This is a genomic window from Pseudomonas sp. NPDC088444, assembly GCF_044900175.1.
Taxonomy (GTDB): Bacteria; Pseudomonadota; Gammaproteobacteria; order Pseudomonadales; family Pseudomonadaceae; genus Aquipseudomonas.
This window is the reverse complement of record NZ_JBJDNK010000008.1, coordinates 1-115,343: the sequence shown is the minus strand read 5'-3', so window position 1 is coordinate 115,343 and position 115,343 is coordinate 1. Positions and strand designations below refer to the sequence as shown.

Annotated in this window: 95 protein-coding genes and 2 pseudogenes (1 of these 97 running past the window's edge); 60 read left to right on the top strand and 37 right to left on the bottom strand. The window is 60.3% G+C overall.

The annotated features are described in order from the left end of the window. The 11 genes in view from ACI2KB_RS17035 to ACI2KB_RS16985 are tightly spaced (at most 29 nt apart) and all read left to right on the top strand, a layout consistent with a single transcriptional unit that may run on beyond the window. A protein-coding gene (locus ACI2KB_RS17035; protein ID WP_404636355.1) for an MMPL family transporter crosses the window boundary here: on the top strand, positions 1–657 show its final stretch. The gene continues 1,701 nt to the left of window position 1, outside the view; only the last 657 of its 2,358 coding nucleotides appear in the window; its start codon lies off the left edge, out of view; the stop codon is at positions 655–657. Continuing rightward, entirely contained in the window at positions 654–1,829 is a 1,176-nt protein-coding gene (locus tag ACI2KB_RS17030) for a sodium:proton antiporter (RefSeq protein WP_404636354.1), read from the top strand. The genes ACI2KB_RS17035 and ACI2KB_RS17030 overlap by 4 nt, the downstream gene beginning before the upstream one ends. Beyond that, complete coding sequence (locus ACI2KB_RS17025; protein WP_404636353.1) at positions 1,816–3,063, top strand: NAD(P)/FAD-dependent oxidoreductase; 1,248 nt, start codon at positions 1,816–1,818, stop codon at positions 3,061–3,063. Before ACI2KB_RS17030 ends, ACI2KB_RS17025 begins: the two co-directional genes overlap by 14 nt. Next, positions 3,060–3,806: a class I SAM-dependent methyltransferase gene (locus ACI2KB_RS17020; protein ID WP_404636352.1), complete on the top strand. Its 747-nt coding sequence runs from the start codon at positions 3,060–3,062 to the stop codon at positions 3,804–3,806. The genes ACI2KB_RS17025 and ACI2KB_RS17020 overlap by 4 nt, the downstream gene beginning before the upstream one ends. Continuing rightward, the gene (locus tag ACI2KB_RS17015) at positions 3,803–4,291 is read left to right on the top strand and encodes a hypothetical protein (protein WP_404636351.1); all 489 of its coding nucleotides are present in this window, start codon (positions 3,803–3,805) and stop codon (positions 4,289–4,291) included. The genes ACI2KB_RS17020 and ACI2KB_RS17015 overlap by 4 nt, the downstream gene beginning before the upstream one ends. After that, a complete protein-coding gene (locus ACI2KB_RS17010) occupies positions 4,288–5,484 on the top strand; it encodes a beta-ketoacyl-[acyl-carrier-protein] synthase family protein (protein WP_404636350.1) in 1,197 nt (398 codons plus the stop codon). The genes ACI2KB_RS17015 and ACI2KB_RS17010 overlap by 4 nt, the downstream gene beginning before the upstream one ends. Positions 5,485–5,489: 5 nt before the next feature. Continuing rightward, complete coding sequence (locus ACI2KB_RS17005; RefSeq protein ID WP_404636550.1) at positions 5,490–5,954, top strand: 3-hydroxylacyl-ACP dehydratase; 465 nt, start codon at positions 5,490–5,492, stop codon at positions 5,952–5,954. Then, positions 5,947–6,687, top strand: coding sequence for a 3-oxoacyl-ACP reductase FabG (fabG, locus tag ACI2KB_RS17000; RefSeq protein WP_404636349.1), 741 nt, complete (start codon positions 5,947–5,949; stop codon positions 6,685–6,687). The genes ACI2KB_RS17005 and fabG overlap by 8 nt, the downstream gene beginning before the upstream one ends. Continuing rightward, positions 6,687–7,913 carry a beta-ketoacyl-ACP synthase gene (locus ACI2KB_RS16995; RefSeq protein WP_404636348.1) on the top strand — a complete coding sequence of 409 codons (1,227 nt, stop codon included), beginning with the start codon at positions 6,687–6,689 and terminating at the stop codon, positions 7,911–7,913. The genes fabG and ACI2KB_RS16995 overlap by 1 nt, the downstream gene beginning before the upstream one ends. A 29-nt stretch (positions 7,914–7,942) precedes the next feature. After that, positions 7,943–8,398, top strand: coding sequence for a hypothetical protein (locus ACI2KB_RS16990; protein ID WP_404636347.1), 456 nt, complete (start codon positions 7,943–7,945; stop codon positions 8,396–8,398). A 26-nt stretch (positions 8,399–8,424) separates the two neighbouring features. Then, positions 8,425–8,871 carry an excinuclease gene (locus ACI2KB_RS16985; protein WP_404636346.1) on the top strand — a complete coding sequence of 149 codons (447 nt, stop codon included), beginning with the start codon at positions 8,425–8,427 and terminating at the stop codon, positions 8,869–8,871. A 176-nt stretch (positions 8,872–9,047) separates the two neighbouring features. On the opposite strand, the gene ACI2KB_RS16980 is transcribed toward ACI2KB_RS16985, so the two are convergent. After that, positions 9,048–9,938, bottom strand: a complete 891-nt coding sequence (locus ACI2KB_RS16980) for a LysR family transcriptional regulator (RefSeq protein WP_404636345.1) — start codon at positions 9,936–9,938, stop codon at positions 9,048–9,050. A 73-nt stretch (positions 9,939–10,011) separates the two neighbouring features. Here ACI2KB_RS16980 and ACI2KB_RS16975 point away from each other — a divergent pair, with 73 nt between their 5' ends. Then, positions 10,012–11,313: an MFS transporter gene (locus ACI2KB_RS16975; RefSeq protein WP_404636344.1), complete on the top strand. Its 1,302-nt coding sequence runs from the start codon at positions 10,012–10,014 to the stop codon at positions 11,311–11,313. Positions 11,314–11,432: 119 nt separating this feature from the next. Here the strand turns inward: ACI2KB_RS16975 and hemE are convergent, their stop codons facing one another. The 11 genes from hemE to ACI2KB_RS16920 all read right to left on the bottom strand — a co-directional run bounded on the left by hemE (position 11,433) and on the right by ACI2KB_RS16920 (position 27,400). Then, positions 11,433–12,497 (bottom strand): uroporphyrinogen decarboxylase, encoded by a 1,065-nt coding sequence (gene hemE, locus ACI2KB_RS16970; protein WP_404636343.1) that lies wholly within the window; start codon positions 12,495–12,497, stop codon positions 11,433–11,435. Positions 12,498–12,709: 212 nt separating this feature from the next. Further along, positions 12,710–14,128 carry an FAD-dependent oxidoreductase gene (locus ACI2KB_RS16965; RefSeq protein ID WP_404636342.1) on the bottom strand — a complete coding sequence of 473 codons (1,419 nt, stop codon included), beginning with the start codon at positions 14,126–14,128 and terminating at the stop codon, positions 12,710–12,712. A 115-nt stretch (positions 14,129–14,243) separates the two neighbouring features. Then, a complete protein-coding gene (gltB, locus tag ACI2KB_RS16960; RefSeq protein WP_404636341.1) occupies positions 14,244–18,689 on the bottom strand; it encodes a glutamate synthase large subunit in 4,446 nt (1,481 codons plus the stop codon). 358 nt (positions 18,690–19,047) lie between these two features. After that, entirely contained in the window at positions 19,048–20,676 is a 1,629-nt protein-coding gene (locus ACI2KB_RS16955) for an AAA family ATPase (protein ID WP_404636340.1), read from the bottom strand. Between the two features lie 10 nt (positions 20,677–20,686). Further along, positions 20,687–21,790: a 3-dehydroquinate synthase gene (gene aroB / locus ACI2KB_RS16950; RefSeq protein ID WP_404636339.1), complete on the bottom strand. Its 1,104-nt coding sequence runs from the start codon at positions 21,788–21,790 to the stop codon at positions 20,687–20,689. A gap of 129 nt (positions 21,791–21,919) precedes the next feature. Then, entirely contained in the window at positions 21,920–22,438 is a 519-nt protein-coding gene (gene aroK / locus ACI2KB_RS16945; protein WP_404636338.1) for a shikimate kinase AroK, read from the bottom strand. Positions 22,439–22,442: 4 nt separating this feature from the next. Continuing rightward, positions 22,443–24,533 (bottom strand): type IV pilus secretin PilQ, encoded by a 2,091-nt coding sequence (gene pilQ / locus ACI2KB_RS16940; protein ID WP_404636337.1) that lies wholly within the window; start codon positions 24,531–24,533, stop codon positions 22,443–22,445. Positions 24,534–24,586: 53 nt separating this feature from the next. Continuing rightward, positions 24,587–25,114 (bottom strand): type 4a pilus biogenesis lipoprotein PilP, encoded by a 528-nt coding sequence (pilP, locus tag ACI2KB_RS16935; protein ID WP_404636336.1) that lies wholly within the window; start codon positions 25,112–25,114, stop codon positions 24,587–24,589. Continuing rightward, positions 25,111–25,758 carry a type 4a pilus biogenesis protein PilO gene (pilO, locus tag ACI2KB_RS16930; protein WP_404636335.1) on the bottom strand — a complete coding sequence of 216 codons (648 nt, stop codon included), beginning with the start codon at positions 25,756–25,758 and terminating at the stop codon, positions 25,111–25,113. The genes pilP and pilO overlap by 4 nt, the downstream gene beginning before the upstream one ends. Beyond that, on the bottom strand, positions 25,755–26,336 hold the full coding sequence (locus tag ACI2KB_RS16925) for a PilN domain-containing protein (protein WP_404636334.1): 582 nt from the start codon (positions 26,334–26,336) through the stop codon (positions 25,755–25,757). The genes pilO and ACI2KB_RS16925 overlap by 4 nt, the downstream gene beginning before the upstream one ends. Next, positions 26,336–27,400, bottom strand: coding sequence for a pilus assembly protein PilM (locus ACI2KB_RS16920; protein ID WP_404636333.1), 1,065 nt, complete (start codon positions 27,398–27,400; stop codon positions 26,336–26,338). The genes ACI2KB_RS16925 and ACI2KB_RS16920 overlap by 1 nt, the downstream gene beginning before the upstream one ends. A gap of 209 nt (positions 27,401–27,609) precedes the next feature. Here ACI2KB_RS16920 and ACI2KB_RS16915 point away from each other — a divergent pair, with 209 nt between their 5' ends. Further along, complete coding sequence (locus ACI2KB_RS16915) at positions 27,610–30,084, top strand: penicillin-binding protein 1A (protein ID WP_404636549.1); 2,475 nt, start codon at positions 27,610–27,612, stop codon at positions 30,082–30,084. Positions 30,085–30,342: 258 nt separating this feature from the next. Here the strand turns inward: ACI2KB_RS16915 and ACI2KB_RS16910 are convergent, their stop codons facing one another. The 3 genes from ACI2KB_RS16910 to rpmE form a co-directional block, all read right to left on the bottom strand. After that, positions 30,343–31,611, bottom strand: coding sequence for a malic enzyme-like NAD(P)-binding protein (locus ACI2KB_RS16910; RefSeq protein WP_404636332.1), 1,269 nt, complete (start codon positions 31,609–31,611; stop codon positions 30,343–30,345). A gap of 186 nt (positions 31,612–31,797) precedes the next feature. Next, on the bottom strand, positions 31,798–32,616 hold the full coding sequence (locus tag ACI2KB_RS16905; protein WP_404636331.1) for a thermonuclease family protein: 819 nt from the start codon (positions 32,614–32,616) through the stop codon (positions 31,798–31,800). Between the two features lie 2 nt (positions 32,617–32,618). Further along, positions 32,619–32,840, bottom strand: a complete 222-nt coding sequence (gene rpmE / locus ACI2KB_RS16900) for a 50S ribosomal protein L31 (protein WP_400731262.1) — start codon at positions 32,838–32,840, stop codon at positions 32,619–32,621. 167 nt (positions 32,841–33,007) lie between these two features. On the opposite strand from rpmE, the gene ACI2KB_RS16895 reads away from it, so the two are divergent. The 10 genes from ACI2KB_RS16895 (at position 33,008) to ACI2KB_RS16850 (ending at position 46,120) form a co-directional block, all read left to right on the top strand. Further along, positions 33,008–35,227, top strand: a complete 2,220-nt coding sequence (locus tag ACI2KB_RS16895) for a primosomal protein N' (protein WP_404636330.1) — start codon at positions 33,008–33,010, stop codon at positions 35,225–35,227. A gap of 154 nt (positions 35,228–35,381) precedes the next feature. Beyond that, the gene (gene argS, locus ACI2KB_RS16890) at positions 35,382–37,118 is read left to right on the top strand and encodes an arginine--tRNA ligase (protein ID WP_404636329.1); all 1,737 of its coding nucleotides are present in this window, start codon (positions 35,382–35,384) and stop codon (positions 37,116–37,118) included. Between the two features lies 1 nt (position 37,119). Continuing rightward, on the top strand, positions 37,120–37,812 hold the full coding sequence (locus ACI2KB_RS16885; protein ID WP_404636328.1) for an SPOR domain-containing protein: 693 nt from the start codon (positions 37,120–37,122) through the stop codon (positions 37,810–37,812). A 228-nt stretch (positions 37,813–38,040) separates the two neighbouring features. Beyond that, a complete protein-coding gene (gene hslV, locus ACI2KB_RS16880; RefSeq protein ID WP_404636327.1) occupies positions 38,041–38,571 on the top strand; it encodes an ATP-dependent protease subunit HslV in 531 nt (176 codons plus the stop codon). A 66-nt stretch (positions 38,572–38,637) separates the two neighbouring features. Continuing rightward, positions 38,638–39,969 (top strand): ATP-dependent protease ATPase subunit HslU, encoded by a 1,332-nt coding sequence (gene hslU, locus ACI2KB_RS16875; protein ID WP_404636326.1) that lies wholly within the window; start codon positions 38,638–38,640, stop codon positions 39,967–39,969. Positions 39,970–40,115: 146 nt separating this feature from the next. Then, a complete protein-coding gene (locus ACI2KB_RS16870; RefSeq protein ID WP_404636325.1) occupies positions 40,116–40,493 on the top strand; it encodes a gamma-butyrobetaine hydroxylase-like domain-containing protein in 378 nt (125 codons plus the stop codon). Positions 40,494–40,835: 342 nt separating this feature from the next. Further along, positions 40,836–42,515 carry a class II poly(R)-hydroxyalkanoic acid synthase gene (gene phaC / locus ACI2KB_RS16865; RefSeq protein WP_404636324.1) on the top strand — a complete coding sequence of 560 codons (1,680 nt, stop codon included), beginning with the start codon at positions 40,836–40,838 and terminating at the stop codon, positions 42,513–42,515. A 241-nt stretch (positions 42,516–42,756) separates the two neighbouring features. Continuing rightward, entirely contained in the window at positions 42,757–43,611 is an 855-nt protein-coding gene (gene phaZ / locus ACI2KB_RS16860) for a poly(3-hydroxyalkanoate) depolymerase (protein WP_404636323.1), read from the top strand. A gap of 167 nt (positions 43,612–43,778) precedes the next feature. Then, positions 43,779–45,461, top strand: coding sequence for a class II poly(R)-hydroxyalkanoic acid synthase (gene phaC / locus ACI2KB_RS16855; protein ID WP_404636322.1), 1,683 nt, complete (start codon positions 43,779–43,781; stop codon positions 45,459–45,461). A 44-nt stretch (positions 45,462–45,505) separates the two neighbouring features. Continuing rightward, positions 45,506–46,120, top strand: a complete 615-nt coding sequence (locus ACI2KB_RS16850) for a TetR/AcrR family transcriptional regulator (RefSeq protein ID WP_404636321.1) — start codon at positions 45,506–45,508, stop codon at positions 46,118–46,120. A 247-nt stretch (positions 46,121–46,367) separates the two neighbouring features. Here the strand turns inward: ACI2KB_RS16850 and ACI2KB_RS16845 are convergent, their stop codons facing one another. The 3 genes from ACI2KB_RS16845 to ACI2KB_RS16835 all read right to left on the bottom strand — a co-directional run bounded on the left by ACI2KB_RS16845 (position 46,368) and on the right by ACI2KB_RS16835 (position 48,216). Further along, the gene (locus ACI2KB_RS16845; RefSeq protein WP_404636320.1) at positions 46,368–47,261 is read right to left on the bottom strand and encodes a phasin family protein; all 894 of its coding nucleotides are present in this window, start codon (positions 47,259–47,261) and stop codon (positions 46,368–46,370) included. A gap of 10 nt (positions 47,262–47,271) precedes the next feature. Beyond that, entirely contained in the window at positions 47,272–47,709 is a 438-nt protein-coding gene (locus ACI2KB_RS16840; protein WP_404636319.1) for a phasin family protein, read from the bottom strand. 228 nt (positions 47,710–47,937) lie between these two features. Beyond that, positions 47,938–48,216 carry a polyhydroxyalkanoic acid system family protein gene (locus ACI2KB_RS16835; RefSeq protein ID WP_404636318.1) on the bottom strand — a complete coding sequence of 93 codons (279 nt, stop codon included), beginning with the start codon at positions 48,214–48,216 and terminating at the stop codon, positions 47,938–47,940. Between the two features lie 140 nt (positions 48,217–48,356). Between ACI2KB_RS16835 and ubiE the strand changes: the two genes are divergently transcribed. The 12 genes and pseudogenes from ubiE (at position 48,357) to ACI2KB_RS16775 (ending at position 58,841) form a co-directional block, all read left to right on the top strand. Then, positions 48,357–49,127 (top strand): bifunctional demethylmenaquinone methyltransferase/2-methoxy-6-polyprenyl-1,4-benzoquinol methylase UbiE, encoded by a 771-nt coding sequence (gene ubiE / locus ACI2KB_RS16830; RefSeq protein WP_404636548.1) that lies wholly within the window; start codon positions 48,357–48,359, stop codon positions 49,125–49,127. Beyond that, positions 49,127–49,750: an SCP2 domain-containing protein gene (locus ACI2KB_RS16825; RefSeq protein WP_404636317.1), complete on the top strand. Its 624-nt coding sequence runs from the start codon at positions 49,127–49,129 to the stop codon at positions 49,748–49,750. The genes ubiE and ACI2KB_RS16825 overlap by 1 nt, the downstream gene beginning before the upstream one ends. Continuing rightward, positions 49,747–51,366 carry a ubiquinone biosynthesis regulatory protein kinase UbiB gene (gene ubiB / locus ACI2KB_RS16820; RefSeq protein ID WP_404636316.1) on the top strand — a complete coding sequence of 540 codons (1,620 nt, stop codon included), beginning with the start codon at positions 49,747–49,749 and terminating at the stop codon, positions 51,364–51,366. Before ACI2KB_RS16825 ends, ubiB begins: the two co-directional genes overlap by 4 nt. Before the next feature lie 57 nt (positions 51,367–51,423). Then, entirely contained in the window at positions 51,424–51,816 is a 393-nt protein-coding gene (hisI, locus tag ACI2KB_RS16815) for a phosphoribosyl-AMP cyclohydrolase (RefSeq protein WP_404636315.1), read from the top strand. Between the two features lie 2 nt (positions 51,817–51,818). After that, positions 51,819–52,151: a phosphoribosyl-ATP diphosphatase gene (locus ACI2KB_RS16810; RefSeq protein WP_404636314.1), complete on the top strand. Its 333-nt coding sequence runs from the start codon at positions 51,819–51,821 to the stop codon at positions 52,149–52,151. Between the two features lie 44 nt (positions 52,152–52,195). Continuing rightward, positions 52,196–52,465, top strand: coding sequence for a twin-arginine translocase TatA/TatE family subunit (locus ACI2KB_RS16805; protein WP_404636313.1), 270 nt, complete (start codon positions 52,196–52,198; stop codon positions 52,463–52,465). A gap of 10 nt (positions 52,466–52,475) precedes the next feature. Then, complete coding sequence (gene tatB, locus ACI2KB_RS16800) at positions 52,476–52,943, top strand: Sec-independent protein translocase protein TatB (protein WP_404636312.1); 468 nt, start codon at positions 52,476–52,478, stop codon at positions 52,941–52,943. Then, the gene (gene tatC, locus ACI2KB_RS16795) at positions 52,940–53,731 is read left to right on the top strand and encodes a twin-arginine translocase subunit TatC (protein ID WP_404636311.1); all 792 of its coding nucleotides are present in this window, start codon (positions 52,940–52,942) and stop codon (positions 53,729–53,731) included. The genes tatB and tatC overlap by 4 nt, the downstream gene beginning before the upstream one ends. Then, positions 53,728–54,435: a 16S rRNA (uracil(1498)-N(3))-methyltransferase gene (locus tag ACI2KB_RS16790; RefSeq protein ID WP_404636310.1), complete on the top strand. Its 708-nt coding sequence runs from the start codon at positions 53,728–53,730 to the stop codon at positions 54,433–54,435. The genes tatC and ACI2KB_RS16790 overlap by 4 nt, the downstream gene beginning before the upstream one ends. A gap of 242 nt (positions 54,436–54,677) precedes the next feature. Then, positions 54,678–56,594 (top strand): methyl-accepting chemotaxis protein, encoded by a 1,917-nt coding sequence (locus ACI2KB_RS16785; protein ID WP_404636309.1) that lies wholly within the window; start codon positions 54,678–54,680, stop codon positions 56,592–56,594. Between the two features lie 303 nt (positions 56,595–56,897). Continuing rightward, positions 56,898–57,980, top strand: a pseudogene (locus ACI2KB_RS16780) (methyl-accepting chemotaxis protein); the annotation flags it as partial. Next, entirely contained in the window at positions 57,966–58,841 is an 876-nt protein-coding gene (locus tag ACI2KB_RS16775) for a methyl-accepting chemotaxis protein (RefSeq protein ID WP_404636547.1), read from the top strand. The pseudogene ACI2KB_RS16780 and the gene ACI2KB_RS16775, both read left to right, overlap by 15 nt. A gap of 161 nt (positions 58,842–59,002) precedes the next feature. Here the strand turns inward: ACI2KB_RS16775 and mdoH are convergent, their stop codons facing one another. From mdoH to pip, 4 genes are all read right to left on the bottom strand, one after another. Next, positions 59,003–61,591: a glucans biosynthesis glucosyltransferase MdoH gene (mdoH, locus tag ACI2KB_RS16770; RefSeq protein WP_404636308.1), complete on the bottom strand. Its 2,589-nt coding sequence runs from the start codon at positions 61,589–61,591 to the stop codon at positions 59,003–59,005. Then, entirely contained in the window at positions 61,584–63,569 is a 1,986-nt protein-coding gene (locus ACI2KB_RS16765; protein WP_404636307.1) for a glucan biosynthesis protein G, read from the bottom strand. The genes mdoH and ACI2KB_RS16765 overlap by 8 nt, the downstream gene beginning before the upstream one ends. A gap of 264 nt (positions 63,570–63,833) precedes the next feature. Beyond that, on the bottom strand, positions 63,834–64,271 hold the full coding sequence (gene dtd / locus ACI2KB_RS16760; RefSeq protein ID WP_404636546.1) for a D-aminoacyl-tRNA deacylase: 438 nt from the start codon (positions 64,269–64,271) through the stop codon (positions 63,834–63,836). A 158-nt stretch (positions 64,272–64,429) separates the two neighbouring features. Then, positions 64,430–65,401: a prolyl aminopeptidase gene (pip, locus tag ACI2KB_RS16755; RefSeq protein ID WP_404636306.1), complete on the bottom strand. Its 972-nt coding sequence runs from the start codon at positions 65,399–65,401 to the stop codon at positions 64,430–64,432. A gap of 403 nt (positions 65,402–65,804) precedes the next feature. On the opposite strand from pip, the gene ACI2KB_RS16750 reads away from it, so the two are divergent. From ACI2KB_RS16750 to ACI2KB_RS16720, 7 genes are all read left to right on the top strand, one after another. After that, entirely contained in the window at positions 65,805–68,288 is a 2,484-nt protein-coding gene (locus ACI2KB_RS16750) for a glycogen/starch/alpha-glucan phosphorylase (RefSeq protein ID WP_404636305.1), read from the top strand. 247 nt (positions 68,289–68,535) lie between these two features. Next, positions 68,536–71,373, top strand: coding sequence for a DUF2339 domain-containing protein (locus ACI2KB_RS16745; RefSeq protein WP_404636304.1), 2,838 nt, complete (start codon positions 68,536–68,538; stop codon positions 71,371–71,373). Further along, on the top strand, positions 71,370–72,755 hold the full coding sequence (locus ACI2KB_RS16740; RefSeq protein ID WP_404636303.1) for a DUF3999 domain-containing protein: 1,386 nt from the start codon (positions 71,370–71,372) through the stop codon (positions 72,753–72,755). Before ACI2KB_RS16745 ends, ACI2KB_RS16740 begins: the two co-directional genes overlap by 4 nt. A gap of 182 nt (positions 72,756–72,937) precedes the next feature. After that, on the top strand, positions 72,938–73,948 hold the full coding sequence (locus ACI2KB_RS16735) for a class 1 fructose-bisphosphatase (protein ID WP_404636302.1): 1,011 nt from the start codon (positions 72,938–72,940) through the stop codon (positions 73,946–73,948). 4 nt (positions 73,949–73,952) lie between these two features. After that, positions 73,953–74,555: a DUF924 family protein gene (locus ACI2KB_RS16730; RefSeq protein ID WP_404636301.1), complete on the top strand. Its 603-nt coding sequence runs from the start codon at positions 73,953–73,955 to the stop codon at positions 74,553–74,555. Between the two features lie 480 nt (positions 74,556–75,035). Beyond that, positions 75,036–75,290: a hypothetical protein gene (locus ACI2KB_RS16725; protein ID WP_404636300.1), complete on the top strand. Its 255-nt coding sequence runs from the start codon at positions 75,036–75,038 to the stop codon at positions 75,288–75,290. A 32-nt stretch (positions 75,291–75,322) separates the two neighbouring features. Continuing rightward, positions 75,323–75,874: a lipocalin family protein gene (locus ACI2KB_RS16720; RefSeq protein ID WP_404636545.1), complete on the top strand. Its 552-nt coding sequence runs from the start codon at positions 75,323–75,325 to the stop codon at positions 75,872–75,874. Between the two features lie 125 nt (positions 75,875–75,999). Here the strand turns inward: ACI2KB_RS16720 and ACI2KB_RS16715 are convergent, their stop codons facing one another. Further along, positions 76,000–77,364: a formimidoylglutamate deiminase gene (locus tag ACI2KB_RS16715; protein ID WP_404636299.1), complete on the bottom strand. Its 1,365-nt coding sequence runs from the start codon at positions 77,362–77,364 to the stop codon at positions 76,000–76,002. Positions 77,365–77,559: 195 nt separating this feature from the next. Here ACI2KB_RS16715 and hutC point away from each other — a divergent pair, with 195 nt between their 5' ends. The 3 genes from hutC (at position 77,560) to nhaA (ending at position 80,179) form a co-directional block, all read left to right on the top strand. After that, on the top strand, positions 77,560–78,270 hold the full coding sequence (hutC, locus tag ACI2KB_RS16710; RefSeq protein WP_404636544.1) for a histidine utilization repressor: 711 nt from the start codon (positions 77,560–77,562) through the stop codon (positions 78,268–78,270). Continuing rightward, on the top strand, positions 78,267–78,866 hold the full coding sequence (locus ACI2KB_RS16705) for a HutD family protein (RefSeq protein ID WP_404636298.1): 600 nt from the start codon (positions 78,267–78,269) through the stop codon (positions 78,864–78,866). The genes hutC and ACI2KB_RS16705 overlap by 4 nt, the downstream gene beginning before the upstream one ends. A 134-nt stretch (positions 78,867–79,000) precedes the next feature. Beyond that, on the top strand, positions 79,001–80,179 hold the full coding sequence (nhaA, locus tag ACI2KB_RS16700) for a Na+/H+ antiporter NhaA (RefSeq protein WP_404636297.1): 1,179 nt from the start codon (positions 79,001–79,003) through the stop codon (positions 80,177–80,179). A 141-nt stretch (positions 80,180–80,320) separates the two neighbouring features. Here nhaA and ACI2KB_RS16695 read toward each other — a convergent pair whose 3' ends face one another. The 3 genes from ACI2KB_RS16695 to ACI2KB_RS16685 are packed head-to-tail and all read right to left on the bottom strand — an operon-like array spanning position 80,321 to position 83,468. Next, a complete protein-coding gene (locus ACI2KB_RS16695; protein WP_404636296.1) occupies positions 80,321–81,424 on the bottom strand; it encodes an acetoin dehydrogenase dihydrolipoyllysine-residue acetyltransferase subunit in 1,104 nt (367 codons plus the stop codon). After that, positions 81,421–82,440, bottom strand: a complete 1,020-nt coding sequence (locus tag ACI2KB_RS16690) for an alpha-ketoacid dehydrogenase subunit beta (protein ID WP_404636295.1) — start codon at positions 82,438–82,440, stop codon at positions 81,421–81,423. Before ACI2KB_RS16690 ends, ACI2KB_RS16695 begins: the two co-directional genes overlap by 4 nt. A gap of 50 nt (positions 82,441–82,490) precedes the next feature. Next, positions 82,491–83,468 (bottom strand): thiamine pyrophosphate-dependent dehydrogenase E1 component subunit alpha, encoded by a 978-nt coding sequence (locus tag ACI2KB_RS16685; protein WP_404636294.1) that lies wholly within the window; start codon positions 83,466–83,468, stop codon positions 82,491–82,493. A 308-nt stretch (positions 83,469–83,776) separates the two neighbouring features. Between ACI2KB_RS16685 and ACI2KB_RS16680 the strand changes: the two genes are divergently transcribed. Next, positions 83,777–85,666 carry a sigma-54-dependent Fis family transcriptional regulator gene (locus tag ACI2KB_RS16680; RefSeq protein ID WP_404636293.1) on the top strand — a complete coding sequence of 630 codons (1,890 nt, stop codon included), beginning with the start codon at positions 83,777–83,779 and terminating at the stop codon, positions 85,664–85,666. A gap of 142 nt (positions 85,667–85,808) precedes the next feature. Here ACI2KB_RS16680 and ACI2KB_RS16675 read toward each other — a convergent pair whose 3' ends face one another. Then, entirely contained in the window at positions 85,809–86,588 is a 780-nt protein-coding gene (locus tag ACI2KB_RS16675; protein ID WP_404636292.1) for an acetoin reductase, read from the bottom strand. A gap of 299 nt (positions 86,589–86,887) precedes the next feature. On the opposite strand from ACI2KB_RS16675, the gene ACI2KB_RS16670 reads away from it, so the two are divergent. The 11 genes from ACI2KB_RS16670 (at position 86,888) to hutG (ending at position 100,958) form a co-directional block, all read left to right on the top strand. After that, positions 86,888–87,613: an anti-sigma factor domain-containing protein gene (locus ACI2KB_RS16670; protein ID WP_404636291.1), complete on the top strand. Its 726-nt coding sequence runs from the start codon at positions 86,888–86,890 to the stop codon at positions 87,611–87,613. A gap of 331 nt (positions 87,614–87,944) precedes the next feature. Continuing rightward, on the top strand, positions 87,945–89,663 hold the full coding sequence (hutU, locus tag ACI2KB_RS16665) for a urocanate hydratase (RefSeq protein WP_404636543.1): 1,719 nt from the start codon (positions 87,945–87,947) through the stop codon (positions 89,661–89,663). Positions 89,664–89,822: 159 nt separating this feature from the next. Then, positions 89,823–91,286, top strand: a complete 1,464-nt coding sequence (locus ACI2KB_RS16660) for a purine-cytosine permease family protein (RefSeq protein WP_404636290.1) — start codon at positions 89,823–89,825, stop codon at positions 91,284–91,286. Then, positions 91,283–92,248, top strand: a complete 966-nt coding sequence (locus tag ACI2KB_RS16655; protein ID WP_404636289.1) for an ABC transporter substrate-binding protein — start codon at positions 91,283–91,285, stop codon at positions 92,246–92,248. The genes ACI2KB_RS16660 and ACI2KB_RS16655 overlap by 4 nt, the downstream gene beginning before the upstream one ends. Positions 92,249–92,415: 167 nt before the next feature. Then, positions 92,416–93,267, top strand: a complete 852-nt coding sequence (locus ACI2KB_RS16650) for an ABC transporter permease (RefSeq protein ID WP_404636288.1) — start codon at positions 92,416–92,418, stop codon at positions 93,265–93,267. Further along, on the top strand, positions 93,267–94,094 hold the full coding sequence (locus tag ACI2KB_RS16645; RefSeq protein ID WP_404636287.1) for a glycine betaine/L-proline ABC transporter ATP-binding protein: 828 nt from the start codon (positions 93,267–93,269) through the stop codon (positions 94,092–94,094). The genes ACI2KB_RS16650 and ACI2KB_RS16645 overlap by 1 nt, the downstream gene beginning before the upstream one ends. 14 nt (positions 94,095–94,108) lie before the next feature. Continuing rightward, positions 94,109–95,746 (top strand): histidine ammonia-lyase, encoded by a 1,638-nt coding sequence (hutH, locus tag ACI2KB_RS16640; RefSeq protein WP_404636286.1) that lies wholly within the window; start codon positions 94,109–94,111, stop codon positions 95,744–95,746. Continuing rightward, positions 95,743–97,293: a histidine ammonia-lyase gene (hutH, locus tag ACI2KB_RS16635; protein WP_404636285.1), complete on the top strand. Its 1,551-nt coding sequence runs from the start codon at positions 95,743–95,745 to the stop codon at positions 97,291–97,293. The genes hutH (ACI2KB_RS16640) and hutH (ACI2KB_RS16635) overlap by 4 nt, the downstream gene beginning before the upstream one ends. A 102-nt stretch (positions 97,294–97,395) precedes the next feature. After that, positions 97,396–98,790 carry an amino acid permease gene (locus tag ACI2KB_RS16630; protein WP_404636284.1) on the top strand — a complete coding sequence of 465 codons (1,395 nt, stop codon included), beginning with the start codon at positions 97,396–97,398 and terminating at the stop codon, positions 98,788–98,790. A gap of 136 nt (positions 98,791–98,926) precedes the next feature. Then, on the top strand, positions 98,927–100,132 hold the full coding sequence (gene hutI / locus ACI2KB_RS16625; RefSeq protein ID WP_404636283.1) for an imidazolonepropionase: 1,206 nt from the start codon (positions 98,927–98,929) through the stop codon (positions 100,130–100,132). Between the two features lie 22 nt (positions 100,133–100,154). Further along, positions 100,155–100,958 carry an N-formylglutamate deformylase gene (gene hutG / locus ACI2KB_RS16620; RefSeq protein ID WP_404636282.1) on the top strand — a complete coding sequence of 268 codons (804 nt, stop codon included), beginning with the start codon at positions 100,155–100,157 and terminating at the stop codon, positions 100,956–100,958. 55 nt (positions 100,959–101,013) lie between these two features. Here hutG and ACI2KB_RS16615 read toward each other — a convergent pair whose 3' ends face one another. Beyond that, a complete protein-coding gene (locus ACI2KB_RS16615; RefSeq protein WP_404636281.1) occupies positions 101,014–103,317 on the bottom strand; it encodes a heavy metal translocating P-type ATPase in 2,304 nt (767 codons plus the stop codon). 83 nt (positions 103,318–103,400) lie between these two features. Here ACI2KB_RS16615 and cadR point away from each other — a divergent pair, with 83 nt between their 5' ends. Further along, positions 103,401–103,859, top strand: coding sequence for a Cd(II)/Pb(II)-responsive transcriptional regulator (gene cadR, locus ACI2KB_RS16610; RefSeq protein ID WP_404636280.1), 459 nt, complete (start codon positions 103,401–103,403; stop codon positions 103,857–103,859). Between the two features lie 202 nt (positions 103,860–104,061). Here the strand turns inward: cadR and ACI2KB_RS16605 are convergent, their stop codons facing one another. The 5 genes from ACI2KB_RS16605 to ACI2KB_RS16585 all read right to left on the bottom strand — a co-directional run bounded on the left by ACI2KB_RS16605 (position 104,062) and on the right by ACI2KB_RS16585 (position 109,883). Next, complete coding sequence (locus ACI2KB_RS16605) at positions 104,062–105,510, bottom strand: catalase (protein ID WP_404636279.1); 1,449 nt, start codon at positions 105,508–105,510, stop codon at positions 104,062–104,064. A 366-nt stretch (positions 105,511–105,876) separates the two neighbouring features. After that, on the bottom strand, positions 105,877–107,034 hold the full coding sequence (cfa, locus tag ACI2KB_RS16600) for a cyclopropane fatty acyl phospholipid synthase (protein WP_404636278.1): 1,158 nt from the start codon (positions 107,032–107,034) through the stop codon (positions 105,877–105,879). A 325-nt stretch (positions 107,035–107,359) separates the two neighbouring features. Beyond that, positions 107,360–108,193 carry a thymidylate synthase gene (locus tag ACI2KB_RS16595; RefSeq protein ID WP_404636277.1) on the bottom strand — a complete coding sequence of 278 codons (834 nt, stop codon included), beginning with the start codon at positions 108,191–108,193 and terminating at the stop codon, positions 107,360–107,362. 58 nt (positions 108,194–108,251) lie between these two features. Continuing rightward, positions 108,252–109,064, bottom strand: a complete 813-nt coding sequence (lgt, locus tag ACI2KB_RS16590) for a prolipoprotein diacylglyceryl transferase (RefSeq protein WP_404636276.1) — start codon at positions 109,062–109,064, stop codon at positions 108,252–108,254. Between the two features lie 36 nt (positions 109,065–109,100). Then, positions 109,101–109,883, bottom strand: a complete 783-nt coding sequence (locus tag ACI2KB_RS16585) for a sulfite exporter TauE/SafE family protein (protein WP_404636275.1) — start codon at positions 109,881–109,883, stop codon at positions 109,101–109,103. Positions 109,884–109,998: 115 nt separating this feature from the next. Between ACI2KB_RS16585 and ACI2KB_RS16580 the strand changes: the two genes are divergently transcribed. Next, the gene (locus ACI2KB_RS16580; protein WP_404636274.1) at positions 109,999–110,745 is read left to right on the top strand and encodes an NRDE family protein; all 747 of its coding nucleotides are present in this window, start codon (positions 109,999–110,001) and stop codon (positions 110,743–110,745) included. A gap of 161 nt (positions 110,746–110,906) precedes the next feature. Here ACI2KB_RS16580 and ptsP read toward each other — a convergent pair whose 3' ends face one another. Both ptsP and ACI2KB_RS16570 read right to left on the bottom strand, forming a co-directional pair. Further along, on the bottom strand, positions 110,907–113,186 hold the full coding sequence (ptsP, locus tag ACI2KB_RS16575; protein WP_404636273.1) for a phosphoenolpyruvate--protein phosphotransferase: 2,280 nt from the start codon (positions 113,184–113,186) through the stop codon (positions 110,907–110,909). Positions 113,187–113,207: 21 nt separating this feature from the next. Further along, positions 113,208–113,687, bottom strand: coding sequence for an RNA pyrophosphohydrolase (locus ACI2KB_RS16570; RefSeq protein WP_062379340.1), 480 nt, complete (start codon positions 113,685–113,687; stop codon positions 113,208–113,210). Positions 113,688–113,852: 165 nt separating this feature from the next. Between ACI2KB_RS16570 and ACI2KB_RS16565 the strand changes: the two genes are divergently transcribed. Further along, positions 113,853–114,509, top strand: a complete 657-nt coding sequence (locus tag ACI2KB_RS16565) for an HAD family hydrolase (RefSeq protein WP_404636272.1) — start codon at positions 113,853–113,855, stop codon at positions 114,507–114,509. Between the two features lie 71 nt (positions 114,510–114,580). On the opposite strand, the gene ACI2KB_RS16560 is transcribed toward ACI2KB_RS16565, so the two are convergent. Both ACI2KB_RS16560 and ACI2KB_RS16555 read right to left on the bottom strand, forming a co-directional pair. Continuing rightward, complete coding sequence (locus ACI2KB_RS16560) at positions 114,581–115,009, bottom strand: DUF2269 family protein (protein WP_404636271.1); 429 nt, start codon at positions 115,007–115,009, stop codon at positions 114,581–114,583. Positions 115,010–115,223: 214 nt separating this feature from the next. Further along, a pseudogene (locus ACI2KB_RS16555) lies at positions 115,224–115,343 on the bottom strand (threonine dehydratase); the annotation flags it as partial.

The following is a 115,343-nucleotide window of genomic DNA, read 5'->3' as shown; positions in this document are numbered from 1 at the left end:
CCCGATCAAGACATCGACAGCGTGCTCGCCGGTCCGCTTGGTGAGCCTTGGCGCTTGCTGTGGATGGGCAGTCATCAGGACGGCGTGGCCGGAATCGTCAGCCTGCAAGGCCTCAACGACGCCGCGCGGCTGCGTGTTCAGGCGCAAGACCTGCCCGGCGTACAACTGGTGGACCGGCTGGGTGACTTGAACAACGTGTTCGCCGCCACCCAAGTCAGTGCCGCCGAATTGAAGCTGTTGTCCTGCGCCCTGATCGTGGCCCTGCTGATTCTGCCCTTTGGCCTGCGTGGCGCGTTGCGGGTGGTCGCGCTGCCATTGCTGGCGGCGCTGTGCAGCCTGGCAAGCCTGGGCTGGCTCGGCCAGCCACTGACGCTGTTCAGCCTGTTCGGCCTGTTGCTGGTAACCGCAATCAGTGTTGACTACGCGATTCTCATGCGCGAGCAGATCGGCGGCGCTGCCGTCAGCCTGCTGGGCACGCTGTTGGCAGCCGCGACGACTTGGCTGTCGTTCGGCCTGCTGGCGATTTCCAGCACGCCTGCGATAAGCAATTTCGGCTTGTCGGTCAGTCTGGGGCTGGCCTTCAGCTTCATGCTCGCACCGTGGGCGGGTCGCCATGACGCCCCCGGGGCGCGTTCGGAGCAGGAAGCAACGGCATGATGATCGCGGCGTTCTGGATTATGGTACTGGCGCTGTTCGCGCTGGCGACCCGCATGGGCCGTCATTTGAACCTGATCCCGATCGTCAGCCAGCTGCTGCTGGCGACCTTCGGCCTGCCGCTGTTGATGCTGTTCTGGGTCGAGCCTCACTGGCAATTGGGCGGCGCGCAACTGGTCACGCCTCTCTGGCTTAAAACCCTGTATGGCCTGAGTTTCGCCGTGGTGCTGGGACACATTCTCAGTGACGTGATCGACGTACGACTCGACCGCCAGAGCCTGAAAGTCGCGCTGCCAAGCTTTTGCGTGCCGTTCCTCTGCGGCGTCGCCTGCGCCGTCTGGTGGCTGCCGATCCAAGGCTGGCTCAGCTCGCTGGCGTTGGGACTGGTGTTCGCGATCACCGCCATTCCTGTGCTTTATCTGTACTTACACCACATCGGCTATCCGCCCGAAGCCACACGCCGTCTGGTACAGACCGCGATTCTCATCGACCTGGCCTGTTGGAGCCTGTTCGGTCTGGCCCAGGGCAGCCTGCACCTGAGCAGCCTCGCCCTACCACTGCTCGGCGCCTGCACGCCGCTGTTGCTGCGCTTGCTCAATCTGCGTCAGGCGCGGCTCTACGGGCTGGTGTTTTTCGCCCTGCTGATGGTCGCCGAGCATTACAAGACCAACGCGCTGATCCTCGGCATCGGCTACCTGTTGTGCATGAATGCCCTCAAACAACCCTTCGCACTGCCGCTGAAGACCTCGTGGTTCAGGGCATTGCAGCACACTCTGGCGATCCCGCTGATCCTCACCTTCGGCATCGTGCAGATCAACGTCCACAGCGCCATGGGCGATCTGGGCTGGCTGAATCTGGCCATGCTGATCGCCCTGCCCATCGTCAGCAAACTGCTCGGCAACTGGCTCGGCGTGCGCTGGGCCACGCCCTCCTTCTCTGGGGCCGTGCGCTGGAAAGAGGCCGTGCTGCTGAATATTCGCGGCCTGAGCGAAATCGTTTTTCTCAACCTGCTGTTGCAACAGGGGCTGATCAGCCCGGCGCTGTATTTCGCGCTAATGTCCATGAGCCTGATCGCCACGCTGTTGCCAGCCCTCCTGGGCATGAACCGCCTATTCCCTTTGCACGACGCGCAAGCCGTCAAACAGCCGAGAAGGAAATCCTGTGCCAATAGCTGAAATGGAATCCCGCCAAATTGTCGTGATCGGTGCCGGTCCGTCCGGCGCCATCGCCGCTGCCTTGCTCAAGCGTCAGGGTCACGACGTGCTGATCATCGAGCGTCAGCAATTTCCGCGCTTCTCCATTGGCGAAAGCCTGCTGTCGCATTGCCTGGATTTTGTCGAAGAAGCGGGCATGCTCGACGCGGTGAAAGCGGCGGGTTTTCAGTTGAAGAACGGCGCGGCCTTCGCCTGCGGCGAGCAGTACAGCGCGTTCGATTTCGGGCAGACCTTCAGCAACGGCAAGCCAACGACCTTTCAGGTACAACGCGCCGATTTCGACAAATTGTTGGCAGATGAGGCCGAGCGTCAAGGCGTGGAAATCCGCTATGAGCAAACCCTGATCGCCGCTGACTTTGCCGCTGAAAAGCCGGTGCTCGACGTGCAGTGTGAAGACGGCAGTCGCTATCGCATAACGGCCGGTTTTGTGCTCGATGCCAGCGGCTATGGTCGCGTCCTGCCGCGTTTGCTGGACCTTGAAGCCCCGTCGGACTTCCCGCTGCGTCAGGCCGTGTTCACCCACGTTGAAGACCGTATCGATGATCAAGGCTTTGATCGCGAGAAGATTCTGGTCACCGTGCATCCCACGATGCGCGACGTGTGGTTCTGGTCGATCCCCTTCAGCAATGGCCGTTGCTCGGTGGGCGTGGTCGCTTCGGCCGAACGCTTCGAGGACAAACCCGCAGACCTGGATGCCTGCCTGCGCGCCTTTATCGACGAAACACCGAGCCTGAGCCGCGTGTTGCAATACGCGGTCTGGGACACACCGGCGCGGACCATCGGCGGCTATGCGGCCAACGTCAAAACCTTGTACGGCAAAGGCTTCGCGCTGTTGGGCAATGCGGCTGAATTCCTCGACCCGGTGTTTTCCTCGGGCGTGACCATCGCCATGCGTTCGGCAAGCATGGCCGCAGGCGTCTTGCATCGCCAGTTACAGGGTGAAACGGTCGACTGGGAAACCGAGTTTGCCGCCCCCCTGAAGAAAGGCGTCGATACCTTCCGCGCTTACGTCGAGGGCTGGTACGAAGGCAGCTTTCAGGACGTCATTTTTTATCCCAACAGCACCGACGACATTCGCCGCATGATCTGCTCGATCCTCGCTGGATACGCGTGGGATGAACGCAACCCGTTCGTCGCCGAACCCAAACGTCGCCTGCGCATGCTGACTGAAATCTGCGCGAGTGCTGACCAATGAGTGAGCAATTTTATTCCAGCACCTACGTTGAAGAGACCCGTATCGGCTTTGCGTTCCTGCGCAGCCACACTTGGCAACATCACGTGCTGCGCGTGGCAATCAACGACCTGCGCAGCCTGTTCGACGAGCACCCGCCCCAAAACCCGGTGATCCTCGATGCCGGTTGCGGACAGGGCAAGTCGTTCCAGTACCTGCACACGGTGTTCAACCCGTCGAAGATTCTGGGGGTCGACGCCGATCCGCTCAGCCTGAAACTCAGCGCTGAAGAGGCCGCCCGCCGTCGCCTGAATGCCGAGCTGATCGGCAGCGACTGCGCCTCGCTGAAACTGCCGGACGCCAGCGTCGACATGGTGTTCTGTCACCAGACGTTCCATCATCTGGTCGAGCAGGAAAAGGCCCTCGCCGAGTTCTACCGCGTGCTCAAGCCGGGCGGCTATTTGCTGTTTGCCGAATCCACCGAGGCCTACATCGACACGTGGGTGATTCGCTGGTTCTTCCGCCATCCGATGCACGTGCAGAAGAGTGCAGCGCAATACCTGGACATGCTGCGCGAGGAGGGTTTTCAATTCACCGCGCACAACGTCTCCTACCCCTACCTGTGGTGGAGCCGCGCCAAGGATTTCGGCCTGCTGGAACGTTTAAAACTGGTCAAACCCAAGCCCTTTGGCGAACGCGAAGAGACGCTGGTCAACGCCGTCGTACGCAAACCGCTACAGGCAAAAAACGAAGGTGACACACCATGATTCGCGCCCTTTTGCTGCTCTGTGCCGTGCTGTTGAGTGCCTGCACGAGCCACGCGCCGCTGCCTGCGCAGATTCCGCACATCAAGTTTCCCAAGCAACTCCACGTTCAGCGCGAGCAGGCAGGCCAGCGTCAGGACTGGCTGCTGGTGGTGCAGAAAGAACGCCACGGCCTGCGCTGGTCGTTGATGGACCCGCTGGGCATTCCCCTCGCGCGCCAGCAACTGTATGAAGAAACCTGGACCGCAGACGGCCTGCTGCCGCCCAACCCCGAAGCCCGCGAGCTGTTCGCCGCCGTGCTGTTCGCCCTGACCTCCAACGAGGAAGCGCGTTTCGATTACCCCGGTGTTGTGCTCTTGCCTCACGCCCGTACGTTGGAAGATCGCTGGCGCGTTGACTACGCCTCCGAAGGCATCTTCCGCATCACGTTGGAGGGCGGTGAGTTGCAATACGTCGTCAGTCCGCTGGAAGGCAAGGCTTCGAAATGACCGCTTACCTCAATGCACTGGGGCTGATCTGCTCGCTGGGCGATGACCGCGCCAGCGTTGCGCGAACACTGTTCGCAGGCGACACCTCGTGCATGCGCACCGAAAGCGGCTGGGTGCCGGAGCGGGCGTTGCCGGTCGGTGCCGTGAAAAGCCAACTGCCGGAGATTCCGGCAGTGGTTGCCCAACAGTCCAGCCGCAACAACCAGTTGCTGCTCGCCGCCGCGTTGCAGATCGAATCGGATATTCAGCAGGCTATCGATCAATACGGCCGGGATCGCGTTGGCGTGATTCTGGGCACCAGCACGTCGGGTATCGATGAAGCCAGTCGCGGAATCGCGGCTTATCTGCGCGATGAGGCGTTCCCAGGCGACTACGACTACCACCAGCAGGAACTCAGCGCACCGGCGAACTTCCTGGCGTCATGGCTCGATCTGAGCGGACCGAGCTACGTGATTTCCACAGCCTGCACGTCCAGCGCTCGGGCCATGCTCAGCGCCCGTCGCCTGCTCGACATGAACCTGTGCGATGCCGTGCTCTGTGGTGGCGTGGACAGCCTGTGCAAACTGACCCTCAACGGTTTTTCATCGCTGGAAGCCGTGTCGGACCAGCGCTGCAATCCGTTCTCGGTCAACCGCAACGGCATCAACATTGGCGAAGCGGCTGTGCTGTTTCTGATGACCCGCCAGGCCAGTGGCGATCACCGGATCGCGCTGCTGGGTGCAGGTGCCAGCTCCGACGCCCACCACATTTCCGCCCCGGAGCCGACCGGCAAAGGTGCGCAGCGAGCCATGCAAAACGCGCTGGACAATGCGCGCTTGCACCCTCGCGACATCGATTATCTGAACTTGCACGGCACCGCCACCCAGCACAACGATGCGATGGAGTCCCTGGCCGTGCACGCCATTTTCCCCGAAGGCGTGCCGTGCTCGTCGACCAAACCCATGAGCGGCCACACACTGGGCGCTGCGGGCGCGCTGGAAGCGGCGTTCTGTTGGTTGGCACTGGCGCCTGAAAACAGCGCCCGCCAACTGCCGCCTCACGTCTGGGACAAACAGGCCGATACAAGCCTGCCTGCGCTGAACTGGGTACAACCGGGCGATGCGCTGCCAGACACCCGACCTCGTCGCCTGATGAGCAATTCCTTTGCGTTCGGCGGCAACAACGTCAGCCTGATCATCGGAGACGGCGAATGACCGCTATGACCCCGTCTTCGTGGCCGCCCGCGCAGTTGCTGCCTCACGCTGGCGACATGATCCTCATCGACGAAGTGATCGAATTCGGTGAAGAAGAGATCCGGACCCGCGTGCACGTGCGCCCCGGCGGCCTGTTCAATCGTGTCGATGGCAGCCTGCCCGCGTGGATCGCTATCGAATTGATGGCGCAAAGCGTCGCGGCCTACGCCGGGTGCCAAGCCAAGGTAAAAGGCGAGGCGGTCGAGCTGGGCTTCCTGCTCGGCACGCGCAAGTTCGAGTGCAACGTCGACCAGTTTCCGGCAGGAAGCGAACTGATCATTCACGCGCAACGGTCGTTGCAGGATGACAGCGGCATGGGCGTTTTCGAATGCCATTTAAGCGGCCCCGGCATTGACGCCACCGCTCGACTCAACGTTTACCGCCCGCCGCAATCGGCGGGCTATTTGGCTGAAGGAGCCAGCAGTGACTAACTCAGCGACTGACTCAATTCTGGTCACCGGTTCCAGCCGTGGCATTGGCCGCGCCATCGCGCTGCGCCTCGCCCGCGCAGGTTACGACATCGTGCTGCATTGCCGCAGCGGGCGTGCCGAGGCCGGCGCCGTGCAAGCCGAAATCCAGGCACTGGGACGTCACGCGCGAGTGCTGCAATTCGACGTGGCTGATCGTGCCGCGTGCAAGGAAATCCTGGAGGCGGACGTGGAAGCCCACGGCGCCTACTACGGCGTGGTGTGCAACGCCGGGCTGACCCGCGATGGCGCCTTTCCGGCCCTGACCGAAGACGACTGGGACAGCGTATTGCGCACCAATCTCGACGGTTTCTACAACGTGCTGCACCCGGTGATGATGCCGATGATTCGCCGCCGCAGCGCTGGCCGAATCGTTTGCATCACCTCGGTTTCAGGCCTGATCGGCAATCGCGGCCAAGTCAACTACAGCGCCTCCAAAGCGGGCGTGATCGGAGCGGCCAAGGCGCTGGCCATCGAGCTGGGCAAACGCAAGATCACCGTCAACTGCGTCGCGCCAGGCCTGATCGACACCGCAATGCTCGACGAAAATGTGCCGGTGGACGAACTGCTGAAAATGATCCCGGCGCAACGCATGGGCACGCCGGAGGAAGTGGCCGGTGCCGTGAATTTCCTGATGTCGGCCGAAGCCGCGTACATCACCCGCCAGGTGCTGGCAGTCAACGGAGGCTTGTGCTGATGAAGCGCGTTGTCGTCACCGGCATGGCCGGTATCACTTCGCTGGGCAGCGACTGGGCCAGCATCGAAGCCAACTTCAGCGCGAACCGCAGCGGCATCCGGCGTATGGACGAGTGGGACCGTTTCAGCGAGCTGAACACCCGTCTGGCGGGTCCCATCGACAATTACGCCGTGCCCGCGCATTGGACACGCAAGCAATTGCGCAGCATGGGGCGCGTCTCGCGACTGGCCGTCGGCGCGTCAGAAGCGGCGCTGCGTGACGCAGGGCTACTCGACGACCCGATCATCCGCGACGGGCGCATGGGTGTGGCCTGTGGCTCGTCCACGGGCAGCACCGACGAGATCAAGGCCTTCGGCAACATGCTGCTGAACTCGGTGGCAGACGGCCTCAACGCCAACTCCTACGTGCGAATGATGCCGCACACGACGGCGGCGAATATCAGCATCTTCTTCAATCTCACAGGGCGCTTGATCCCGACCTCCAGCGCCTGCACCAGCGGCAGCCAGGGCGTGGGTTATGCCTATGAGGCGATCAAGTTCGGACGCCTGCCTCTGATGCTCGCGGGCGGCGCCGAAGAGTTGTGCCCGACCGAAGCCATGGTGTTCGACGCGCTGTACGCCACCAGCCTCAAAAACGACGCGCCACACACCAGCCCTCGCCCTTATGACACAGGCCGTGACGGCCTGGTGATCGGCGAAGGCGCCGGGATGCTGGTGCTGGAAGAGTTGGAGCACGCGCTGGCGCGGGGCGCGAAGATTTATGCGGAGATCGTCGGTTTCGGCAGCAACGCCGATGGCGTCCACACCACCCGCCCCGAGCAAATCACCATGCGTCGGGCCATGGAACTGGCGCTGGAAGACGCCCATCTGACGCCCGAGGCTGTCGGCTACGTCAACGGCCACGGCACGGCCACCGAGCAAGGTGACATTGCTGAAACACTGGCCACCCAAAGCCTGTTCGGCTCGGGCATGCCCATCAGCTCGCAAAAGAGCTTTCTGGGTCACACGCTCGGCGCCTGCGGCGCGCTGGAATCGTGGTTCACCATCGAAATGCTGAACAGCGATCGGTACATCCACACGCTCAATCTGGACAACGTCGACAGCCGCTGCGGCGAACTGGACTATCTGCGCGGCGAACCACGCCACATGAACCACGAATTCGTGATGAACAACAACTTCGCTTTTGGCGGGGTCAACACATCGTTGATCTTCCGTCGCTGGCCATGACCGCCGTACCTACCCTCTGGAGAAATGGAATGCCCTCCCTGTTTCGCGCTTTACTGATCGCTCTGGCCCTTGTGTCTGTCACGGCCTGTACCAGCAAGCCCTTGATGAACCCCGGCCGCAGCCTGCCCACGACACTGCACCCCAATGATGAACAGATGAAGCATGCGATTCTGACGACGCTGGTCAAGCGCAAATGGGAGGTGCAACGAATCGACCCCGGTCTGATTCAGGCGCAAATTACTGTTCGTGGGGAGTTCCACGCGGAAATCGATATTCCCTACACCCTCGATTTCTACCAGATCAAATACCGCGACAGCCGGGGCCTGGATTACAAGGACGGCAAGATTCACAAGAACTACAACCGCTGGGTGCGGTTGCTGGACAAGGGCATTCTGCGTGAGCTGCGCGACGATCAAGCAAACACTACCGCCAGGAACATTGCCGACGGTGTAACGCCCCAAGGCGTGCCTCAGACCGTTCAATAAACGTTGATCCATCAAGGAGTGAAGCAATGAAAATGAAAGGATTGGCTGCCACCGCCGCTGTCGTTCTGGGCGTATTGCCAGGTATCAGTCAGGCAAGGGACACCGCCCTGTACCTGCCGTTCGACAAAGTGGTCGCGCAGATGATTCAGGAGAAGAAACTGGACGGCACGGTGAAATTCTACCTGGCCGGGGTCGCGCCAAAGGGCAAGGTCACGGTGCTCTCGCCAAATGCAAAGACCAGCACGAAAACCAATGCTTTCAACAAGACCGATAGCGAAGCGTGTGAGTGGGCATTGCAGTCGGCCATCCTGCGCCTGAATGACGCAGCCAAAGGTGCGGGCGCCAACGCAGTGGTAAACATCGCCAGTAACTACAAAAACATCGAACGCAAAGACCCGGCCACCTACGAGTGCCATGCCGGTGCTTTGATGGCGGGCGTTGCGTTGAAGGGTGATCTGGCGAAGGTGCAGTAAACCTTCGACCATGCGACTTGCCGAGGGCGTCTGCTCCTGAGGCATCCGGGCTGTTGTCTTCGCCACCAAGGCGGCTCCCACATGGATTGGGAGGTGCCGAAATCAATGGATCGGCACTGAACGTGTGGGAGCCGCCTTGGTGGCGAAGGCATCGGCGCGGTCTAGCGAGACTTCCATCACCCCGCCTTACGCGTCACCAATTCCACAAACGCCTTGGCCATGGGCGATTTCTGATCCTTGCGTTGTACCAGCCACACTGCCGATGTCGCCTCGTCATCGAGCAACGTGCGATACACCACGCCATCGATACGCATACGTTGATAGGACGCAGGCAGTACCGTCACCCCCAACCCCGCCGCCACCAGACCGATGATCGTCATCGCTTCCCCCGCCTCCTGCGTGAACAAAGGGCTGAACCCCGCATCCCGAGCCAGACTCAGCAACTGCGCATACAACCCGCTGCCGTAACTGCGTGGAAAGAACACGAAGGGCTCGCTCGCCAGTTCTTTGAGATAAATCCCCTTTTCGCTGCCGTCGGCCAGCGGATGATCAGAACGCAGAATCGCCACCAGCGGCTCCCGCAGCAACTCCACGGCCACCAGTGAATCCGGCAATGGCAGAGGCCGCATGATCCCGACCTGCATCGACGCTTCTTCAAGCCGCTCAGCCACTTCCCGGCTGCTCATCTCCTGCAAGGCCAGGTGCACGGCCGGGTAACGCTGGCGAAAAGCAAAGATCGCCTGCGGAATGCTCGACGTGAACGGTGCAGACGCGGTGAAGCCGATTTTCAATTCACCCAGCTCCCCCAACTGCGCCCTACGAGCGACGTCCGAGGCCTTCTCGACCTGGGCCAGCGCCAGCCGCGCTTCGTCGAGAAACAGACGGCCCGCTTCACTCAGCTCCACTCGTCGGTTGGTGCGCTCGAACAAGCGTGCGCCCAGCTCCTGCTCCAGCGCCTGAATCTGCTGGCTCAGCGGCGGCTGGGAAATGCCCAGTGCCTCGGCGGCCCGTCCAAAATGCAGCTCTTCGGCAACTGCGATGAAGTAGCGCAGATGACGTAATTCCATGGCTTCACCATTAAGTCGTTAAACCTATCAATTAGGTCGAACAATATATTGGAAGGAATCGTTAGCAGGCTATATGCTTTTTTCATCGCCGCTCCGCTTCCCCCTGAGGTCCATCGTGAATAGTGCTGCATCCCCCGCGCCTGACTTGATCAAAGCTGCCGTCCCGCTGGGTGATACCTACATCGAAAAAGACACCCCCGCTTTCATTCGCACCGTCCTTGCGCTGTTCTCAGGCGGTTTCGCCACCTTCGCCCTGCTCTACTGCGTACAGCCGATGATGCCGGTGCTGTCCCGCGAATTTTCCATCAACGCCGCGCAAAGCAGCCTGATTCTCTCGGTCTCCACTGCCATGATGGCGATCGGTCTGCTGATCACCGGGCCGATTTCCGACCGCCTTGGGCGTAAGTCAGTGATGGTTTTCGCGCTGTTTTCCGCCGCGTTCTTCACCCTGATCAGCGCCGTGATGCCGACTTGGGAAGGCGTGCTGGTCGCTCGGGCGTTGCTGGGACTTTCGCTGAGCGGCCTGGCGGCAGTGGGCATGACCTACCTCAGTGAAGAAATCCATCCACAGCACATCGGCCTGGCTATGGGGCTGTACATCGGCGGCAATGCCATTGGCGGCATGAGTGGGCGTCTGATCACGGGGGTGCTGAGCGATTTCGTCAGTTGGCACACGTCGCTGTTCATCATGGGCCTGATCGCCCTCGGCGCTGCCTGCCTGTTCTGGAAATTCCTGCCGCCGTCACGCAACTTTCGCCCCAATCCACTCAATGCCCGCAATCTGCTGGACGGGTTCGTTCTGCAGTTCCGCGACGCAGGTCTGCCGTGGCTGTTTCTCGAAGGGTTCCTGCTGATGGGGTCCTTCGTCACGCTCTTCAACTACATCGGCTATCGCTTGCTCGCCGAGCCATACCACCTGAGCCAGGCCGTCGTAGGGCTGTTCTCCGTGGTGTACCTCTCGGGTATCTACAGCTCGGCCAAGATCGGCGCGCTGGCGGACAAGCTGGGCCGTCGCAATGTGCTGTGGGCGGTTATCGGCTTGATGTTCATCGGCCTGGTGCTGACCCTGTTCACCCCGCTGGCCGTCGTGATCATTGGCGTGCTGATGTTCACCTTCGGTTTCTTCGGCGCCCATTCCGTGGCCAGTAGCTGGATCGGCCGTCGCGCCATCAAAGCCAAGGGCCAGGCCTCGTCGCTGTACCTGTTCAGCTATTACGTCGGCTCCAGCGTCGCCGGTACGGGTGGCGGGATGTTCTGGCACTACGGTGGTTGGAACGGCATCGGCCTGTTCATCGGCATCCTGCTGCTGGTGGCGCTGGGCGCAGCCTTGAAACTGGCGAAAGTGCCACCGTTGGCGGTGAATGTGCAGGTTTGATTTTTATCGAGAACACCACGCACCTGTAGCAGTCCGGCTTGCCGGCGGTGGCGATCATAAGGACGCCACCGCCGGCAAGCCGGACTGCTACAGGGGGAAGACACAAAAACGCTCAGCGCTTACTGGTGATACTGCGCCGACAACTCATGCACCGCATTGATGAACGCGCCTGCGTTGGCCGGATCGACTTCCGGCGTAATGCCGTGGCCCAGGTTGAAGACGTGACCGGTGCCGCTGCCATAGCTTTTGAGGATGTTGGCCACTTCCTGACGGATAGCCTGCGGGTTCGCATAGAGCACGGTAGGGTCCATGTTGCCTTGCAGGGCGACTTTGCTGCCGACGCGACGACGGGCTTCGCCGATGTCGCACGTCCAGTCCAGTCCCAGTGCGTCGGCGCCCGCGTCGGCGATGCTTTCCAGCCACAGGCCGCCGCCTTTTGTAAACAGGATCACCGGGACTTTACGACCTTCGTGTTCCCGGATCAGACCGCTGACGATCTTGCGCATGTACGCCAGAGAAAACTCCTGATAGGCCGCCGCCGAGAGGCTGCCACCCCAGCTGTCGAAAATCTGCACAGCTTGCGCGCCTGCGAGGATCTGGCCGTTCAGGTACGCGGTGACCGACTGCGCCAGCTTGTCCAGCAGCAGGTGCATGGCTTGTGGGTTGTCGTAGAGCATGGCCTTGGACTTGCGGAAGTCCTTGGACGAACCGCCTTCGACCATGTAGGTCGCCAAGGTCCACGGGCTGCCGGAGAAACCGATCAGTGGCACGCGGCCGTTGAGTTCACGACGAATGGTACTGACCGCGTCCATGACGTAACCCAGATCCTTTTGCGCATCAGGAATGGGCAGTGCTTCGATGTCGGCCACGGTGCTGACGGTTTTCTTGAAGCGCGGGCCTTCGCCGGTTTCGAAGTACAACCCCAGACCCATGGCGTCCGGCACGGTGAGGATGTCGGAGAACAGGATCGCTGCGTCGAGCGGGTAACGCTCGAGCGGCTGCAGAGTGACTTCACAGGCGAACGCCGGGTTCTTGCACAGGCTCATGAAATCCCCGGCCTTGGCGCGGCTGGCGCGGTATTCCGGGAGGTAGCGACCGGCCTGGCGCATCATCCACACAGGGGTGACGTCGACGGGTTGCTTGAGCAGGGCGCGAAGGAAACGGTCGTTCTTCAGGGCAGTCATGGCAGGATCCGGGAAAAAAGTGCGGGCATTTTCTCAGACACCAACGCAAAAGGCACGGTCAGTACCGTGCCTTTTGTCTATGGGGGCGATTTGTCGCAGCGTTGACACGCCTTCTATGTAGCAACACGGCTTATCGGCGGGAGCGGTGCGCCAGTCTGTTACAGACACACCGCAACCGCCGGCAAGCCTTGCTGCTAAAGGGTGCGTGCCGCTTAGACGCCCAGGTAATCCAGAATCCCTTCAGCCGCATTACGGCCTTCAAAGATCGCAGTCACCACTAGGTCCGAACCGCGCACCATGTCACCACCGGCAAAGATTTTCGGGTTGCTGGTCTGATGCTTGAACTTGCCTTGCTCTGGTGCAATGACGCGCCCCTGGCTGTCCATCTCAATGCCGTATTGTTCGAACCACGGCGCCGGGCTTGGGCGGAAACCGAACGCGATGACCACAGCGTCTGCCGGGATAATCTCTTCGGAACCCGGAATCGGCTCAGGGCTGCGACGGCCACGTGCATCAGGCTCGCCCAGACGGGTCTCGACCACTTTCACGCCTTCAACCTTGTCCTCGCCCACGATGGCGATCGGCTGGCGGTTGTAGAGGAACTTCACGCCTTCTTCTTTGGCGTTTTTCACTTCCTTGCGCGAACCCGGCATGTTTTCTTCGTCACGACGATAGGCACAAGTGACGGCCTTGGCGCCTTGGCGAATCGAGGTACGGTTGCAATCCATCGCGGTGTCACCACCGCCCAGCACCACGACCTTCTTGCCTTTCATGTCGACGAAATCTTCCGGCGACTTTTCAAAGCCAAGGTTGCGGTTGACGTTGGCGATCAGGAAATCCAGCGCATCGTGCACGCCCGGCAGGTCTTCGCCCGGGAAGCCGCCTTTCATGTAGGTGTAGGTGCCCATACCCATGAATACGGCATCGAACTCAGTCAGCAGTTGCTCGACGGTGATGTCCTTGCCGACTTCGGTGTTCAGGCGGAATTCGATACCCATGCCGGTGAATACTTCACGGCGGTTGCTCAGCACGCTCTTTTCGAGCTTGAACTCAGGGATGCCGAAGGTCAGCAGACCGCCGATTTCCGGGTTCTTGTCGAACACCACTGGCGTCACGCCACCGCGCACCAGCACGTCAGCGCAGCCCAGACCCGCCGGGCCTGCACCAATGATTGCCACGCGCTTGCCAGTTGGCACCACACGGGACATGTCCGGACGCCAGCCCATGGCGAACGCGGTGTCGGTGATGTACTTCTCCACCGAACCGATGGTCACTGCACCGAAACCGTCGTTGAGGGTGCACGCGCCTTCACACAGACGGTCCTGCGGGCACACACGGCCGCAGACTTCCGGCAGGGTGTTGGTCTGGTGCGACAGCTCGGCAGCCGCGAGGATGTTGCCCTCGGACACCAGTTTCAGCCAGTTGGGAATGAAGTTATGCACAGGGCATTTCCATTCACAGTACGGGTTGCCGCAACCCAGGCAACGGTGGGCCTGATCGGCCGATTGCTGGGGTTTGAAAGGTTCGTAGATTTCCACGAACTCTTTCTTGCGTTGACGCAGCAGTTTCTTCTTCGGATCTTTGCGCCCGACATCGATGAACTGGAAGTCGTTACTCAGACGTTCAGCCATTTGGAGCCTCTTCGCGGCAGCTTCGAGCGACACGCTTCAAGCTGCAAGAAAATCAAATTCGGTTTTGCACACGACGCTGCAAGCTTTGTGCTCAAAGCTTGCAGCGGTGGCTGCGTTATTGCGGGTTAGCGCGGGTGCTGGACAACAGCGACTTCAGGTTCGCGGCTTTTGGTTTCACCAGCCAGAAGCGGCGCAGGTAGTCATCCAGGTTTTCCCAGAGATTACGACCCCATTCGCTGTCGGTTTCCTTCACGTATTCCGCAAGCACGCTTTCCAGGTGGCTGCGATAGGCTTCCATCGCTTCACCGCTGATGCGCTGGATTTCAACCAGTTCGTGGTTGACCCGGTCAACGAAGGTATTGTCCTGATCGAGCACGTAGGCGAAACCACCGGTCATGCCGGAACCGAAGTTGTAGCCGGTCTTGCCCAGTACGCAGACGAAACCACCGGTCATGTATTCGCAGCAGTGGTCGCCAGTGCCTTCAACAACGGCGTGAGCGCCAGAGTTACGCACGCCGAAACGCTCGCCTGCGGTCCCTGCGGCAAACAGCTTGCCGCCGGTTGCGCCGTACAGACAGGTGTTACCGACGATGGCGCTGTCCTGGGTTTTGAACGGGCTGCCTTTTGGCGGCACGATCACCAATTTGCCTGCGGTCATGCCCTTACCGACGTAGTCGTTGGCGTCGCCTTCCAGGTACATGTTCAGACCACCGGCGTTCCACACGCCGAAGCTCTGACCGGCCGTGCCCTTGAAGCGGAAGGTCACAGGCGCATCTTTCATGCCCTGGTTGCCGTGCAGCTTGGCGATTTCACCAGAAATACGCGCGCCAATAGAGCGGTCGCAGTTGCAGATATCCAGCTCGTACTCGCCGCCGCTCTTCGACTCGATGGCCGCCTTGGCCATCTCGACCATTTTCTCGGCCAGCAGGCCCTGGTCGAACGGTGGGTTGCGGTCGACCAGGCTGAACTGAGGTTTGTCAGCCGGGATGTGATCGCTGCCCAGCAACGGGGTCAGGTCCAGGTGCTGCTGCTTCTCGGTCTCGCCCGGCAGGATGTCCAGCAAATCGGTACGACCGATCAGCTCTTCCAGCGAGCGCACGCCCAGCTTGGCCAGCCATTCGCGGGTTTCTTCCGCCACGTAGGTGAAGAAGTTGATCACCATGTCGACGGTGCCGATGTAGTGATCCTTGCGCAGCTTGTCGTTCTGAGTCGCAACACCGGTAGCGCAGTTGTTCAGGTGGCAGATACGCAGGTATTTGCAGCCCAGCGCGATCATGGGTGCAGTACCGAAGCCGAAGCTTTCGGCGCCGAGGATCGCAGCCTTGATCACGTCCAGACCGGTTTTCAGACCGCCGTCGGTCTGTACCCGGACCTTGCCGCGCAGGTCGTTACCGCGCAGGGTCTGGTGGGTTTCGGCCAAGCCGATTTCCCACGGGGCGCCCGCGTATTTGATCGACGACAGTGGCGATGCACCGGTACCGCCGTCATAGCCGGAAATGGTGATCAAGTCCGCGTAGGCCTTGGCTACACCGGCAGCAATGGTGCCGACGCCCGCTTCTGCCACCAGCTTGACCGAAACCAGCGCCGACGGGTTGACCTGCTTGAGGTCGAAAATCAGCTGCGACAAGTCTTCGATCGAGTAGATGTCGTGGTGTGGTGGAGGCGAAATCAGGGTCACGCCCGGCACTGCGTAACGCAGCTTGGCGATCAGGCCGTTGACCTTGCCGCCCGGCAGTTGACCGCCTTCACCCGGTTTGGCGCCTTGGGCGACCTTGATCTGCAACACGTCCGCGTTGACCAGATACTCCGGCGTCACACCGAAACGACCGGTCGCGATCTGTTTGATCTTTGAACTACGAATGGTGCCGTAACGCGACGGATCTTCACCGCCCTCACCGGAGTTGGAACGAGCGCCCAGGCGGTTCATCGCCTCGGCCAGTGCTTCGTGAGCTTCCGGCGACAATGCGCCCAGCGAGATACCGGCCGAGTCGAAACGCTTGAGGATCGCTTCCAGTGGCTCGACCTCATCAATGCTCATCGGTGTGTCGAGTTCTTTGACTTTGAACAGGTCACGAATCATCGACACCGGACGGTTGTCCACCAGTGCGGTGTATTCCTTGAACTTGGCGTAGTCGCCCTGCTGCACAGCGGCTTGCAGCGTCGCCACTACGTCAGGGTTGTAGGCGTGGTATTCGCCGCCGTAGACGAACTTCAGCAGGCCGCCTTGCTGGATTGGCTTGCGCGGACTCCAGGCTTCGACGGACAGGGCTTTCTGTTCGGCTTCGATGTCGACGAAACGCGCGCCCTTGATGCGGCTTGGCACACCACGGAAGCTCAGCTCGCAGACTTCTTCGGACAGGCCGATGGCCTCGAACAGCTGCGCGCCACGGTACGAGCCGATAGTCGAGATGCCCATCTTCGACAGGATCTTGAGCAGCCCCTTGGTGATGCCTTTGCGGTAGTTCTTGAACACTTCGTACAGGTCGCCCAGCACTTCGCCGGTACGGATCAGGTCGCCCAGCACCTCGTACGCCAGGAACGGATACACCGCCGAAGCACCGAAGCCAATCAGGACGGCGAAATGATGCGGATCGCGAGCGGTCGCGGTCTCGACCAGAATGTTGCTGTCGCAGCGCAGGCCTTTTTCGGTCAGGCGGTGGTGCACCGCACCGGTGGCCAGCGAGGCGTGGATCGGCAGCTTGCCCGGCGCAATGTGACGGTCGCTCAGCACGATCTGGGTACGACCGGCACGCACAGCCTCCTCCGCCTGATCAGCGACGTTACGCACGGCCGCTTCCAGGCCAACGCTTTCGTCGTAGTTCAGGTCAATGACCTGACGATCAAAGCCTTCACGCTCCAGGTTCATCAGCGCACGCCACTTGGCAGGCGAAATGACCGGCGAACTGAGAATCACGCGGGAAGCGTGCTCAGGGGATTCCTGGAAGATGTTGCGCTCGGCACCGAGGCAGACTTCCAGCGACATGACGATGGCTTCACGCAGCGGGTCGATCGGCGGGTTGGTGACCTGCGCAAACTGCTGACGGAAGTAGTCGTATGGCGTGCGAACACGACGCGACAGCACGGCCATTGGCGTGTCGTCACCCATGGAGCCAACGGCTTCCTGACCTTGCTCGCCCAACGGACGCAGCACCTGATCGCGTTCCTCGAACGTGACCTGGAACATCTTCATGTACTGCTTGAGCTGATCCTGGTTATAGAACGCCGAACCGTGGTCGTGGTCTTCCAGGGTCGCTTGAATGCGCAGCGCGTGCTTGCGCAGCCATTGCTTGTAGGGATGGCGCGACTTCAGACGGCTGTCGATGGCGTCGGTATCGAGGATCTGGCCGGTTTCGGTGTCCACGGCAAAGATCTGACCCGGCCCGACACGGCCTTTGGCGATGACGTCTTCCGGGGTGTAGTTCCACACGCCGATTTCCGACGCCAGGGTGATGTAGCCGTTCTTGGTAGTGACCCAGCGCGCCGGACGCAGACCATTACGGTCGAGCAGGCAGACCGCATGGCGGCCTTCGGTCATCACGATACCGGCCGGGCCGTCCCACGGCTCCATGTGCATGGAGTTGAATTCGTAGAACGCACGCAGATCCGGGTCCATGGTCTCGACGTTCTGCCACGCTGGCGGCACGAGCATGCGCACGCCACGGAACAGGTCGATACCGCCGGTCACCATCAACTCCAGCATGTTGTCCATGCTCGAAGAGTCGGACCCCACGCGGTTGACCAGCGGACCCAACTCGTCCAGCACCATCAAGTCGTTGGCGAACTTGGTGCGACGGGCCTGCGCCCAGTTGCGGTTACCGGTAATGGTGTTGATCTCGCCGTTATGGGCGAGGAAGCGGAATGGCTGAGCCAGCGGCCATTTCGGCAGGGTGTTGGTCGAGAAGCGCTGGTGGAACACGCAGATCGCGGTCTGCAGACGTTCGTCGCCCAGGTCTGGATAGAATGCCGTGAGGTCACGCGGCATCATCAGACCTTTATAAATGATGGTCTTGTGCGAAAAGCTGCAGATGTAGTGGTCGGTGTCGGCGGCGTTGGCCACGGACGAGCGACGACGGGCACAGAACAGCTTGATCGCGAATTCCTGATCGCTCAGGCCTTCACCGCCGATGAACACCTGCTCGATCTTCGGCAGACGCTCCAGTGCCAGACGGCCCAGAACGCTGGTGTCGATGGGCACCTGGCGCCAGCCGATCACGGTCAGACCTTCAGCCAGGATCTCGCGATTCATATTCTCGCGGGCAGCTTCGGCCTTGGCGTCGTCCTGGTTCAGGAACACCATGCCCACGCAATACTGGCGCGGCAGCTCGACGCTGAATTGTTCTTTTGCGACAGCGCGCAAGAACGTGTCGGGTTTTTGCATCAACAGCCCGCAACCGTCACCGGTCTTGCCGTCGGCGTTGATCCCACCGCGGTGGGTCATGCAGGTCAGGGCTTCGATAGCCGTTTGCAACAGATGATGACTGGGTTCGCCTTGCATATGGGCAATCAAGCCGAAACCGCAGTTATCCTTGAACTCTTCTGGTTGGTACAGACCTGCTTTCATAGACACATTCTCACCAGGCTGCCTCTTGGCGAGGCAAATTTCTTTTCAATTCAACCATTTACCGTCCACGCTGAACGTACGCCAGCTTTGCGGGAGCAAAAGGGAGGTCATTGTACACACCGACACAAAGCCTCACAAATTTTGCGACGAAACGTCGAAAATTCATGTCGCATTTATGAAAGGTTTTACAGCGATTCTCGTGCTAGCCAGAGCTTTGTTGCGAGTCTGACCAAAGAGAGCCCGAAGTTCAATGGGTGTCTGAGACGCAGACACCGCAAGGCGCGCTGCTCATTGGCAGCACGCTCATGCGCGATTTCGGGGGAGCTAACTGCGCGACCCGGATAAGGTCGCGACATCATCAGCGAGCGGCAGCGAGTTCCTGTTGGATACTGCCGACAGTGCGAGGCCAAGGTTTACCAGCCTGAACCTTCGCTGGCAAGTTCTTGATAGCGGCAAGTGCAGCATTGCGGTCGGTAAAACTGCCGTAGGTGACCACGTACAGCGGCTTGCCTTGCAGGGTTTTCTTGAAGTACCGGTACTCGGCACCCTGCTCTTTCACGTAATTCTGCGCAGTGGCTTCGGAGCTTGTGCCCAGAATCTGCACCACGAAATGCGTAGGCGCCTGACCGGCGTACCAGCCACCACCGGATGCCGCAGGCGCTGCGGCAGCGGGCTTGGCGGCAGGTGCTGGTGCAGGCTTGGCAGTTGCGACCTGAGTCGGTGCTGGCGCGGGTTTGGCCGCTGGAGCAGGCGCAGGCTTAGGTGCAGCGGGTGCTGGCGCCGGACGCGGCGTTGGCACCTGGGTTTGTGCCTGCGCCATGGACGGCGCCGGGCCTGCCGCAGCACCCGCAGGTGGCGCGGTGGTCGTCACGGTAGGCGGTTGCAGCGGCTGATTGGCTGCAGGGCCGCCGTCTTCGCCGTCGCCTTCGCCCGAACCCGCCGCTTCAGCCAATGGGCCGCGCATGACAGGTTGCGAATTACCGACCAACGGTAGCGGCATCGGCTGCGAGTTACCGGCGAACTCGATAGCCGGGCCACCGTTGTTCGATTGCTGGGCAGGCGTCTGGCCCTGGCCCAGAGGCAGTTGAGCCTGGGAGTTGGCCGGTGCAGTCGGCGCCGTGCCGCGCCCCGGAATCAACACAGCCGCCAATACCGCAGCAGCCACTACCCCACCCAAAGCCAACACGTGTTTCTTAGGCATTTTGAACCCCATACTTGGACGCTTGACCGCAGAGCGGCTGGCGATCATGGCTTCGATCATCGAGTCGCGCGCGACCTGGTTGATCGCGCCCGGCCATCCATTGGACTGCTCGTGGATATCGGCGATCTGCTCGGCACTGAAAACCTCGATGCCTTGCCCCGCGCCTTCCAGACGCTGCGCCAGATACTCACGGGTTTCTTCTTCTGTATACGGTGCCAGCTCGATAACGTGGAAGCGCTCTCCCTCGGTACCACTCTCGGCGCACAGTTGATCCAGACGATCGATAATCGAAGCCTCGCCGAACAGGAAGACATGCGGACGACCTTCCGGTGTGCCCGCCGCCAATCCCAACAACGCTTCGAGTGCCGATTCGCCCAGTTGTTCGGCGTCGTCCACCAATACGTAGACTTCCTGACCGGTCAGGGCCAGTTGCACGACCTGCGAAAGAATCGCGCGCATTTCCGGTTGATCGACGTTCAGCGCCTGAGCCACCTGACGCAGCACGCCAGAGGCATCACCCGCGCCACGGGCCGAAACGACCACGCTTTGTACCGACTGCTTGTTGGTGCTCGCCACCAGCGCCTGACGCAACAGCGTCTTGCCGCTACCGTGAGGGCCGGTAACCAGCAACAGCAGCTCACTGTAACGGGCCAGATGGTGCAACTGACCCAGTACAGGCTTGCGCTGGGCAGGGAAGAACTTGAAGCCGGGGACCCGCGTGGCAAAAGGGTCATGACTCAACTGGTAATGACCGAGGAAGGCCTCATCGGCGTGCAAACTAGTCATGGATTTATCATTAACCTCTAAGCTGATCCACCAAGGCGCGGTAGTCCGCAACCAATGTGGCCTGTAAAACTTCTTTTGGATATTCGTCAGTCACCACTGCCTCGCCCATACGGCTCAACAACACCAGACGCAGACGACCGTCGATCACCTTCTTGTCCACCGCCATGTGCTCAAGGAAATGCTCAGGCGTCATGTCTTCAGGCGGCACGACCGGCAAACCGGCCCGCTGAAACAGACGAATACCACGATCCCGTTCCTGCTCACTGATCCAGCCCAGACGCGCCGACATTTCCAGCGCCATGACCGTACCTGCCGCAACCGCCTCGCCATGCAGCCACACGCCATAGCCCATGTGGGTTTCGATGGCGTGGCCGAAGGTGTGGCCCAGATTCAATGTCGCGCGTACGCCCGACTCACGCTCATCCGCACCGACCACAGCAGCCTTGGCCGCACAGGAGCGCTCAATGGCGGTCGTCAGGGTGGCCTGATCCAGTGCGCGAAGCTTGTCCATATTGTCTTCGAGCCATGTCAGGAATGGTTCGTCACAAATCAGACCGTATTTGATGACCTCAGCCAGCCCCGCCGACAGCTCGCGTTCAGGCAGGGTACTCAGGGACAGCGTGTCGATCAGCACGGCATTGGGCTGATAGAACGCGCCCACCATGTTTTTGCCCAGCGGATGGTTGATGCCGGTCTTGCCACCCACCGAAGAGTCCACTTGCGACAGCAGTGTGGTCGGAATCTGGATGAAGTCGACACCGCGCTGATAGCAGGCAGCCGCAAAACCGGCCATGTCACCGATGACGCCGCCGCCCAAGGCGATCACCGTCGTGCGACGGTCGTGACGAGCGGTCAGCAAGGCATCGAAGATGAGTTGCAGGGTTTCCCAGTTCTTGAAGGCTTCGCCGTCGGGAAGCACGATCGGCAGAACGTTGTAACCGGCCAGTGTCTTGGTCAGGCGCTCGATGTACAGCGGCGCAACGGTGCTGTTGGAAACAATCGCGACCTGTTTGCCAGCGATATACGGCGTCAGCAGCTCAGGCCGATCCAGCAAGCCCTCGCCAATATGAATCGGGTAGCTACGTTCGCCGAGCTCGACCTTGAGTGTCTGCATGTGTCCCCACACTGTTCTGACAATTGGATGCCTGTTCGACACGAAAGCGTCGATACGGACCATGGCGCAGGGCCATTCGGCGACCCTGCTTTTTATGGTCGCCGAGGATAGCGCATTTCTGCCTGCGCTTTAACGGGGGGGAAGCTCGGCCAACAGGGCGAGAATGTCCTGCACGACCATACGAGGTGGCCGCTCATCGGTTTCGATGATGACATCGGCGATTTCGCGGTACAGCGGATCGCGAATGGCCAACAAGTCTCGCAGGACCCGAGCCGGGTCAGCGGTGCGCAAAAGTGGCCGATTACGGTCACGAGACGTACGCCCGACCTGCTGCTCGACGGACGCATGCAAATAGACCACCCGTCCGCCCGCGTGCAGAGTTCGACGGTTTTCTTCACGCATGACCGCGCCGCCACCCGTTGCGAGCACGACGCCATCATAGGCGCACAGCTCGGCAATCATGGCAGCTTCACGTTCACGAAAGCCTGCTTCACCTTCCTTGTCGAAAATCCACGGGATATTGGCCCCCGTTCGCTGTTCGATTTCCTTGTCAGAATCCTTGAACGGCAGTCGCAGCTCTTTGGCCAGCAAACGGCCGATGGTGCTTTTGCCAGCCCCCATCGGCCCCACAAGTATTAAATTTCGCACAGAATCAACGACTCACAGCAATCGCCTGGTTGTTCATGATACGCGGAGTGAGGAACACCAGCAGCTCGGATTTCGATTCCGTGACCACATCCCGCCGGAAAAGGCGGCCAACATACGGCACATCGCCCAAATAGGGCACCTTGTCGACGACTTTATTCTGCGTATTGGAGAAAACGCCGCCGATCACGATGGTCTCTCCGTCAGAAACCAATACCTTGGCGTTGACCTCGTTTTTCTTGATCGGCGGTACGCCCAATACGGTATTGACGTAGTCAGGCTCGTCCTTGGTGACCTTCACTTCCATGATGATACGGTTGTCCGGCGTGATCTGCGGGGTCACCTCCAGGGAGAGCGAGGCCTCCTTGAACGACACCGACGTCGCACCGCTGGAACTCGCTTCCTGATACGGCACTTCAGTGCCTTTCAGGATTTTCGCCGTTTCCTTGTCCGAGGTGACGACTTTCGGCTGCGAAACCACTTCACCGTTGCCGGTCTTCTCCATGGCAGTCAGTTCGAGGTCAAGAATCGTGTTGTTGGTCAGGAAGCCCAGACCGATGGACGATGTCGGGTCGCTGACACCCAGATCGACATAAGGGCCGTTGGTGTTGCCAGCGCCGGTCACCGTGCCGCTACCGCCGGTGGTGAAGTTACCGCTCGTTTTCGAGCCACCCCAACGCACGCCCAGCGACTTGTCGTAGTCAACGTTGGCCTCGACGATTCGCGCCTCGATCATCACCTGACGCACCGGGATGTCCAGTTGGGACACGATACGGCGCAACTCGTCCAGACGATCCTGTGTCTGGTAGGCAATGATGTTGTTGGTGCGCTCATCCACGGTGATCGAGCCACGCTCCTGTTCCTTGGATTCGGCACTGGTCACCGACTGGAACAGCTTGGCGATGTCGGCAGCCTTGGCGTAGTTCACTTGCAACAATTCGCGACGCAGCGGGGCCAATTCGGAAATCTGCTTCAGCGACTCCAGTTCCTGACGCTCCCGAGCAGCAATTTCATCTGCCGGGGCAACAAGCAGCACGTTACCCACTTTGCGCTTGTCCAGGCCCTTGGTTTTCAGCACCAGATCCAGTGCCTGGTCCCAGGGCACGTTTTGCAGGCGCAACGTGATGCCGCCTTGAACCGTGTCACTGGCCACCAGGTTGAGGTTGGTGAAGTCGGCGATCAGTTGCAGCACAGAACGCACATCGATGTCCTGGAAATTCAGCGACAGTTTCTCGCCGGTGTACACCAGCTTGTCGGCATTGCGACGGGCGACATCTTCATTAGTCAAGGGACGCACGCTGATGGTCAGCTTGTTGTCCGTTTGGTAGGCCGAGTAATCGAACGCACCGGACGGCTCGATGGAGATGCTGGTTTTGTTGCCCGTGACGCTGGAATTGACGAACTGCACAGGAGTCGCGAAATCTTTCACGTCCAGACGAACACGCAGAGGATCAGGTAGCTGAGTATTGGCGAAATCGACACGAATCTTGCCGCCCTGCTCCTGGATGTCCGGCGCGATGGTCGGATCGCTCAACTCGATGACCACGTTGCCTTCGCCCAGCTCGCCGCGCTGGAAGTCGACGTTACGCACCGATCTTGGCCCGGGCGCATACGAGCGCGCAGCAGGTTTGGCCTGCCCACCGTTCGCCGTAACAGGCGGCACGCTTACACGGGGCGCGCCCTTAGCAGTGCTCGGCTGGGACCCTTGGGCAGCGGTCGCGCCCTGACCCACAACCACGAACAAATTGTTACCTTCCACACGCGAACTGTATGGCGCCAGCGTCGTCAGGTTGATGATCACACGGGTGCGATCCTTGGCCTCGACGACTACGACGCTGCGCGCATTCCCGGTGCCAAGGTCACGGCTCTTAGTGCCCAACTGGCTGGTCACACCCGGCAAATCCAGTGCAATGCGCGCCGGTTGCTCGGTGGTGTAGCCCCGCGGCGCCGCCACCGGACCGTCGAAGGACAGTTTCAACTCGACCCGATCTCCCGGCAATGCGGCCACATCGAGTGTCTTGAGATTGGCCGCCTGGAGAATCGGTGAAAGCATCGCCATCCATAGCGATACGCCGATAATCGAAAGAATCCTGGTCATGTTCACATTCCACCACTGTGCCAATTCGAAGGTGTATCGCTTGCTGTTCGTCTTCATGAGCGTTCTTTCAGGGAAATGCTGCGCGGCCGCTCAAGCCAGGCTCCCTCTCCATCTGGAACGATTTCTATCACCTGCACGGCCGATTCGGTGATCGACACGATGCGGCCGTCATTGCGCCCCAGATAGTCACCCACCTTGACCCGATGAACCCCACCGGCACCGCGTAACAGTGCAAACATCCCGGTTTCGTTGCTCAACGTACCGACCATTTCGAAGCCGTCGATATTAAAGCCTTCCAGGAACTGTTTGACCCGGGTCGGATCGGGCTGCACCAGACGCGAACCTTTCTGGCGATTGACCAGATCGACCTTGATCGGCGGCTGAAACGGGCTACGCAGGCTCGCCGCTGCATAGGTGAACGCCTCATACGGCCTGAACTTGGGCATAGGCTCGATGGCACCGGCCGGGCGCGCCCGCACTTGCGCCATGAACTGCTTCAGATCGTCGAACTCGCTGGAACTGTCACAACCGGCCAGGGCCACCAACGTGACGCCCATGCACAACCAATGCACGGCCCTCATTTCGCCTGTCCTTTGTTATCAGTGGTTGAAAGCCCCTTGTCGTTGTAGCGATAGGTCTTGGCGAGAATGCTCATGCGCAGCTTTCCAGGGGACTTGGCGTCCACCGGTTTGATTTCGAAATCGTGCAACGTGACGATACGCGGCAGGCTGGCAACACCGCTGACGAAGGTCGCCAGATCGTGATAGCCGCCTGTCACCGTGATCTGGATGGGCAATTCGATATAGAACTGCTGGGCTGCCTCCGGCAACAGCTTGATTTCCTCGAACTCCAGCCCGCTGCCCAGCCCGGTCCGGGTGATGTCTTCCAGCAGGCCGGGGACTTCAGTGTCACTCGGCAGTTGGCGTAACAACGCACCGAAGGTGTTTTCCATCTCGACCATCTGCGCTTTGTAGGCCGGCAGGTTCGCCGCCTGAAACGCCTTGGTAGAGAACTGCTCCTTCAACGCATTTTCGTCATTACGCGCCTGATCCAGCTGCGTTTGCATGTCCTGAATGTAGAAAAAGTATCCGCCCGCTAACACCAACACCAGCAACAAGGCGCCCACGATGGTCTTGGCAGCGGCAGGCCATGAGCCCAGATTGTTGACGTCCAGGTCGTTGATGTCGATCTTGCGCAGGCTGTCCAGCCATTCATTCACATTCATGGCTTGCCCCCCTTCTCGACCGGATCAACCGCAGGTTGCGTCTGACGTACGGTCAACTGGAACGAGTTGGACTGATCCGCCGAACCGGCTGCACTGTTGGCCTTCACCTCCGTCAGACTGGGCGACTCCAGCCAGTCAGACGCTTCCAGATTGCGCAGCAGATCCGATACACGGTTGTTCGATTCGGCTGCCCCGGAAATGCTGATCAGCTTGTCGGTCATCTTCACTTCATTGAAATACACGCCATCGGGCAGCGTGCGGGCCAGTTGATCGAAAATCCTGCCGATGATCGGGCGGTTGCCCTGCAAGTCCTGAATGATCTTCATCCGCTCCAGCAGTTGTTTGCGCCGCGCCTTTAGCTCGCTGATCTCTTTGATCCGGGCATCGAGCTGGACAATTTCGGTCTTGATGAACTGGTTACGCGCGTTCTGGTGATTGATCGCGCTGCTCAGGTATTGATCAGCCAGGAAGATCGCACCGACACCTGCTACCAGCACGCCCGCCAGCGACAGCAGAAAGCGCTTCTTGCGCTCTTCGCGCAGTTGTTCACGCCAGGGAAGTAAGTTGATCCGTGCCATCAGTCGAAGCTCCTCAACGCCAGACCACAGGCGATCATCAATGCAGGGGCGTCACTGGCCAGCGCACCGGCGTTGACCTTGGCACTCAGCGCCATATCGGCGAAAGGGTTGGCGACCATGGTGGGCGTTCCGAGACGCTCCTGGATCAAGCGATCAAGCCCTGCGATGGACGCCGTTCCACCCGCCAGCATGATGTAGTCGACACGGTTGTACTGACCGGCGGCAAAGAAGAACTGCAAGGATCGGGAGACCTGCTGAACCACGGCGTCCTTGAACGGCTGCAACACTTCGAGGGTGTAGTCGTCCGGCAAACCGCCCTGTTTCTTCGCAAGACCGGCTTCGCCTTGAGACAGGCCATAGCGGCGCTGGATTTCTTCCGTCAATTGACGTCCGCCGAACAATTGCTCGCGGGTGTAGATGATGCGGCTGTTGTGCAGCACGCTCAGGGTGGTCATGGTGGCGCCGATGTCGATCACCGCCACCGTCAGTTGATCGTGCCCCTGCCCCAACTGGGCAGACAGCAGGCCGAACGAGCGCTCAAGGGCATAGGCTTCAACGTCGACGACGCGGGCCGTGAGATTGGCCAGTGCGAGCGCTGCCTCGCGCACTTCGACGTTTTCCTTGCGGCAGGCGGCGAGCAAGACTTCCACGCGCTCAGGGTTACGAGCCGAATAGCCTTGCACTTCGAAATCGATGGCGACTTCTTCCAGCGGATAAGGGATGTATTGGTCGGCTTCGATCTTGAGCTGGTTTTCCATCTCGTCATCGGAAAGCCCGGCGTCCATCTCGATGGTCTTGGTGATGACCGCCGACCCCGCCACGGCAACCGCCGCGATTTTGACGTTGGTCTTGGCCTTGGTCAGCACGCGCGTCAATGCATTGCCGACTCCTTCCAGTTCGGCGATGTTTTTCTCGACCACTGCATTGGGCGGCAGCGGCTCGACCGCGTAAGACTCGACCTTGTAGCGGGCACCGGAACGACTCAATTCAAGAAGCTTTACCGAGGTGGAGCTTATATCGATCCCTAGAAGGGTATTGGCCTTCTTACTGAAGAGTTCGAACACAACCGATTCCCTATGCGTTTCCGTCACTTACGGATATTTTTTTGTCCAACAACACAGCCGACAGCCTTGACAGTAGCGCAAATAACGCTCGACGACGAAAAATGCTTATAATGCCGAGCGTTTTTTTCGTGTTGCAAAGCTTCAAGGCGTGTTCATTTGTAAATGCCTGCGCTTAACCCATTCTTTTTTCTGGAAATCCAAAAGCCTTGATACGCCTGCTGAAGTTTTTCTGGTGGTCCCTTGTCGCTATCGTCTGCGGCCTGTTGCTCGGCCTGAGCGGCGCATTCCTCTATCTGTCGCCAAATCTGCCCTCGGTCGATGCGCTGCGCAACATCCAATTGCAGATTCCGCTGCGCGTGTTCAGCAGCGACGGCAAGCTGATTGCAGAGTTTGGCGAAATGCGCCGTTCTCCTATCCGTTTCGCCGAAATTCCGCCCAATTTCATCAGCGCCCTGCTGTCTGCCGAAGACGACAACTTCGCAAACCACTACGGCGTCGACCCCAGCAGCCTGATGCGCGCCGCCAGCCAGCTGGTCAAGAGCGGTCACATTCAGTCCGGCGGCTCGACCATCACCATGCAGGTCGCCAAGAACTATTTCCTGACCAGCGAGCGTAGCTTCTCAAGGAAAACCACCGAGATTCTCCTGGCCTTGCAAATCGAGCGCCAACTCACCAAAGACGAAATTCTTGAGCTTTACGTCAACAAGATCTACCTGGGCAACCGGGCATACGGCATCGAGGCCGCCGCACAGGTTTACTATGGCAAATCCATTCGCGACCTGAGCGTTGCCCAGATGGCGATGATCGCCGGCCTGCCGAAGGCACCGTCACGATTCAACCCACTGGCCAACCCGGTGCGCGCCAAAGAGCGTCGCGACTGGATTCTGGGTCGCATGTTCAAACTGGGCAAAATCGACCAGAACACGTACCAGACCGCCCTCGCCGAGCCGATCAACGCCAGCTATCACGTTCAGAGCCCTGAAGTGAATGCGCCGTACATCGCCGAAATGGCCCGCGCCGAGATGGTCGGGCGCTACGGCAGCGAAGCCTACACAGAAGGCTTCCGTGTCACCACCACCGTGCCAAGCAATCTTCAGGAAGATGCGAACAAAGCGGTCACAGACGGTCTGATCGAATACGACCAGCGCCATGGCTATCGCGGCCCGGAAAGCCGTTTCCCCGGCCTGACCCACGATGCCTGGGTTCAGGAACTGACCAAGCAGCGCCCGATCAGTGGCCTTGAGCCGGCCATCGTCAGCCAGGTCGACAAGAACGGCATTCGCGTCCTGACCCGCAACGGCGAGAAAGAAGAGACCGTGTCGTGGGACAGCATGAAATGGGCGAAGGCCTTCTTGAACACCAACAGTGTCGGCCCGAATCCGAAGCAGCCATCGGACGTCGCCCACGTCGGCGATCTGGTGCGCGTGCAGCGTCAACCGGACAACTCACTGAAGTTCAGCCAGATCCCGCAAGCTCAGAGCGCGCTGGTCTCGCTCGATCCGCACAACGGTGCGATTCGGGCGCTGGTCGGCGGTTTTGCCTTCGAGCAGAGCAACTACAACCGCGCCATGCAGGCCAAGCGTCAGCCGGGCTCCAGCTTCAAGCCGTTCCTGTACTCCGCAGCGCTGGATAACGGCTACACCGCCGCCAGCCTGGTGAACGACGCACCGATCGTGTTCGTCGACGAAGCCGTGGACAAGGTCTGGCGTCCGAAGAACGACACCGGCACCTTCCTCGGCCCGATCCGCCTGCGCGAAGCGCTGTACAAGTCGCGCAACCTGGTGTCGATCCGCCTCCTGCAAAGCCTGGGGGTCAACACCGCGATCAACTACATCACGCGATTTGGCTTCAACAAGCAGGACTTGCCGCCGAACCTGTCACTGGCACTGGGCACTGCAACCCTGACGCCGATGGAAATCGTCAGCGGCTGGAGCACCTTTGCGAACGGTGGTTACAAGGTCAGCCCATACCTGATCGACAAGGTTGAGGATCGCGAAGGCAAAACCCTGTTCGTCGCCAACCCACCGACCGTTCCGGCCAATGACCCGAACCCGAAAGCAGTCAATGAGGCACTGGTCGGGGACGCAACGAGCTATGCCGCCCCAGAAACCCCGGCCCTGACTGCAAACACGGTGCAGAACGCCCTCGATACCAACGGCGCGCCGCCTGCACCTGCGGTCGCCCCCCGCATCGTAGATGGCCGTACCACATACATCCTCAACAGCATGTTGCAGGACGTGATCAAGCGCGGCACCGGTCGGCGTGCGCTGGCGATGAACCGCCCGGACATCGCGGGCAAGACGGGTACGACCAACGACTCGAAGGACGCCTGGTTCTCCGGCTATAACGGCGATTACGTGACCACGGTCTGGACAGGCTTCGATCAGCCTGAAAGCCTGGGCCGCCATGAGTTCGGTGGTACGGTCGCACTTCCGATCTGGATGAACTACATGAGCGCCGCGCTCAAGGGCAAGGCTCCCCATGAACAGGCCGAACCGGATGGTATTCTCAGCCTGCGCATCGACCCGGTCAGCGGCCGCTCGGCCACGCCAAGTACGGCAGGCGCGTTCTTTGAACTGTTCAAGAGCGAAGACACACCGCCTAGCGTGAACGAACTGAACGGCAGCCCCGCTCCAGGCAGCCCACTGCCAGCGGATGAGTCAGCGCCGATCGATTTGTTCTGACACCGCGCAAACCCTGCGGGAGCTTCGCCACCAAGGCGGCTCCCACAAACTCCGCGCCGTTCATGAATCCATGGTTCGACACACATCACTGTGGTAGCCGGCTTGCTGGCGAATGCGGTGAGTCATTCAATGCTGTGGTGTCTGACATACCGTTTTTGCCAGCAAGGCGGCTCCCACAGGGCATGTATTTCAGTTAACGATTACGGAGACAAACAAAAAAGCCCTGCATATGCAGGGCTTTTGTTTACCGCTCGGCGATCAACCGTTGAACACTTGATCCACGCTGGTCAGCGGGTAGTGCTTCGGATACGGCTGGGTGGCCACTCCGCTTTCGATGGCGGCCTTGGCCACAGCATCGGAAACCACGGTCAGTAGACGTACATCCAGAGGCTTCGGAATGATGTACTCACGGCCGAATTCCAGCTTCACGCCACCGTAAGCATCGCTGACTTCCTTCGGAACCGGCAGTTTGGCCAGTTCACGCAGAGCGTTGGCAGCGGCGATCTTCATTTCTTCGTTGATGCGCTTGGCGCGAACGTCCAGAGCACCACGGAAGATGAACGGGAAGCCCAGTACGTTGTTGACCTGGTTCGGGTAGTCGGAACGACCGGTGGCCATGATCACGTCGCTGCGAGTGGCGTGAGCCAGCTCTGGCGAGATTTCCGGGTCCGGGTTCGAGCAAGCGAACACGATCGGGTTGGCCGCCATGGACTTCAGGCCTTCCGCGCTCAGCAGGTTCGGACCAGACAGACCCACGAACACGTCAGCGCCATCCAGCGCGTCGGCCAGAGTGCGCTTGTCGGTCGCGTGAGCGAACTGCGCCTTGTACTGGTTCAGATCGGTACGGCCGGAGTGAACCACGCCGTTACGATCGATCATGAAGATGTTTTCGATTTTCGCGCCCATGCTCACCAGCAACTTCATGCAGGAGATAGCGGCCGCACCAGCACCCAGGCAGACGATCTTCGCCTCTTCCAGGGTTTTGCCAGCAATTTCCAGCGCGTTGATCATGCCAGCGGCGGTCACGATCGCGGTGCCGTGCTGGTCATCGTGGAAAACCGGGATGTCGCACTGTTCGATCAGCGCCTTTTCGATCTCGAAGCACTCAGGTGCCTTGATGTCTTCCAGATTGATGCCGCCGAAGGTGATGGAAATGCGCTTGACGGTGTCGATGAAGGCTTGCGGGCTTTCCGAATCGACTTCGATGTCGAACACGTCGATACCGGCGAAGCGCTTGAACAGAACACCTTTGCCTTCCATGACCGGCTTGGAAGCCAGAGGGCCTAGGTTACCCAGGCCAAGGATCGCGGTGCCATCGGAAATGACAGCCACCAGGTTGCCTTTGCCGGTGTATTTATAAGCCAGCTCTGGGTCACGGCCGATTTCACGCACCGGCTCGGCGACGCCTGGGCTGTACGCCAGCGACAGATCGCGAGCAGTCGCGGTGGCTTTGGTGAGTTCTACGCTCAGTTTCCCAGGGCGAGGGTTAGCGTGGTATTCGAGCGCGGCAGTTTTCAAATCTGACATGGGGGCATTCCGCTTTTTTGCTGTTGGACAGACGGACCGACGAGCATACGCAAGTCAGAAAGTCCTAACAAGACTGCCGGGTCACCGGTGTCAAGGGGTCGCATCTACGACTTTCAGCGTAGAGCCGCGGAATACAAGGCCTACAGTGAAAACAATTACCAGACTTAAATGTTCACAATTAGATACTTATTTTGTATTCAACATGGCCTGATGAGTGATCGGCATCATCCAGCGTGCCTGGCCCGATTTCAGCCCACCTCTGCGAGAACGATCAACGACCCAGCCCCGGGCCTCAATTTGTTGACCTTTCAGACGTTGCAATACCGCACTGTCGAATTGCCCGACAAGATTGGGTGCAATCCTTAGCACCAGCGCATCGCCAAATTCGATCCAGATGCCACCGCCATTGCGCTGCACATCCGTGACCCGGCCTGAAACCACTGCAAATCCGCCCGTGCTGATCTGATCGGGCGACTGAACCGGCGAGGTGCGCCACAGCCCCAATCCGGCCTGACGCGCTGTGTTTTCTGCGGCCTGTTGGCAGCCGACCAGCGCCACATTCGGCGCCACCGCCACCAGATAGCCCAACCCTTCCGAGAGCAATTGCGCCTCAAGGTTGGCGCCATTACGGCCATAAACGTTAGCGAGCGTGCGCCCATAGTGATCGGCAGCCTGTTCGCCGACCCGCAAACTGACCTGCCCATCACTTTCATCGACCAAGGCTTGCAAGCGACGCTTCGCGGCCTCGGCAAACGGCTGCGCGGATTGACCTTTTTTGCCAGTTTCTGGCGCATTGAGTCCAATCATGCGCACACTGCGTCCATCGCTCAGGCGCAAGGTATCGCCGTCGACGACGCGTTGAACCTGCGCTGTCGGCAGGGAGGCAGGCGCCGGGCAAAGAGCCTGGGCGGTAGAAAGCCAAATCGCAGGCATAAAAAAGGCGCCCACAAGGGACGCCTTTTTGAACAGCCTGGAGTAGCTCGAAGAGCGGTCCAGATTCGCCATTCTTACTTCGCTTTAGCAGCGCCGAAAGCACCGAAACGCGATTTGAAGCGGTCAACACGACCACCTGCGTCCAGAGTCTTTTGCTTACCGGTGTAGAACGGGTGGCACTCGTTGCACACGTCCAGGCTCAGAGGCTTGGCCAGGGTGGAACGGGTTTTGATGACGTTGCCACAGCTGCAGGTTGCGTCAACGGCTTCGTAAACTGGATGGATATCAGCTTTCATGGATATTTCCTCAGGCTATCGTGCCGCCATCCAACACCATTGTTGAATACCGCACGGAATTAGGCCGCGCATATTAACAGACAACGCAAACCACGCAAGGGAACGTTTACACCGGCCGTCTGCTAAGATCGCGCCCCAGTCATACCCCGTAACAGGAAAACCCCCGCGTGCCCGACGCCATTCTGCGCCTCGCTCTGCCCTCGCCGCTGCGTCGACTGTTCGACTATCGCGCCCCCGCTGGCGTAGCGGGGAACTCATTGCAGCCCGGCATGCGCTTGCGAGTCCCGTTCGGCCGCCGGGAGATGATCGGTGTGCTGGTGGAGATCACGGATCACAGTGAAGTCCCCGCCGACAAGCTAAAACCCGCCATTGCCTTGCTGGACGCTGAATCGCCGCTGCCGCCGGCGCTGTTCAAACTCTGCCTGTGGACGGCCCAGTACTACCAACACAGCCTCGGCGACACGTTGAGCTGGGCGCTGCCGGTACTGCTGCGTCAGGGCGAGCCTGCCGAGGCGCGGCAAGAGCGTTTCTGGCAGATCGCGCCGGGCGCCAGCGTCGACGATCCGCGTATCGCCCGCGCACCCAAACAGAAAGAAGCGCTCAAAACACTGGCGCAACACCCTCACGGCGTTGCTCATCAGTTGCTGAGTAAGCTGAACCTGAACCGTGACAGCCTGAACCTGCTACTGGCCAAGGCGCTGGTGACAGTCGAAGTACGCGGCCATGCTCCGCTGGAGCGCCATGAACACTGGCTGGCCCAACCGGAATTACCGCTCAACACCGAACAACGCGCGGCTTACGAAGCCGTGCGTTCCGGCTTTGGCGGTTTTCATGCGTCACTGCTGGCGGGCGTGACCGGCAGCGGCAAGACCGAGGTTTACCTGCAACTGATCCGCGAGACGCTGGAAGCCGGTAAACAGGCGCTGGTTCTGATCCCGGAAATCAATCTCGGCCCGCAGACCCTCGCGCGCTTCGAGCAACGTTTCAACGCTCGCATCGCCCTGCTGCATTCGGCGGTCAACGACCGGGATCGTCTGGACGCCTGGCTGGCAGCGCGTGATGGCGAAGCGGACATCATCATCGGCACCCGCTCGGCGCTGTTCACACCGATGAAGAATCCGGGCCTGATCATCATCGATGAAGAGCACGACGGCTCCTATAAACAGCAGGAAGGCCTGCGCTACCACGCCCGGGATCTGGCGCTGGTGCGCGCTCGGCAGGAGGACATCCCGATTGTGCTGGGCTCGGCCACACCGTCGCTGGAAAGCCTGCACAATGCCTACACCGGCCGCTATGCCCTTCTGCGCATGAACCAACGCGCGGGCGGCGCGCAACCGCCCCGTTTCCTACGACTGGACGTCAAGAGTCGCCCGCTGGACAGCGGCATCTCCGGCCCGATGCAGCAAGCCATCGGACAAACGCTGGCAGCCGGGCAGCAAGTTCTGGTCTTCCTCAATCGTCGAGGTTTTGCGCCGACGTTGCTTTGCCACGACTGTGGCTGGCTCTCGGAATGCAGCCGATGCGATGCGCGCATGACCGTTCATCAGCGTTACGGTGAGTTGCGCTGCCACCATTGCGGCAACGTCGAACGGATGCCACGCAATTGCCCGGCCTGTGGAAAGGTCGATCTGCGCCCGGTCGGCGCAGGGACCGAACGCGCGGAAGAGCGTCTGGCGATTCTGTTCCCCGACTACCCCGTGTTGCGCGTCGACCGGGACAGCACCTCGCGCAAAGACGCAATGAATCAACTGTTCGCCACCATCCAGAAAGGCCATCCGTGCATTCTGGTCGGCACGCAGATGCTCGCCAAAGGGCACCATTTCCCAAGAGTGACGCTGGTGTCGATCCTCGACGCCGACGGCGGGTTGTTTTCCGGCGATTTCCGCGCCAGCGAGCGCATGGCACAGCTGATCGTGCAGGTTGCTGGGCGCGCGGGGCGCGCCGAAGAGCCGGGCAAGGTGATCATTCAGACCCATCTGGCCGAGCACCCTTTACTGATTCAGTTAACCGAACAAGGCTACTTTGCGTTTGCCGAACAGGCCCTGAGCGAGCGACGGGCAGCGGGTCTGCCACCGTTTTCGCACCTTGCGCTTTTGCGCGCCGAAGCCCACAAACCGGGCCAGGCTGAGGGTTTTCTGGACGAAGCCTGTGCGAATGCGGAACAGCTATTAAAGGACATGTCGCTGGGCGGCATTGAACTGTTAGGCCCGGTTCCGGCTCCGATGGAACGTCGAGCGGGCCGCTACCGCGCTCAATTGCTGGTGCAGGCCAATGCGCGAGCACCACTGCACAAGTTGCTGGCAAGCTGGTTGCTGATCCTGGAAAGCCTGCCCAGCGGGCGTGCGGTACGGTGGTCGCTGGACGTGGACCCAGTCGATCTCTATTAACGAGCGACGCCCCCTCCCTGTAGGAACGTCTAGTGTGAAGATTCACAACCGCACATCCAACGCGGTTGGCAAGGTGGCTCCGGCAACGGATAATGCCCAGTTTTTCCACCCGCGCATCGAAGCGCTGCCGCGCTTGCGGTCGAAAGAGAGCCTCATGAAAGACACCATTCGCCTGCTGATCCAACAAGCTCTGAGCCAACTCGTCACCGAAGGCGTCTTGCCGGAAGGGCTGACACCGGCGATTCAGGTGGAAAACGCCAAGGACAAGAAAAACGGCGACTTCGCCAGCAACATCGCCATGATGCTGGCCAAGCCTGCGGGCATGAAGCCGCGGGATCTGGCCGAGAAAATTGTCGCTGCGCTGCCTGGTGACGAGCAGATCAGCAAGGTCGACATCGCCGGTCCAGGCTTCCTCAATTTCTTCCAGAACACCCAGGCCCTGGCCTCGCGCCTCGACGCAGCCCTGGCGGACACCACCCTGTCGGTGCGCAAAAATGGTCCTGCCCAGCGCGTGGTGGTCGACCTGTCCGCGCCGAACCTGGCCAAAGAGATGCACGTGGGCCACCTGCGCTCGACCATCATTGGCGACGGCGTGGCCAGCGTTCTCGAATTCCTCGGCGACACCGTCATCCGCCAGAACCACGTCGGCGACTGGGGCACCCAGTTCGGTATGCTGCTGGCGTATTTGCAGGAAACTCCGGCCACCAGCGACGAACTGTCTGACCTGGAAAACTTTTACCGGGCTGCCAAAGGCCGCTTCGATGAATCCGAAGAATTCGCCGAGCGTGCGCGCGGTCTGGTGGTCAAGCTGCAAGCGGGCGACCCGGAATGTCTGAAACTGTGGACCCGCTTCAAGGACATCTCCCTCTCGCACTGTCAGGAAGTGTACGAGCGCCTGAACGTCAAACTGACACCGAACGACGTCATGGGCGAAAGCGCCTACAACGATGATCTGGCCAATGTCGTCGCAGACCTGAAGAAAGCCGGTCTGCTGGTCGAAAGTAACGGCGCCCAGTGCGTATTCCTCGACGAGTTCAAGAATGCCGAAGGCGATCCGCTGCCGGTCATCGTGCAAAAGGCCGATGGCGGCTACCTGTATGCCACCACCGACCTGGCAGCCGTGCGCTATCGCAGCAACGTACTGAAAGCTGATCGTGCCCTGTATTTCGTCGACCAGCGGCAGGCCCTGCACTTCAACCAGGTGTTCGCCGTAGCGCTGCGCGCCGGTTTCGTCACCAACGGCATGCACATGGAGCACATGGGCTTCGGCACCATGAACGGCGCCGATGGACGTCCGTTCAAGACTCGCGATGGCGGCACCGTCAAGCTGGTCGACCTGCTGGACGAGGCCGAAGAGCGTGCCTACGCACTGGTCAAAGAGAAGAATCCGGACGTCGCCGAAGAGGAGCTGCGCACCATCGCCAAGGCGGTGGGCATCAGTGCGGTGAAATACGCCGATCTGTCCAAGCACCGCGCCAGCGACTATAGCTTCAACTTCGACCAGATGCTGAGCTTCGAAGGCAACACCGCGCCGTACCTGCTGTACGCCTACACTCGCGTGGTCGGCGTGTTCCGCAAGCTGGGCGAAGCCTTCGATGAAAGCAAAGGCCAGATCATTCTCGATGCCCCGCAGGAGCAGGACCTGGCCGCCCGCCTGGCGCAATTCGGCGAAACCCTGAACAACGTTGCCGAAAAAGGCACGCCGCACGTGCTGTGCGCCTACCTGTACGATCTGGCCGGACTGTTCTCCAGTTTCTACGAGAACTGCCCGATCCTGAACGCGGAAAACCCCGAGCAACAGCAAAGCCGTCTGCGCCTCGCGCACCTGACCGGTCGCACCCTCAAGCAAGGCCTGCAACTGCTGGGTCTGGAAACTCTGGAGCGTATGTAACTTGGCCGTCAAAAAGAAACCTGCTCCCAAGCGTGGCGCCAGCCGGTATGAGGCGCCCGCAAAGAAGCCGATTCCGGGATGGCTGTGGCTGGCGATCGGCCTGTCCGTCGGCGCCTTCATCGTTTTCCTGATGAAACTGGAGCCCGGTGGCGGCGATGACATCAAGCGCACCAAGGCCGAGGCCAAGGCCGCGAAGATCGCAGAAGCGAACAAGACGCCGCCAAGCCCCACGGCGCCGGTGAAGCCGAAATACGACTTCTACACGCTGCTGCCGGAATCGGAAGTGATCGTGCCGAACGAAGCCGTGCCGGAGAAAACCCCGCCGTCCGTGGCAACACCAACGACGCCGGTCACGCCTGAGCAGGCCGCGAAGATCGACACCGCGCGTGCTCAAGCGGCCCTTAGCGGCCTGACGCCGCCACCCGCGCCACCGGTTGCGAAGCCTGCGCCGGTGACGACGTTCGTCATGCAGGCGGGTTCGTTCCGTAAACAGGCAGACGCTGAAAAGGTGCGTGCGCAGATCATTCTGCTGGGCCAGTCGGCGACGGTTGAGTCAGGCACGGTGAAGGATGAGACCTGGTATCGCGTGATGGTTGGTCCGTTCAGCAACCGCGAACAACTGACGACCGCACAGAAACAACTGGCGAGCGGCGGATTCAGTAACCTTTTGTTGCAACAGCGCCAGGCGCGGTAGGACAGATACAGTTCCCTTGTGGGAGCCGGCTTGCTGGCGGAGGCAGGGTGTCAGTCAACACTTTCATGACTGGCCCACCGCATTCGCCAGCAAGCCGGCTCCCACAAGGCCCGGATCGCGCAAAGTGCTCCGCCCCACCATTCATCCCCCACGGTTGAAATACCCGACCCCACCCCCATATGAGTTTCCATCAGGGCATTTTCGCCCCACAGCGTGGAGACTCTCCCCTTGACCACCATCGTTTCAGTTCGCCGCCAAGGCAAAGTCGTCATGGCGGGTGACGGCCAGGTTTCTCTGGGTAACACCGTCATGAAAGGTAACGCCAAGAAGGTCCGTCGCCTTTACCGTGGCGAAGTGATCGCCGGTTTCGCAGGCGCCACTGCCGACGCCTTCACCCTGTTCGAACGCTTCGAAGCCCAACTTGAAAAACACCAGGGCCATTTGGTACGCGCCGCCGTAGAGCTGGCCAAAGACTGGCGTACCGACCGCTCCCTGAGCCGTCTTGAAGCCATGCTCGCCGTCGCCAACAAAGACGCTTCCCTGATCATCACCGGCAACGGTGACGTCGTTGAGCCTGAAGATGGCTTGATCGCCATGGGTTCCGGTGGTGCCTTCGCTCAGGCCGCTGCACGCGCCCTGCTGCTGAAAACCGAATTGTCGGCGCGTGAAATCGCCGAAACCGCACTGCACATCGCGGGCGACATCTGCGTGTTCACCAACCACCACATCACCATTGAGGAGCAGGACCTCGCCGAATAAACCCGGCAGGAGCCGCAAGTCATCGCGGCTGCCGGATTCATTCGTCACAGAGGACCGTTGAAAACCATGTCCATGACTCCCCGTGAAATCGTCCACGAACTCAACCGCCATATCATCGGCCAGGACGATGCCAAACGCGCCGTCGCCATCGCGCTGCGTAACCGCTGGCGCCGGATGCAGTTGCCTGAAGAGCTGCGCGTCGAAGTCACCCCGAAAAACATTCTGATGATCGGCCCGACCGGCGTTGGCAAGACCGAAATCGCCCGTCGTCTGGCCAAGCTCGCCAACGCGCCGTTCCTGAAAGTGGAAGCGACCAAATTCACCGAAGTCGGTTATGTCGGCCGTGACGTCGAGTCGATCATCCGGGATCTGGCTGACGCGGCGATGAAGCTGCTGCGCGAACAGGAAATGACCAAGGTACGTCATCGCGCCGAAGACGCCGCCGAAGAGCGCATTCTCGATGCACTGCTGCCGCCTGCTCGTGGCTTCAATGAAGAAGCCGCACCGAGCGACTCCAACACTCGCCAACTATTCCGCAAGCGCCTGCGCGAAGGTCAGTTGGACGACAAGGAAATCGAGATCGAAGTCGCCGAAATGGCCGGCGTCGACATCTCCGCGCCTCCGGGCATGGAAGAGATGACTAACCAGTTGCAAAGCCTGTTTGCCAACATGGGCAAGGGCAAAAAGAAGGCTCGCAAGCTTAAGGTCAAAGACGCGCTGAAGATGGTCCGCGACGAAGAAGCGAGCCGTCTGGTCAATGACGAAGAACTGAAAGGCAAGGCACTGGAAGCGGTTGAACAGCACGGCATCGTGTTCATCGACGAGATCGACAAAGTCGCCAAGCGTGGCAACGTCGGGGGTGCTGATGTGTCCCGTGAAGGCGTACAGCGCGACCTGCTGCCGCTGATCGAAGGCTGCACCGTCAACACCAAACTGGGCATGGTCAAGACTGACCACATTTTGTTCATCGCCTCGGGTGCGTTCCACCTGAGCAAGCCAAGCGATCTGGTGCCTGAACTGCAAGGCCGTCTGCCAATTCGTGTCGAGCTGAAGGCCCTGACCCCAGAGGACTTCGAGCGCATCCTGAGCGAGCCTCACGCCTCGCTGACCGAGCAATACCGCGAGTTGTTGAAGACCGAAGGCCTGAACATCGAGTTTCAGCCGGACGGCATCAAGCGTCTGGCCGAAATCGCATGGCAGGTGAACGAGAAGACCGAGAACATTGGCGCACGCCGCCTGCACACGCTGCTGGAGCGTCTGCTCGAAGAGGTGTCGTTCAGTGCCGGCGACCTGGGCAGCGCCGAGGACACCTCGACGATCAAGATCGACGCCGAGTACGTCAACAGCCATTTGGGCGAGTTGGCCAAAGACGAAGATTTGTCGCGCTACATCCTGTAAATTCGCAACATCACGTGTGGGAGCCGGCTTGCTGGCGAATGCAATAAATCAGTCACCACAAAGGTGTCTGACCCGACGCTTTCGCCAGCAAGGTCGTACGCCACCCCGGCGGCTCCCACGATGTTCAGTGCACGGCGTTAAATCCCATGTCCAGAATGCCCACCGCCATCCAACTCCACAAAGCCTCGAAAATCCTCACGCTGAAGTACGGTCCGGAGGAGGAATATCACCTGCCTGCCGAATTCTTGCGCGTGCATTCGCCTTCCGCCGAGGTGCAGGGCCATGGCAAGCCGATTCTGCAATTCGGCAAGCTGGGCGTCGGGCTGAGCAAGATAGAACCGGCAGGTCAGTACGCACTAAAACTGACCTTCGACGACGGCCATGACAGCGGATTGTTCACTTGGGAGTACCTGGAACAACTGGCACTGCGTCAGGCGTCGCTGTGGGACGATTATCTGGCCGAACTGAAAGCCGCTGGCAAATCTCGCGACCCTTCCGAGCAAGTCATTCGACTGATGCTGTGACCCGCCGCTCTGGAACGCCACTCGCCGTTTTAGGACGCGCTTTCTAATTCGATCTGCTTCAATGCTCCGCGCAGCGGTCAATGACTGGCCCTGCTTGCGATTTTTATGAATCTCGCGTAACCAATGGTTCTGGCAAGTTCTCTGCATCGGAGTTTTTTGCAGAAGCCTGTCGGTGTGCTCGCAGCAGCCCCATGTAGCGCCATCCAAAATCCGGCGCCGTGCAGGAGCGGTCACACCCGTTGTGTTAATCATCGGTCACCCGAGAGCAGTGCTGGCGTTTGCCTGTGTCGCTTCTTACCACAGGGACACCAGCGCTCGTCTCAGGACAATGGAGCGTCGTAGATGAGTAACAAGAGTAATGATGATCTGCCGCGTCAAGCCTCTGAACACACCCTGGGTCTGAATCCCGTCGTAGGCCTGAGGCGCAAGGATTTGCTCACCACGGCACGCATGGTATTGACCCAAGCCATCAAACAACCCTTTCACAGCGCCAAGCATGTGGCCCATTTCGGGCTGGAATTGAAAAACGTTCTGCTGGGCCGCTCGACACTGACACCTGACAATGACGACCGCCGCTTCGTCGATCCGGCCTGGAGCCAGAACCCGCTGTACCGTCGCTACTTGCAGACGTACCTGGCCTGGCGCAAGGAACTGCACGACTGGATCGAAGACAGCAGCCTCTCCGAACAAGACACCAGCCGCGGCCACTTCGTGATCAATCTGCTGACCGAAGCGATGTCGCCTACCAATGGCGCGGCCAACCCGGCGGCGATCAAGCGCTTCTTCGAAACCGGTGGCAAGAGCATTCTCGACGGCCTGTCGCATCTGGCCAAGGATCTGGTGAACAACGGCGGTATGCCGAGCCAGGTCAATATGGACGCCTTCGAGGTTGGCAAAAACCTGGGCACCACTGAAGGCGCCGTGGTCTTTCGCAATGACCTGCTGGAACTGATCCAGTACAAGCCGATCACCGAACAAGTCCATGAGCGCCCACTATTGGTAGTGCCACCGCAGATCAACAAATTCTACGTTTTCGACCTCAGCCAGGATAAAAGCCTGGCGCGCTTCTGCCTGCGCAACAACGTGCAGACCTTCATCATCAGTTGGCGCAATCCGACCAAAGCGCAGCGCGAATGGGGCCTGTCGACGTACATCGATGCCGTGAAGGAAGCGGTGGATGTGGTCTGCAAGATCACCGGCAGCAAGGACGTGAACATGCTTGGCGCGTGCTCCGGCGGAATAACCTGCACCGCGCTGCTGGGCCATTACGCCGCGCTGGGTGAGCAGAAAGTCAACGCCCTGACCCTGCTGGTGAGCGTGCTCGACACCACACTCGACACTCAGGTTGCGCTGTTCGTCGACGAGCAGACGCTGGAGTCGGCCAAGCGTCATTCGTATCAGGCAGGTGTGCTTGAGGGCAAAGACATGGCCAAGGTCTTCGCCTGGATGCGCCCCAACGATCTGATCTGGAATTACTGGGTCAACAACTACCTGCTGGGCAACGAACCGCCGGTGTTCGACATCCTGTTCTGGAACAACGACACCACCCGTCTGCCCGCGGCGTTTCATGGTGACTTGATCGAGATGTTCAAGAACAATCCGCTGGTTCGCCCGAACGCGCTGGAGGTCTGCGGCACGCCCATCGACTTGAAGCAGGTCAAAAGTGACATCTTCTGTCTTGCGGGCACCAACGACCACATCACACCTTGGGTGTCGTGCTACAAATCGGCGCGGCTGTTCGGCGGCAAGACTGAATTCGTACTGTCCAACAGCGGGCACATCCAGAGCATCCTGAACCCGCCGGGCAACCCGAAGGCGCGTTACATGACCAACCCGGAACTGCCGGAAGAGTCCAGCCGCTGGCAGGAAGATGCGAGCAAGCACACCGATTCCTGGTGGCTGCACTGGCAGGCTTGGCTGGGCGAGCGCTCTGGCAAACCGAAAAAATCCCCCGCTGCACTGGGTAACAAGGCTTATCCGGCGGGCGAGGCTTCACCGGGGACGTATGTGCATGAGCGTTGATTGACGATGTCGACCAGGACACATCCCCTGTAGCAGCACGGCCGGGCGGCCCTCCGCTTGCCGACGGTGACAATCTTTAAATCGCCGCCGCCGGCAAGCCGGACTGCCACAGGAGATAGCACCCGACCTGGAATAAAGAGTTGCAGCAAGCATCGAACACACGGAAACCGCCCACGCGGTTTCAGGACCGGAAGACGCGCAGGACAGCAGTAACCGGCGTTTAACCAACAGGGCTTCGCGCATGCCGCAACCGTTCGTATTTCGCACCATCGATCTGGATGGCCATAACATCCGCACCGCCGTGCGCCCCGGCAAGGGGCATCTCACGCCGTTGCTGATCTTCAATGGCATCGGTGCCAACCTTGAGTTGGTGTTCCCCTTCGTCGATGCGCTGGACCCGGACCTTGAAGTCATCGCCTTCGACGTCCCCGGTGTCGGCGGCTCGTCGACGCCCAGTCGCCCCTATCGCTTTCCCGGTCTGGCCAAACTTGCGGCGCGGATGCTCGATTATCTCGATTACGGCCAGGTCAACGCCATTGGCGTGTCGTGGGGCGGCGCGCTGGCTCAGCAGTTCGCCCACGATTACCCCGAACGCTGCAAAAAACTCGTGCTGGCGGCCACCTCAGCCGGCGCGGTCATGGTCCCCGGCAAGCCGAAAGTGCTGTGGATGATGGCCAGCCCGCGTCGCTACATCCAGCCGTCTCATGTGATTCGCATCGCCCCGGACATCTACGGTGGCGCGTTTCGGCGTGATCGGCACCTGGCCGCCAATCATGCGGCGAAGGTCCGTTCGTCCGGGAAACTGGGCTATTACTGGCAACTGTTCGCAGGCATGGGCTGGACCAGCATTCACTGGCTGCACAAGATCCGCCAGCCCACGCTGGTGCTGGCCGGCGATGACGACCCATTGATTCCACTGATCAATATGCGACTGCTGGCCTGGCGTATCCCCAATGCCCAGCTACACATAATCGACGATGGGCATTTGTTTTTGATTACCCGCGCCGAAGCCGTTGCGCCCATCATCATGAAGTTCCTCCAGCAAGAACGGCAACGCGCTGTCATGCATCCGCAGCCCGCACCCACCGTGCGCTGACCCAAGGATCGCGCTGGAACCGGCAGGAGTTCGTTTCAAAACAAGAAGTCGCTTCACTGACTGCGTCATCGGGCGGGATTGCCCGGACGCAGAGCGGCGCACCATGGCGACTTACGCATGGCGTGCAGGTGTTTTTGCTTTATGGCATGACGAAGGAGTGTTGACCCATGCGAGACAAACCGGCGAAAAATAGCTACCCGACGCCCGCCACCTACATCAATGCACAGAGCGCGATCACTGGCCTGCGAGGTCGCGACCTGTTTTCGACTCTGCGCAACGTGGCGCTGCAAGGCCTCAAGCACCCGGTTTACACCGCGCGTCACGCACTGGCGCTGGGCGGTCAGTTGGGCAAAGTGATGCTCGGCGACGCGCCCCATCAGCCGCACCCGCAGGACACCCGTTTCAACGACCCGACCTGGACGCACAACCCGCTTTACCGCCGTGGCTTGCAGGCCTATCTGAGCTGTCAGCATCAGGTGCGCGAGTGGATCGACAACAGCAGCCTTAGCGAAGATGACCGCTCCCGCGCGCAGTTCATCTTTGCCTTGCTCAACGACGCGCTGTCGCCCACCAACACCCTGCTCAACCCGTTGGCCGTCAAAGAGTTGTTCAACTCAGGTGGCACCAGCGTGGTGAAGGGCTTGAGCCATATGCTCGACGACTTCATGCACAACAACGGCCTGCCCAGCCAGACCACCAAAGATGCCTTCGAGATTGGCCGCACGCTGGCCGTCACGCCCGGCGCGGTGGTGTTTCGCAACGAGCTGCTGGAGTTGATCCAGTACTCGCCCATGAGCGAAAAGCAGTATGCGCGCCCGCTGCTGATCGTGCCGCCGCAGATCAACAAGTTCTACATCTTCGACCTGAGCCCCACCAACAGCTTCGTCCAATACGCCCTGAAAAACGGCTTGCAGACGTTCATCATCAGTTGGCGTAATCCTGACGTGCGCCACCGGGAATGGGGATTGTCCAGCTACGTGGAGGCGGTCGAAGAAGCGATGAACGTGTGCCGTGCAATCACTGGAGCACGCGAGGTCAATCTAGTGGGGGCCTGCGCGGGTGGCCTTACGATCGCAGCCTTGCAAGGTCATTTACAAGCTAAACGGCAGATGCGCCGAGTTGCCAGCGCGACCTATTTGGTCAGCCTGCTGGACAGCCAGATCGAAAGCCCTGCGACGCTGTTCATCGACGAGCAGACCCTTGAGGCCGCCAAACGGCGCTCTTATCAAAAAGGCGTTCTGGATGGACGCGACATGGCCAAGGTCTTCGCCTGGATGCGCCCCAATGACCTGATCTGGACCTACTGGGTCAACAACTACCTGCTCGGCAAGGCGCCACCGCCGTTCGACATTCTTTACTGGAACAACGACAGCACGCGCCTGCCTGCCGCCTTGCATGGTGATCTGCTGGACTTCTTCAAGTACAACCCGCTGACCCATCCTGGCGGGCTGGAGGTCTGCGGTACGCCCATCGATCTTCAGAAAGTCACGGTGGACAGTTTCAGCGTGGCCGGAATCAATGACCACATCACGCCCTGGGACGTGGTGTATCGCTCGACATTGCTGCTGGGCGGCGAACGGCGCTTCCTGCTGTCCAATAGCGGTCATGTGCAAAGCATCCTCAATCCGCCCGGAAACCCGAAAGCCAACTTCGTCGAGAACGGCAAACTGAGCAGCGACCCCCGCGCCTGGTACTACGACGCCCACCGCACCGATGGCAGTTGGTGGCCGAGCTGGTTGAGCTGGGTTCAAGAGCGTTCCGGTACTCAGCGGGAAACCCTGACCACGCTGGGCAACCAGAATTACCCACCGATGGAGGCGGCGCCTGGGACGTATGTGCGCGTCCGATGAAAGCACCGCTCCTACAGTCCGTAAACCTGAATCAAGAAGACTGGATGAAAACCCGCGACCGCATACTCGAATGCGCCCTGCTGCTGTTCAACCAGCAGGGCGAACCCAACGTTTCAACGCTTGAAATCGCCAACGAGCTGGAGATCAGCCCCGGCAATCTCTACTACCACTTTCACGGCAAGGAGCCGTTGGTAATGGCGTTGTTCGAGCGCTTCCAGGTCGAACTCGCCCCGCTGCTCGACCCACCCGCCGATGCTCGCCTGGAGGCCGAGGATTACTGGCTGTTCCTGCACCTGATAGTCGAGCGTTTGTCCCACTATCGGTTTCTGTTTCAGGACCTGTCGAACCTCGCCAGCCGCCTGCCGAAACTCGCCCGAGGGATTCGCAACCTGCTCAACTCGATCAAGCGCACCCTCGCCTCGCTCCTGGCCCGTTTGAAAACCGAAGGACAGGTCACCAGTGACACTCAGGCGCTAGGGCAACTGGTGGAGCAGATCACCATGACGCTGCTGTTCTCGCTGGATTACCAGCGCATCCTTGATCGTGAAGGTGAGACCCGTGTAGTGGTTTACCAGATCATGATGCTGGTCGCGCCGCACCTGAAACCCGGCGCCCGGCATGCAGCCGAGCGACTGGCGTTGCACTATTTGGAAGACTGAGATCGGCTGTTGTTCTGCCCACAGGACGTGGCGGTGCAACTCTCGAGGCTTTTGATTCTACCCGAAGGACTTAGGAGCGTGGCTTGCCCGCGATGGGTTGCGTAGCAATCCTGAAATCAGAGAGCGCGGTAGTTCAGGTCTACCGCGCTCTCTGATTTTGCTTTTGCTGCCGCTTTGCGCCAGATCGTCCGAGTGCAGCCCAGACCAAGCTGCGCTCCTACGGCCTCCGGCCAGAAGCCGATGGATGTCAGGACGACGGAGTAGAGGGGGTCGACGGTGCTGCTGGCGCAGACGGTGCCGGAGTGGACGGCGCTGCGCTCGCTGCTGGCGCTGGAGCCGGTGCAGCGGCCGGTTTGGCGGCTGCCGCGGGCTTCGGTGCGGCTGGCTTTTTCGCGGCAGTCGGTTTCTTCGCGGCAGCAGGTTTGGCCGCTGCTGGCTTGGCGGCCGGTTTCGCTGCTGCAGGCTTCGCAGCGGCCTTCGGTGCAGGTTTGGCGGCTGGCTTCGCCGCAACGGTTTTCGCCTTGGCTGCCGTGGAAGCCGCTGCTTTGGAGGCGGCCGCTACGGGTTTCGCTGCCGCCTTGGCCACCGCTGGTTTGGCCGCTGCGGTTTTGCTCGCCGCAGCGCTGGCGGCCTTGGCGACAGGCTTGGCAGCCGCTTTGGCCAGTGGCTTGGCAGTGGTTTTCGCCGCCGGTTTTGCAGCAGGCTTGGCCGCTGCAGTTTTCGAAACAGGTGTGACCGACGCACCGGTCAGCTTTTCGATTTGCTTGGTCAGCAGATCGACCTTGCTGTGCAGAGCCTTGACTTCGTTGCGACTCGGCACGCCCAGGCGAGAGATAGCGCTGTTGAGGCGTTTATCGAACGCACCTTCCAGCTCGCCCCATTTGCCCAACGCCAGATCTTTCACGTCCCCGACACGGGATTTGGTCGTCGCCTTGGCCGTGTCAACAGTCTTGCCCACTGTCGCCTTGGTTTCCTTCTCGGCTTTTTCGCCGTCTTTGACCAACGATTCGAAAAGCTTACTGCCGTCATTGCTGATCTTCGAGTAAGCGCCTAAACCAGCCAGCCAGATTTGGCGGGAGTATTTCTCCACTTCACCAATCCAGGAGCTGCCTTCTTTTTCGGTTTTCTTCTTGCCAGCCATCCCGCTCTCCTTATTGTTTACGCGCGACACGTTCGAGCAATGCCGTCAGCTCATCGAGCTTAGCAGAGAGTGTCTCAACATCATGTTTAGACGGAATGCCGATGCGATTCAAGGCACTGGCCACGCGACGGTCGAAGGCGCTTTCGATTTTGTCGAGCTGTACTTCCACACGGCCTTTGACCTTGGTGACTTCACCCTTCACGTCGCCTTTGACCGAATCGATCTCGCTGTTGGCCGCCTCGACTTTCTCATCGATGAGTTTCTTGGCTTTCTTCTCGGTCTGCTCGCCGGTCTTGATCAGCTCTTTGACGTACTCGGCGCCTTCCTGCCCCGCCTTGACGTAGGCGCCCAGGCCAGCGAGCCAGATCTTGCGGGCGTACAGCCGCACCTCCGAAAACACCTTGGTGTCTTCGGCTTCGATTTTCTTCTTCAGGGTAACTTTGGCCATGGTGCACCTCACGCTCGAAAGGGATAGGAGGAACCACCCCGCAAAAGGGGGCATGGGCACAAAGTAGAGAGAAAAATTAGAAAGCTCACCCTAGGTTGGGTGGGCGAATATCTGCGTCTGGCCGAAGGCCGTGGGAGCCGGCTTGCTGGCGAATGCAGTGGATCAATTAAATAAACGGAAACTGACACACCGCCTTCGCCAGCAAGCCGGCTCCCACAAGGGTGAGTGTCAGGCGTTCAGGGCTTTATCCAACTGCCGCTCGATCTCGGATTCAATCGTGCTGCTCATCGCCGACAAGAAGAAATTCAGCTCGATGTTGACGCGCACGAGCGCCTCTTCGACCTGCACGGTGCCCTTGGCTCCCTTGCCGTCCAGCGACACTGTGTCGCCCTCCCAACTGTGCGCGATACCATATTTGTCGCCCAGTTTTTCCGCCAGCAACTCAGCCTTCTCGCGGGCCTTTTCCTTGCCCAGCGCGTGCGGGCGTTCAACGGTAATGCGGGCCATGGACAGGCTCCTTCATCGGGTAAATCGTCGGGCCACTATACCAGCGGCATTCGATGAAGAAACTGTTCACGGTGAGCCTTGTCAAGACAAAGCCAGCCCCGGCGATTAGAATGGCCGCACTTTATTCCGGTGACAGCGATATGAACGATCCGCGCAAAGGCAGCGATGCCGAACCCACCACTCACTTCGGCTACAAAACCGTAGCGGAAAGCCAGAAGGCCGAGAAAGTCGCCGAGGTTTTCCACTCCGTTGCAGCCAAGTACGACCTGATGAACGACGTGTTGTCCGGTGGCATGCACCGCCTCTGGAAGCGCTTCACCATCGAGCTGTCCGGCGTACGCACCGGCAACCGCGTGCTCGACATCGCGGGCGGCACGGGCGATCTGGCGAAGAAGTTTTCTCACCTGGTTGGCCCGACCGGTGAGGTCGTTCTCGCCGATATCAACGAATCGATGCTCAAGGTTGGTCGTGACCGCCTGCTCGATCGCGGTGTGGCCGGCAACATCAAGTTCGTCCAGGCCGACGCTGAAAAGCTGCCGTTCCCGGACAACTACTTCGACTGCGTGACCATCGCCTTCGGTCTGCGCAACGTGACCCACAAGGACGATGCCATTCGTTCCATGCTGCGCGTGCTCAAGCCGGGCGGCCGTCTGTTGGTGCTGGAGTTCTCCAAGCCGACCAACAAGGTTATGTCCAAGGTCTATGACGCCTACTCGTTCGCCTTCATGCCGCTGGCGGGCAAGCTGATCACCAACGACTCGGAAAGCTATCGCTATCTGGCCGAATCGATCCGCATGCACCCTGATCAGGAAACCCTGAAGTCGATGATGGTGGACGCCGGTTTCGACCGCGTGACCTACCACAACATGACCTCCGGCATCGTCGCGCTGCACCGCGGTATCAAGCCCTGATGCTGATCAGTGGCTTGCTCGCCAGCGTCGAGCACGGTATCAATCGTGTGCTGCAAATGGACAGCACAGCCTTGCCACGCCTTGATCGGCTCAGTGGCAAGGTGATTGCGGTCGAGTGCACCAGCCCGATGTTTCACCTGTACATCCTGCCCAGCGACGAGGGGCTGATGCTGGCCACGCGCTGGGAAGCCGGTGCTGATGTGACGCTGCGTGCGCCCGCTGCGAGCCTGGTGCGTCTGGCGCTAAGCCGCGACAAGAACGCCGTGCTGCACGGCCCCGAAGTCGAGCTGGACGGTGAAAGCGCCGTGCTGCTGGAACTGACGGGCGTGTTGCAGGACCTGGATCTGGACTGGGAATACGAGCTGCAACGCTGGCTCGGCCCGGTCGCCACGTCGCTGATCGGTGGTCATCTGCGCCGCGACGCACGCTGGACCCGCGACGGATTTTCCAGCCTTGGCCACAACCTGGCCGAGTACCTGGCCGAAGAATCACGCACCTTGGTCGGCAAACGCGAGGCCGAAGCCCGCTTCGCCGAACTGGATCAGACCAAACAAGACCTGGAACGCCTCGAAGCCCGCTTCGAGCGTCTGGCCCACTCCCTCAAGTCCAGCGATAACGCATGAGCCTGCTTGCCGTCCGCCGCCTGTTTCGCATCCAGCGTGTCGTAATCCGTTACCGCCTCGATGACCTGTTGTTCGCCCTGCCTCTGCCGTGGTGGTTGCTCGCCGTGCGCTTCGTGCTGCCTTGGCGCTGGATTCCTCGACGTCCGAGCGAACTGAGCCGAGGCGCGCGCTTGCGCCTTGCACTACAGGACCTGGGGCCGATTTTCATCAAGTTCGGTCAATTGCTGTCGACCCGTCGCGACCTGTTGCCCGAAGACATCGCCGATGAACTGATGCTACTTCAGGATCGGGTGCCGCCGTTCGAATCCGAGAAAGCTATCGCGCTGATCGAGTCGCAACTGGGCGCGAAGATCAACGACGTGTTCAGCCGCTTTGACGTCGAGCCTCTGGCCTCTGCCTCTGTCGCTCAAGTTCACGCGGCACGCCTGAAAACTGGCGAGGAAGTGGTCGTCAAAGTGGTTCGCCCGGGCTTGAAACCGGTGATCGGTTCTGACCTGGCGTGGCTGTTCATCCTCGCTCGAATTGCTGAACGAGTGTCGGCGGACGCCCGTTTGCTGCACCCGGTGGACGTGGTCGCCGACTACGAAAAGACCATCTACGACGAACTCGACCTGTTGCGCGAAGCGGCCAACTCCAGCCAGCTTCGCCGCAATTTCGAAGGCTCGACCATGCTCTACGTGCCCCAGGTCTACTGGGACTGGTGCCGCCCGAAAGTGCTGGTGATGGAGCGCATCTACGGCGTGCAGGTCACCGACCTGGCGACCTTGGCCGATCAGCGCACCGACATGAAAAAGCTCGCTGAGCGCGGTGTGGAGCTGTTCTTCACCCAAGTGTTCCGCGACAGCTTCTTCCACGCGGACATGCATCCGGGCAACATCTTCGTCAGCACGGTTTCGCCGTGGGACCCGCAATACATTGCCATCGACTGCGGCATCGTCGGCAGCCTGACCCCGGAAGATCAGGACTATCTGGCGCGTAACCTGTTTGCCTTCTTCAAGCGCGACTACCGCCGCGTGGCCCAGTTGCACATCGACTCGGGCTGGGTGCCTGCCGAGACCAAGCTCAACGAATTCGAGGCCGCGATCCGCACCGTGTGCGAGCCGATTTTCGAGAAGCCGCTCAAGGACATTTCCTTTGGCCAAGTGCTGATGCGCCTGTTCCAGACCGCCCGCCGCTTCAACATGGAAGTTCAGCCACAACTGGTGCTGCTGCAAAAAACGCTGCTCAATATCGAGGGTCTGGGTCGTCAGTTATACCCGGAGCTGGACCTGTGGACCACTGCCCAGCCGTTTCTGGAGCGCTGGATGCGCGAGCGCGTCAGCCCCAGGACGCTGATCGGCAACCTGCAATCTCAGGTCGAGCAGATCCCGCACCTGGCCAACATGACTCGCGATCTGCTGGAGCGTCTGTCACAGCCTCATGCGGCCGACCCGCAACCGCCTTACTCGCACAAAGGCGACCATTGGGCGCTGCGCCTGATCGGCGCGGGCTTGCTGGCCGGTGGCGTGGTGCTGGCGATTGCCCATACTCAATCCGGTGACGAATTGATCACGATGAGTGCCTGGCCTGCCTTGTTAATGTTGGCGTCAGGGCTCTATCTGGTCGTTCGCCGATAGCCATCGGCGCCACCCGCTGGCACACTAACCCCCTTTACAGAGCGGCCGGAGCCGACGATGAAAGACTGGCTGGACGAGGTTAAGTGGGACAGTGACGGTTTGGTGCCTGCCATTGCGCAGGACCACAAGACCGGTCGCGTCCTGATGATGGCCTGGATGAACCGCGAAGCCCTGAGCCTGACCGCTCAGGAGAACCGCGCCATCTACTGGTCGCGTTCCCGTGGCAAATTGTGGCGCAAAGGCGAAGAATCGGGCCACGTGCAGAAGCTGCATGAGCTGCGCCTGGACTGCGACGCCGACGTCGTCATCATGATGGTCGAGCAGATGGGTGGCATCGCCTGCCACACCGGCCGCGAAAGCTGCTTCTACCGCGTCTATGAAGACGCAAGCTGGAAAACCGTGGACCCGGTGCTCAAAGACCCGGACGCCATTTATCACGCAGGACACTGAACATGAGCGATACCCTGTCTCGCCTGGCGCAAGTGCTCGAAGAGCGCAAAGGCGCGGCTGCCGACACTTCCTACGTCGCCAGCCTCTATCACAAGGGGTTGAACAAGATTCTGGAGAAGGTCGGCGAAGAGTCGGTCGAAACCATCATCGCCGCCAAGGACGCCGCTGTCAGTGGTGACTGCAGCGATGTCATCTACGAAACCGCCGATCTGTGGTTCCATAGCATGGTCATGCTTGCAGCACTGGGCCAGCATCCACAGGCCGTACTCGATGAACTGGACCGCCGTTTCGGGTTGTCCGGCCACGCCGAAAAAGCCGCGCGCTCGGCGAAATAAATACCGGGCTGCCAAGCCCCCGAATTTCTTGTGAGGAACCTGCCATGGGCATTTTTGACTGGAAACACTGGATCGTCATCCTGGTCGTCGTCGTACTGGTCTTCGGCACCAAGAAACTGAAAAACCTGGGCACCGATGTGGGCGAGTCGATCAAGGGCTTCCGCAAGGCCATGAACGACGACGAGAAACCGGCCGAGCAACCACCGGTTCAGCCACAGCCGACTGCGCAGCCGCCTCAGGGCCAGCCGCTGCATCAGCCGCACACCATCGACGCCACCGCGCAGAAAGTCGAAGACCCCATCCGCAAAGACTAGGTCGTGACGCATGTTTGGTATCAGCTTCTCTGAACTGCTGCTGGTGGGTCTCGTGGCCCTGCTGGTGCTGGGTCCCGAGCGTCTGCCAGGGGCCGCGCGCACTGCCGGGCTGTGGGTCGGGCGCCTGAAACGCAGCTTCAACGCGATCAAACAGGAAGTTGAGCGCGAAATCGGCGCTGACGAGATTCGCCGTCAGTTGCACAACGAGCACATTCTTTCGCTGGAAGAAGAAGCGCGCAAAATCATGCAGCCGCAGCAACCTGCAGTGCCGCCGGTCGTGCAGCCTGCCCCGCATGCCGAGCACGCGCCTGCAGGTACGCTGGCAGCTTCGGAGCAGGTCATCATGGTCGAGAAGCCCTCGCTCACGCCTGAAGCTGCCCCCGCCACGGCTGAGCCCGCCCCGGACACCACACAGGCCGCCACCGCGCCAGGCACGCCTTCTGCCAACGATTCGACACAGCCTCCCAGAGCCCCATGAGCGATATCCCGGAAAACGACCAGCAAATGCCGCTGGTCTCGCACCTGACTGAGCTGCGCTCGCGCCTGTTGCGCTGCGTGTTGGCGATCTTTCTGATCTTCGGCGCGCTGTTCTACTTCACGCAGAAGATCTACACCTTCGTCTCGGCGCCGTTGCGCAAGTTCTTGCCGGAAGGCGCGACGATGATCGCCACCGATGTGGCCTCTCCGTTCCTGACGCCGTTCAAGCTGACGATGATGGTCGCGCTGTTTCTGGCGATGCCGGTGATTCTCTATCAGATCTGGGGCTTCATCGCGCCGGGCCTGTACAAACACGAAAAACGCGTGGCCGTACCGCTGCTGATCTCCAGCATCATCCTGTTCTATGCCGGGATGGCCTTTGCGTACTTTCTGGTGTTCCCGCTGATTTTCCACTTCTTCGCCAGCGTGACTCCGGAGGGAGTGTCAATGATGACGGACATCTCCAGTTATCTGGATTTCGTCATGACCCTGTTCCTGGCCTTCGGCGTGGCGTTCGAGATTCCGGTGGCCGTCGTGCTGCTCGTGTGGATCGGCATCGTCGACGTGAAGTACCTGAAAAAAATCCGCCCTTACGTAATCATCGGCTGTTTTGTGGTCGGCATGATCCTGACCCCACCGGACATCTTCTCGCAGACACTGCTGGCGGTGCCGATGTGGCTGCTGTTCGAGATCGGCGTCTTGTGCAGCTCGATGGTGACCAAACGCGGTGACCATGAAGACGACGAGCAGACCGACAAGCAAGACCAGCCACCAGCGACCCAACCGTGAACCTGCTGCTGCTCGAAGACGCTGATTTCATCTCGGCGGATCGCGTGATTCTGCGCGACCGCCGCCTCAAGCACATGCAAGAGGTGCATCGCTCGGAAGTTGGCGACAGCCTTCGCGTGGGGCGTGTGAACGGGTTGCTGGGCAGCGCTGAACTGCTGAGGCTGGAAACGCGCGAAGCGGAGCTGTCGGTCAGCTTCGACCGCAAGCCTCCGGCCAAGCTGCCGCTGACGCTGGTCCTCGCCCTGCCCCGCCCGAAGATGCTGCGCCGAGTGTTTCAGACCGTCGCCACCATGGGCGTGCCCAAGGTCATTTTGGTCAATAGCTACCGCGTCGAGAAAAGCTTCTGGCAGACCCCTTTTCTAACGCCTGCGTCGATCCGCGAGCATCTGATTCTCGGGCTTGAACAGGCGCGAGACAGTGTGCTGCCGGAGATCATCATCGAAAAGCGCTTCAAGCCGTTCGTTGAAGACCGCTTACCTGCGATCGTTGACGGGACGTTGGGGTTGGTCGGCCATCCCGGTGACTTTCCCGCCTGTCCGCGTGCGGTCACTGAACCAGTGACCTTGGCCATCGGCCCCGAAGGCGGCTGGATCCCCTACGAAATCGACCTGCTGCGTGCTTCGGGCCTAAACCCGGTGCAGCTTGGCGAACGCATCCTGCGCGTGGAAACCGCCGTCACCGCCCTCCTCGCCCGGTTGTTCTGATTTCTTTCAATAGCAGCCTCACGTCAACCCTGTGGGAGCCGCCCTGGTGGCGAAAGTGACGTGTCAGCCACCATCAATGTGTTTGACCTGACACCTTCGCCAGCTAGCCACGCTTCTACGGCCTTCGGTCAGATGCGGATTGCGTTCCCAACTTGGCCGATATGCCCTGCGCAGGGCGCTTCAGAACGGTGCATCCGCGCCGATAACCTTGCGTCCATAAAAATAATGCGCAAGGAATCATCATGTACCGCTGGGCTGCCCAATACCTCGGAAACATCAGTGTCAGCCGCAAACTCACCATCGGGTTCGGCCTGGTGCTGTTGCTCACGCTGATCATTATGGCCACCGGCTGGTCGAGCGTTTCGTCGCTGATCGAGCGGGGTGACAAGCTGGCGAACATTTCGCAGATCAGCGAACAGACCATGGAGTTGCGCGCTGCGCGCATGGCGTATGAGAGTCAGTCCAACGCCGACACCGCGAGGGCGGTCATGACCGCGCTGGACAAACTCGATGGCGACCTCAAGACCGCTCATGCCCGAATTTCCGGGGCCGACGACCTCAAACTGCTGGACGCCCAGACCCAGGCCGCCACGGACTACCGACGTACCTTCGATGACATGACCAAAGCCATCCAGGTCCGCGAAGCCGCTCGGGCCAATCTGGGCAACACCGCTGATGCGGCGGTCAATGAGGTCAACAAGATCGAAGAAGCGCTGATCCAGCATGACAACATCCTGCAATTCAACAGCGCAGTGGGTGTGAGCAAGTTGATCCAGCAAGCCCGCTTTCAAGTGCGTGGCTATACCTTCAGCGGCAACCCGGATTTCGAGAAAAACGCCACCGCCGCCATCGACGAAGCCATCATCGGCGTGAACACACTGGCCGGTGATGTCTCGTCGCAATACATTCCTCAATTGCAAAAAGCCAATCTGGCGCTGAAAGGCTACGGCGTGGCGGTCGGGCAATACCGCGATGCGCAACAGACCAGCCGTCAGGCGTTGGACAAAATGGCTGCGCTAGGCCAGCAGTTGCTCGATCTCAGCGACAAACTGACCACTTCGCAGAACGCCAAACGCGATGCTGACAGTCAACAGGCGCAGTCGATGCTGGGCCTGGCGACCATCGTGGCGCTGTTTCTTGGTGTGCTTGCCGCCTGGGCTATCACTCGCCAGATCACGTTGCCGCTCAAACATACCCTCCTGGCGGTGGATCGTGTGGCCTCCGGCGACTTGACCCATGACCTGACATTGGGCCGTCGCGACGAACTGGGCCAACTGCAAAGTGGCATTCAACGCATGACCGTCAGCCTGCGGAGCCTGATCGGTGGCATCAGCGACAGCGTGACGCAAATCGCCAGCGCCGCCGAAGAGCTGTCCGCCGTGACCGAACAGACCAGCGCCGGGGTCAACAGCCAGAAGGTCGAGACCGATCAGGTCGCCACGGCCATGCACCAAATGACCGCCACCGTTCAGGAAGTCGCGCGTAACGCCGAGGAGGCCTCAGAAGCCGCTGTAGCAGCCGATCAGCAGGCCCGCGAGGGTGACAAGGTGGTGAGCGAGGCGATTGCCCAGATCGAACGCCTGGCCACCGAGGTAGGACATTCCACTGAGGCGATGGGTGAACTCAAACGCGAGAGCGACAAGATCGGTAGCGTGCTGGACGTGATCAAGTCCGTCGCCCAGCAGACCAATCTGCTGGCCCTTAACGCCGCCATCGAAGCGGCGCGGGCTGGGGAAGCCGGACGTGGCTTTGCGGTGGTGGCCGACGAGGTACGCAGTCTGGCGCAGCGTACGCAGAAGTCCACGGAGGAAATCGAAGAGCTGATTGCCGGTCTGCAAAATGGTACGCAGCAGGTCGCAGCGATCATGGACAACAGCCGAGAATTGACCAGCAGCAGCGTCGAACTCACCCGACGGGCGGGCGGCGCGCTGGAAAATATTACCCAGACCGTGTCAGCGATTCAGGCCATGAACCAACAGATTGCCGCTGCCGCAGAACAACAGAGTGCGACCGCCGAGGAGATCAACCGCAGCGTGCTCAACGTCCGAGATGTTTCAGAACAGACGTCGGCGGCCAGCGAGGAGACGGCGGCATCCAGCGTTGAGCTGGCGCGGTTGGGTACGCATTTGCAGGGGCTGGTGGGTAAGTTCAGAGTTTAACCACTGCTTCTGCGCATCCTTCTGGCTTGGGGCGTTGGCGGACAAAAGCGATCTGCCCGCCACATTGAGGTCACTGACAAACCGCATTCGCCAGCAAGCCGGCTCCCACAAAAACTCGCGTCGAACGTGGGCATTGTGTTCGACCCCAAACCTGTGGGAACCGGCTTGCTGGCGAATAGGCTTCACAGGATGTGACCCGCTTCACCCTCGCGTTCGCTTCAGAAATATCCTACGACTTCATCAGGTCACGTTCCCGTACCTCCTGCCGATGCGCGTTTATCGCCCATTCGCAGGAGATGCACCATGTTGCAGGGAATCAACACGGCGCTGGCCAACACCAGCGTCAAACTCAAACTGTCGCTGGGTTTTGGCCTGGTGCTGTTGCTCACGCTGGTCATCACGCTGACGGGCTGGCATGGCCTGGACACCATGATCGAACGCTCGGAATCGATGAGCGCCATCGCGCAGCTCAACGCGCTGACCAAGGACCTGCGCGCCGAACGTATTATTTTCCGCATCGAGAACACGACTGAAAGTGCCAGCGCAGTCTCACAGCGAATCAACGGCATCGAAGCACATCTGAGCCTCTTGAGAGGCGAGGACTACCCCGCCGACATCATTCAAAAGCTCAACAAACAAAGCGAAACGGTCAGTGCGTTGGAAGCGGCCTTTTCCAGCCTCGGCCAATTGCTACAGGCCCGTGATGATTCACGCAAACAGATGGGAGGGCTGTCCGACACGGTCATTTCCGCTGTGGATAAAGTCGAAGCGGATGTCATGAAGGCCGTCAGTGAAGAGCAGGGAAACCAGGAACAACTCGACGAGTTCACCAACATCCTGCAATTACGCCGAAACCTGCAAACGGCTCGCTACAACACGCAGGCCTACCTCTATACAGGGTCCGACACCTTTGAGATGGCTGCAGTCGGCGAGATCGACAATGCGTTGCGCGAAGTCGCAGAAATCATGGCCAGCCCTTCAGCCACTAACGCGTCCATTCTGCTCAGTGCGCAAAAGGCCCTTGAGGATTACCGTGCCCAGTTGAATCAATTGAAGGTACTGCAAACGAAGGCGGAGGCCGCGCAGGAATCCATGGAGACGATGGGTGATAACTTGCTGTCGTCCACCACCGAGATCATGGAGTTGCAGGCCAAACGGCGCGACAGCGAAGCCGACCAGTCTCGCAAGACCCTCAGCGGCGTGGCCGGGCTGGCGATCCTGCTTGGCATACTGGCTGCCTGGCTGATCACGCGGCAGATCATCGTGCCGCTGCGTGAAACGCTGAGCGTTGCTGCCCGCATTGCCAATGGGGATTTGAGCAAAGACCTCAATGTTCGGCGTCAGGACGAGATGGGCACCTTGCAACAGAGCATGCAGGACATGACGGTACGGCTGCGTAGCCTGATCGTGGGCCTGAGCGACGGGATCACGCAGATTGCCAGCGCTGCCGAGCAATTGTCGGCGGTCACCGGGCAGACCAGCGCAGGCGTGAACAGTCAAAAACAGGAAACCGATCAGGTCGCCACGGCGATGAACCAGATGACCTCGACCGTCCTGGAGGTCGCGCGTAACGCCGAGGAAGCCAGCGAGGCCGCGCAACAGGCCGATCAGCGGGCTCGCGAGGGTGACAAAGTGGTGGCCGAGGCGATTTGCCAGATCGAAAGGCTGGCGGTCGAGGTCAACAACTCATCGCAGGCGATGGGCCAACTGAAGCTGGAAAGCGACAAGATCGGCGGCGTACTCGATGTGATTCGGTCCGTTTCGGAGCAAACCAACCTGCTGGCGCTAAATGCCGCCATCGAGGCCGCGCGGGCCGGAGAGGCCGGACGTGGTTTTGCGGTGGTGGCCGATGAGGTCCGCAGCCTGGCGTTGCGAACACAGGAATCAACCGAAGAGATTCAGGTGCTGATCGCCGCGCTGCAAGGCGGAACACAGCAAGTGGTCAGCACGCTGGACGCCAGCCGCAGCCTGACGGATCGCAGTGTGGATTTGAGTCGCCGTGCAGGGGCCGCCCTTGAGCACATCACCCGGACCGTTTCGACCATTCAGAACATGAACCAGCAGATCGCCACGGCAGGCGAGGAACAAAGCGTGGTGGCCGAGCAGATCAATCGTAGCGTGCTCGCCGTGCGTGACGTATCGGAGCAAACCGCGGCGGCGAGCGAACAGACCGCCGCGTCCAGCGTGGAACTGGCGCGGTTAGGGATGCAGTTGCAGGAGATGGTGGGGAGATTTCGAGTGGGTTGAAGGCGAACGCTATTAACCCGGTGGGAGATAACCCGCCTCGGCTCCCACAGGGTGTGGCGCCGAGGCGGCGGATTATCCCCCACAGGTACTGCATTGCATTCAGAAACAAAAACGCCGCCGAAGATTGCTCTTCAGCGGCGTTTTGCGTACAGCGCGATCACTCAGGCATTGGCCAACGACGGCGCATTCACATGGGTCGCAGGCTGCAATGGCAGCAACGGCGCATGTGGATCGGCCTTGACCGACGCGCGCCACGCTTCCAGCCAGGCCTCGTTGCCTTCAGCCCAGACCAACTCGTGCAGCCGCGCCAGCGCAACAGGATCGCTCAGCAATTGCAGGCGCTCGTTGTTGTTCAGGTGCTCAGGGCCGCCCTTGATGGCATGGCGCACGCGCTCGACACGCATCCATTCGATCGGCTCAGCCTCACGGTGACGCGAGGTCGCCAAGGCGCAGGCCAATGCGTTCTGTTGTGGGTCGACCACGGCACGCACGAAACCGTCATGCAGCGCATGCCAGCGGTTTTCGTGGGTGTATTGGTCGGTGGAAAGCAGTTCTTGCGGCGGCGTGTGCTCTTCCGGAATCAGGAAGTAGCTGTCGTCCTTGGCTTTCAGGCCCAGGTTAGTGCGGCTGGAAATCACCGACACCGGAATCGACAGCACCAGCGAACCGACGATAGGCGCCAGCCACCAAAGGAAGCTTGGGTTCAGCCAGGCCACCAGAGCGGCCCAGGCAAAGCCCAGCAGTGTCTGTGGACCGTGACGCTTGACCGCTTCGCTCCATGGCGTGGAATCGTCGTCACGTTGTGGCGAGTTCCAGGTCGCAGCCCAACCGAGGAACGCGGCGAGTACGAAACGGGTGTGGAAAATCATCCGCACTGGCGCCAGCAGCATGGAGAACAGCATTTCCATGAGCATCGACAGTGTGACCTTGATCCGGCCACCGTAGCCCTTCGCGCCCTGCGCCCAGATCAGGATGATGCTGAGCAATTTCGGCAGGAACAGCAGCACGATAGTGGTCGAGAACAGCGCGACGGCTTTTTCCGGGTGCCATTGTGGCCACAGCGGATACAGCTGACGCGGCTCCAGGAAGTAGGTCGGCTCCATCAACGTGTTGACCGCCAGCAGCGCTGTCGACAATACCAGGAACAGGAACCACAACGGCGCCGACAGGTACGACATCACGCCAGTCAGGAACACCGCACGGTGTACCGGGTGCATGCCTTTGACCAAGAACAGACGGAAGTTCATCAGGTTACCGTGGCACCAGCGACGGTCACGCTTGAGTTCGTCCAGCAGGTTCGGCGGCAGCTCTTCGTAGCTGCCCGGCAAGTCGTAGGCAATCCACACGCCCCAACCGGCACGGCGCATCAGCGCAGCTTCAACGAAGTCGTGGGACAGGATCGCACCGGCGAACGCGCCTTTACCGGGCAGCGGCGCCAAGGCGCAGTGCTCGATGAACGGCTTCATGCGGATGATCGCGTTGTGCCCCCAGTAGTGGGATTCACCCAACTGCCAGAAGTGCAGGCCGGCGGTGAACAGCGGGCCATACACACGGGTAGCGAACTGCTGCATGCGCGCATACAGGGTGTCCATGCCCGACGCTTTTGGCGCGGTCTGGATGATACCGGCGTCCGGGGTCGCTTCCATCAAGCGCACCAGGCTGGTCAGGCACTCACCGCTCATGACGGAGTCAGCGTCGAGCACGACCATGTAGCGGTAGTCACCGCCCCAGCGACGGCAGAAGTCGTCCAGGTTGCCGCTTTTGCGTTTTACGCGACGGCGACGACGGCGGTAGAAAATCTTGCCGAAACCACCGGTCTCGCGGCACACGTCCAGCCACGCCTGTTGCTCGGCAACAGCAATGTCGGTTTCGTTGGTGTCGCTGAGCACGAAGAAATCGAAGCGATCCAGATCACCGGTGGCAGCCACCGATTCAAAGGTTGCACGCAGGCCCGCGAATACACGCGGTACGTCTTCGTTACAAATCGGCATCACCAACGCAGTGCGGGCACCGGGTTCAATCGGCTCGTTACCGGCGCTGGCACCGGAGATGCGGTACTTGTCGCGACCAGTGAGCAGTTCGAGGAAGCCCATCAGTGCGGTCCAGAAACCAGCCGACACCCAGCAGAACAAAATCCCGAACATCAGCAGGATGGTGGTCTGCAGCGCATATGGCATCACCTGAACGGCGGTCTGCCACAGGGTTTGATGGCTGATTTCGTCGAACGACACCAGCGACCAGCCTTGATACGGCAGGATGCCCTTCATGTAGAAGCCCGCCACGATGGTCTGGCCCAGCATGAGGATCAGCAGGATGTAGCGGCGGATCGAACCCACCGTACGCCAGCGGGACTTGGGCAAGTCGCGCGGCAAATCGTCGTGACTCGGCGGAGGCGGGTTGGATTTCCCGGTCATCCGACGCCAGGCGCGGTGCAGGATGTTGGTCCGCCACGGCTCGGGCACGACTTTGGTACGGCGAATCGGGGGCGTGGCTTTCAGGCAGACACGACCGCTGGCGTCCACAGCCAGCATTTCAGCTTCGTGCAGCTCGTCAGCGGTGGTCAGGGTCAGACGACGCCCCACCGAAGCCTGGGCGGCCTCGGCAGGATCAGCGACGGTCTGTGCCGAAAGGCGTTCATGCAGCTCAGCAAACGAGGTGCAGCTGGCAAGTTCCGCCCGCTGCTCGTCGCTCATTGGCAAATGTGCAAGGTACTCGTTCAGAGACTCAGGCACGGCTTGTGAATTACTCATCGGCTGGCAACTGGTAGCTCCAGGTCTCGGTCAGAATCTGTTGATTCATGGCCGGGCCCTGCTGGGTGGAGGCAGCCTCTTTCGCTGGCTGCGCGGTTTCTTTACTGCCTTTGTTCGCCTTGGCGGCATCGCCCAGAGCGGCTTCAGGACGAGAAGCCTCGTCAGACTTGGCTTCGGCGACCTTCACGGCGTCGGCTGGTTTGGCGGCGTCAGCTTTGGCGTCTTTAGCATCGGCCTTCGCGTCTTTCGCGTCCGCTTTGGCGACCTTGGCATCTTTCGGGTCTTTGGCGTCACCGGCCTTCAGGGCGTCGGTCTTGACGATTTCGGCCTTCTCATCCTTCGGTGCCGGGGCTGCCGCAACGGCTTTCGCCTCGGCTTTTTTCTCAGGCTTCTTGTCTGCTTTGTCAGCAGTGATGATCGCAGGTTCCTTACCAGGCTCGACCGGGGTTTCACGCAGCAGGTACGCGCGCAGTTCCACGTTCTTGTTGGTGTCCTTGACCTTCAGGCGCAACGTCAGGCGCCAGCCTTTGGTGACCGGGTTGTAGCGCAGGTTATTTTCCACCAGATCGGTGTTGTCGTCGGTGGTGACCTGGCTGCGAATCGCCGGGTCTTCACCCAGTTTGGCCAAGGTCGGGCCGACGAAATCGACCAGATACGCCACGCTGCCGTCTGGCTGACGGATCAGGTTGGACTGCTTCACGTCACCGGTCGAACGCAGGGTCTGCTTGACCCAGCCCAGATCGGGCGAGTGGATGGAGTCTTCGTCCATGGTCCAGTGCAGGCGGTAGTTGAAGTCGATTGGCTGACCTGGCTCTGGCTGGGTTTCCGGCTTCCAGAACGCAACGATGTTGTCGTTGGTTTCGTCAGCGGTCGGAATCTCGACCAGATCGACAGTGCCTTTGCCCCAGTCACCTTTTGGCTCGATCCAGGCGCTAGGACGTTTGTCGTAGCGGTCGTCCAGGTCTTCGTAATGGCTGAAATTGCGGCCACGTTGCAACAGACCGAAACCACGCGGGTTCTCGACCGAGAAACTGCTGACAGCCAAGTGTTTCGGGTTGTTCAGCGGACGCCAGATCCACTCGCCATTGGCGGCCTGAATCGACAGACCGTTGGAGTCGTGCAGTTCGCGACGGTAGTTGAGGACTTTCGACGGCTGGTTGGCGCCGAACAGGTACATGCTGGTCAGCGGCGCAACGCCCAGCTTGCCGACTTTCTCACGCAGGAACATGCGCGACTGAACGTCGACCAGCGTGTTGGTACCCGGACGCAGGATCAGCTTGTAGGCGCCAGTGGCGCGCGGAGAGTCCAGCAGCGCGAAGATCACCAGATGCTGTTCATCGGGATTTGGCTTCTCGATCCAGAACTCGGTGAAGCGAGGAAATTCTTCACCCGACGACATCGCGGTGTCGATGGCCATACCACGGGCAGACAAGCCATAAACCTGACCTTTACCGATGACGCGGAAGTAGCTCGCGCCCAGCATGGTCATGATCTCGTCCTGCTTGTCATCCTTGTTGATCGGATAGGTGACACGGAAACCGGCCCAGCCGAGGTTTTCGGTGGCTTTGGCGTCGAACTTCATGCCGCCGAAATCGAAACGCGCAGGGTCGTACTTGATTTCGTTGACGGTGGTCGCGGTGACTTCGTTGATTTTCACCGGCGTGTCGAAGTGCATGCCCTGATGATAGAACGAGATCTTGAACGGAGTTCGGTCAGCAGCCCACTCGGCTTTGTCTTGCAGGAAGCGGATCTTCTGGTAGTCCGCAAACTTCATGTCGCGGAATTCTGCAGGCAGGTTGCTTTTCGGGGCTACGAATTTCTGTCCGGCCAACTCTTTGGCCTTTGTCGCCACGTCGTCCAGATCGAACGCCCAGAGTTGGCTGGCGCCGAACAGACAGAACAAAGCCGACCCGGCCAACAAAGCGCTTCGCAGGCGCTTTCCAGGGGTCTTTGGTGCATTACATGGACTAACAATCACGAGCAACCCTCGCCGAAAAACAGATGAAGAAACCAACGGCCAGCCATCACATGCCGGGTTGGCGAGCATTGTTCCGACTCCGAATGGGGCCAATGATTCCCCAAACGATTTCGGACCAATCTGCGTTTTTACTGATTTGACGGGCAATCGCTCGTCTTGTAGCGCGCGATTATCTAGCAGCGCGCGTGACAACGCATCAGGGGAAACAAAGTATTTATGGCTTTTTGCCTAATAAATTCGGGTATGACAGACAAACTGCGGGTTTTACGTCTCCAGCAAAAATGTCACAGGGCCATCATTTACTAAATGCACCTGCATATCCGCACCAAATTGGCCCGCAGCGACCGTCTTGTGCGAGGTTTTAGCCTTTTCCAGCAAATAGTCAAACAATTCGGCACCCACCGCGGGCGGCGCGGCTTTGGAGAAGCTGGGCCGCATGCCACTGCGGGTGTCCGCCGCCAAAGTGAACTGCGAAACCAGCAGCAAACCACCGCCGACATCACTCAACGACAGGTTCATCTTGCCGTCATCGTCGCTGAACACCCGATAGTTAAGCAGCTTGTGCAGCATTTTTTCGGCGCTGGCGCGAGTGTCTTGAGGCTCGACGCCGACCAGCACCAGCAAGCCTTGATCGATGGCGCCCACAGTCTCGCCCGCAACATCGACGCGTGCAGCGCGCACGCGTTGGAGCAAACCTTTCATTGAAGCCTTCCACCCATTTTCTGGTTCAACACAATCTGTGTGGGAGCCGGCTTGCTGGCGAATGCGCCGGGCCAGACACATTTCCGGTGGCTGACACACCGCATTCGCCAGCAAGCCGGCTCCCACAGTTTTCGACCGCGTAGCGCCTGACTCTTTTGTTACGCCTCTTCCGGCGGCAAGTCGAGCAAACGCCGCGCCACTTGCGAGGCCGCGCGCACCAAGGCATCGGTGATCCCAGGCTCCGACGCCGCATGCCCCGCATCGCGAATCACCTGCAGCTCACTGTTCGGCCAGGCCTGATGCAGTTCCCAGGCGTTATCCAGCGGACAGATCACGTCATAGCGGCCGTGCACGATGATCCCCGGCAGATGCGCGATTTTGGGCATGTCGCGAATCAGTTGGTTTTCTTCAAGGAAGGCGTTGTTGGTGAAGTAATGGCATTCGATGCGGGCGATGGACAGCGCGCGCTGCGGCTCGGAGAAACGGTCGACCACCAGCGGGTTCGGACGCAGCGTGGCGGTGCGACCTTCCCAGGTCGACCACGCCTTGGCGGCGTGCATCTGTGCGATCTGATCGCTGCCCACCAGACGTTTGTGAAACGCACTCAGCAAGTCGCCGCGCTCGTCCAGCGGGATCGGCGCCAGGTAATCTTGCCAATAATCCGGGAACAGGCGGCTCGCGCCTTCCTGATAGAACCACTTGATCTCCTGCGGACGGCACAAAAAGATGCCGCGCAGAATCAGTGCATGCACGCGATCAGGGTGAGTCTGGGCATAGGCCAATGAAAGGGTCGAACCCCAAGAGCCGCCGAACAGCACCCATTTGTCGATACCCAGATGCTTGCGAATGCGCTCAAGGTCTTCCACCAGATGCCAGGTGGTGTTGTTTTCCAGGCTGGCATGGGGGGTGGAGCGACCACAGCCGCGCTGATCGAAAGTGATGATGCGGTACAGATTCGGATCGAAGTAGCGACGGCTCTGGGCATCGCATCCCGCACCCGGCCCGCCGTGGATGAACACCACCGGCAAACCTTCCGGCGAGCCGCTTTCATCGACGTACAGCACATGAGGCTCTTCCACTGCCAGATCGTGCCGGGCGTAGGGTTTGATCTGCGGGTACAAGGTCTGCATAGGTGCTCCAAAAGTCCAATTCAGGGGCTTCTATCTATCTGCCGTGGGCATCATAAACCCGAAACGGTAAATGATCATATTGGCGCATGAACCTGCTGTTTTCTGTGGGAGCCGGCTTGCTGGCGAATACGCGGAGTCAGACATGAACATGTCGTCTGACACCCTGCATTCGCCAGCAAGCCGGCTCCCACAATATGAGTCATGCACAAAACTGGAACGATCAATGCAAGCGTTCATAACGTGTCTGACAATCCGAAACACCGCCGAACCAGAGCGCCTCACCTGAGTCGAACCGTGGGTCGTGCTGCCGGAATTTTCATTCAGATGACAGGAAATAACCGGCGACACCCCCTACAGTCAAACAACCCCATTTAATCGTCCAACCAACTTGAGGTCGTACCCGATGTCTCCGGAACCCAACGTTCGTGACGCTGAAGTGGCAGCCTTTCGTGAAGCTGTACTGACCAAACTCGAATTCGCCGTCGGTAAAGATGCCGCCCACGCGTTCGACCATGACTGGTTCATGGCCATCGCGCTGGCGACCCGTGACAAGATGGCCGAGAAGTGGATGAAGCACACCCGCTACATCTACAAGCAGGAGAAGAAGCGGGTTTACTACCTCTCGCTCGAATTCCTGATCGGGCGTCTGATGTTCGACAGCCTGAGCAACCTGGGCATTCTGGAAACCGCCCGTGAGGCATTGAAAAGCCTGGATGTGGACCTTGAGAAAATCCGCACCCTGGAACCCGATGCCGCACTGGGCAACGGCGGTCTTGGGCGTCTGGCGGCGTGCTTCATGGAAAGCATGTCCACGTTGGGCATCGCCGGTCATGGCTACGGCATTCGTTATGAACACGGTTTGTTCCGTCAGGCCATCGTCGACGGCTGGCAGCAGGAGCAAACCGAAAACTGGCTGGATTTCGGCAACCCGTGGGAGTTCGAACGCCCGGAAGTGATTTACCAGATCGGCTTTGGCGGCAGCGTGCAACCGGTGCTCGACGCCGCTGGCAATGCGGTACTCGATGCCTCGGGTGAAACCCGCCAAGTCTGGAATGCGGGCGAAACCGTCCGCGCGATTGCCTATGACACCCCCGTCGTGGGCTGGCGCGGCAAGGCGGTGAACACCCTGCGTCTGTGGCGCGCCCGTGCCGTTGAAGACCTGCACCTGGAGCGTTTCAACGCCGGTGACCATGTCGGTGCCGTGGCGGAAGTCGTGCGCGCGGAGAGTATCTCCCGCGTGTTGTACCCCAACGACAGCACCGAAGCGGGCCAGGAACTGCGCCTGCGCCAGGAATACTTCTTCGTCTCGGCCTCGCTGCAAGATTTGCTGCGTCGCCACAAGAATATGGGCTACACCATCAACAGCCTGCCGGAACACGCGGCCATCCAGATGAACGACACGCACCCGTCGATTGCCGTGGCGGAGCTGATGCGCATCCTCATCGACCTCTACGACGTGGAGTGGGACGAAGCCTGGCGCATCACCGTCGGCACCCTCGCTTACACCAACCACACGCTGTTGCCCGAAGCGCTGGAAACTTGGTCGGTGGGCCTGATGGAGCGCATGCTGCCGCGCCACATGCAGATCATTTACATGATCAACGCCCAGCACATCGACACCGTACGCGTCGATCACAAGGATGATCCGGACCTGTTCGGCCTCTTGCGCGCGGTGTCGCTGATCGAAGAAGACAACGGCCGCCGCGTGCGCATGGGCAACCTGGCATTCCTTGGTTCTCACAGCGTCAACGGCGTCTCGGCGCTGCACACCCAACTGATGCGCAAGACCGTATTCGCGCAACTGCACAAGCTCTATCCGGAGCGCATCAACAACAAAACCAACGGCATCACCTTCCGCCGCTGGCTGTTCCAGTCCAACCCGCAACTGACCGGGATGCTGGTCAAGGAACTGGGCGAGCAGGTGCTCGATAACCATGAAACGGCGCTGCTGAAACTGGAGCCGCTGGCTGACAAGCCTGCCTTCCAGAAAGAATTCGCAGCGCAGCGCCTGCACCGTAAAAGGGCGCTGGCCGCCATCGTTCAGGAGCGTCTGGGTATCACGCTCAACCCTGAAGCGCTGTTCGACGTACAGGTGAAGCGGATTCACGAGTACAAACGTCAACTGCTGAACCTGCTCCACACCGTGGCCTTGTATCAGGCCATGCGCGCTGACCCGAGCACCGATTGGGTGCCACGGGTGAAGATCTTCGCCGGTAAGGCGGCGGCCAGTTATCACTCGGCCAAATTGATCATCAAACTTGCGAACGACATCGCCCGTACGGTGAACAACGATCCGACCCTGCGCGGTCGCCTGAAGGTCGTGTTTCTGCCTAATTACAACGTCAGCCTGGCGGAAAGCATCATCCCCGCTGCCGACCTGTCGGAGCAGATTTCCACGGCAGGGCTTGAAGCCTCGGGCACCAGTAACATGAAGTTCGGCCTCAATGGAGCGCTGACCATCGGCACACTGGACGGTGCCAACGTGGAAATGAGCGAGCAGGTCGGGCTGGAACACATGTTCATCTTCGGCATGACCTCGCAAGAAGTCGAAGCGCGCAAACATGCCGGTGAGTTCAACGCCCATGGCGACATTGCCTCGTCAGCGCGGCTGAACGATGTGTTGCAGGCGATTCGTGGCGGGGTGTTCTCGCCGGATGATCCGTACCGCTATGCCGGGTTGATCGAGCAATTGATCAACTATGACCGTTTCTTCGTGTGTGCTGACTTCGAGTCGTACTGGGCGGCTCAGGCCCGAGTCGAACAGCGTTGGCACGACAGCAAGGAATGGTGGCGCTCGGCAGTGCTCAATACCGCGCGTATGGGTTGGTTCTCTTCAGACCGGACCATTCGCGAGTACGCGAACGAGATCTGGCAGGCGTTGGATTAACGTAAACGCCCGACCGACGCAAAACCTGTAGGAGTGAGCTTGGTCTGGGCCGCGTCCAGACGATTCAATGTGTCAGTCACCCCATGCGTTGGATGTGATGACCTATCGCGAGCAAGCTCACTCCTACAGGACCCGATGGTTTGTGCGAGACCTGGTTCTCGCACGCTGACACAAAATGTTTCCTCTTCTGCATCCCCCGATATACTCCTCGCCATCGCCGTCCTGCGGCTAAATGGAATGTCGTCGCGTGCAATGGATTCTTTTGCTGGTGGGCCTGTTCTTCGGTGCGGTGCTGGATGAGTCGCTGCTGGGCGGGGCCGTTGGTGCGGTCATCGGGCTGGCGTTGGGGCTGAGTTTTCGCCTGTCATCACTGTCTCGCCAAACCAACGAGCACAAAGCCGAGCTGGCCAGGACCCGCCTCGACCTGCAAGCCCTGCAAGAACGCCTCAGCCATCTGGACTCCGCCGCGGCGCAGTTGCCTGACGCTCGCGCCCCGACTCCGCTGGTCGTGGAGCCGGTTGCCGACACCGGCCCCGAATTGATCTGGGACCTCCCAGACCTGGAGTCGGTCACCCCGCAGACCACGGCAGACTCAGAATGGCGCCGCGCACCCGAGACGCCCGCCCCTGCTCACTCTCACGCCCCCGCCGAACCCAACCTGCTCGACAACGCTCTGGGCCACGCGAAAGACTGGCTGTTGGGCGGCAACACGGTGTTGCGCGTCGGCGTGGTGCTGCTGTTTCTCGGTCTGGCGTTTCTGCTGCGCTACGCCACCGAGGGCATGGTCGTACCCATCGAGGCGCGTTACGCCGGGGTCGCAGTGGCCGCGCTCGCGCTGTTGGGATTGGGCTGGTGGCTGCGCCAGCGCAACGAATCCTTCGCCCTGATGCTGCAAGGCACGGGGGTCGCGGTGTTGTACCTGACGGTCTTCGCTGCAATGAAAGTCCACACCCTGCTCGCTCCCGGCATGGCGTTCGGGCTTTTGGTCGCAGTAACCGTGTTCTCGGCGATTCTCGCGTTGACACAAAACTCGCTGGCGCTGGCCTGTGTGGCCGCGCTGGGCGGTTTTGCGGCGCCATTGCTGACGTCAACCGGCGAAGGCAGCCATGTCGCGCTGTTCAGCTATTTCGCCCTGCTCAATGCCGGAATCTTCGCCATCGCCTGGTTCAAGGCTTGGCGCCCACTGAACCTGATCGGCTTCGTCGGCACGTTCGGCATTGGCTCAGCGTGGGGCTTGAAGGCTTACACCCCAGAACTGTTCTGGAGCACCGAGCCGTTCCTGATCCTGTTCTTCCTGATGTACCTGGCCATCGGCTTGTTGTTCGCCCGGCGTAAATTGCAGGAACACGCCACCGGCCCTGAGAACGACAGCCGCGAGGCGATGTTGCGCTGGTCGGCCAGGCAGAGCCATTACGTCGATGGCAGCCTGCTGTTCGGCACGCCCATCGCAGGCTTTGGTCTGCAATACGCCATCGTGCAACACATCGAGTTTGGCGCCGCGTTCAGTGCGCTGGTCATGGGCCTCCTTTATATAGGCATCGCACGATTGCTTGCGGGGAGAGCCCCCGGTCGCGTGGTGTTGCTGGTCGAGACCTGCCTGTCGCTGGGCGTGGTGTTCGCGACGCTGGCCATTCCTCTGGGCCTGAGTGCGCAATGGACCACCGTCGCCTGGGCCGTCGAGGGCGCAGCGGTGTTCTGGCTGGGAATGCGCCAGAACCGTTTGCTGGCGCGTTTCTTTGGCCTGTTGTTGCAACTCGGCGCCGGTTTCGCGTTTCTGGGGATCGTTGGCAGGTGGTACTCACCCAGCTTCAACCACGGCGACTTCTGGACGCCATTGATCCTTTCGCTGGCGGCGTTGATCAGCGCATTCACCGTGGAACGCATCGGCACATTGCGCCTGACATTCAGCAAACGGGCGCTGCAACCGTTGCTTTTGATCTGGGGCGTGATGTGGTGGTCAGTGGCGCTTTGCGTCAGCACCCATTACGTCTCGGGCGTACGGGAGATCCCGACGCTGCTGGCACTGGGCGCGGTCAGCGTTGGCCTGTGGATGATTACGGCCTTGCGCCTTCATTGGGCCGGACTGGCGCAACTGTGCACGCTGCTGACCCCGGCCAGTTTCGTCCTGCTGGGCCTGATGTTGTTCGACCCCTATTACCACCCGGCTGCCAATGGCGGCTGGCTGGGCTGGCTTGCGGTGTTCGCTGCGCACCTGATTTCACTGAAGCGTCTGGACGAAATGCTGCTGCCGCGCCTGCGCAGTGCCGCTCACGTGCTCGGTTGCTGGTTGATCATCGGCGTGCTGTCGCTGGAATTGCGTTACGGCCTGTTGGTGCTGTCCGAGTCGTACAACGCGTGGCGCTGGCTGGGTTGGGCGTTGGTGCCGAGCCTGTATTTGCTGGCCATGACCTCGTCGCGCCAGTGGCCATGGCCACTCAGTGCCTGCCCTCGCGAATACCGCGTCTGGGCCGCTGCTCCGTTGGCAGCGTTGATGCTGGCGTGGTTCTGGATGGCCAACGGGTTCAGCGAGGGCGCGGCCAATCCACTGCCGTACCTGCCGTTGATCAACCCGCTGGAGCTGGGGTTGTTGATCGCAATGGCCGGGATCTTCAACTGGACGCGTCAGCAACTGCCTCAACTGGGTGTCAGTTCTGAATACGCCCGTAAAGCCGCGCTGGTGATCGCGGGCGCGTCCCTGTTCGCGCTGATCACCGCAATGGTCATGCGTAGTGCCCATCACTGGGCGGGCGTGGCCTGGCACACCGACGCGCTGTTCGAATCGATGCGGGTTCAGGCCGGGCTGTCCATCGTCTGGACGCTGACAGCGCTGGCGCTGATGATCGGCGGGCATCTGCGCGTTCGACGCGATCTGTGGATCGTAGGCGCGGTGTTGATCGGCATCGTGGTCGCCAAGCTGTTCTTCGTCGAGCTGAGCAATCGGGGCGGGCTGGAGCGAATCATCTCGTTTATCGGCGTTGGCATTCTGCTGCTTGTGGTGGGATATTTCGCACCACTACCACCGAAAGGCCCTACACGCAGCCAGACATCTTCTGACTCAGCGCCTTCCGATTCGGCCACGCCATGAACGTCAGGAGCCCATTGTTGAGCCGTCAGTCTCTCGCCAAGGCCGCTGTATTCGGCGCGCTGTTGTTGGCCCCATTGCTCAGTCAGGCCGAAGACCTGCCTGATGATTTCGCCAGCCACACGCCGTTGACGATCAGCGGCGAAGGCCCGTGGTATCGCCTTGAACTGCCGCTGGCTGCGCAACTGAATGCTCGCCAGAGCACGCTCAACGACATTCGCGTGTTCAACGCCGATGGCCAGGCGCAGCCCTACGCGTTGACGCTGGGCGAACCGCAGCGGGAAGAAGAGGAAACCCCGGTCGACGTGAAGTGGTTCCCGCTCTACAACGATGACGACGCAAAAGACGCCGAGCCGAAAATCCGCGTCGAACGCAGCACCACCGGCACGCTGGTGGAGGTGCAACCTCAAGGCGACATGGAGGCGGGCGAGGAGATTCTGCGCGGCTGGCTGCTCGACACCAGCGCGATCAACGCGCCACTGGACCAACTGATTCTCGACTGGAACAGCGAGCGCGAAGGCTTCCAGCGTTTCAGTGTCGAAGCCAGCGACGATCTTCAACACTGGAAACGCTGGGGTGAAGGCCAGGTTGCCCGGCTGTCGTTCGCCGACGAGTTGGTCGAACAGCGTGTCGTGACGCTCCCCGGCCGCAACGCCCGCTATCTGCGTCTGCTGTGGACCAACCCACAATCGGCACCGACGCTGACCTCCGCGCAACTGGTCAGCACCCGCCCCGGCGTCATGCCGTTGAGTTGGTCGCCGGGCATTGCGGGCAGTGTCGAAAAGCCCGGCGTTTACGTCTGGCAATTGCCCGTGGCCCTGCCGCTGGAGCGCATGAAGATCGCCATTACCCAACCCAATAGCCTCGCGCCGGTCACGCTGTATGCGCGCCACGACAGCAATGCGCCTTGGCAGACGATCGACAGCGGCCTGTTGTATCGCCTGACGCAAAATGGCCAGGACGTGGTGCAGGACGAAATGGAACTGCCGGGCAATGTCGTTCAGCAGTTGAAGCTGGAAGTCGATGATCGCGGCGGCGGTCTGGGCAACGAGGTGCCGAAACTGAGTTTCGCCGTGCGCGCCACACAACTGGTGTTTCTGGCCCGTGGCGCCCCGCCTTACAGCCTGGCCATCGGCAACGCAACGATCAAAGGCGCCGCCCTGCCATTGAATACGCTGGTGCCGGGCCTCACCCCGGACAAGCTCGCGTCGCTGGGCAGCGCCAAATTGAGCACCACCCCGGTCGCCATCCCCGCGCCTCCTGTGCCGGTCGCTACCGGGCCGGACTGGAAGCGCATCGGCTTATGGGCCGTGTTAGTGCTGGGGGTGATTTTCCTCGGCTGGATGGCGATCGGCACGTTGCGCGCGTCGAGCGGCAAACGGTGAAGCTGAACCGATCCTGCTTCCAGAAAAACAGGATCGGGCGCCTCAACTTGTCACGTTTGACCGGCTAGATTCATGTAGCCCGTGAACTCAATCACTACGAAACCGGTCTGACAGGCAGTATTCGGTCGCCACACACGCTAAACTGTGCGCGTTTTTATCCCCCCCCTTCTTCGGAGCTCTCCATGTCCCGCACTACCCTGAGTCGCTATCTGATTGAGCAGACCCGCAGCAACAACACTCCTGCCGATCTGCGCTTCCTTATCGAAGTGGTGGCGCGTGCGTGCAAGGAAATCAGCCACGCGGTTTCCAAAGGCGCCCTGGGCGGCGTCCTGGGCAGCATGGGCACCGAGAACGTACAAGGCGAAGTGCAGAAGAAACTGGACGTGATGTCCAACGAAATCCTGCTGGAAGCCAACGAATGGGGCGGTCACCTGGCAGGCATGGCGTCCGAAGAAATGGACAACGCCTATCAGATCCCCGGCAAATACCCGAAAGGCGCCTACCTGCTGGTCTTCGACCCACTCGACGGCTCGTCCAACATCGACATCAACGCCCCGGTCGGCACCATCTTCTCGGTACTGCGTTGCCCGAACGAATACCTGAGCCAGAACGAGGCGCTGAACGAAAAAGCCTTCCTTCAGCCGGGCAGCAAACAGGTCGCCGCCGGTTATGCGATCTACGGCCCGCAGACCATGCTGGTGCTGACCCTGGGCGACGGCGTCAAGGGCTTCACCCTGGACCGCGAAATGGGCAGCTTCGTGCTGAGCCACGAAGACATCAAGATTCCTGAATCGACCCAGGAATTCGCCATCAACATGTCCAACGAACGCCACTGGGAAGCCCCGGTCAAGCGTTACGTCGATGAACTGCTGGCCGGTGAAGAAGGTCCGCTGAAGAAGAACTACAACATGCGCTGGGTGGCCGCGATGGTCGCTGACGTGCACCGCATCCTGACCCGTGGCGGTCTGTTCATGTACCCACGTGACGCCCGCGAGCCTTCCAAGCCGGGCAAACTGCGCTTGATGTACGAAGCCAACCCGATGTCCTTCCTGGTCGAACAGGCAGGCGGCGCGTCCACCAACGGCCACGAGCGCATCCTCGACATCCAGCCTGAAGGCCTGCACCAGCGCGTTGCGGTGTTCCTTGGCTCGAAGGAAGAAGTGGAACGCGCCACGTCGTACCACAAGGCCTGAACCTGTGCGGGAGCCTTGGCTGCCGCTGCTTGACTGGTGGTTCGGTTCTGCCGAATCACCGACCGAGGCAGTCAGGGAGAAAAACGCTCTCTGGTTCGGCAAAAAGAAATCACAGGACGCCGATGCGCTGCATCGCTTCGGCGGCCTGGTTGATCTCGCGCTGCAAGGCGGCCTGACCGAATGGAGCGCAACGCCCAAGGGCTGGCTGGCACTGGTGCTCCTGCTCGACCAACTGCCGCGCATGATCTTCCGCGACACCCCCAAATCCTACGCTGGCGACGAGCGCGCCCAGGCACTGGTCAAACATGGCCTGAAACTGGAACGCGATCTGGCGCTGACGCCGCTGCAACGCACCTTCATTTATCTGGTGCTGGAACACACTGAAAACCTTGGCGCACAGGACGAAGCGGTCGAACGCTTCGCTGCCCTGCTTCCCCTGCTGCCGCCGACTGAACTCGATTACTTCAAACAGACGCTGGACTACGCGAAAAAACATCGCGTGGTGATCGAGCGATTTGGTCGGTTTGTGCATCGCAATGAGGTGTTGGGGCGGGAATCTACGGCTGAAGAAGTAGAGTTTCTGAAGGGGCCTGGGTCGCGGTTTTGAACCCTTCTCGCTCTATTTCGTCAAAAACCTCCTCAACGCTTTGAAACTTCCCGGCCGCTATCTCGACGTGCCCCAACGCGAGTATTTTCATCAGCGCCTCTGTATTTGGTTTTTGAGGCGAAGACATGCGCCCTCCTTTAACTGATTTATAAGCATCATTTCTTTTGACTGGAAATCTAGTCTGATTCTGCCCGGGGTCGGCTCCGACCAAAGCGGCAGCATCCATAGTCAGTCTGCCTGATAAAACTGAGGGGCCTGATTTTACTACCGGTTCCCGGCAGATCGCGAGCAAGCTGCGCTCCTACGCCCTCCGAGCAGAATCCAAAGCGGATCGCATTCCAGCCCAACTCGCTATTCACTTCAAGAACTGAAAGCGACGTTAATTAGAACACCACGGAACCAGACCCACCTTTTCTCTTCTAAGCTTTCGGCATGACGTCAGTGATGACGCTGCCCCCTCTCGATTCAGGAGCTTCATCCATGTCTTTGCGCTCTCTTGCGTTGTTGTCGTTCTGCGTGCTGCTGGCCGCGTGCAGCAAGATCAATCAGGAAAACTACTCGAAAATCTCGGCGGGCATGCCCAAGGCCGAGATCGAAAAGTTGCTGGGCAGCCCGACCGAGTGCTCGGGCGCGCTGGGGATGACGAGTTGCACGTGGGGTGATCAGAAGACATTCATCAGCGTTCAATACGCGGCTGACAAGGTCGTGCTGTACTCGGGTCAGGGCCTGAAATGAACATCCCCCGAATGATGCGTCTGGCCGCTGCAATGCTGGCAACGCTCTGGTTGAGCGCCTGCGCGAGCACACCTCCGGGCGAGTCCATGGCCCCACGCACTGTCGACCGCGTGGATTTGAAGCGTTATCAAGGCACCTGGTATGAACTGGCGCGCCTGCCGATGTTCTTCCAGCGCAACTGCGCGCAATCCGAGGCTCATTACAAGCTCAAGGACGACGGCAATATCGCGGTGACCAATCGCTGCCGTACGCTGGAAGGCAAGTGGGAAGAAGCGACCGGCACGGCGTCGCCACAGGTTGAAGGCAAGACCGACAAGCTGTGGGTGGTGTTCGACAACTGGTTCTCGCGGCTGGTACCGGGTGCCGCCAAGGGCAATTACTGGGTGCTGTACGTCAGCGACGATTACAAACAGGCGCTGGTCGGCAACCCGAATCACAAGTACCTGTGGCTGCTGTCGCGCACCGCCCATGTGTCCGAATCAGTGCGCAACGAGATGCTGATGAAGGCGCAGCAGCAGGGGTATGACACAACCAAGCTGATCTGGCGGGTTGAGGACTCCAAAATTGCGAAGGTGAGTGACTGACGCACATGCCCCCTGTAGGAGCCGGCTTGCTGGCGAACGCGCAAGATCAGACACTTCAAGGTTGTCTGACACTCCGCATTCGCCAGCAAGCCGGCTCCCACAAGGGATCGCATTTTAATCTCGGATTACCCCAACAACGCCCGCAACACCTGCGCAAACGCCTGGCGGCTTTCCTCTTCATCGGCATGCCGCCCGTCACGAATCACCCAGCGACCGTTGACCATCACCTCTCGCACCTGACGATCCCCCCCGGCGAACAACCAGCGGTTTAGGATCGCGTCGCCCGAAGCGGTGGCCAGATACGGATCGTTGCCATCCAGCACCAGCCAATCCGCACGCTTGCCCACTTCCAGCGCTCCGACCGGTTGCCCCATCGCCTGCACCCCGCCGATCAGCGCGGCGTCGTACAGCGTGCGACCCACCATTGGCTGATCAGCGCGGTACAACCGGCTGCGCCGTTGATCACGCAAACGCTGGCCGTATTCCAACCAGCGCAGTTCCTCGACGACGCTCAGCGACACATGGCTGTCCGAACCAATGCCCCAACGCCCGCCTTGAGCGATGTAATCCACTGCGGGAAAAATGCCGTCACCGAGGTTCGCTTCAGTGGTCAGGCACAAACCGGCCACAGCCCGACTTTTCGCCATCGTTGCCACTTCATCCGCCTCTGCGTGGGTCGCGTGTACGAGGCACCAGCGCTCATCGACCTCAACGTTTTCATACAGCCATTGCAACGGGCGACGGCCACTCCAGGCCAGGCAGTCGTCGACCTCCTTCTGCTGCTCGGCGATGTGAATGTGCAAGGGACATTGCGTGTCGCTGGCCGCCAGAACATCGCTGATCTGCTGCGGCGTCACAGCGCGCAGCGAGTGGAAACACAGGCCCAGCGCCTGAGCCGGTTGAGCACGGATGACAGGCTTGAGGCGCGCTTGCAGGTCCAGATAGCTATCGGTGCTGTTGATGAACCGACGCTGACCGTCGTTCGGCGCCAAGCCACCAAAGCCGGAATGGGTGTAGAGCACGGGCAGCAAGGTCATGCCGATCCCGACGGAACTGGCCGCCTGGCTGACCTGCAACGCCAGTTCCGCAGGGTTGGCGTAGGATTTGCCCGCCGTATCCTGATGCACGTAATGAAATTCAGCGACCGAGGTGAAACCGCCTTTGAGCATTTCGATATAGAGCTGACGCGCGATGACGCCCAGTTGCTCAGGGCTGATCTGGCCGACCAGGCGATACATCAAGTCGCGCCAGGTCCAGAAGCTGTCATTGGGGTTGCCCGCCACTTCGGCCAACCCAGCCATCGCTCTTTGAAATGCGTGGGAGTGCAGATTCGGCATGCCCGGCACCACCGGACCGTTGATCAGTTCAGCGCCCTGACGCTCGGCGTTGGCCTGGACTTTGGTCAAAAAACCATCAACGCCAACTTCAAAACGCACGTTATTGGCCCAGCCCGCAGGCAATAACGCCCGTTCGGCAAAGAAAACGGACATTGCTTCGCACCCCTCGCGTTAAATTGTCTATACATATACAGACGTTTGCCTGCCCGGTAAACTGCGGCAAGCTTGTCGGCACTCACGTAAATGGTTAGCGTGGGCGCTGTTTACAGCTTCTTCACCCACTGTTTTCGTCATCACAAGGATTTTTCTGTGCCGACTCCGCCTGCCAATTCTCCGCTGGCCGCCCAGATGGGTGACAGTCCGGCGCCGCTCTACGCCCGGGTGAAGCAGATGATCACCCAGCAGATTCAGAACGGAACCTGGCCGCCGCATCACCGCGTGCCGTCCGAAAGCGAGCTGGTGACTCAACTGGGCTTCAGCCGCATGACCATCAACCGCGCCCTGCGTGAGATGACCGCCGAAGGCCTGCTCGTGCGCATGCAAGGCGTCGGCACGTTCGTCGCTGAACCCAAGACCCAGTCCGCGCTGTTCGAAGTGCATAACATCGCGGATGAAATCGCCTCTCGCGGTCACACCCACACCTGTCAGGTGATCACCCTTTGCGAAGAGGCCGCAGGCTCCGAACGCGCGCTGGCATTGGAGATGCGCGAAGGCCAGCGGGTGTTCCATTCGCTGATTGTGCATTTCGAGAACGGCATTCCCGTGCAAATCGAAGACCGTTTCGTCAACGCAGCGGTCGCCCCCGACTATCTGCAACAGGATTTCACCAAACAGACGCCTTACGCCTACCTCAACCAAGTGGCGCCGCTCACCGAAGGCGAGCACGTGGTCGAAGCGATTCTCGCCACACCGGACGAATGCAAGTTGCTGCAAATCGAGAAAGGCGAGCCGTGTTTGATGATCCGCCGTCGCACTTGGTCGGGCCGTACCCCGGTGACCGCCGCCCGCCTGATTCATCCCGGTTCACGCCATAGCCTGGAAGGACGATTCAGCAAATGACCCAACTGACTGTTCTGCGCGCTGCCAATTACCCGCGCATGCCGTGGAAAAACGGCGGCGGCAGCACCGAGGAAATCACTCGCGACACAGGCGAAGGGCTGGACGGTTTTGGCTGGCGGCTGTCGATTGCCGACATTGGTGAGTCCGGTGGTTTTTCGGTGTTCGCCGGTTACCTGCGCATCATCACCGTGCTGCAGGGCGCGGGCATGACGCTGAACATCGACGGGCAGGACAGCGAGCCATTGTTGCCGTCCGACCCGTTTGCCTTCAGCGGCGACAGCACCGTGTCGTGCACCTTGCTGGACGGGCCGATCCGCGACTTCAACCTGATCTACTCGCCGAAGCGCTTCCGCGCGCGCTTACAGTGGATTGATGTGTTGCAGCCTCAGCGCTTTTTCAGTTCCGCGAATGTGTTTATGGTGTTCAGCGCTGCCGAGCAGATGGCCGCCAACGTCGGTGCGCATCCGCCGCAGTTGCTGGAAAAGCACGACTGCCTGCAACTGGATAACGCTGAAGGCGCGTTGCTGGAGGTCGTTCTGTATGCGCCGCGGGCGAGTCGGATTTGCGTGATTGAACTGACCGCAATTCAAGGCTGAACGCTACGCGCCTGTGGGAGCCGGCTTGCTGGCGAAAGCGGTCTGTCAGTGACCCATTCGGATCAAACCCAACGCTCTCGCCAGCAAGCCGGCTCCCACAAATTCAGCGCTCTTCATCTAATACAAGGACGCGCATGACCCCGTTCAACCCAAACAAACAATCCCCACGCGCCCTCGCGATTCTAGCCAGTTTTCTCGCTTCGGAATCCGCTGGCGGCATCGTACTGATGGGCGCGGCGCTGGCGGCGATCATCGTCGCCAACTCGCCCATGGCCTCCTTCTACTTCGCCGCATTGCACAGCGTCTGGGGTGGGTTATCGGTTGAGTTATGGGTCAACGACGGCCTGATGGCGATTTTCTTTTTGATGGTCGGGCTGGAAATCAAACGCGAGGTGCTTGCGGGTGGCCTCGCCAGTTGGGGCCAACGCGCCCTGCCCGGTTTCGCGGCGGCAGGCGGAATGCTGGTTCCGGCGCTGATTTACGTTGGCATCAACACCGGCAACGCCGAAACCCTCAGCGGTTGGGCGATTCCGGCGGCCACCGACATCGCCTTCGCACTTGGCGTGCTGTCATTGCTGGGCAAGCGCGTACCGACATCACTGAAAGTCTTCCTCGCGGCCTTGGCGATTCTCGATGACTTGGGCGCCGTGACCATCATTGCGTTGTTCTACAGCTCGGGCCTGAACCTGCCGATGCTTGGTGCCTCCTTCGCGACGCTGGCGGTGCTGATGATCATGAACCGCATGGGTGTGCAGCGGCTGTTGCCGTATCTGCTGCTGGGCCTGCTGCTGTGGTTCTTTGTGCTGCAATCCGGCGTCCACGCGACGTTGGCCGGTGTAGCACTGGCGCTGTGTGTTCCGCTTGGCACGCGACAAGAAGAAGCCCGCTCGCCGCTGCTGTTCCTCGAAGAAAAACTGCATTACTGGGTCGCGTTTGGCGTTGTGCCGGTGTTCGGGTTTGCCAATGCGGGGGTGTCGCTCTCGGGGATTTCCCTGGGCAATCTGGTAGACCCGGTGCCTCTGGGTGTGGCGCTTGGGTTGTTTCTGGGCAAACAGATTGGCGTGTTCATCGCAGCGGTATTGGCCATTCGCGCGGGCTTGGCGAACTTGCCCGAAGGCAGCAACTGGACGCAGATGTACGGCGTTGCGCTGCTGTGCGGGATTGGTTTCACGATGAGCCTGTTCATCGGCAACCTGGCGTTTCCGGGCGCGGCGCATTTGATTGATGAGGTGAAGGTTGGGGTGTTGATGGGGTCGGTTTTGTCGGCGCTGGCCGGGATTTTCCTCCTGCGCAGCAAACTCGCCGCTTACTGACACGCGCGGTCTTTTGTAGCAGCACGGCTTGCCGGCGGTAGCAATTTTGATGACGCCTCCGCCGGCAAGCCGGACTGCTACAGGGATGTGGCGTATTAAAAATTTAAATCGGCAGCAAGCCGACCATATTTGTAATACGCATCAGGTTTTCAGGAACGCCTCGATCAACTGATTCACCCGCTCTGCCGCCTCCATCTGCACCATGTGCCCTTGCCCCGGCAGCACTTCGACTTGCGCCTCCAGCCCCTGCGCATGGCTCGCCGGGATGATCGCGTCGTCAGCACCCCAGATCACCAACGTCGGCTGCTGCACGACAACCCCACGCAAATCCGTCGTCTGCGCGCCGCCCGCGAAGACCGTGCCGACCAATTGCCGCAGCGCCCCATCGACACCCTCCAGCCGCTTGAACTTGAGCATGTCTTCCAGCATCTGCCGGTTCACCAGCCCCGGATCACTGAACAACTGCACCAGTTGAGGCTTGAGCGCGTTGCGGTTGTTGGCATCGACGAAGCCTTGCAGGTACTCGCCGTTGATCTCCTTGCCCAGCCCCGCGCTGGCGATGAGCACCAATGAGGCCACGCGTCCCGGCGCCAGACGCGCGATGTTCAGCGACACCGCGCCGCCCATCGAATGCCCCGCCAGATGCGCCTTGCCGATGTCCAGATGATCGAGCAAGCCCAACACGCTGTGGCTCAGTTCATCCAGGTCGCCTGTTTTCAGGGTTTTGCCGGACTCTCCATGGCCCGGCAAATCCAGCGCGATCACCCGCCGATTCGCAGCCAGAACGGGATGGTTGAACAGCCAGTTGTTCAGGTCACCGCCGAAACCATGAATCAGCACCAGCGGCGCACCGCCCTCGCCCATGTCGAGGTAACGCAACAAGCGCCCGCCGATCTCGACTTTTTGTGCGCTCGGCCCTGAATCCTCGGCCTCGTCGCCGCCGGGCACGAAATCGGCCTGGAACTGCTCGATCACCGCTTCGATGTCCTGATCGCTGGCCTCGCCCTCGACCACGATGGCCAGCAGCGCGCCCACTGGCAAGGTTTCGTCGGGGTTGGCCAGAACGCGCCGCAACACACCAGAAAACGGCGCTTCGACGCTGCTGGAAATCTTGTCAGTCTCGACGTCCAGCACTTCCTCGCCCTTTTCGACGCGGTCGCCCTCTTGTTTGAGCCAGGTGTCGACGCGCCCTTCGGTCATCGACAGGCCCCATTTGGGCATCGTCAGGGTGTGAATCTGGCTCATGCGACCTTCCTCTTGTCGGCAATCTTCATCACCGCCGCCTCGATCTTCGCGGCGTTGGGGATGTAAAGGTCTTCCAGCGCGTCAGAGAACGGCACCGGCGTGTGCGGCGCGGTGACCATTTCAATCGGCGCACGCAACGAACTGAAGGCTTTTTGTGCGACCAGCGCGCTGATGTCGGTAGCCACCGAGCAACGCGGGTTGGACTCGTCGATCACCACAAGGCGCCCGGTTTTCTCGACGCTTTCCAGAATGCTGTCTTCGTCCAAGGGGCTTGTGGTGCGCAGGTCCAGCACTTCGCAGTCGATGCCTTTCCTGGCCAGGCTGGCGGCGGCGTCCATCGCGATATGCACCATGCGCCCGTAGGTCACGAGGGTCACATCGTCGCCCTCGCGAACGAAATTCGCCTCGCCGAATGGCACGCAATACAGCTCTTCCGGCACTTCGCCTTGCAGGCTGTAGAGCATTTTATGTTCGAGGAATATCACTGGGTCGTTGTCGCGAATCGCCTGCAACAGCATGCCTTTGGCGTCATAAGGCGTCGAAGGACAGGCCACTTTCAGCCCCGGGATGTGGGTCCACATCGAGGTGAGCATTTGCGAATGCTGGGCTGCCGCGCGAAGTCCTGCGCCGTACATGGCGCGGATCACCAGCGGCGTGACGGCCTTGCCGCCGAACATGTAGCGGAATTTCGCGGCCTGGTTGAGCAGTTGGTCCAGACAGCAGCCGAGGAAGTCGTTGAACATCAACTCGCACACCGGGCGCATGCCTTGCGTCGCAGCACCCACGGCAGCACCGACGTAGCCAATTTCAGACAACGGCGCATCGAGCACACGGTCGGGGAATTCGGGATAAAGCCCTTTGGTGACGCCGAGCACACCGCCCCACGCGTCTTGCTGGCCGGGTGCGCCGGTGCCGCCGGACACGTCCTGGCCGATGATGAACACGCTCTTGTCGCGGCGCATTTCCTGCGCCAGCGCTTCGTTGATCGCCTGCTGATAACTGATTTTTCTAGCCATGATGAGTCTCCACGGTCGTTGTTCTTTTTGTGGTGGGAATGACGGAACGCTTAGCGATAGGCCACGTAAACGTCGCTGAGCAGGTCGGCTTCTTGAGGTTTGGGGTCGGACTTGGCCAGACGCACGGCGTCGTCAATCAATTGCTCGACTTCGCTGTCGATCAGGTTGAATTGGGCGGAATCCAGCAGCCCTTCAGAGGCGCAGCGCTCACGGAAACGGACCAGACAGTCATTGCTGTCGCGCACATTTTTCACTTCGTTGTTGCCGCGATAGGTCTGGGCATCGCCTTCGAAGTGGCCGTAATAGCGGCTGAGTTTGACCTCGATCAGCGTCGGGCCTGAACCCGAGAGTGCACGCTCGATGGCCGCGCCTGCGGCGTCGTACACCGCGAAGAAATCATGACCGTCGACGATCACACCCGGCATGCCAAAACCGGGGGCACGCTCGGCGATGTCTTTGCACGCCACCGACCAACTGGAGGCCGTGGCCTCGGCGTAGCCGTTGTTCTCGGCCACGAAGATGCACGGCAGGTTCATGATCGACGCCAGGTTCATGGCCTCGAATACCGCGCCTTCGTTGGAGCCGCCGTCACCAAAAAACGCGACCGACACGCCTTGGCTTCCTTTGAGCTTGGAGGCCAACGCAGCCCCTGCGGCCAGTGGCGCCCCCGCGCCGACGATGCCGTTGGCGCCGAGCATGCCTTTTTCCAGATCGGCGATGTGCATCGAGCCGCCCTTACCGCCACAGACGCCGGTTTTCTTGCCGTAGATCTCGGCCATCATCCCGTACACGTCAACGCCCTTGGCGATGCAATGGCCGTGGCCGCGGTGGTTGGAAGCGATGCAGTCATCGTCCGTCAGGTGCGCCATGACGCCCGCGGCACTGGCCTCTTCCCCGGCATACAAGTGAACGAAACCGGGGATCTCGCCCGTGGCAAATTCCACGTGCAGGCGTTCTTCGAAATCACGGATGGTGCGCATGACCTTGTAGGCATGAAGCAATTGATCAGTAGCCAGGTGGGTGGACATCTTGTTGTTCTCCAGGTTGTCTCGACACACGAAAGGCGGGTGTGCCCCGCTGATACGGGTAGAGCAAGCGAGGTGCCAAACCTCTTCCAATTGACGCAAAGCACTGTCCTAGAGCGGCCAATGCGATAAAACCCCACGGCATAAACCGTCTCGATTGAGACGCTGCGTTTCAGGCTGCGAGGTGCGGATCATCGGGTTTGAGACGCTCCGTCTCACTCAGGGCCTTTGTCGGGCCGCGCTTGTCGGGGGCGTTCGATGGGCGCTTAATGGTCGGCATAACAACAAAAGTTCGAGAACCGGAGGCATCAATGCTGGCCGTGAACTCCCGAGCCCACGTCGACTGTGTCAGCCGCGTGGTGCGCAATGCCGATCGTCAAACCCAGGCGCCTGTCCCGCCGCTGATTTTCGATTCCTGGTGCCGCTCCATGGCCCAGCATCATCTGGACCCCGGCTCCTTGCAGGGGCCGCGTATTCTTTCCCACACCTTGCTCAAGGAATGCCGCGAACGCGCGGAACTGTTCATGCGCGTGGCCAGCGAGGAGGTGACACAAATCCACTCCCGCGTACGCCACGCCGATTACTGCGTGATGCTCACCGACGCCCTCGGCCAGACCATCGATTATCGGGTCGACACCAACATTCGTAGCGATTGCCGCAAGGCGGGGTTGTATCTGGGCACCTGCTGGTCGGAATCCGAAGAAGGCACCTGCGGTGTGGCGACGGTGCTCACCAGCCACAGTGCAGTGACCGTGCACAAACGCGATCACTTTCGCGCCGCGTTCATCGGTCTGACCTGCTCGGCCGCGCCAATCTTCGATCCGCAAGGCCAGTTGCTTGGGGTAATGGACGCTTCGGCGCTGCAATCCCCGGATGACCGGCGCAGTCAGGCATTGGTGCAGCAAATGGTGTTGCAGAGCGCGAAGACCATCGAGAACGCGTTTTTCATGCACAGCGCTCAAGGTCACTGGATTTTGCGGGCGCACAGCACGCCGGGTTACGTCGACAGCCAACCCGACCTGCTGCTGGCCTGGGACAACGACGGGCGGCTTCAGGCGCTGAACAGCAAGGCGCGGCAGGCATTGCGTTTGCGCCTGGGGCATTTGCCTGAACATATCGGCGAAGTGTTCGACCTCGACGCGCTTCATGCGTTGAGCGAAGACTCGGCCCGGCAACTGCAATGGCGGGGGGAGTCGAGTGCGTTGCAGGCTCGACTCAGTGCACCTCGTCAGCGGTCCCGTCGCTTGCAGGTCGCAAAACAGGTCGACGACAGCGCGAAGATTGATCCGCGTATCGAAGAAAACCTGCGGCTGGCAGTGCGGGTTAAAGACCGCAATCTGCCGGTGCTGATTCAGGGCGAAACCGGCGCGGGCAAAGAAGTCTTTGCACGGCAGTTGCACGAACACAGCGCTCGTCATGCGGGGCCGTTCGTTGCCCTCAATTGTGCGGCGATTCCTGAGAGCCTGATCGAGAGCGAGTTGTTCGGCTACACGGCAGGCGCGTTCACCGGGGCCTCAAGCAAAGGCATGAAAGGCCTGCTGTTGCAGGCAGACGGTGGCACGCTGTTTCTCGACGAAATCGGCGACATGCCGTTGGGCCTGCAAACCCGATTGCTACGGGTGATGGCCGAAGGTGAAGTCGCGCCGCTGGGGGCTTCGGTGCGGCAGAAAGTCGACATTCAGGTGGTCTGTGCCACGCACCGGGATCTGGCGGCGATGGTCGCGGAAGGGACGTTTCGTGAGGACCTGTATTTCCGTCTGGGCTGTGCCCGGTTTCAACTGCCGCCGCTGCGGGATCGCACGGACAAGCTCGCACTGCTCAACCATCTGCTCGACGAACACGCCCACAACAGCGGCGGCGCGATTGGCATCAGTGCGCAGGCGTTGGAATTGATGCTCGGTTTCGCCTGGCCGGGTAACGTGCGGCAACTGCGGCATGTACTGGGTTATGCCTGCGCGGTGTGTGAAGGGGCGACGATTCAGGTGGGTGATCTGCCGCTGGAGATTCGAGGGGACCAGCCTCAAACGACATCGGAAGAACCGGCCACCAGCCCGCAACGGCAGTTGTTGCTTGATGCGCTGATTCGCCATCGCTGGAAGCCGGGGGATGCGGCGCGCTCGTTGGGGATTTCACGGGCGACGTTGTATCGGCGGGTGAATGAGCATGGGATCGAAATGCCGGGTAAACGGCGTAATGCCTGACCGCTCCTTGAGCTGACTTGCAATACAAAACCTGTAGGAGTGAGCTTGCTCGCGATGGGGTGTGTCAGGTTCATTTTTATGGCTGACACATTGCTATCGCGAGCAAGCGAAGGCCTACAGAATTCCGGTGTCGTCAGAAAGATCAGCGATACACCAGCCCACCATCAATCATCGGCGATTGCCCGGTCATGTAATCGGCATCCGGCCCTGCCAGGTACGACACAAACCCGGCCACGTCATCCGGCGTTTCCGCCCGGCCCAACGCAATGCCATCCACGTACTGCTTATAAGTCGCGCCCACTGGTGCGCCGGTGATCTCGGCCATGCGTTTGTCGATCTCAACCCACATGTCGGTGCCGACCACGCCGGGGCAATACGAATTGACGGTGATACCAAAACTGGCCAGTTCCTTGGCAGCACTTTGGGTCAGCGCTCGCACCGCGAACTTGGTCGCGCTGTAGACGCCCAGCAACGCGAACCCTTCATGCCCGGCAATCGAACAGGCATTGATGATCTTGCCGCGTTTGTTCAACGCCTTGAGCTTTTTGCCCGCCGCCTGAATGCCCCAGATCACGCCCTGCACGTTGATGTTCAGCACCCGGTCGACCTCTTCGGGCTTCACTTCCAAAAGCGCTGCAATCTGCGCGATCCCGGCGTTGTTGACCATGATGTCGAAACCGCCCAGATGCGATTCGGCATGTTCGACCGAGGCCGTCACCTGGTCCAGCTTCGACACGTCGGCCACGAACGTCGTCGCCTTGCGCCCCAGCGCCACCACCTCGGCGGCGACCTGTTCGATCTTTTGCGAGTTAATGTCCACCAGCGCGATATCCGCACCGTCACGGGCCAGGCGCAGGGCAATCGCCCGGCCGATTCCCTGACCCGCGCCGGTGACCAGCGCAACTTTTCCAGCAAGACTCATGGCAGTGTCCTCAAGAAAGGAATTGAGTCTTGGGTATCGCGTGCAACGCCAGAGAAGTCGAGCACCGGGTCTATTCGCGTGAGGGCTGAGACGGAGCGTCTCGACCTCGATTGATCATTTTTTGACGAGACCGGTCGGATCGATAAAAAAAAAGCGTCTCCCGTGCGTCGTAACAGTGTGTTTCAAGCCTGCATCGGCGGTTATTCTCAATGCTCAATCGCACACACCTCTGGTGCGCCGTCGGGCACGGTGAACGCCTGTATCAAGCGCGGCCCTACTGCGCTGCGGGAGTGTTTTGGATGAGTGAAAAACAAGACAAGATTCCTGATCTCGACGTCCAGACCCTGGCCGGCGAGTACGTACTGGGCACATTGACGGCTGACCAACGAGCCGAGGTGCAGGAGCGCCTGGCCCATGACCCGGCGCTGCGCAAAGCCATCGAGGGCTGGCGCTCGCGATTGCTGACCCTCACGGAGATGGCCGAACCCCAAACACCGTCATCACGTCTGTGGAATCGCATCGAACGCAATATCGGCGGACTGAAGCCCAAACACGCCGCGCGCAAAAAGCGCCGGATTCAGTGGTGGGATAACGCCGGGTTATGGCGAGGTCTGGCAGGCATGGGGTTGGCGGCGTCGGTGATCCTGACCACTCAACTCATGGGCCAGGTGCCCGCACCGGCCGCGCCTGCTTATCTGGCCGTGCTCTCGACGCCCGAAAACCACACCCCCGGCTGGGTGATTCAGGCCAGCAACATGCGCGGCATTCAATTGGTTCCGGTGGATGAGATCGATGTGCCCATTGGCAAAGTGCTGCAGTTCTGGACCCAGGCCGATGACTGGCAAGGGCCGATTTCTCTGGGCCTGGTCTCGCCGGGGCAGACATTGAAAGTGCCAACGGATCGCTTGCCGCCTCTGCAACCCAATCAGCTATTCGAACTGTCGCTGGAAAAGGCCGGTGGCTCGCCCACCAACAAACCCAGCGGGCCGATTCAGTTCATTGGGCACGCCATTAAGGCCGGGTGATCATTCGATCACGCGTGTTACCGAGCGCACCGTAACGGGGCGCTCGCACCCAAAAGTAACAAATCCTGTCCTTTCGTAACGACCACTCGTCTTTCCTCCCCCTCCGCTCAAAACCACTCAACGCCAGACACGGCAAGGGTCTCCAGCCTTTCTCGACTCCTGCCTGGCGAGTTGGCCTCTTGGTTGCATATGCTTGTATGTACAAGTAAATATGAGTATGAATGACTACAGTCAGTGCACCGCTGCGATTCACCGCCAGCAGCGCCTGATCTGCCACACCCATATTCCGCCTGCTCGACACAGGCACCGTCAGCCCAGTGCCTGGGCCGGATTGATCATCGAGGATTTTGACGTGACGACTGACAACAAAACCCCAGCCCAGCAATGGACCAAACGCCGCGACGTGGAAATCCGCGCCGCCCGTGGCACTGAACTGACCGCCAAGAGCTGGCTGACCGAAGCGCCGCTGCGCATGCTGATGAACAACCTGGACCCGGAAGTCGCCGAGAACCCGAACGAACTGGTGGTCTACGGCGGTATCGGTCGCGCTGCGCGTAACTGGGAGTGCTACGACAAGATCGTCGAAAGCCTGCGCAACCTGAACGACGACGAGACCCTGCTGGTGCAATCCGGCAAGCCGGTCGGTGTGTTCAAGACCCACAGCAACGCCCCCCGCGTGCTGATCGCCAACTCCAACCTGGTGCCACACTGGGCCAACTGGGAACACTTCAACGAACTGGACGCCAAGGGGCTGGCCATGTACGGCCAAATGACCGCAGGCAGCTGGATCTACATCGGCAGCCAGGGCATCGTTCAGGGCACTTACGAAACCTTCGTCGAAGCCGGTCGCCAGCACTACGACGGCAACCTGAAAGGCCGCTGGGTCCTGACCGCTGGTTTGGGCGGCATGGGCGGCGCACAGCCACTGGCTGCAACACTGGCCGGTGCCTGCTCGCTGAACATCGAATGCCAGCAGAGCCGCATCGACTTCCGCTTGAAGAGCCGTTACGTCGACGAACAGGCCACTGACCTGGACGATGCGCTGGCTCGCATCGCCCAGTACACCGCCGAAGGCAAAGCGATCTCTGTCGCGCTGCTGGGTAACGCCGCTGAAATCCTGCCGGAACTGGTTCGCCGTGGTGTGCGCCCGGACATGGTCACAGACCAGACCAGCGCCCACGATCCGCTCAATGGCTACCTGCCAAAAGGCTGGACGTGGGAGCAGTACCGCGACCGAGCAATCACCGAGCCTGCTGCCGTGGTCAAGGCCGCCAAGCAGTCCATGGCCGAGCACGTCGAAGCGATGCTGGCGTTCCAGAAACAAGGCATCCCGACCTTCGACTACGGCAACAACATCCGCCAGATGGCCAAGGAAGAAGGCGTGAACAACGCGTTCGACTTCCCGGGCTTCGTACCCGCCTACATTCGCCCGCTGTTCTGCCGAGGCATCGGCCCGTTCCGCTGGGTTGCGCTGTCGGGCAACCCGGAAGACATCTACAAGACCGACGCCAAGGTCAAAGAACTGATCCCGGACGACGCCCACCTGCACAACTGGCTGGACATGGCCCGCGAGCGCATCAGCTTCCAGGGTCTGCCAGCACGTATTTGCTGGGTAGGCCTGGGCCAGCGCGCCAAGCTGGGTCTGGCGTTCAACGAAATGGTCCGTCGTGGCGAGCTGTCGGCGCCGGTGGTGATCGGTCGTGACCACCTGGACTCTGGCTCCGTTTCCAGCCCGAACCGCGAAACCGAATCGATGCAGGACGGCTCCGATGCCGTGTCCGATTGGCCGCTGCTCAACGCCCTGCTCAACACCGCCAGCGGCGCGACCTGGGTCTCGCTGCACCACGGTGGCGGCGTGGGCATGGGCTTCTCGCAGCACTCGGGCATGGTGATCGTCTGTGACGGCACCGATGAAGCCGCCGAGCGCATCGCCCGCGTGCTGCACAACGACCCGGCCACCGGCGTCATGCGTCATGCCGATGCCGGTTACCAGATCGCCATCGACTGCGCCAAAGAGCAGGGCCTGAACCTGCCGATGATCAATAAGTAAAAGCACGCTCTTGTAGGAGTGAGCTTGCTCGCGATAGCGGTGTGTCAGGCCCCATTGCAACAAATGACCAGACGCAATCGTCGGAATGCCGCCCAGAGCAAGCTCACTCCTACAGGGAGTACCGCGTGATCCAACACTCGCTTTAGGGGAATGTTTGAGATGGCTGTTCCAGATGATCAAGCTGCAAAGGCTTCCGTGATCGAAAGGCGTTCGATCGACTACATCCCTGACGCGGAAAGACATGGTCGTCTGTTCAGTCAATTCACTCTGTGGCTGGGTGCCAACCTGCAAATCACCGCTATCGTCACCGGGGCCTTGGCCGTGGTGTTGGGCGGCGATGTGTTCTGGTCGTTGATCGGCCTGTTCGTCGGCCAGGTGCTGGGCGGTGGCGTGATGGCGCTGCACGCCGCGCAAGGGCCGAAACTGGGCCTGCCGCAGATGATTTCCAGCCGGGTGCAATTCGGTGTCTACGGGGCGGTGATCCCGTTGCTGCTGGTGTGCCTGATGTATATCGGTTTCTCCGCCAGCGGCTCGCTGCTGGCCGGGCAAGCCGTCGCGCAACTGATTCAGGTCCCGGACTGGCAAGGCATCGTGCTGTTCGCCGCTGCCATCGTGATCCTGACCATTTTCGGCTACCGGGTCATCCACATGATCGGCCGGGCCGCCAGCATCATCGGCGTGATCGCCTTCGTTTATCTGTTCGGCGCGTTGCTGGCAGGCAACGACATCGGCGCGCTGCTGGGCAACAAACACTTCTCGCTGAGCAGCTTCCTGCTGGCGATCTCCCTGTCGGCATCGTGGCAGATCGCGTTCGGCCCTTACGTGGCGGACTACTCGCGCTACCTGCCGCGCAGCACCTCGGCGAGCAAAACGTTCTGGGCTGTGGGCCTGGGCGCGGTGATCGGTGCGCAGGTGTCGATGGTGTTCGGCGTGTTCGCCGCGGCACTGGCGGGCAAGAGCTTCGCCCACCACGAAGTGCAGTTCATCGTCAGCCTGGGCGGCACCGGCGCCGTCGCGGCAGCGCTGTATTTCAGCATCGCTTTCGGCAAGGTCACGGTGACCACGCTCAACGCCTACGGCAGCTTCATGTCGATGGCCACCATCGTCAGTGGTTTCAAGGGCAACCGACACATTTCCAGCGCGCTGCGCCTGGCCTACATCTTCGCGATGGTCGGCATCGCCACTGCGCTGGCCTTGGCGGGCAAAGACTCGTTCCTCAAGGACTTCTCGGCGTTCATCCTGTTCCTGCTGGCGTTCTTCACGCCGTGGAGCGCGATCAACCTGGTGGATTTCTACTGCATCACCAAAGAGCGTTACGACATCCCGGCGCTGTCCGACCCCAATGGCCGTTATGGCCGCTGGAATGCCGTCGGCATCACCGTTTACATCATCGGCGTGCTGATCCAGATGCCGTTCATCTCCACCCACTTTTACACCGGCCCACTGGTCGCCAGCCTCGATGACACCGACATCTCGTGGATCCTCGGCCTGGTCGTACCCGCTGCGCTGTATTACGTGGCTGCGAAAAAATGGCCCGGCAAAATCGCCGACCGCCTCATTCTGCCGACCGAGCAGCCAGCCGTTGAGACTCGCCCATTCAAGACCAGGAGCGTTACCCAATGAGAATTAAAAAAGCCCTGCTTCCGACATTGCTGACCGCAGGTCTGCTCGCCAGCGGCGCCAGTCAGGCGGCGGGTTGGTGCGAATCCGGCAAGCCGGTGAAATTCGCCGGTCTGAACTGGGAAAGCGCGATGCTGCTGACCAACGTTCTGCAAGTGGTGCTGAACAAGGGCTATGGCTGCGAAGTGGACAGCCTGCCAGGCAACTCCATCACCATGGAAAACGCCCTGAGCACCAACGACATTCAGATTTTCGCTGAGGAGTGGGTGGGCCGTAGCGAGGTTTGGAACAAGGCTGAAGCGGCGGGCAAAGTGGTCGGCGTTGGCGCCCCGGTTAAAGGCGCGGAAGAAGGCTGGTACGTGCCGCGCTACGTGATCGAAGGGGACGCCAAGCGCAAACTGGAAGCCAAGGCCCCGGACCTGAAATCGATTGCTGATCTGGGCAAATACGCAGCGCTGTTCAAGGACGCCGAAGAGCCCGGCAAAGGCCGTTTCTACAACTGCCCGGCGGGTTGGACCTGCGAGCTGGAAAACAGCGAAATGCTGAAGAGCTATGGTCTGGAAGACAAATTCACCAACTTCCGCCCCGGCACCGGCCCGGCGCTGGATGCGGCGATTCTGTCGAGCTACAAACGCGGCGAGCCGATCCTGGCGTATTACTGGTCGCCAACGCCATTGATGGGCCAGGTCGACATGGTGCGTCTGGAAGAGAAAGCGGGCGTGAACAAGACCATTACCATCAAGGTCGGCGTCTCCAAAGCCTTCAACGAACAGGCGCCCGAGCTGGTGGCTGTCATGGAAAAGGTCAACATTCCGATTGACCTGCTGAACCAGAACCTGGCGCGCATGACCAAGGATCGTATCGAGTCGCCAAAACTGGCGAAGATCTTCCTCAAGGAACATCCTGAGGTCTGGCACCAGTGGGTCAGCGAGGATGCGGCGAAGAAGGTAGAGGCTTCGTTGTAAGGCTGAGGGCTGAAGAACAGTGTGGGAGCCGCCTTGGTGGCGAAAGCGGCGAGTCATTCGACATTTAATGCATCTGACCCACCGTATTCGTCAGCAAGCCGGCACTTACAAGAGCGGTGCTGTACCTGACAACGGCCAAGCACCACCTAACAGATCGAGACAAGAATATGTTCCCCGAAAGCTTCACGTTCTCCATCGCCGACTGGGTCAACGACTGGGTCGATAAACTGGTCACCAACTATGGCGACGTGTTCCGGCACATCTCCGACACGCTGCTGTGGGCCATCGTCAAACTCGAAGGCCTGCTGCGTGTCGCGCCCTGGTGGGTGTTGCTGGCCATCGTCGGTCTGATTGCCTGGCACGCCACGCGCAAAATCACCACCACGGCGGTCGTGGTCGGTCTGCTGTTCCTGGTTGGCGCGGTCGGCCTGTGGGACAAGCTGATGCAGACCCTCGCGCTGATGCTGGTGGCCACCTTCATTTCGGTGCTGATCGGCGTGCCGCTGGGCATTCTCTCGGCGCGCAGCAATCGCCTGCGTTCGGTGCTGATGCCCTTGCTCGACATCATGCAGACCATGCCCAGCTTCGTGTACCTGATTCCGGTGCTGATGCTGTTCGGGCTGGGCAAGGTTCCGGCGATCTTCGCCACCGTCATCTACGCCGCGCCACCGCTGATTCGTCTGACCGATCTGGGCATTCGTCAGGTTGACGGCGAGGTCATGGAAGCGATCAACGCATTCGGCGCCAACCGCTGGCAGCAACTGTTCGGCGTGCAATTGCCGCTGGCCCTGCCAAGCATCATGGCCGGGATCAACCAGACCACCATGATGGCCCTGTCGATGGTGGTGATCGCCTCGATGATCGGCGCCCGAGGTCTGGGCGAAGACGTGCTGGTGGGCATTCAGACCCTCAACGTCGGGCGCGGCCTGGAAGCGGGCTTGGCCATCGTCATCCTGGCGGTCGTGATCGACCGCATCACGCAGGCCTATGGCCGTCCACGGCATGAGGCGAGCAAGTGATGAGCACTGAACCGAATAAAATCGTCGTCAAGAACGTCTACAAAATCTTCGGCAATCGCGCCTCCGAAGCGCTGGACATGGTTCGCCAGAAGCAGACCAAGGACCAGGTGCTGGCCCAGACCGGTTGCGTGGTAGGCGTGAATGACTTGTCGCTGTCGATTGGCAGCGGCGAAATCTTCGTGATCATGGGCCTGTCCGGCTCGGGCAAATCCACACTCGTGCGCCACTTCAACCGCCTGATCGACCCGACCAGCGGCGAGATTCTGGTGGATGGCGAGAACATCCTGACGTACGACATGGACGCCCTGCGCAACTTCCGTCGGCGCAAGATCAGCATGGTGTTCCAGAGCTTCGGCCTGTTGCCGCACAAGACCGTGATCGACAACGTCGCCTACGGCCTGGCGATTCGCGGCGAGAGCAAGGCGCAGTGCAGCGAGCGCGCGCAGCACTGGATCAACACCGTAGGCTTGAAAGGCTACGAGAAGAAATACCCACACCAGCTCTCGGGCGGCATGCGCCAGCGCGTGGGCCTGGCCCGGGCATTGGCCGCCGACACCGACATCATCCTGATGGACGAAGCCTTCAGCGCCCTCGACCCGCTGATCCGCGCCGAAATGCAGGACCAGTTGCTGGAGCTGCAAGCCACGCTGCACAAGACCATCGTGTTCATCACCCATGACCTCGATGAAGCCGTACGCATCGGCAACCGCATCGCCATTCTCAAGGATGGCCGGTTGATCCAGGTCGGCACCCCGAAAGAAATCCTCTACTCGCCCGCCGACGAATACGTTGACCGTTTCGTCCAGCGCCGCGTGGCGACCCTTTAAGGACGGCTGCACTCATGTCGCGAGCAGAACAGATCATCATCGGCGATGCCCCCGTCACCTGGCAGGACGTCACCGCCGTCGCCCGCCACGGCGCCACCTTGGCGCTCTCGGGAAGCGCCTGGGCGCGCATCGACAATGCGCAAGCCATCGTGCAGCGCATCGTCGCCAGCGGTGAACGCGCCTACGGCGTGAACACCGGCCTTGGCGCGCTGTGCAACGTGTCTCTGCAAGACGAGCAACTCAGTCGCCTGTCGCGCAACACGTTGCTCAGCCACGCGTGCGGCGTTGGCCCGGTGCTGCCGGACGAGCAGACCCGCGCGATCATCTGCGCCGCGATCATCAATTACAGCCAGGGCAAATCCGGCATTCACCGTCAGGTGGTGCAGGCGCTGCTCGCCCTGCTCAATCACCGCATCACGCCGCAAGTACCGTCGCAAGGTTCGGTCGGTTACCTGACCCACATGGCCCACGTCGGTGTCGCGCTGCTGGGCGTGGGTCAGGTGAGTTATCGCGGGCAAGTGGTCTCGGCGTTGCAGGCGTTGAGTGAAGAAGGTCTGTCACCGGTTGAACTGGGCGCCAAAGACGGGCTGTGCCTGGTCAACGGCACGCCGTGCATGACCGGCCTGAGCTGCCTGGCCATCGCTGACGTGAACCGCCTGATGCAGTGGGCCGACGTGATCAGCGCCATGACCTTCGAAGGCCTGCGCGGTCAGCTCGACGCGTTCGATGAAACCATCATCGCGCTCAAGCCCCATCCGGGCATGCAGCAAGTGGGTAAAAACCTGCGCGGTCTGCTGGCGGGCAGTGAAGTGCTGGCCAACAGTCAGGGCATTCGCACGCAAGACGCCCTGAGCATTCGCTCTATCCCGCAAGTCCATGGCGCCACCCGCGATCAACTGGCCCACGCCACGCGTCAGATCGAAACCGAACTCAACTCGGCCACCGACAACCCACTGCTGCTGGGTACGCCCGAGGCCTGGCGCGTGGTCTCCCAAGCTAACCCTCACGGTCAGTCCGTGGCCATTGCGGCAGACCTGCTGGCGATTGCCATGGCCGAACTGGGTTCGATTGCCGAGCGCCGTCTGGATCGTTTGATCAACCCGACCGTCAGCGGTCTGCCAGCGTTTCTGGTCAGCCAGCCAGGGGTCAACTCGGGAATGATGATCGTGCAGTACGTCGCCGCATCCCTCTGCGCGGAAAACCGCCAGATGGCGCAACCGGCCATCGTCGACAACTATGTGACCTCCGGTCTTCAGGAAGACCACCTGAGCATGGGCACCAGCGCCGCACTGAAGCTGCACAAGGTGCTGGAGAACGTCACGCAGATCCTCGCTATCGAGTATTTGCTGGCCGCTCAGGCGTTCGAGTTCTTCAAAGGCCCGCGTTTCGGCGTCGGCACCGAAGCCGCGTGGCGCTTGTTGCGCGAGCGTGTTCCGGCCTATGACGAAGACCGCTGGCTGGCCCCGGACATCGCCAGCAGCGTGACCCTGCTCAAGAACGAAGAATCACTGGAAAGCGTCTTTCAGGCCTGCCGCGACTACGCGGCAACCCATAACAGCAACAGTCGCAGCCCAAGCGCCACAAGCGCGGAACAGGCAGGAGCCAGTTCAAGGCACGCGACCGACATCAACGAAGGAGTAGCAGCATCGTGACCGATACCCAAAAGGCGACCCCGCTGAACCTGATCCCCGGCCAGTTGACCCTGGCGCAACTGCGCGCGATCTATCAGCGACCCGTGACCCTGACGCTGGACGCCAGCGCCGGTCAGCAGATCGACAACAGCGTGGCCTGCGTCGAGCAAATCCTGGCGGAGAATCGTACGGCCTATGGCATCAACACCGGTTTTGGCCTATTGGCGTCGACCCGCATCGCCAGCGCGGATCTGGAAAACCTGCAACGCTCGCTGGTGCTGTCCCATGCGGCGGGCGTTGGCGAGCCGATCAGCGATGAACTGGTGCGCCTGATCATGGTGCTCAAGGTCAACAGCTTGAGCCGTGGTTTCTCGGGCATTCGCCGTCAGGTCATCGATGCGCTGATCGGCCTGATCAACGCCGAGGTCTACCCGCACATTCCGCTCAAGGGTTCGGTTGGCGCCTCGGGCGATCTCGCGCCACTGGCGCATATGTCGCTGGTGCTGCTGGGCGAAGGCAAGGCGCGCTACAAAGGCCAATGGCTGAACGCTGTCGAGGCCTTGGCGGTTGCAGGCTTGAAGCCGCTGACACTGGCAGCGAAAGAAGGTCTGGCGCTGCTCAACGGCACGCAGGTCTCCACCGCCTACGCGCTGCGCGGCCTGTTCGAAGCCGAAGACCTGTTCGCCGGGGCGCTGAGCTGCGGCGCACTGACCGTGGAAGCGGTACTCGGCTCTCGCGCGCCGTTCGACCCACGTATTCACGCCGCGCGTGGCCAGCGCGGGCAAATCGACGCGGCTGCGGCCTATCGCGATCTGCTGGGCGATGGCAGTCAGGTGTCCGATTCCCACCGCGACTGCGACAAGGTGCAAGACCCCTACTCCCTGCGCTGCCAGCCGCAAGTCATGGGCGCTTGCCTGACCCAGCTGCGTCAGGCCTCGGAAGTGCTGGCCATCGAGTCCAACGCGGTATCCGACAACCCGCTGGTGTTCGCGGCTGAAGGCGAAGTGATCTCGGGCGGCAACTTCCACGCCGAGCCGGTGGCCATGGCCGCTGACAACATCGCGCTCGCCATCGCCGAGATCGGCTCCCTGAGCGAGCGCCGCATCTCGCTGATGATGGACAAGCACATGTCACAACTGCCGCCGTTTCTGGTGGGCAATGGCGGCGTGAACTCCGGCTTCATGATCGCCCAGGTGACTGCGGCGGCGCTGGCCAGTGAGAACAAGGCGCTGGCCCATCCGCACAGCGTCGACAGTCTGCCGACCTCGGCCAACCAGGAAGACCACGTGTCGATGGCCCCGGCCGCCGGCAAGCGCCTTTGGGAAATGGCGGAAAACACCCGAGGCGTGCTGGCTGTAGAATGGCTGGCTGCGTGTCAGGGTCTGGACCTGCGCAATGGTCTGAAGACCTCGGAAAAACTGGAAATCGCCCGCACCACCCTGCGCGGCCAGGTCCCGTTCTACGAAAAAGACCGCTTCTTCGCCCCTGACATCGAGGCCGCCACCGCCTTGCTCGCATCCCGATGCCTGAGCGAGTTGGTGTCCGCTGACCTGTTGCCGAGCTTCTGATCGGGACAGGCCAGGGACGGCCTGTCATTGGAATGAGGATAGGGCCGCTCCTACGGGGCGTGTTCCTTCTCATTCCAGCAAAAGAAACACTTGGAACGTGAAATGAAACCGCAAAACGCAACCGATCTGAAACGCGGGCTCAGTGCCCGTCACATTCGCTTCATGGCGCTGGGCTCGGCCATTGGCACCGGGCTGTTCTATGGCTCGGCGTCGGCGATCAAACTGGCTGGCCCCGCTGTGCTGCTGGTCTACCTCATCGCGGGCGCCGCGGTGTACATGGTCATGCGCGCTCTGGGCGAAATGGCCGTACGCAATCCTGTGGCAGGCTCGTTCAGCGAGTACGCCACGCACTATCTGGGTCCGATGGCAGGCTTCGTCCTGGGCTGGACCTACGCATTCGAGATGATCATCGTCTGCCTGGCCGACGTCACGGCATTCGGGATCTACATGGGTTTCTGGTTCCCCGACGTGCCCCGCTGGATCTGGGTGCTCGGTATCGTATTCGTGATTGGCGCGCTCAACCTGTGCAGCGTCAAAGTGTTTGGTGAAACCGAGTTCTGGCTGTCGCTGCTCAAGGTCGGTGCCATCATCGCCATGATCCTCGCAGGTTTCGGCATTCTGTTGTTCGGCATCGGTTCTTCAGCGGGCGACAGCGTCAGCCACGTGAGCAATTTGTGGACGCAAGGCGGCTTCATGCCCAACGGCGTGAGCGGCCTGGTCGCGGCGCTGGCCGTGGTGATGTTTGCCTTTGGCGGCATCGAAATCATTGGCGTGGCCGCCGGTGAAGCGCGCAATCCCGAGAAGGTGATTCCCCGCGCGATCAACGCTGTGCCGCTGCGCATCCTGTTGTTCTACGTGCTGACGCTGTTCGTGCTGATGTCGCTGTACCCGTGGCAGGAGATCGGCAATCAGGGCAGCCCGTTCGTGCAGATTTTCGACAAACTGGGGATTTCCTCGGCAGCGATCATCCTCAACATCGTGGTGATCTCAGCGGCTGTGTCGGCGATCAATAGCGACATTTTCGGCGCCGGTCGCATGATGTATGGCCTGGCGGTGCAAGGCCAGGCGCCTAAAGGCTTTGCGCAACTGTCGGGCAACGGCGTGCCGTGGATGACCGTGCTGGTGATGGGCGCCGCCCTGCTGTGCGGCGTGGTGCTGAATTATCTGATCCCGGAAAACGTGTTTCTGCTGATCGCCTCCATCGCCACCTTCGCCACCGTTTGGGTGTGGCTGATGATTCTGGTCACGCAGATTGCGATGCGCCGCTCGATGAGCAAGGACGAGGTCGCACAACTGAAATTCCCGGTGCCGTTCTGGCCTGTCGCACCGATCGCCGCCACGGCGTTCATGGTGTTTGTCTTTGTGGTGCTGGGGTATTTCCCGGACACGCAGGCAGCGCTGGTGGTGGGCGCGGTGTGGATTGTATTGCTGGTGATTGCGTATCGGGTCTGGGTGAAGCCGAACCAAATATCGGCCCCAAACCGGTCTATTGGATGACACAAAACCTTGTGGGAGCCGACTTGCTGGCGAATGCGGCGGATCAGTCACATTGATGTTGAATGACACACTGCATTCGCCAGCAAGCCGGCTCCCACAACAGGATCTCTAACGCTTCAAACTCTGGAGACACTCGATGAAAACGCTCTGGCACAACTGTCACGCAGCAACCATGGCAAACGGCACTTACTCGATCATCGAGGACGCCGCCATTGTGACCGACGGAGCGCTCATCGCCTGGATCGGCCCTCGCAGCGAATTGCCCGATCAAGGCGCCATCGAAACGGTCGACCTCAACGGCACCTGGGTCACTCCCGGCCTGATCGACTGCCACACTCACACCGTGTTCGGCGGCAATCGCAGTGGCGAGTTCGAGCAGCGCTTGCAAGGCGTCAGCTATGCGGAAATCGCGGCGGCAGGCGGGGGCATCGCCAGCACCGTTCGCGCCACGCGGGCGGCCAGCGAGGCCGAGTTGTACGCCAGCGCCGAGCGTCGTGCCCTGCATCTGCTCAAAGACGGCGTGACCACGCTGGAAATCAAATCCGGCTACGGCCTGGACCTTGCCAGCGAAGCCAAGATGTTGCGCGTCGCCCGCCAACTGGGAGAAAAACTCCAGGTCACCGTGCGCACCACCTGTCTCGCCGCCCACGCCCTGCCGCCTGAATACAAAGACCGCGCCGACGATTACATCGCCCACATTTGCAGTGAAATGCTGCCCGCGCTGGCCAAGGACGACCTGGTGGATGCCGTCGATGCCTTCTGCGAATACCTGGCATTTTCTCCTGCGCAGGTCGAGCAAGTGTTCATCACCGCAGGCGAACTGGGCTTGCCGGTGAAGCTGCACGCCGAGCAACTGTCGTCGCTGCACGGCTCAAGCCTGGCGGCGCGCTATCAGGCGCTGTCTGCCGACCATCTGGAGTTCATGACCGAAGAGGACGCCATCGCCATGGCCGCCTCCGGCACCGTCGCGGTGTTGCTGCCCGGCGCGTTCTATTTCCTGCGGGAAACCCAGTTGCCGCCAATGGACGCCCTGCGCAAACACGGCGTGAAAATCGCCATCGCCACCGACCTCAACCCTGGCACCTCACCGGGCCTGTCGTTGCGCCTGATGCTGAACATGGCCTGCACCCTGTTCCGCATGACGCCCGAAGAAGCCTTGGCGGGTGCGACCGTGCATGCCGCTCAAGCACTGGGACTGGCCGAGTCCCACGGCTCGCTGGAAGTCGGCAAGGTCGCCGATTTCGTTGCGTGGAACATCGAGCGGCCTGCAGACCTGGCCTATTGGTTGGGCGGAGATCTGGATAAACGCGTCGTGCGTCACGGCGTGGAAAGTCGTTTCTAAATTACTGAATCGGGAGAACATCGTGGACAAGGTTCTGAGTTTCACTCGCGGTCGCGTACCGCTGCTGATCAGCATGCCCCACCCAGGTTTGAATCTGACGCCAGTGGTACGCGAAGGCTTGGTGGATGAGGCCGTGAGCCTGCCAGACACTGACTGGCATATCCCGCGCCTGTACGATTTCGCTCACGATCTGGGTGCCAGCGTACTGGCGGCGGAGTATTCGCGCTTCGTCATCGACCTCAATCGCCCTTCCGATGACAAACCGCTGTACGCCGGAGCGACCACCGGGTTGTACCCTTCGACGCTGTTCGAAGGCGACCCGCTGTTCAAGGAAGGCCAGGTGCCGAGCAAAGAAGAGCGCGCGACCTATCTGGAAAAAATCTGGACGCCGTACCACGACACCCTGCGCAACGAGCTTGAGCGCCTGCGTAACGAATTCGGCTACGCGCTGCTGTTTGACGCCCACTCGATTCGCGGCCACATCCCGCACCTCTTCGATGGTCGTTTGCCGGACTTCAACCTCGGCACCTTCAACGGCGCAAGCTGTGATCCGGAGCTGGAAAAACGGGTTGAAGCGGTCTGTGCGGGCGCGAAGAACTACAGCCATGTGTTGAATGGGCGTTTCAAAGGCGGCCACATCACCCGTCACTACGGCAATCCGGCCGAGCACATCCACGCGGTGCAGCTTGAGTTGGCGCAAAGCACCTACATGGAAGAGTTCGTGCCATTCCACTACCGCGCGGATCTGGCTGATCCGACGCGAGTGGTGCTGAAGTCGTTGCTGGAAAACATGATCGCCTGGGGGCGGCAGAAGTACGGGAAGTGATGCCCTTCCGGTGATCGTTCCCACGCTCCGCGTGGGCACGATCACGTTGGCGTTGCTATTTCCTCAACAACCGCAACCCATTGAACACCACCAACAAACTCACCCCCATATCGGCAAACACCGCCATCCACATGGTCGCGACTCCCGCGAAGGTCACGGCCAGGAAGATCGCCTTGATCACCAGCGCCAACGCGATGTTCTGTTTCAGCACCGCTGCGGTATCGCGGGACAGGCGGATAAACGCCGGAATCTTGCGCAAATCGTCATCCATCAACGCCACATCGGCGGTCTCGATCGCGGTGTCCGTCCCCGCAGCCGCCATGGCAAAACCGATCTCTGCCCGCGCCAACGCCGGGGCGTCGTTGATGCCGTCACCCACCATCCCGACTCGATGTTTCTGCGCGTACAGCCCTTCAATCGCCTGCAACTTGTCAGTCGGCAGCAAATTGCCCTGCGCCTGATCGATCCCCACTTGCGCAGCAATCGCCTTGGCCGTGTGCGGGTTGTCGCCGGTGAGCATCACGGTTTTAACGCCCAACGCGTGCAACTGCGCAATCGCCTCGCGGCTGCTGTCCTTGACCGTGTCGGCAACCGCGAACAATGCCAACGGCCCAGTCTCGTCAAACAGCAACACAACGGTCTTGCCTTGGGACTCCAACGCTTCAAGTCGTGCTTCAATCTCAGGCGAACACAAGCCGGCTTCATGCACCAGCCGATGGTTGCCCAAGTGATACAGACGCCCCTCAACGTCGCCTTTCACCCCCAGCCCACTCAGCGCTTCGAAGGCCTCAACTGACAGGTGCCCGTCCTTGCCAAAATGCGTGGCGATGGCCTGAGAAACCGGGTGATCGGAACGCCCCGCCAAGCTGGCAGAAATCGTTAGCGCACGCTCACCGAAAGCCTCATCGAGCAACACGTAATCGGTCTGCATCGGTTTGCCGTGGGTAATGGTCCCGGTTTTGTCCAGCGCCAGGTAATCGAGCTGATGGCCCATTTCCAGATAGACGCCGCCCTTGACCAGAATCCCCTTGCGCGCTGCCGCCGCGAGACCGCTGACGATGCTGACCGGCGTTGAAATCACCAGTGCACACGGGCACGCCACCACCAGCAACACCAGTGCGCGATAAATCCAGTCGAACCACGCCGCCCCCATGAACAGCGGCGGGATGATCGCCACGGCCAGCGCCAGCGCGAACACCGCCGGGGTGTAGATTTTCGAAAAGCTGTCGACGAACCGCTGAGTCGGTGCCCGCGCGCCCTGAGCCGCTTCCACAGCATGAATGATCCGCGCCAGCGTCGAGTTGTTCGCCGCCGCCGTGACCTTGTATTCCAACGATCCGGCCTGATTGATGGTCCCGGCAAATACCTTGTCGCCCACGGTTTTCTCGACCGGCAGGCTTTCACCGGTGATCGGCGCCTGATCGATACTGGAATGCCCCGACACCACTTCGCCGTCCAGGCCGATGCGCTCGCCCGGTTTGACCCGAACCACGCTGCCCAACGCGATCTGTTTGACTTCGACTTCCACCCATTGACCGCCCTGCTGCACGGTGGCCATGTCCGGCGTCAGTTGCATCAGTCCGCTGATGGCATTGCGCGCACGATCAAGGGATTTGGCTTCGATCAACTCGGCCACAGTGAACAGAAACATCACCATCGCCGCTTCCGGCCATTGCCCAATCAGTACGGCACCGGTCACGGCGATGCTCATCAGCGCGTTGATGTTCAGGTTGAAGTTCTTGAGCGCGATCCAGCCCTTTTTATAGGTGGTCAAACCGCCGCTGAAGATCGCCACCAGCGCGATCAGCGCGACCACCCACGTTGGTGCGGCATCGGTGAAATGAATGACTTCCGCCGCCACAGCCGCGACACCGGACAACGCCAGCGGCCACCAAGGCTTTTTAGCGGTCGGCTTGGACACCTCGGCCTCAACGCCTTCATTGATCACATCCGCTTGCATGCCCAGCGAACCAATGGCGGCACGAATCGGATCAGTCGAGGGCAATTCATGCCACACGCCCAACACGCGATTGATCAGGTTGAATTCAAGCTTCTGGATGCCCGCCATCTTGCCCAGCTTGTTCTGGATCAGCGTCTGCTCGGTAGGACAGTCCATCGCTTCGATGCGAAAGCTGCTGAGCCGCGCGTTGTCAGTCGAACCACTGCCGATGCTCACGACGGCCGGGGCAACCTCGTGGGAACAGCAGGAATGGGCTTTGTGGTCGTGCTTGCCAGCCGGAGTGAATTTGACCGGGGCAGCATGATCTTGATGCGCATGGCCATGACCTGCATGGCTGTGCCCGGCGTGGTCATGGCCTGCGTGATCATGTGGCGAATGTTTGTGTACAGAGTCACTCATTGGTTGAGTCTCTTGGTGTGCGTGTTGCCAAGTACACACCCTGTAGCCACTATAGGGTCAAGCCTCAAAACGGGATCAGTGACATGAACGCTTCTTTCAGGATCGGCGAACTGGCCAAACTGACCGACTGCCCGGTGGAAACCATCCGCTACTACGAGCGCGAGGGCTTGCTGGCCGAGCCTGCGCGCAGTGAGGGTAATTACCGGCTCTACACTCAGGTACACGTCGAGCGCCTGACGTTCATCCGCAACTGCCGCAGCCTGGACATGACGCTGGACGAAATCCGCAGCCTGCTGGCCCTGCGCGACAGCCCGCAGGACCAGTGCCAAAGCGTCAACGCGTTGATCGACGAGCACATCCAGCACGTCAGCGCGCGCATTGCCAGCCTCCAGGCGTTACAGGAACAGTTGGTGGATTTGCGCCAGCGTTGCAGCGAAGGCGCGCCGAATCATTGCGGGATTCTGGATCGCTTGGAGATCAGCGGGAGTGTCGTGGCCGCTGATGTCGAGCATTCCCACGTAGGCCGTAGTCACGGGCATTGATACCTGACACGATCCCAACATGGAAATATTGACGCCCATGCAGGAGATCGCTCGCCGTCAAAACGACACTGTCGCGCTGCAAACACGAGACGTGTGGGAGCCGGCTTGCTGGCGAAAACGGCAGATCAGTCACATTGATGTTGAATGACACACCGCATTCGCCAGCAAGCCGGCTCCCACCGGTTAAGCGTTGAATAAGCCGTTAGGCAGCGTGAATACGCTCCACCGCTTCAGTCACACCCGCGCCGTATTCCGGGTCGGCCAGGGTGCAGTGCTTGATGTGCAGCGCAATGATCGGCGCCGACACACCGCGCAAGGCGCGTGCAGTGTTGTCGAACAGCGACTGCTTCTCTTTCGGACTCATCTTGCGGAACAGGTTGCCCGGCTGCGAGAAGTAATCGTCGTCCACACGGTGGTTCCAGTGACCCGCTGCGCCTTCGATGGACAGTGGCGGCTCGCGGAAATCAGGCTGCTCCTGGAACGCGCCTTTGGTGTTCGGCTCGTATGAGGTCATCCCGCCACGGTTGCCGTCGATGCGCATCAGGCCATCGCGGTGGTAGCTGTTCACGTGCAGCGCAGCTTTCGGCGAGTTCACCGGAATCTGGTGGTAGTTGACGCTCAAACGGTAGCGCTGGGCATCGCCGTAGGAGAACAGACGGCCTTGCAGCATTTTGTCCGGCGAGAAGCTGATGCCAGGCACCACGTTGGAAGGTGCGAACGCAGCCTGTTCAACGTCGGCAAAGTTGTTCTCCGGGTTACGGTTCAGCTCAAAGTAGCCCACCTCGATCAACGGGTAGTCGGCTTTCGGCCACACTTTGGTCAGGTCGAACGGGTTGATGTGGTAAGAACCCGCTTCCTTCTCCGGCATGATCTGTACGAACAGTTTCCAGCGCGGGAAGTTGCCTTGCTCAATGTTGTCGTACAGGTCGCGGTGATGGGATTCGCGGTCATTCCCCACAACGGCCGCCGCTTCGGCGTCGGTCAGGTTGGCGATGCCTTGCTGTGAGACGAAGTGGAACTTCACCCAGAAGCGTTCATGTTGGGCGTTCAGGAAGCTATAGGTGTGGCTGCCGAAACCATGCATTTCACGGTAGCTGCGTGGAATGCCGCGCTCACTCATGACCACCGTCACCTGGTGGAACGACTCAGGCAGTTGGGTCCAGAAGTCCCAGTTGTTTTCGGCGCTGCGCATGCCGGTGCGAGGGTCGCGTTTCACGGCGTGGTTCAGGTCTGGGAATTTCAACGGGTCGCGCAGGAAGAACACTGGCGTGTTGTTGCCCACCAAGTCCCAGTTGCCTTCTTCGGTGTAGAACTTCAGGGCGAAACCGCGGATGTCCCGCTCGGCATCGGCTGCACCGCGCTCACCGGCGACGGTGGAGAAGCGTGCGAACATTTCGGTTTGTTTGCCGACTTGCGAGAAGATCTTGGCGCGAGTGAATTGAGTGATGTCGTGGGTCACCGTGAAGGTGCCGAACGCGCCCGAACCTTTGGCGTGCATACGGCGCTCTGGAATCACTTCGCGGTCGAAGTGCGCCAGCTTCTCCAGAAACCAGACGTCTTGCAGCAGCGCCGGGCCGTTGGGGCCAGCGGTTTGAATGTTCTGGTTATCGACTACGGGGGCGCCGAATGCGGTCGTCAGTTTGTTGCTCATGCGCGTTCTCTCCATTGGGGTCACTTGTGTGGGCGGCTTGTTGTGAAGCCGCGCCTGAAGCTGTTCGATGGAGAGACGATAAGGAAAACCCGAGGCGGAAGCTCATTGTGATGCCGCACTGGGTGGATAGAGAGATTTAATTGATTGACCAATGCTCGATAGCTAGCACAAATTCTTAACGACACCCGAACCTGTAGGCCTTCGCCAACTGTCTTTAACTCCTCCGAGTATCGTTCCCACGCTCCCGCGTGGGAATGCCGTTCGCGACGCTCTGCGTCGCACTGACGCAGGGCGTCAGAGGCTGCGTGCCCACGCAGAGCATGGGTACGATCAGACGCTGAAGCCTGTGGAAGTGAGGCGGCGGCCTTATATTTTGCTGCGATGGTATCCGTGCGGCACGCCGCCTTTGGACAACACCCACTGCCACAGCTGAATATCCCGCGCTCGGAATGCCCCGGCGCACGACAGCAGGTAATAACGCCACATGCGATAAAAGCGCTCGCCCAGTTTCGGTTCGAACTCAGGCCAGGCCTTCATGAAGTTGTCATGCCAAGCCATGAGCGTCTTGTCATAGTCCGAGCCGAAGTTGTGCAAATCTTCCACAACGAATAAACCATCCATGGCGTCGCCCATCTGACCAATTGAAGGCAGGTCACCGTTGGGGAATATATATTTATCAATCCACGGGTCAGGATAAGAGTTACGCTGATTCTTGCCGATTGTGTGCAATAGAAACAACCCGCCCGGTTTCAAACAGCGATGCGCTAACTCCATGTATTCCCGATGATTTTTGCGCCCCACATGTTCGAACATCCCGACACTGGCGATCGCATCGAACTGTTCATCAAGCTCTCGATAATCCTGAAAGCGAAACTCTAGCGGCAAATCTTTGTAGCGCTCTTTGGCCCAGGCAATTTGCTCTTTCGAAATACTGACGCCCACCGCTTCAACACCGTAATGCTCGGCGGCATAACTCATGAAACTGCCCCAGCCACAGCCAATGTCCAGCACGCGCATGCCGGGCTTGAGTTGCAGTTTGCGGCAAATCAGATCGAGCTTGGCGGCCTGTGCTTCTTCCAGGGTGGTCGCGTTTTCCCAGTACCCGCAGGTGTAGGTCATGCGCGAATCGAGCATCTTCGAGTAGAAATCGTTGCCCAGGTCGTAATGCACTTCGCCTACGGTCTTGGAGCGTTTGATGTTCTGCCGGTTCATGAACTTCGCCATCAGTGCGTAGAACACCAGGCGCACCGGCTTCACATCGTCGGTCATGCCGGTTTTCAACAGGCGATGGAAAAACTCGTCCAGATGATCGCTGTCCCACTGCCCGTCCATATAGGCTTCGCCCAAGCCGAGGTTCCCTTGCGCGAACGCCCGTTCGATCACACCAGGACCATTGAAGCGAATATCGGAAGGGGCGGACCCGTTAATCTGGATCCCGGCGGCGCTAAGAATGCGAGAGGCCGTGCGATAAAGACCGGAGGTGTGATCGGAATAGGTGTCAGTGCTGAAGTTCGTCGTGGTCATGGAGGGGGATTTCCAAACGCATGTCAGGCTAAAGACTTATCGGTAGACCCCGACTATAGAACAAACAATCCCCACAGATAAACTCAATATACTCAATTCAAAGATTGAAAATATCTATCAAATGAATTTTGTTTACTCACTTGCAAAACAGTTATTACACCATTGCAACAATAAACTTTGAATTAAGACAACACGGCACAGTCCGGCAAGGGTTTAACCGGTTAGAACATAGAAGGTTTGTGCGGATTTATATTGCCCAGACACCGCAAACTACGTGGGAGCCACCTTGGTGGCGAAGGCGGCTCCCACAGATTGGACGCGGCTCTTAAACGGCCACTGGCGCCTTGATGTTTGGATCGGCGTCGTAGCCCACGATTTCGAAATCCTCGAAACGGTAGTCGTAGATGCTGTCCGGGCGGCGGTTGATCTTCAACTGAGGCAATGCCTTCGGCGTACGGGTCAGTTGCGTGGCGATCTGCTCTTCGTGGTTCGAATAGGCATGGGTGTCGCCCAGGCTGACGATGATCTCGTGGGGGATCAGGTCGCACTGCTGCGCCAGCATGTGCGTCAACAGCGCCAGCGCGGCGATGTTGTACGGCAGGCCGAGGAATACGTCAGAGCTGCGGATGTACAACTGCATCGACAGCTTGCCGTCCGCAACAAATGCCTGGTACAGCAAATGGCAGACTGCAAGCGCCTGACGCCCCGCCTTCACGTTTTCCTGAGGCGACAACTTCTCGTCCGGCAGGTATTCGGTGTTCCAGCCGTGGAACAGAATCCGGCGGCTGTTGGGGTTGTTCTTCAGGCAGTCGACCATATAGTCAATCTGATTGATCTTGCCGCCGTCCTTCGTCGGCCAGCCGGTCCACTGCGCGCCGTAGACCGGACCCAGGTCGCCCTCTTCGGTGGCCCACTCGTCCCAGATGGTCACACCGTTGTCGTTCAGCCATTTGGTGTTGGTGTTGCCGCTGAGCATCCAGATCAGCTCATTGGCGATGCTCTTGAAGTGCAGTTTCTTGGTGGTCAGCAGCGGGAAACCATTGGCCAGGTTGTGGCGAATCTGACGGCCGAACACGGCAGTGGTGCCAGTCCCGGTTCGGTCGCCTTTGCGCGTGCCGTTTTCAATGACATCCTGTAACAGCTCAAGGTATTGCTTCATGCCCTAAGGCCCTCTGTATCGATGAAGCTGCCGGGCGCACTGGCACGGCAGTTCAGAATCAAGCGGCGGCGTTGTTGGCAGCCGGTGCGCGGTGGTAGGCCAGCCAGATCAGCACCAGACCCGCGATGATCATCGGCAGGCTGAGGATCTGCCCCATGGTGACCCAGCCCCAGGCCAGGTAACCCAACTGGGCATCCGGCACGCGGACGAACTCCACGACAAAACGGAAGATCCCGTAAAACAGCGCGAACATGCCGGAAACCGCCATGGTCGGACGCGGCTTGCGCGAGAAGAAGTAGAGAATCACGAACAGTGCCACACCCTCCAGCGCGAACTGGTACAACTGCGACGGGTGGCGCGGCAGTTGCGTCGGATCGCTGAATGGCGGGAAGACCATCGCCCATGGCAGGTCGGTCGGTTTGCCCCACAACTCGCCATTGATGAAGTTGCCGATACGCCCGGCGCCCAGGCCAATCGGCACCATGGGCGCGATGAAGTCCATCAGTTGAAAGAACGACTTGCCGTTGCGTTTGCCAAACCAGTAGGTCGCGATCATCACCCCGATGAACCCGCCATGGAACGCCATGCCGCCTTTCCACACTTCGAAAATCAGCAAAGGGTTGGCGATGTAGTTCGGCAAATCGTAGAACAGCACATAGCCGAGCCGCCCACCGACGATCACGCCCATGGCGACCCAGAAGATCATGTCCGAGAGTTTTTCCTTGGTCCAGGTCGGGTCGAACTTGTTCAGCCGACGCGAGGCGAGGAACCAGGCACTGCCGATACCGACCAGATACATCAGGCCGTACCAGTGAATTTGCAGCGGACCGATGGCCACGGCTACCGGGTCAATCTGCGGGTAAGGCAGCATTGCAACTCCTTAAATGAGCGCTCGAAGAGCGACGAATCAAATCAGAAAACTGGTACCGACCAACACCAGCAGCAGTGCGAACAGTCGTTTCAGCACCCTGGGTGACAGTTTATGCGCCAATCTCGCCCCGAAACGGGCGAAGAACATGCTGGTGACAGCGATGCCGATCAACGCAGGCAGGTACACGAAACCGAGACTATGCGGGGGCAACAACGGATCGTGCCACCCAAGAATCATGAAACTTATGGCACTGGCCACCGCGATCGGAAAACCGCACGCCGATGACGTCGCCACCGCCTGCTGCATGGTCAGACTGCGCCAGGTGAGAAACGGCACCGTCAGCGAGCCGCCACCAATGCCGAAAATCGCCGACGCCCAGCCAATCACCACGCCAGCCCCCACCAACCCCGGCTTGCCGGGCACGCCACGGCTGGCCTTGGGCTTGAGGTCCAGCGCCATCTGGATCGCGACCAGGATCGCGAACACACCAATGATTTTCTGCAAATGCGGCCCGGCGATGTAGCTGGCGGTCAGCGAACCAAGCCCGGCGCCGATCAGAATCCCCACGGTCATCCAGGCGAACACCGGCCAGCGCACCGCCCCCATGCGATGGTGAGCACGCACAGACTGAATCGAGGTGAACACGATCGTCGCCAGCGACGTGCCCACGGCCAGGTGCGTCAGAACCGAACTGTCGAAGCCTTGCAACGTGAAACTGAACACCAGCACCGGAACGATGATGATGCCACCGCCCACGCCAAACAGCCCGGCCAGCACGCCGGCGCAGGCGCCCAGGGCCAGATAGAGCAGAAATTCCATGGGGGTCTCCAAAAATCAGTGCGGCAGTTTACCGGAGCGGGCGACCTGCCTCTAGCCGCGCGCGATGGATGTCCACCTGAACCCTAGGTAGAGTGGCAAAAAACAAGGAGGCCGCATGTGCCTGATCGTCTTTGCCTGGCGCCCTGACCACTCGCAGCCGCTGATCCTGGCGGCCAACCGTGATGAATTCTACGCCCGCCCGACGCTGCCACTGGCGCAATGGGAAGACTCCCCACATGTCTACGCCGGTCGCGATCTGGAAGCGGGCGGCACCTGGCTCGGGGTTTCTGCCGATGGGCGTTTCGCGGCGCTGACCAATATTCGCAACCCCGGCCAACCGTTGGGACGCCGCTCCCGAGGTGAGCTGGTTGCTCATTTTTTGAGCGGTTCTCTGTCCATTGATGATTACTTACGCGAAGCTGCGGGGCGTTCGACGGAATACGGCGGGTTCAATCTGCTGGTCGGGGATCGCCACTCGTTGCACTTTCTCAATGCTGGCGATCCTGTACCGCGCAAGCTTGAGGCGGGGGTTTACGGGGTGTCCAACGCAGGCCTCGATACGCCGTGGCCCAAGCTGGTCAAGGCTAAAGCTGCGCTGACTGAGCATCTGAACGATCCTGCGCCTGACGCCCTGTTTGCGTTTCTGTCGGATGCCAACGCGGCTGCGGACGCCGACCTGCCGAACACCGGCGTGGGGCATGCGACGGAGAAATTGCTGTCCAGCGTGTTCATTGCCAGCCCTAATTACGGGACGCGGGCGAGTACGGTGTTGATCGTCAATGCAGACGGGAGCCGGAGGCTGATTGAGCGCAGCTTCGGGCCATATGGTGGGAGATTGGGTGAAGTGAGCCTGCACATCTGAATGTATCGCCCCCTGTGCATGATCGTTCCCACGCTCTGCGTGGGAATGCATCCTTCGACGCTCTGCGTCGTTGTGGGCGCAGAGCGCCCGGGGCGGCGTTCCCACGCGGAGCGTGGGAACGATCATCAGAGGGCAAGTGTGTCGTCGAGACTTGTGTCCGATCAATGCCCTTTAACGGACGCCGGATTGATCATCCGCGACAGCCCCAAGTTCCTCAGCGCCAGTTGCAGCGAGCTGCTGATGACTTGCGGGTTGTCGTTGTTCATCAGTTGCGCCAGCAATTCCTTGGCCTTGCTCAGATGGATCTGACGCAGCATCCATTTCACTTTCGGCAAGTTGGTGGCGTTCATTGACAGGCTGTCGAAACCCATCGCCATCAACAGCACTGCAGCCGCCGGATCGCCTGCCATCTCGCCGCAAATACTTACCGGTTTGCCTTCGGCATGGGCATCGCGCACGACATTTTGCAGCGCTTGCAGAACCGCGGGGTGCAGGTAGTCGTAAAGGTCCGCCACACGCGGGTTGTTGCGGTCGACGGCCAGCAGGTACTGAGTCAGGTCGTTGGAGCCGACTGACAGGAAGTCCACCTGACGCGCCAACTCGCGGGTCTGATAGACCGCCGCCGGAATTTCGATCATCACGCCCACAGGCGGCATCGGCACGTCGGTGCCCTCGTCGCGCACCTCACCCCACGCCCGGTGAATCAAGTGCAGGGCTTCTTCAGTCTCATGAGTACCAGAAATCATCGGCAGCAGAATACGCAGGTTGTTCAGGCCCTCACTGGCTTTGAGCATCGCTCGGGTCTGCACCAGGAAAATTTCCGGGTGATCGAGGGTGACACGGATACCGCGCCAGCCCAGAAACGGGTTGTCTTCCTTGATCGGGAAGTACGACAGCGCCTTGTCGCCGCCAATGTCTAGCGTGCGCATGGTCACCGGCAACGGATGGAAGGCTGCCAATTGCTCCCGATAGATCGCCAGTTGTTCTTTTTCACTCGGGAAGCGCTGGTTGATCATGAACGGGACTTCGGTGCGGTACAGCCCCACCCCTTCGGCGCCACGCTGTTGAGCGCGGGCCACGTCCGCCAGCAGACCGGTGTTCACCCACAACGGCATGCGATGGCCATCGAGGGTCACGCACGGCAATTCGCGCAACGCATCGAGGCCTTGCGCCAACTGACGCTCCTCCTCCATTACCACCGAATACTGCTTGCGCAGCACTTCACCGGGGTTGGTGTAGACCTCACCGTGGTAGCCGTCGACGATCAGCTCAATGCCATCGACCTTGGAATACGGCAGATCCACCGCCCCCATGACGGTGGGAATGCCCATCGCCCGCGCCAGAATCGCCACGTGGGAGTTGCCCGAACCCAGCACCGAGACCAGACCGACCAGCTTGCCTTCCGGCACTTCGCCGAGCATTGCGGGCGTCAGTTCTTCACTGACCAGAATGGTGCTGTCGGGATAGACCAGCGCTTGCTGACGCTCCTCCTGCAAATAGGCAAGCAGACGGCGGCCCAGGTCTTTGACGTCCGATGCCCGCTCACGCAGGTATTCGTCGTCCATCAGTTCGAAACGGTTGACGTGCTCGTTAACCACGGTGCGCAGTGCGCCCTGTGCCCACTGGCCGGTCTTGATGATGTTTTTGACTTCACTGCCCAGCGAGGCGTCGTCCAGCATCATCAGATAGACGTCGAACAACGCGCGCTCTTCAGGGCGCAATTGGGTGGCCAATTTCGCCGAAAGCGCACGCATATCGCTGCGAACGCCTTCGAGTGCGTTCTTGAAGAGTTTGATTTCGGCATCGATATCGGTGATGGCCTTATCGGGCACCACGTCCAGATCGGCCGGTGGCAAGACCACCAGCGCCGTACCGACTGCCGCGCCGGGCGAACCTGCCACGCCGACGAACTTGGCTTCTTGAATGCCTTTGCCCTGACGCCCCAAACCGCGAATCGAGCCGGTCGCTTCAGCGTGGGCGATTACGCCCGCAAGCTGGGCACTCATGGTCACGAGGAAGGCTTCTTCCCCTTCGTCGAACTGACGACGCTCCTTTTGCTGAATCACCAATACGCCGACGACACGTCGATGGTGGATGATCGGCGCGCCGAGAAACGAGGCGTAACGCTCCTCCCCCGTCTCGGCGAAGTAACGATAACGGGGGTGATCGGCGGCGTTTTCCAGGTTCAGCGGTTCTTCGCGGGTGCCGACCAGGCCAACAAGGCCTTCATTGGGGGCCATGCTGACTTTGCCGATCGAGCGCTTGTTCAAGCCCTCGGTGGCCATCAGCACGAAACGATTGGTTTCGGGGTCGAGCAAATAGACCGAGCAGACCTGGCTGCTCATGGCCTCTTTGACGCGTAACACAATAATCCCCAACGCCGCCTTGAGATCCTTGGCGGAGTTAACTTCCTGGACGATCTTGCGCAGCGTATTGAGCATGGCTCGGGGTCGAACTCCGTGTCAGTCGCGCGCCAACAGGCGCGGGGCAAGCTCTTTGAGTGCGCGGCGATAGACTTCGCGCTTGAATGTCACCACCTGGCCCAACGGGTACCAATAACTGACCCAACGCCAGCCATCGAACTCCGGTTTACCGGTCAAATCCATCCGCACCCGCTGCTCGTTGGAGATCAGGCGCAGGAGAAACCATTTCTGTTTCTGGCCAATGCACAGCGGTTGGCTGTGCGTGCGCACCAGGCGTTGCGGCAGACGATAGCGCAACCAGCCACGGGTGCAGGCCAGAATTTCAACATCGTGCCGTTCCAGGCCGACTTCTTCATTCAATTCACGGTAGAGCGCGTCTTCCGGCGTCTCCTGAGGGTTGATACCCCCTTGCGGAAACTGCCAGGCATCTTGGTTGATACGGCGAGCCCATAAGACCTGGCCAGCATCATTTGTCAGAATTATCCCGACATTAGGGCGGAAACCATCGGGGTCGATCACGGCTACAACCTCGCAAACGCATGTCGCCGCATTGTTCCACAAAGATCGTGAAGGCAGCAACGAGGCGCAGGCAGCTTATCGCCACAAGAGCATTAATAGATGCGATCACTTGATGAAACCTCGTATTCTTGTGCTCTTTTTTCAGTTAATTCAGCGAGTAACCCCATGCGTCTGGCTTTATTCGACCTCGACAACACCCTCCTCGGCGGTGACAGCGATCACGCGTGGGGCGATTACCTGTGCGAGCGCGGCATCCTGGACGGAGCCGCCTACAAGGCCCGTAACGACGCGTTCTATCAGGACTATCTGGCAGGCACCCTGAACCTGACCGACTACCTGAATTTCAGCCTGGAAATCCTGGGCCGCACCGACATGGCGCAACTCGACGAATGGCACGGTGATTTCATGCGCGACTGCATCGAGCCGCTGATTCTGCCCAAAGCATTGGCCCTGATCGCCAAACACCGCGACGCAGGCGACAAGCTGGTGGTCATCACCGCGACCAACCGCTTCGTGACCGCGCCGGTTGTGGCCCGCCTGGGGATCGACACTCTGTTGGCAACCGAATGCGAAATCGTCGACGGCCGCTACACCGGCCGCACCACTGACGTGCCGTGCTTCCGTGAAGGCAAGGTCACGCGACTGAATCGCTGGATTGAAGAAAACGGCTTCAACCTGGACGACAGTTATTTCTACAGCGACTCGATGAACGACTTGCCACTGCTGGAGCAAGTGACGAACCCGGTTGCGGTTGATCCGGATGAGAAATTGCGCGCCGAAGCGACCCGTCGCGGCTGGCCGGTCATCTCGCTACGCGATTGAGACTGCAAGAACACCTGAATACACGCTGTAGGAGCGAATTCATTCGCTCCCACAAGGTGGTCGGCAAGATATCAGACAGGCTTTGCGCCCATCAGCCCGGCAATGGCGACGAAACAAACCGCGCTAAAAATCGCCAGCCCCAATGTGAATTTGGGGTTGCCGACAATCACCGATCTACGCAACCGATTGACCCGCACCGCCAACCACGCCCAACTCAGGGCACCGAAGGTGTAAAGAATGCTGCTGCCCAGGACCCAGGTCTGCCCCAGTGGCCAACCGGCGTAGTGCACCAGCCACCAGCCGCTGATCGGGAGCGTCAGCAAACACAACCCCATCAACAACCAGACGAACACCCAAGGCCGTTGCATGGCGCGGTTCTGCACGGTCAAGTCCCCCGCCCGGCGCCCACGCACGATCCAGACCGTCAACGCCAGACCGCTGATGAACAGCAAGGTGGTCATCACCATGTGCAGGATTTTCAGGGCGGCGAAGTGTTCCATGGCGGTTCTTTCCTTTATAGAAGGCCGTGCTTTGAGCGTAGTCGCGCCGAGGAAGTTGCGTTGAGCGAAGGTATCTAGCCATACACAACCTGTGAGAGCCGACTTGCTGGCGAATGTGGCGTGTCATTCAACATTGATGTGTCTGATGCACCGCCTTCGTCGGAACGCCGCCCGCAGCAAGCCGGCTTCCACAAAGGAATGGTGTACAGCCGAATCAGCCCAAGAACAGCCTATAAGCGGGGTTGTTCGTCTCATCCCAATACGGATACCCAATCTCCGCCAGCGCCTGCGGCACCAGATGCCGCTCGTCTTCCGGCACCACCAGCCCGGCCAC

What these genes read in the sequence shown, in the direction of transcription:
- hisI (WP_404636315.1), top strand. Translation starts at nt 51,424, where the DNA reads ATGAAAGACTGGCTGGACGAGGTTAAGTGGGACAGTGACGGTTTGGTG.
- ACI2KB_RS16740 (WP_404636303.1), top strand. Translation starts at nt 71,370, where the DNA reads ATGAACGTCAGGAGCCCATTGTTGAGCCGTCAGTCTCTCGCCAAGGCC.
- ACI2KB_RS16965 (WP_404636342.1), bottom strand. Translation starts at nt 14,128, where the DNA reads ATGGCTGAACGTCTGAGTAACGACTTCCAGTTCATCGATGTCGGGCGC.
- pip (WP_404636306.1), bottom strand. Translation starts at nt 65,401, where the DNA reads ATGCAGACCTTGTACCCGCAGATCAAACCCTACGCCCGGCACGATCTG.
- hutH (WP_404636286.1), top strand. Translation starts at nt 94,109, where the DNA reads ATGTCGCGAGCAGAACAGATCATCATCGGCGATGCCCCCGTCACCTGG.
- phaC (WP_404636322.1), top strand. Translation starts at nt 43,779, where the DNA reads ATGCGAGACAAACCGGCGAAAAATAGCTACCCGACGCCCGCCACCTAC.
- ACI2KB_RS16810 (WP_404636314.1), top strand. Translation starts at nt 51,819, where the DNA reads ATGAGCGATACCCTGTCTCGCCTGGCGCAAGTGCTCGAAGAGCGCAAA.
- ACI2KB_RS16695 (WP_404636296.1), bottom strand. Translation starts at nt 81,424, where the DNA reads ATGAGCCAGATTCACACCCTGACGATGCCCAAATGGGGCCTGTCGATG.
- ACI2KB_RS16835 (WP_404636318.1), bottom strand. Translation starts at nt 48,216, where the DNA reads ATGGCCCGCATTACCGTTGAACGCCCGCACGCGCTGGGCAAGGAAAAG.
- pilO (WP_404636335.1), bottom strand. Translation starts at nt 25,758, where the DNA reads ATGAATGTGAATGAATGGCTGGACAGCCTGCGCAAGATCGACATCAAC.
- ACI2KB_RS16720 (WP_404636545.1), top strand. Translation starts at nt 75,323, where the DNA reads ATGCTGGCAACGCTCTGGTTGAGCGCCTGCGCGAGCACACCTCCGGGC.
- ACI2KB_RS16705 (WP_404636298.1), top strand. Translation starts at nt 78,267, where the DNA reads ATGACCCAACTGACTGTTCTGCGCGCTGCCAATTACCCGCGCATGCCG.
- ACI2KB_RS16910 (WP_404636332.1), bottom strand. Translation starts at nt 31,611, where the DNA reads ATGTCAGATTTGAAAACTGCCGCGCTCGAATACCACGCTAACCCTCGC.
- ACI2KB_RS16680 (WP_404636293.1), top strand. Translation starts at nt 83,777, where the DNA reads ATGCTGGCCGTGAACTCCCGAGCCCACGTCGACTGTGTCAGCCGCGTG.
- ACI2KB_RS16925 (WP_404636334.1), bottom strand. Translation starts at nt 26,336, where the DNA reads ATGGCACGGATCAACTTACTTCCCTGGCGTGAACAACTGCGCGAAGAG.
- phaZ (WP_404636323.1), top strand. Translation starts at nt 42,757, where the DNA reads ATGCCGCAACCGTTCGTATTTCGCACCATCGATCTGGATGGCCATAAC.
- ACI2KB_RS17015 (WP_404636351.1), top strand. Translation starts at nt 3,803, where the DNA reads ATGATTCGCGCCCTTTTGCTGCTCTGTGCCGTGCTGTTGAGTGCCTGC.
- ACI2KB_RS16650 (WP_404636288.1), top strand. Translation starts at nt 92,416, where the DNA reads ATGTTCCCCGAAAGCTTCACGTTCTCCATCGCCGACTGGGTCAACGAC.
- ubiB (WP_404636316.1), top strand. Translation starts at nt 49,747, where the DNA reads ATGAGCCTGCTTGCCGTCCGCCGCCTGTTTCGCATCCAGCGTGTCGTA.
- argS (WP_404636329.1), top strand. Translation starts at nt 35,382, where the DNA reads ATGAAAGACACCATTCGCCTGCTGATCCAACAAGCTCTGAGCCAACTC.
- ACI2KB_RS16725 (WP_404636300.1), top strand. Translation starts at nt 75,036, where the DNA reads ATGTCTTTGCGCTCTCTTGCGTTGTTGTCGTTCTGCGTGCTGCTGGCC.
- ACI2KB_RS16785 (WP_404636309.1), top strand. Translation starts at nt 54,678, where the DNA reads ATGTACCGCTGGGCTGCCCAATACCTCGGAAACATCAGTGTCAGCCGC.
- hslU (WP_404636326.1), top strand. Translation starts at nt 38,638, where the DNA reads ATGTCCATGACTCCCCGTGAAATCGTCCACGAACTCAACCGCCATATC.
- ACI2KB_RS16715 (WP_404636299.1), bottom strand. Translation starts at nt 77,364, where the DNA reads ATGTCCGTTTTCTTTGCCGAACGGGCGTTATTGCCTGCGGGCTGGGCC.
- dtd (WP_404636546.1), bottom strand. Translation starts at nt 64,271, where the DNA reads ATGAAAGGTTTGCTCCAACGCGTGCGCGCTGCACGCGTCGATGTTGCG.
- pilQ (WP_404636337.1), bottom strand. Translation starts at nt 24,533, where the DNA reads ATGACCAGGATTCTTTCGATTATCGGCGTATCGCTATGGATGGCGATG.
- hutI (WP_404636283.1), top strand. Translation starts at nt 98,927, where the DNA reads ATGAAAACGCTCTGGCACAACTGTCACGCAGCAACCATGGCAAACGGC.
- ACI2KB_RS16990 (WP_404636347.1), top strand. Translation starts at nt 7,943, where the DNA reads ATGCCCTCCCTGTTTCGCGCTTTACTGATCGCTCTGGCCCTTGTGTCT.
- phaC (WP_404636324.1), top strand. Translation starts at nt 40,836, where the DNA reads ATGAGTAACAAGAGTAATGATGATCTGCCGCGTCAAGCCTCTGAACAC.
- ACI2KB_RS16615 (WP_404636281.1), bottom strand. Translation starts at nt 103,317, where the DNA reads ATGAGTGACTCTGTACACAAACATTCGCCACATGATCACGCAGGCCAT.
- ACI2KB_RS17010 (WP_404636350.1), top strand. Translation starts at nt 4,288, where the DNA reads ATGACCGCTTACCTCAATGCACTGGGGCTGATCTGCTCGCTGGGCGAT.
- ACI2KB_RS16845 (WP_404636320.1), bottom strand. Translation starts at nt 47,261, where the DNA reads ATGGCTGGCAAGAAGAAAACCGAAAAAGAAGGCAGCTCCTGGATTGGT.
- ACI2KB_RS16805 (WP_404636313.1), top strand. Translation starts at nt 52,196, where the DNA reads ATGGGCATTTTTGACTGGAAACACTGGATCGTCATCCTGGTCGTCGTC.
- aroB (WP_404636339.1), bottom strand. Translation starts at nt 21,790, where the DNA reads ATGCAGACACTCAAGGTCGAGCTCGGCGAACGTAGCTACCCGATTCAT.
- ACI2KB_RS16870 (WP_404636325.1), top strand. Translation starts at nt 40,116, where the DNA reads ATGTCCAGAATGCCCACCGCCATCCAACTCCACAAAGCCTCGAAAATC.
- ACI2KB_RS16850 (WP_404636321.1), top strand. Translation starts at nt 45,506, where the DNA reads ATGAAAACCCGCGACCGCATACTCGAATGCGCCCTGCTGCTGTTCAAC.
- ACI2KB_RS17030 (WP_404636354.1), top strand. Translation starts at nt 654, where the DNA reads ATGATGATCGCGGCGTTCTGGATTATGGTACTGGCGCTGTTCGCGCTG.
- gltB (WP_404636341.1), bottom strand. Translation starts at nt 18,689, where the DNA reads ATGAAAGCAGGTCTGTACCAACCAGAAGAGTTCAAGGATAACTGCGGT.
- nhaA (WP_404636297.1), top strand. Translation starts at nt 79,001, where the DNA reads ATGACCCCGTTCAACCCAAACAAACAATCCCCACGCGCCCTCGCGATT.
- ACI2KB_RS16630 (WP_404636284.1), top strand. Translation starts at nt 97,396, where the DNA reads ATGAAACCGCAAAACGCAACCGATCTGAAACGCGGGCTCAGTGCCCGT.
- ACI2KB_RS16675 (WP_404636292.1), bottom strand. Translation starts at nt 86,588, where the DNA reads ATGAGTCTTGCTGGAAAAGTTGCGCTGGTCACCGGCGCGGGTCAGGGA.
- ACI2KB_RS17005 (WP_404636550.1), top strand. Translation starts at nt 5,490, where the DNA reads ATGACCCCGTCTTCGTGGCCGCCCGCGCAGTTGCTGCCTCACGCTGGC.
- ACI2KB_RS16655 (WP_404636289.1), top strand. Translation starts at nt 91,283, where the DNA reads ATGAGAATTAAAAAAGCCCTGCTTCCGACATTGCTGACCGCAGGTCTG.
- tatC (WP_404636311.1), top strand. Translation starts at nt 52,940, where the DNA reads ATGAGCGATATCCCGGAAAACGACCAGCAAATGCCGCTGGTCTCGCAC.
- ACI2KB_RS16825 (WP_404636317.1), top strand. Translation starts at nt 49,127, where the DNA reads ATGCTGATCAGTGGCTTGCTCGCCAGCGTCGAGCACGGTATCAATCGT.
- mdoH (WP_404636308.1), bottom strand. Translation starts at nt 61,591, where the DNA reads ATGAGTAATTCACAAGCCGTGCCTGAGTCTCTGAACGAGTACCTTGCA.
- ACI2KB_RS16995 (WP_404636348.1), top strand. Translation starts at nt 6,687, where the DNA reads ATGAAGCGCGTTGTCGTCACCGGCATGGCCGGTATCACTTCGCTGGGC.
- ACI2KB_RS16685 (WP_404636294.1), bottom strand. Translation starts at nt 83,468, where the DNA reads ATGTCCACCCACCTGGCTACTGATCAATTGCTTCATGCCTACAAGGTC.
- ACI2KB_RS16775 (WP_404636547.1), top strand. Translation starts at nt 57,966, where the DNA reads ATGCAGGACATGACGGTACGGCTGCGTAGCCTGATCGTGGGCCTGAGC.
- hemE (WP_404636343.1), bottom strand. Translation starts at nt 12,497, where the DNA reads ATGACTGCCCTGAAGAACGACCGTTTCCTTCGCGCCCTGCTCAAGCAA.
- ACI2KB_RS17020 (WP_404636352.1), top strand. Translation starts at nt 3,060, where the DNA reads ATGAGTGAGCAATTTTATTCCAGCACCTACGTTGAAGAGACCCGTATC.
- ubiE (WP_404636548.1), top strand. Translation starts at nt 48,357, where the DNA reads ATGAACGATCCGCGCAAAGGCAGCGATGCCGAACCCACCACTCACTTC.
- ACI2KB_RS16595 (WP_404636277.1), bottom strand. Translation starts at nt 108,193, where the DNA reads ATGAAGCAATACCTTGAGCTGTTACAGGATGTCATTGAAAACGGCACG.
- ACI2KB_RS16660 (WP_404636290.1), top strand. Translation starts at nt 89,823, where the DNA reads ATGGCTGTTCCAGATGATCAAGCTGCAAAGGCTTCCGTGATCGAAAGG.
- ACI2KB_RS16985 (WP_404636346.1), top strand. Translation starts at nt 8,425, where the DNA reads ATGAAAATGAAAGGATTGGCTGCCACCGCCGCTGTCGTTCTGGGCGTA.
- ACI2KB_RS16670 (WP_404636291.1), top strand. Translation starts at nt 86,888, where the DNA reads ATGAGTGAAAAACAAGACAAGATTCCTGATCTCGACGTCCAGACCCTG.
- lgt (WP_404636276.1), bottom strand. Translation starts at nt 109,064, where the DNA reads ATGCTGCCTTACCCGCAGATTGACCCGGTAGCCGTGGCCATCGGTCCG.
- ACI2KB_RS16975 (WP_404636344.1), top strand. Translation starts at nt 10,012, where the DNA reads ATGCTTTTTTCATCGCCGCTCCGCTTCCCCCTGAGGTCCATCGTGAAT.
- ACI2KB_RS16565 (WP_404636272.1), top strand. Translation starts at nt 113,853, where the DNA reads ATGCGTCTGGCTTTATTCGACCTCGACAACACCCTCCTCGGCGGTGAC.
- pilP (WP_404636336.1), bottom strand. Translation starts at nt 25,114, where the DNA reads ATGAGGGCCGTGCATTGGTTGTGCATGGGCGTCACGTTGGTGGCCCTG.
- tatB (WP_404636312.1), top strand. Translation starts at nt 52,476, where the DNA reads ATGTTTGGTATCAGCTTCTCTGAACTGCTGCTGGTGGGTCTCGTGGCC.
- ACI2KB_RS16735 (WP_404636302.1), top strand. Translation starts at nt 72,938, where the DNA reads ATGTCCCGCACTACCCTGAGTCGCTATCTGATTGAGCAGACCCGCAGC.
- ACI2KB_RS16585 (WP_404636275.1), bottom strand. Translation starts at nt 109,883, where the DNA reads ATGGAATTTCTGCTCTATCTGGCCCTGGGCGCCTGCGCCGGCGTGCTG.
- ACI2KB_RS16750 (WP_404636305.1), top strand. Translation starts at nt 65,805, where the DNA reads ATGTCTCCGGAACCCAACGTTCGTGACGCTGAAGTGGCAGCCTTTCGT.
- ACI2KB_RS16560 (WP_404636271.1), bottom strand. Translation starts at nt 115,009, where the DNA reads ATGGAACACTTCGCCGCCCTGAAAATCCTGCACATGGTGATGACCACC.
- ptsP (WP_404636273.1), bottom strand. Translation starts at nt 113,186, where the DNA reads ATGCTCAATACGCTGCGCAAGATCGTCCAGGAAGTTAACTCCGCCAAG.
- rpmE (WP_400731262.1), bottom strand. Translation starts at nt 32,840, where the DNA reads ATGAAAGCTGATATCCATCCAGTTTACGAAGCCGTTGACGCAACCTGC.
- ACI2KB_RS16905 (WP_404636331.1), bottom strand. Translation starts at nt 32,616, where the DNA reads ATGGCGAATCTGGACCGCTCTTCGAGCTACTCCAGGCTGTTCAAAAAG.
- hutC (WP_404636544.1), top strand. Translation starts at nt 77,560, where the DNA reads ATGGGTGACAGTCCGGCGCCGCTCTACGCCCGGGTGAAGCAGATGATC.
- ACI2KB_RS16645 (WP_404636287.1), top strand. Translation starts at nt 93,267, where the DNA reads ATGAGCACTGAACCGAATAAAATCGTCGTCAAGAACGTCTACAAAATC.
- ACI2KB_RS16955 (WP_404636340.1), bottom strand. Translation starts at nt 20,676, where the DNA reads ATGACTAGTTTGCACGCCGATGAGGCCTTCCTCGGTCATTACCAGTTG.
- cadR (WP_404636280.1), top strand. Translation starts at nt 103,401, where the DNA reads ATGAACGCTTCTTTCAGGATCGGCGAACTGGCCAAACTGACCGACTGC.
- ACI2KB_RS16580 (WP_404636274.1), top strand. Translation starts at nt 109,999, where the DNA reads ATGTGCCTGATCGTCTTTGCCTGGCGCCCTGACCACTCGCAGCCGCTG.
- ACI2KB_RS16980 (WP_404636345.1), bottom strand. Translation starts at nt 9,938, where the DNA reads ATGGAATTACGTCATCTGCGCTACTTCATCGCAGTTGCCGAAGAGCTG.
- cfa (WP_404636278.1), bottom strand. Translation starts at nt 107,034, where the DNA reads ATGACCACGACGAACTTCAGCACTGACACCTATTCCGATCACACCTCC.
- ACI2KB_RS16690 (WP_404636295.1), bottom strand. Translation starts at nt 82,440, where the DNA reads ATGGCTAGAAAAATCAGTTATCAGCAGGCGATCAACGAAGCGCTGGCG.
- ACI2KB_RS16605 (WP_404636279.1), bottom strand. Translation starts at nt 105,510, where the DNA reads ATGAGCAACAAACTGACGACCGCATTCGGCGCCCCCGTAGTCGATAAC.
- ACI2KB_RS16840 (WP_404636319.1), bottom strand. Translation starts at nt 47,709, where the DNA reads ATGGCCAAAGTTACCCTGAAGAAGAAAATCGAAGCCGAAGACACCAAG.